This is a genomic window from Brenneria populi, assembly GCF_036016195.1.
In the GTDB taxonomy this organism is placed as follows: Bacteria; Pseudomonadota; Gammaproteobacteria; order Enterobacterales; family Enterobacteriaceae; genus Brenneria; species Brenneria populi.
Genome location: NZ_JAYWTM010000004.1, coordinates 287,024 through 402,366 on the forward strand (window position 1 = coordinate 287,024; position 115,343 = coordinate 402,366).

At 57.4% G+C, this 115,343-nt stretch carries 105 protein-coding genes and 1 pseudogene (2 of these 106 running past the window's edge); 60 read left to right on the forward strand and 46 right to left on the reverse strand.

The features are described from left to right. The 5 genes from VSX58_RS06135 to VSX58_RS06155 all read left to right on the forward strand — a co-directional run. Positions 1-455, forward strand: partial view of a PhoH family protein gene (locus VSX58_RS06135; RefSeq protein WP_327617324.1) — the 3' end only. 601 nt of this gene lie to the left of the window's left edge; the window shows 455 of its 1,056 coding nt (coding positions 602-1,056); its start codon lies off the left edge, out of view; it ends in the stop codon at positions 453-455. Next, positions 452-931, forward strand: coding sequence for an rRNA maturation RNase YbeY (ybeY, locus tag VSX58_RS06140; RefSeq protein ID WP_327617325.1), 480 nt, complete (start codon positions 452-454; stop codon positions 929-931). Before VSX58_RS06135 ends, ybeY begins: the two co-directional genes overlap by 4 nt. Positions 932-1,141: 210 nt before the next feature. Next, the gene (gene corC / locus VSX58_RS06145) at positions 1,142-2,020 is read left to right on the forward strand and encodes a CNNM family magnesium/cobalt transport protein CorC (RefSeq protein WP_327614742.1); all 879 of its coding nucleotides are present in this window, start codon (positions 1,142-1,144) and stop codon (positions 2,018-2,020) included. 7 nt (positions 2,021-2,027) lie between these two features. After that, positions 2,028-3,557, forward strand: coding sequence for an apolipoprotein N-acyltransferase (gene lnt / locus VSX58_RS06150; protein WP_327617326.1), 1,530 nt, complete (start codon positions 2,028-2,030; stop codon positions 3,555-3,557). A 375-nt stretch (positions 3,558-3,932) separates the two neighbouring features. Then, positions 3,933-4,829: an amino acid ABC transporter substrate-binding protein gene (locus tag VSX58_RS06155; protein ID WP_327617327.1), complete on the forward strand. Its 897-nt coding sequence runs from the start codon at positions 3,933-3,935 to the stop codon at positions 4,827-4,829. On the opposite strand, the gene VSX58_RS06160 is transcribed toward VSX58_RS06155, so the two are convergent. Continuing rightward, positions 4,798-5,085, reverse strand: a complete 288-nt coding sequence (locus VSX58_RS06160) for a hypothetical protein (RefSeq protein ID WP_327617328.1) — start codon at positions 5,083-5,085, stop codon at positions 4,798-4,800. The two genes, VSX58_RS06155 and VSX58_RS06160, sit on opposite strands and share 32 nt — an antisense overlap. Positions 5,086-5,111: 26 nt before the next feature. Here VSX58_RS06160 and VSX58_RS06165 point away from each other — a divergent pair, with 26 nt between their 5' ends. Genes VSX58_RS06165 through VSX58_RS06175 form a run of 3 tightly spaced genes read left to right on the forward strand, consistent with a single transcriptional unit; the run spans position 5,112 to position 7,255 of the window. Further along, entirely contained in the window at positions 5,112-5,852 is a 741-nt protein-coding gene (locus VSX58_RS06165) for an amino acid ABC transporter permease (protein ID WP_327617329.1), read from the forward strand. A 3-nt stretch (positions 5,853-5,855) separates the two neighbouring features. Next, a complete protein-coding gene (gene gltK / locus VSX58_RS06170) occupies positions 5,856-6,530 on the forward strand; it encodes a glutamate/aspartate ABC transporter permease GltK (protein ID WP_327614747.1) in 675 nt (224 codons plus the stop codon). Then, positions 6,530-7,255, forward strand: a complete 726-nt coding sequence (locus VSX58_RS06175) for an amino acid ABC transporter ATP-binding protein (RefSeq protein WP_327614748.1) — start codon at positions 6,530-6,532, stop codon at positions 7,253-7,255. Before gltK ends, VSX58_RS06175 begins: the two co-directional genes overlap by 1 nt. Before the next feature lie 262 nt (positions 7,256-7,517). On the opposite strand, the gene VSX58_RS06180 is transcribed toward VSX58_RS06175, so the two are convergent. Both VSX58_RS06180 and VSX58_RS06185 read right to left on the reverse strand, forming a co-directional pair. Further along, entirely contained in the window at positions 7,518-9,374 is a 1,857-nt protein-coding gene (locus VSX58_RS06180; RefSeq protein WP_327617330.1) for an EAL domain-containing protein, read from the reverse strand. Between the two features lie 381 nt (positions 9,375-9,755). Next, positions 9,756-10,238, reverse strand: coding sequence for a zinc ribbon-containing protein (locus tag VSX58_RS06185; RefSeq protein ID WP_327617331.1), 483 nt, complete (start codon positions 10,236-10,238; stop codon positions 9,756-9,758). A 293-nt stretch (positions 10,239-10,531) separates the two neighbouring features. On the opposite strand from VSX58_RS06185, the gene leuS reads away from it, so the two are divergent. From leuS to lipA, 13 genes are all read left to right on the forward strand, one after another. Further along, positions 10,532-13,114 carry a leucine--tRNA ligase gene (gene leuS / locus VSX58_RS06190; protein WP_327617332.1) on the forward strand — a complete coding sequence of 861 codons (2,583 nt, stop codon included), beginning with the start codon at positions 10,532-10,534 and terminating at the stop codon, positions 13,112-13,114. A 14-nt stretch (positions 13,115-13,128) separates the two neighbouring features. Then, positions 13,129-13,680, forward strand: coding sequence for an LPS assembly lipoprotein LptE (gene lptE / locus VSX58_RS06195; RefSeq protein ID WP_327617333.1), 552 nt, complete (start codon positions 13,129-13,131; stop codon positions 13,678-13,680). Beyond that, a complete protein-coding gene (gene holA, locus VSX58_RS06200; RefSeq protein WP_327617334.1) occupies positions 13,677-14,711 on the forward strand; it encodes a DNA polymerase III subunit delta in 1,035 nt (344 codons plus the stop codon). The genes lptE and holA overlap by 4 nt, the downstream gene beginning before the upstream one ends. Next, on the forward strand, positions 14,701-15,390 hold the full coding sequence (gene nadD / locus VSX58_RS06205; RefSeq protein ID WP_327617335.1) for a nicotinate-nucleotide adenylyltransferase: 690 nt from the start codon (positions 14,701-14,703) through the stop codon (positions 15,388-15,390). The genes holA and nadD overlap by 11 nt, the downstream gene beginning before the upstream one ends. A gap of 322 nt (positions 15,391-15,712) precedes the next feature. Continuing rightward, positions 15,713-16,030, forward strand: coding sequence for a ribosome silencing factor (gene rsfS, locus VSX58_RS06210; RefSeq protein WP_327617336.1), 318 nt, complete (start codon positions 15,713-15,715; stop codon positions 16,028-16,030). Position 16,031: 1 nt separating this feature from the next. Then, positions 16,032-16,502, forward strand: a complete 471-nt coding sequence (rlmH, locus tag VSX58_RS06215) for a 23S rRNA (pseudouridine(1915)-N(3))-methyltransferase RlmH (RefSeq protein WP_327614757.1) — start codon at positions 16,032-16,034, stop codon at positions 16,500-16,502. Between the two features lie 35 nt (positions 16,503-16,537). Next, positions 16,538-18,442, forward strand: a complete 1,905-nt coding sequence (mrdA, locus tag VSX58_RS06220; RefSeq protein ID WP_327617337.1) for a peptidoglycan DD-transpeptidase MrdA — start codon at positions 16,538-16,540, stop codon at positions 18,440-18,442. 9 nt (positions 18,443-18,451) lie between these two features. Then, positions 18,452-19,564: a peptidoglycan glycosyltransferase MrdB gene (mrdB, locus tag VSX58_RS06225; protein ID WP_327617338.1), complete on the forward strand. Its 1,113-nt coding sequence runs from the start codon at positions 18,452-18,454 to the stop codon at positions 19,562-19,564. Positions 19,565-19,577: 13 nt separating this feature from the next. Next, entirely contained in the window at positions 19,578-20,669 is a 1,092-nt protein-coding gene (rlpA, locus tag VSX58_RS06230) for an endolytic peptidoglycan transglycosylase RlpA (RefSeq protein WP_327617339.1), read from the forward strand. Positions 20,670-20,839: 170 nt separating this feature from the next. Continuing rightward, entirely contained in the window at positions 20,840-22,051 is a 1,212-nt protein-coding gene (gene dacA / locus VSX58_RS06235; protein ID WP_327614761.1) for a D-alanyl-D-alanine carboxypeptidase DacA, read from the forward strand. Positions 22,052-22,159: 108 nt separating this feature from the next. Continuing rightward, a complete protein-coding gene (gene ybeD, locus VSX58_RS06240) occupies positions 22,160-22,423 on the forward strand; it encodes a DUF493 family protein YbeD (RefSeq protein WP_327614762.1) in 264 nt (87 codons plus the stop codon). 114 nt (positions 22,424-22,537) lie between these two features. Beyond that, positions 22,538-23,245: a lipoyl(octanoyl) transferase LipB gene (gene lipB, locus VSX58_RS06245; RefSeq protein ID WP_327617340.1), complete on the forward strand. Its 708-nt coding sequence runs from the start codon at positions 22,538-22,540 to the stop codon at positions 23,243-23,245. Between the two features lie 185 nt (positions 23,246-23,430). After that, positions 23,431-24,396, forward strand: a complete 966-nt coding sequence (gene lipA / locus VSX58_RS06250) for a lipoyl synthase (protein ID WP_327614764.1) — start codon at positions 23,431-23,433, stop codon at positions 24,394-24,396. Positions 24,397-24,504: 108 nt separating this feature from the next. On the opposite strand, the gene tatE is transcribed toward lipA, so the two are convergent. Both tatE and cspE read right to left on the reverse strand, forming a co-directional pair. After that, complete coding sequence (gene tatE / locus VSX58_RS06255) at positions 24,505-24,711, reverse strand: twin-arginine translocase subunit TatE (protein WP_327617341.1); 207 nt, start codon at positions 24,709-24,711, stop codon at positions 24,505-24,507. Positions 24,712-25,005: 294 nt separating this feature from the next. After that, complete coding sequence (cspE, locus tag VSX58_RS06260) at positions 25,006-25,215, reverse strand: transcription antiterminator/RNA stability regulator CspE (RefSeq protein WP_009113827.1); 210 nt, start codon at positions 25,213-25,215, stop codon at positions 25,006-25,008. 227 nt (positions 25,216-25,442) lie between these two features. Here cspE and VSX58_RS06265 point away from each other — a divergent pair, with 227 nt between their 5' ends. Next, positions 25,443-26,141, forward strand: coding sequence for an aspartate/glutamate racemase family protein (locus tag VSX58_RS06265; protein ID WP_327617342.1), 699 nt, complete (start codon positions 25,443-25,445; stop codon positions 26,139-26,141). Between the two features lie 170 nt (positions 26,142-26,311). On the opposite strand, the gene ypfM is transcribed toward VSX58_RS06265, so the two are convergent. Then, positions 26,312-26,371 (reverse strand): protein YpfM, encoded by a 60-nt coding sequence (ypfM, locus tag VSX58_RS06270; protein WP_264089368.1) that lies wholly within the window; start codon positions 26,369-26,371, stop codon positions 26,312-26,314. A gap of 231 nt (positions 26,372-26,602) precedes the next feature. On the opposite strand from ypfM, the gene VSX58_RS06275 reads away from it, so the two are divergent. From VSX58_RS06275 to VSX58_RS06290, 4 genes are read left to right on the forward strand one after another with little or no spacing between them, the layout of a single operon-like run. Beyond that, entirely contained in the window at positions 26,603-26,980 is a 378-nt protein-coding gene (locus VSX58_RS06275; protein ID WP_327614767.1) for an ArsC family reductase, read from the forward strand. Between the two features lies 1 nt (position 26,981). Next, complete coding sequence (gene dapE / locus VSX58_RS06280) at positions 26,982-28,109, forward strand: succinyl-diaminopimelate desuccinylase (RefSeq protein WP_327617343.1); 1,128 nt, start codon at positions 26,982-26,984, stop codon at positions 28,107-28,109. Beyond that, positions 28,106-28,780 (forward strand): M15 family metallopeptidase, encoded by a 675-nt coding sequence (locus VSX58_RS06285; protein WP_327617344.1) that lies wholly within the window; start codon positions 28,106-28,108, stop codon positions 28,778-28,780. Before dapE ends, VSX58_RS06285 begins: the two co-directional genes overlap by 4 nt. 2 nt (positions 28,781-28,782) lie before the next feature. Continuing rightward, a complete protein-coding gene (locus VSX58_RS06290; protein WP_327614770.1) occupies positions 28,783-28,974 on the forward strand; it encodes a YpfN family protein in 192 nt (63 codons plus the stop codon). A gap of 56 nt (positions 28,975-29,030) precedes the next feature. Here the strand turns inward: VSX58_RS06290 and VSX58_RS06295 are convergent, their stop codons facing one another. Beyond that, complete coding sequence (locus VSX58_RS06295) at positions 29,031-29,933, reverse strand: LysR family transcriptional regulator (RefSeq protein WP_327617345.1); 903 nt, start codon at positions 29,931-29,933, stop codon at positions 29,031-29,033. A 605-nt stretch (positions 29,934-30,538) separates the two neighbouring features. On the opposite strand from VSX58_RS06295, the gene VSX58_RS06300 reads away from it, so the two are divergent. From VSX58_RS06300 to VSX58_RS06325, 6 genes are all read left to right on the forward strand, one after another. Further along, positions 30,539-31,855, forward strand: a complete 1,317-nt coding sequence (locus VSX58_RS06300) for a CitMHS family transporter (protein ID WP_327617346.1) — start codon at positions 30,539-30,541, stop codon at positions 31,853-31,855. A gap of 68 nt (positions 31,856-31,923) precedes the next feature. After that, entirely contained in the window at positions 31,924-33,264 is a 1,341-nt protein-coding gene (locus VSX58_RS06305) for an acyclic terpene utilization AtuA family protein (protein WP_327617347.1), read from the forward strand. Further along, positions 33,264-33,563, forward strand: coding sequence for an AtuA-related protein (locus VSX58_RS06310; RefSeq protein ID WP_327617348.1), 300 nt, complete (start codon positions 33,264-33,266; stop codon positions 33,561-33,563). Before VSX58_RS06305 ends, VSX58_RS06310 begins: the two co-directional genes overlap by 1 nt. Before the next feature lie 91 nt (positions 33,564-33,654). Next, positions 33,655-34,311: an acetate CoA-transferase subunit alpha gene (gene atoD / locus VSX58_RS06315; protein ID WP_327617349.1), complete on the forward strand. Its 657-nt coding sequence runs from the start codon at positions 33,655-33,657 to the stop codon at positions 34,309-34,311. Beyond that, positions 34,311-34,958 carry a 3-oxoacid CoA-transferase subunit B gene (locus VSX58_RS06320; protein ID WP_327617350.1) on the forward strand — a complete coding sequence of 216 codons (648 nt, stop codon included), beginning with the start codon at positions 34,311-34,313 and terminating at the stop codon, positions 34,956-34,958. The genes atoD and VSX58_RS06320 overlap by 1 nt, the downstream gene beginning before the upstream one ends. Before the next feature lie 11 nt (positions 34,959-34,969). Next, the gene (locus VSX58_RS06325) at positions 34,970-36,148 is read left to right on the forward strand and encodes an acetyl-CoA C-acetyltransferase (protein ID WP_327617351.1); all 1,179 of its coding nucleotides are present in this window, start codon (positions 34,970-34,972) and stop codon (positions 36,146-36,148) included. Positions 36,149-36,207: 59 nt separating this feature from the next. Here VSX58_RS06325 and ypfH read toward each other — a convergent pair whose 3' ends face one another. The 8 genes and pseudogenes from ypfH to VSX58_RS06365 form a co-directional block, all read right to left on the reverse strand. Then, entirely contained in the window at positions 36,208-36,828 is a 621-nt protein-coding gene (gene ypfH / locus VSX58_RS06330; RefSeq protein ID WP_327617352.1) for an esterase, read from the reverse strand. A gap of 294 nt (positions 36,829-37,122) precedes the next feature. Next, the gene (locus tag VSX58_RS06335; RefSeq protein ID WP_327617353.1) at positions 37,123-39,192 is read right to left on the reverse strand and encodes a tRNA(Met) cytidine acetyltransferase TmcA; all 2,070 of its coding nucleotides are present in this window, start codon (positions 39,190-39,192) and stop codon (positions 37,123-37,125) included. A 15-nt stretch (positions 39,193-39,207) separates the two neighbouring features. Then, a complete protein-coding gene (locus VSX58_RS06340; RefSeq protein ID WP_327617354.1) occupies positions 39,208-39,660 on the reverse strand; it encodes a DUF441 domain-containing protein in 453 nt (150 codons plus the stop codon). 163 nt (positions 39,661-39,823) lie between these two features. Beyond that, positions 39,824-40,537, reverse strand: a complete 714-nt coding sequence (purC, locus tag VSX58_RS06345; RefSeq protein ID WP_327617355.1) for a phosphoribosylaminoimidazolesuccinocarboxamide synthase — start codon at positions 40,535-40,537, stop codon at positions 39,824-39,826. A gap of 217 nt (positions 40,538-40,754) precedes the next feature. Further along, positions 40,755-41,792 (reverse strand): outer membrane protein assembly factor BamC, encoded by a 1,038-nt coding sequence (gene bamC, locus VSX58_RS06350; RefSeq protein ID WP_327617356.1) that lies wholly within the window; start codon positions 41,790-41,792, stop codon positions 40,755-40,757. 16 nt (positions 41,793-41,808) lie between these two features. Continuing rightward, complete coding sequence (dapA, locus tag VSX58_RS06355) at positions 41,809-42,687, reverse strand: 4-hydroxy-tetrahydrodipicolinate synthase (protein WP_327617357.1); 879 nt, start codon at positions 42,685-42,687, stop codon at positions 41,809-41,811. A 213-nt stretch (positions 42,688-42,900) separates the two neighbouring features. Then, entirely contained in the window at positions 42,901-43,263 is a 363-nt protein-coding gene (locus VSX58_RS06360) for a cupin domain-containing protein (protein ID WP_327617358.1), read from the reverse strand. 78 nt (positions 43,264-43,341) lie between these two features. After that, positions 43,342-43,509, reverse strand: a pseudogene (locus VSX58_RS06365) (helix-turn-helix domain-containing protein); the annotation flags it as partial. A gap of 196 nt (positions 43,510-43,705) precedes the next feature. Between VSX58_RS06365 and VSX58_RS06370 the strand changes: the two are divergent. The 4 genes from VSX58_RS06370 (at position 43,706) to arsC (ending at position 46,807) form a co-directional block, all read left to right on the forward strand. Next, positions 43,706-44,311, forward strand: coding sequence for a glycine cleavage system transcriptional repressor (locus VSX58_RS06370; protein WP_327617535.1), 606 nt, complete (start codon positions 43,706-43,708; stop codon positions 44,309-44,311). A 2-nt stretch (positions 44,312-44,313) separates the two neighbouring features. After that, positions 44,314-44,781 carry a thioredoxin-dependent thiol peroxidase gene (gene bcp / locus VSX58_RS06375; RefSeq protein ID WP_327617359.1) on the forward strand — a complete coding sequence of 156 codons (468 nt, stop codon included), beginning with the start codon at positions 44,314-44,316 and terminating at the stop codon, positions 44,779-44,781. A 185-nt stretch (positions 44,782-44,966) separates the two neighbouring features. Then, entirely contained in the window at positions 44,967-46,430 is a 1,464-nt protein-coding gene (bepA, locus tag VSX58_RS06380; protein ID WP_327617360.1) for a beta-barrel assembly-enhancing protease, read from the forward strand. A gap of 20 nt (positions 46,431-46,450) precedes the next feature. Beyond that, complete coding sequence (gene arsC / locus VSX58_RS06385) at positions 46,451-46,807, forward strand: arsenate reductase (glutaredoxin) (RefSeq protein ID WP_327617361.1); 357 nt, start codon at positions 46,451-46,453, stop codon at positions 46,805-46,807. 19 nt (positions 46,808-46,826) lie between these two features. Here arsC and hda read toward each other — a convergent pair whose 3' ends face one another. The 3 genes from hda to upp form a co-directional block, all read right to left on the reverse strand. Continuing rightward, positions 46,827-47,534, reverse strand: coding sequence for a DnaA inactivator Hda (hda, locus tag VSX58_RS06390; protein ID WP_327612807.1), 708 nt, complete (start codon positions 47,532-47,534; stop codon positions 46,827-46,829). A 165-nt stretch (positions 47,535-47,699) separates the two neighbouring features. Next, positions 47,700-48,992, reverse strand: a complete 1,293-nt coding sequence (gene uraA / locus VSX58_RS06395) for a uracil permease (protein ID WP_327617362.1) — start codon at positions 48,990-48,992, stop codon at positions 47,700-47,702. A 346-nt stretch (positions 48,993-49,338) separates the two neighbouring features. After that, positions 49,339-49,965 (reverse strand): uracil phosphoribosyltransferase, encoded by a 627-nt coding sequence (upp, locus tag VSX58_RS06400; RefSeq protein WP_327612834.1) that lies wholly within the window; start codon positions 49,963-49,965, stop codon positions 49,339-49,341. 366 nt (positions 49,966-50,331) lie between these two features. Between upp and purM the strand changes: the two genes are divergently transcribed. The 5 genes from purM to speG all read left to right on the forward strand — a co-directional run bounded on the left by purM (position 50,332) and on the right by speG (position 56,264). Next, positions 50,332-51,369: a phosphoribosylformylglycinamidine cyclo-ligase gene (purM, locus tag VSX58_RS06405; protein ID WP_327617363.1), complete on the forward strand. Its 1,038-nt coding sequence runs from the start codon at positions 50,332-50,334 to the stop codon at positions 51,367-51,369. Continuing rightward, the gene (purN, locus tag VSX58_RS06410; protein ID WP_327617364.1) at positions 51,369-52,007 is read left to right on the forward strand and encodes a phosphoribosylglycinamide formyltransferase; all 639 of its coding nucleotides are present in this window, start codon (positions 51,369-51,371) and stop codon (positions 52,005-52,007) included. The genes purM and purN overlap by 1 nt, the downstream gene beginning before the upstream one ends. A 271-nt stretch (positions 52,008-52,278) precedes the next feature. Then, a complete protein-coding gene (locus VSX58_RS06415; protein WP_327617365.1) occupies positions 52,279-53,385 on the forward strand; it encodes an ABC transporter substrate-binding protein in 1,107 nt (368 codons plus the stop codon). Further along, positions 53,378-55,501 carry a TonB-dependent siderophore receptor gene (locus tag VSX58_RS06420; RefSeq protein ID WP_327617366.1) on the forward strand — a complete coding sequence of 708 codons (2,124 nt, stop codon included), beginning with the start codon at positions 53,378-53,380 and terminating at the stop codon, positions 55,499-55,501. Before VSX58_RS06415 ends, VSX58_RS06420 begins: the two co-directional genes overlap by 8 nt. Positions 55,502-55,688: 187 nt before the next feature. After that, entirely contained in the window at positions 55,689-56,264 is a 576-nt protein-coding gene (gene speG, locus VSX58_RS06425; RefSeq protein WP_327617367.1) for a spermidine N1-acetyltransferase, read from the forward strand. A 595-nt stretch (positions 56,265-56,859) separates the two neighbouring features. Here speG and ybbP read toward each other — a convergent pair. Together ybbP and ybbA are read right to left on the reverse strand one after the other, a co-directional pair. Beyond that, positions 56,860-59,289, reverse strand: coding sequence for a putative ABC transporter permease subunit YbbP (gene ybbP, locus VSX58_RS06430; protein ID WP_327617368.1), 2,430 nt, complete (start codon positions 59,287-59,289; stop codon positions 56,860-56,862). Next, the gene (ybbA, locus tag VSX58_RS06435; RefSeq protein ID WP_327617369.1) at positions 59,286-60,017 is read right to left on the reverse strand and encodes a putative ABC transporter ATP-binding protein YbbA; all 732 of its coding nucleotides are present in this window, start codon (positions 60,015-60,017) and stop codon (positions 59,286-59,288) included. Before ybbA ends, ybbP begins: the two co-directional genes overlap by 4 nt. Between ybbA and tesA the strand changes: the two genes are divergently transcribed. The 3 genes from tesA (at position 59,943) to VSX58_RS06450 (ending at position 62,351) form a co-directional block, all read left to right on the forward strand. Beyond that, on the forward strand, positions 59,943-60,623 hold the full coding sequence (tesA, locus tag VSX58_RS06440; RefSeq protein WP_327617536.1) for a multifunctional acyl-CoA thioesterase I/protease I/lysophospholipase L1: 681 nt from the start codon (positions 59,943-59,945) through the stop codon (positions 60,621-60,623). The two genes, ybbA and tesA, sit on opposite strands and share 75 nt — an antisense overlap. Positions 60,624-60,651: 28 nt before the next feature. Then, positions 60,652-61,428: an SDR family oxidoreductase gene (locus VSX58_RS06445; RefSeq protein ID WP_327617370.1), complete on the forward strand. Its 777-nt coding sequence runs from the start codon at positions 60,652-60,654 to the stop codon at positions 61,426-61,428. Between the two features lie 62 nt (positions 61,429-61,490). Continuing rightward, positions 61,491-62,351 carry a co-chaperone YbbN gene (locus VSX58_RS06450; RefSeq protein WP_327617371.1) on the forward strand — a complete coding sequence of 287 codons (861 nt, stop codon included), beginning with the start codon at positions 61,491-61,493 and terminating at the stop codon, positions 62,349-62,351. A gap of 275 nt (positions 62,352-62,626) precedes the next feature. Here VSX58_RS06450 and VSX58_RS06455 read toward each other — a convergent pair whose 3' ends face one another. Together VSX58_RS06455 and VSX58_RS06460 are read right to left on the reverse strand one after the other, a co-directional pair. After that, a complete protein-coding gene (locus VSX58_RS06455; RefSeq protein WP_327617372.1) occupies positions 62,627-63,823 on the reverse strand; it encodes a nicotinamide mononucleotide deamidase-related protein YfaY in 1,197 nt (398 codons plus the stop codon). A gap of 186 nt (positions 63,824-64,009) precedes the next feature. Beyond that, the gene (locus VSX58_RS06460) at positions 64,010-64,552 is read right to left on the reverse strand and encodes a YfaZ family outer membrane protein (protein ID WP_327617374.1); all 543 of its coding nucleotides are present in this window, start codon (positions 64,550-64,552) and stop codon (positions 64,010-64,012) included. Between the two features lie 273 nt (positions 64,553-64,825). On the opposite strand from VSX58_RS06460, the gene katA reads away from it, so the two are divergent. After that, positions 64,826-66,259 carry a catalase KatA gene (katA, locus tag VSX58_RS06465; RefSeq protein WP_327617537.1) on the forward strand — a complete coding sequence of 478 codons (1,434 nt, stop codon included), beginning with the start codon at positions 64,826-64,828 and terminating at the stop codon, positions 66,257-66,259. A 23-nt stretch (positions 66,260-66,282) separates the two neighbouring features. On the opposite strand, the gene menE is transcribed toward katA, so the two are convergent. From menE to menF, 6 genes are all read right to left on the reverse strand, one after another. After that, on the reverse strand, positions 66,283-67,677 hold the full coding sequence (gene menE / locus VSX58_RS06470) for an o-succinylbenzoate--CoA ligase (RefSeq protein WP_327617375.1): 1,395 nt from the start codon (positions 67,675-67,677) through the stop codon (positions 66,283-66,285). Then, entirely contained in the window at positions 67,665-68,636 is a 972-nt protein-coding gene (gene menC, locus VSX58_RS06475; RefSeq protein WP_327617376.1) for an o-succinylbenzoate synthase, read from the reverse strand. The genes menE and menC overlap by 13 nt, the downstream gene beginning before the upstream one ends. Next, positions 68,636-69,493 carry a 1,4-dihydroxy-2-naphthoyl-CoA synthase gene (menB, locus tag VSX58_RS06480; protein ID WP_327617377.1) on the reverse strand — a complete coding sequence of 286 codons (858 nt, stop codon included), beginning with the start codon at positions 69,491-69,493 and terminating at the stop codon, positions 68,636-68,638. Before menB ends, menC begins: the two co-directional genes overlap by 1 nt. 5 nt (positions 69,494-69,498) lie before the next feature. After that, the gene (gene menH / locus VSX58_RS06485; RefSeq protein WP_327617378.1) at positions 69,499-70,284 is read right to left on the reverse strand and encodes a 2-succinyl-6-hydroxy-2,4-cyclohexadiene-1-carboxylate synthase; all 786 of its coding nucleotides are present in this window, start codon (positions 70,282-70,284) and stop codon (positions 69,499-69,501) included. Beyond that, positions 70,278-71,954, reverse strand: coding sequence for a 2-succinyl-5-enolpyruvyl-6-hydroxy-3-cyclohexene-1-carboxylic-acid synthase (gene menD / locus VSX58_RS06490; protein WP_327617379.1), 1,677 nt, complete (start codon positions 71,952-71,954; stop codon positions 70,278-70,280). The genes menH and menD overlap by 7 nt, the downstream gene beginning before the upstream one ends. A 168-nt stretch (positions 71,955-72,122) precedes the next feature. After that, the gene (gene menF / locus VSX58_RS06495; protein ID WP_327617380.1) at positions 72,123-73,442 is read right to left on the reverse strand and encodes an isochorismate synthase MenF; all 1,320 of its coding nucleotides are present in this window, start codon (positions 73,440-73,442) and stop codon (positions 72,123-72,125) included. Between the two features lie 316 nt (positions 73,443-73,758). On the opposite strand from menF, the gene VSX58_RS06500 reads away from it, so the two are divergent. Genes VSX58_RS06500 through rcsB form a run of 3 tightly spaced genes read left to right on the forward strand, consistent with a single transcriptional unit; the run spans position 73,759 to position 78,260 of the window. Next, positions 73,759-74,925 carry an MFS transporter gene (locus VSX58_RS06500; RefSeq protein ID WP_327617381.1) on the forward strand — a complete coding sequence of 389 codons (1,167 nt, stop codon included), beginning with the start codon at positions 73,759-73,761 and terminating at the stop codon, positions 74,923-74,925. 16 nt (positions 74,926-74,941) lie between these two features. Then, positions 74,942-77,617 carry a phosphotransferase RcsD gene (gene rcsD / locus VSX58_RS06505; RefSeq protein ID WP_327617382.1) on the forward strand — a complete coding sequence of 892 codons (2,676 nt, stop codon included), beginning with the start codon at positions 74,942-74,944 and terminating at the stop codon, positions 77,615-77,617. Next, complete coding sequence (rcsB, locus tag VSX58_RS06510) at positions 77,610-78,260, forward strand: response regulator transcription factor RcsB (protein WP_319603492.1); 651 nt, start codon at positions 77,610-77,612, stop codon at positions 78,258-78,260. The genes rcsD and rcsB overlap by 8 nt, the downstream gene beginning before the upstream one ends. 101 nt (positions 78,261-78,361) lie before the next feature. Here rcsB and rcsC read toward each other — a convergent pair whose 3' ends face one another. Together rcsC and gyrA are read right to left on the reverse strand one after the other, a co-directional pair. Next, positions 78,362-81,232 carry a two-component system sensor histidine kinase RcsC gene (gene rcsC, locus VSX58_RS06515; RefSeq protein WP_327617383.1) on the reverse strand — a complete coding sequence of 957 codons (2,871 nt, stop codon included), beginning with the start codon at positions 81,230-81,232 and terminating at the stop codon, positions 78,362-78,364. A gap of 122 nt (positions 81,233-81,354) precedes the next feature. Then, on the reverse strand, positions 81,355-83,994 hold the full coding sequence (gyrA, locus tag VSX58_RS06520) for a DNA topoisomerase (ATP-hydrolyzing) subunit A (RefSeq protein WP_327617384.1): 2,640 nt from the start codon (positions 83,992-83,994) through the stop codon (positions 81,355-81,357). A 194-nt stretch (positions 83,995-84,188) separates the two neighbouring features. On the opposite strand from gyrA, the gene ubiG reads away from it, so the two are divergent. The 4 genes from ubiG (at position 84,189) to yfaE (ending at position 89,336) form a co-directional block, all read left to right on the forward strand. Continuing rightward, a complete protein-coding gene (ubiG, locus tag VSX58_RS06525) occupies positions 84,189-84,908 on the forward strand; it encodes a bifunctional 2-polyprenyl-6-hydroxyphenol methylase/3-demethylubiquinol 3-O-methyltransferase UbiG (RefSeq protein ID WP_327617385.1) in 720 nt (239 codons plus the stop codon). A gap of 466 nt (positions 84,909-85,374) precedes the next feature. Beyond that, a complete protein-coding gene (gene nrdA, locus VSX58_RS06530) occupies positions 85,375-87,660 on the forward strand; it encodes a class 1a ribonucleoside-diphosphate reductase subunit alpha (RefSeq protein WP_327617386.1) in 2,286 nt (761 codons plus the stop codon). A gap of 280 nt (positions 87,661-87,940) precedes the next feature. Further along, positions 87,941-89,071, forward strand: coding sequence for a class Ia ribonucleoside-diphosphate reductase subunit beta (nrdB, locus tag VSX58_RS06535; RefSeq protein WP_327617387.1), 1,131 nt, complete (start codon positions 87,941-87,943; stop codon positions 89,069-89,071). Positions 89,072-89,075: 4 nt separating this feature from the next. After that, a complete protein-coding gene (yfaE, locus tag VSX58_RS06540) occupies positions 89,076-89,336 on the forward strand; it encodes a class I ribonucleotide reductase maintenance protein YfaE (RefSeq protein WP_327617538.1) in 261 nt (86 codons plus the stop codon). 36 nt (positions 89,337-89,372) lie between these two features. Here the strand turns inward: yfaE and VSX58_RS06545 are convergent, their stop codons facing one another. From VSX58_RS06545 to VSX58_RS06565, 5 genes are read right to left on the reverse strand one after another with little or no spacing between them, the layout of a single operon-like run. Beyond that, positions 89,373-90,170, reverse strand: coding sequence for an isochorismatase family protein (locus VSX58_RS06545; protein WP_327612779.1), 798 nt, complete (start codon positions 90,168-90,170; stop codon positions 89,373-89,375). A 54-nt stretch (positions 90,171-90,224) separates the two neighbouring features. Beyond that, positions 90,225-91,595 (reverse strand): amidase, encoded by a 1,371-nt coding sequence (locus VSX58_RS06550; protein ID WP_327617388.1) that lies wholly within the window; start codon positions 91,593-91,595, stop codon positions 90,225-90,227. A gap of 14 nt (positions 91,596-91,609) precedes the next feature. Further along, the gene (locus tag VSX58_RS06555; RefSeq protein ID WP_327617389.1) at positions 91,610-92,578 is read right to left on the reverse strand and encodes an ABC transporter substrate-binding protein; all 969 of its coding nucleotides are present in this window, start codon (positions 92,576-92,578) and stop codon (positions 91,610-91,612) included. A 48-nt stretch (positions 92,579-92,626) separates the two neighbouring features. Next, positions 92,627-93,472 carry an ABC transporter permease gene (locus tag VSX58_RS06560; RefSeq protein WP_327617390.1) on the reverse strand — a complete coding sequence of 282 codons (846 nt, stop codon included), beginning with the start codon at positions 93,470-93,472 and terminating at the stop codon, positions 92,627-92,629. Further along, on the reverse strand, positions 93,469-94,308 hold the full coding sequence (locus tag VSX58_RS06565) for an ABC transporter ATP-binding protein (protein WP_327617391.1): 840 nt from the start codon (positions 94,306-94,308) through the stop codon (positions 93,469-93,471). Before VSX58_RS06565 ends, VSX58_RS06560 begins: the two co-directional genes overlap by 4 nt. Before the next feature lie 284 nt (positions 94,309-94,592). Between VSX58_RS06565 and VSX58_RS06570 the strand changes: the two genes are divergently transcribed. Then, positions 94,593-95,507, forward strand: coding sequence for an SPFH domain-containing protein (locus VSX58_RS06570; RefSeq protein WP_327617392.1), 915 nt, complete (start codon positions 94,593-94,595; stop codon positions 95,505-95,507). Further along, on the forward strand, positions 95,507-95,962 hold the full coding sequence (locus VSX58_RS06575; protein WP_327617393.1) for an NfeD family protein: 456 nt from the start codon (positions 95,507-95,509) through the stop codon (positions 95,960-95,962). Before VSX58_RS06570 ends, VSX58_RS06575 begins: the two co-directional genes overlap by 1 nt. On the opposite strand, the gene cueR is transcribed toward VSX58_RS06575, so the two are convergent. After that, a complete protein-coding gene (cueR, locus tag VSX58_RS06580) occupies positions 95,952-96,392 on the reverse strand; it encodes a Cu(I)-responsive transcriptional regulator (RefSeq protein ID WP_327617539.1) in 441 nt (146 codons plus the stop codon). The two genes, VSX58_RS06575 and cueR, sit on opposite strands and share 11 nt — an antisense overlap. A 255-nt stretch (positions 96,393-96,647) precedes the next feature. On the opposite strand from cueR, the gene VSX58_RS06585 reads away from it, so the two are divergent. Both VSX58_RS06585 and copA read left to right on the forward strand, forming a co-directional pair. Beyond that, the gene (locus tag VSX58_RS06585) at positions 96,648-97,127 is read left to right on the forward strand and encodes a DUF6097 family protein (protein ID WP_327617394.1); all 480 of its coding nucleotides are present in this window, start codon (positions 96,648-96,650) and stop codon (positions 97,125-97,127) included. Positions 97,128-97,428: 301 nt separating this feature from the next. After that, on the forward strand, positions 97,429-100,191 hold the full coding sequence (gene copA / locus VSX58_RS06590; RefSeq protein WP_327617395.1) for a copper-exporting P-type ATPase CopA: 2,763 nt from the start codon (positions 97,429-97,431) through the stop codon (positions 100,189-100,191). Positions 100,192-100,296: 105 nt separating this feature from the next. Here the strand turns inward: copA and VSX58_RS06595 are convergent, their stop codons facing one another. The 5 genes from VSX58_RS06595 to VSX58_RS06615 all read right to left on the reverse strand — a co-directional run bounded on the left by VSX58_RS06595 (position 100,297) and on the right by VSX58_RS06615 (position 104,839). Then, complete coding sequence (locus tag VSX58_RS06595) at positions 100,297-101,352, reverse strand: ABC transporter ATP-binding protein (RefSeq protein WP_327617396.1); 1,056 nt, start codon at positions 101,350-101,352, stop codon at positions 100,297-100,299. 6 nt (positions 101,353-101,358) lie between these two features. Beyond that, positions 101,359-102,159 (reverse strand): ABC transporter permease, encoded by an 801-nt coding sequence (locus VSX58_RS06600; RefSeq protein WP_327617397.1) that lies wholly within the window; start codon positions 102,157-102,159, stop codon positions 101,359-101,361. Beyond that, entirely contained in the window at positions 102,152-102,973 is an 822-nt protein-coding gene (locus VSX58_RS06605) for an ABC transporter permease (RefSeq protein WP_327617398.1), read from the reverse strand. The genes VSX58_RS06600 and VSX58_RS06605 overlap by 8 nt, the downstream gene beginning before the upstream one ends. A 76-nt stretch (positions 102,974-103,049) precedes the next feature. Then, positions 103,050-104,072, reverse strand: coding sequence for an ABC transporter substrate-binding protein (locus tag VSX58_RS06610; protein WP_327617399.1), 1,023 nt, complete (start codon positions 104,070-104,072; stop codon positions 103,050-103,052). Between the two features lie 89 nt (positions 104,073-104,161). Continuing rightward, positions 104,162-104,839 carry a DUF1028 domain-containing protein gene (locus VSX58_RS06615; protein WP_327617400.1) on the reverse strand — a complete coding sequence of 226 codons (678 nt, stop codon included), beginning with the start codon at positions 104,837-104,839 and terminating at the stop codon, positions 104,162-104,164. A gap of 247 nt (positions 104,840-105,086) precedes the next feature. Here VSX58_RS06615 and VSX58_RS06620 point away from each other — a divergent pair, with 247 nt between their 5' ends. From VSX58_RS06620 to ybaK, 3 genes are all read left to right on the forward strand, one after another. Further along, positions 105,087-106,073, forward strand: a complete 987-nt coding sequence (locus VSX58_RS06620) for a LacI family DNA-binding transcriptional regulator (RefSeq protein ID WP_327617401.1) — start codon at positions 105,087-105,089, stop codon at positions 106,071-106,073. Positions 106,074-106,202: 129 nt separating this feature from the next. Further along, positions 106,203-107,006 carry a TraB/GumN family protein gene (locus VSX58_RS06625; protein WP_327617402.1) on the forward strand — a complete coding sequence of 268 codons (804 nt, stop codon included), beginning with the start codon at positions 106,203-106,205 and terminating at the stop codon, positions 107,004-107,006. 38 nt (positions 107,007-107,044) lie between these two features. Then, entirely contained in the window at positions 107,045-107,527 is a 483-nt protein-coding gene (gene ybaK, locus VSX58_RS06630) for a Cys-tRNA(Pro)/Cys-tRNA(Cys) deacylase YbaK (RefSeq protein ID WP_327617404.1), read from the forward strand. Positions 107,528-107,622: 95 nt separating this feature from the next. Here the strand turns inward: ybaK and yjiA are convergent, their stop codons facing one another. The 5 genes from yjiA to VSX58_RS06655 form a co-directional block, all read right to left on the reverse strand. Continuing rightward, positions 107,623-108,585: a GTPase gene (yjiA, locus tag VSX58_RS06635; RefSeq protein WP_327617405.1), complete on the reverse strand. Its 963-nt coding sequence runs from the start codon at positions 108,583-108,585 to the stop codon at positions 107,623-107,625. 15 nt (positions 108,586-108,600) lie between these two features. Next, complete coding sequence (locus VSX58_RS06640) at positions 108,601-108,804, reverse strand: YbdD/YjiX family protein (protein WP_208227950.1); 204 nt, start codon at positions 108,802-108,804, stop codon at positions 108,601-108,603. A 116-nt stretch (positions 108,805-108,920) separates the two neighbouring features. Beyond that, complete coding sequence (locus VSX58_RS06645; protein ID WP_327612766.1) at positions 108,921-111,074, reverse strand: carbon starvation CstA family protein; 2,154 nt, start codon at positions 111,072-111,074, stop codon at positions 108,921-108,923. A 493-nt stretch (positions 111,075-111,567) separates the two neighbouring features. Then, the gene (locus VSX58_RS06650) at positions 111,568-113,493 is read right to left on the reverse strand and encodes a choice-of-anchor I family protein (RefSeq protein WP_327617406.1); all 1,926 of its coding nucleotides are present in this window, start codon (positions 113,491-113,493) and stop codon (positions 111,568-111,570) included. Between the two features lie 151 nt (positions 113,494-113,644). Then, complete coding sequence (locus VSX58_RS06655) at positions 113,645-114,559, reverse strand: LysR family transcriptional regulator (RefSeq protein WP_327612764.1); 915 nt, start codon at positions 114,557-114,559, stop codon at positions 113,645-113,647. Positions 114,560-114,686: 127 nt separating this feature from the next. On the opposite strand from VSX58_RS06655, the gene VSX58_RS06660 reads away from it, so the two are divergent. After that, a protein-coding gene (locus VSX58_RS06660) for a 5-oxoprolinase subunit PxpA (RefSeq protein ID WP_327617407.1) crosses the window boundary here: on the forward strand, positions 114,687-115,343 show its 5' portion. Its footprint extends 129 nt past the window's final position; only the first 657 of its 786 coding nucleotides appear in the window; its start codon is at positions 114,687-114,689; its stop codon lies off the right edge, out of view.

Below are 115,343 nucleotides of genomic sequence, written 5' to 3' on the forward strand. Positions count from 1 at the left end.
ATGCCCTGTTTGAAATGCTGGGATTCGAAAAAGTCGAAAAGCTGATCGAACGCAATGTGATCGAAGTGGCGCCTCTGGCCTACATGCGCGGCCGTACGCTGAACGATGCGTTTATCATTCTGGATGAGAGCCAGAACACCACCATCGAACAGATGAAGATGTTTCTGACGCGCATCGGCTTTAATTCCAAAGCGGTCATCACCGGCGACGTCACGCAGATTGACCTGCCGCGCAACCAGAAATCCGGCCTGCGTCATGCCATCGAAGTCTTGGCCGACGTCGAGGAGATCAGTTTTAACTTCTTCAGCAGCGAAGATGTGGTGCGCCACCCGGTGGTAGCCCGGATCGTTAATGCGTATGAAGCCTGGGAAACCGCCGATCAGAAACGTAAGGACGCCTTGGCGGAACAGCGTAAACAAGAAGCGCAGTCCGCTGCGGAGCAGGAACACAAATGAGTCAGGTTATCCTTGATTTGCAAATCGCCAGCGAGCAGGCTCAGGGGTTGCCTGACGAAAAGGATTTTCAACGCTGGCTGGAAGGGGTGCTGCCCCAGTTTCAGGCGTTATCGGAAGTCACTATCCGTATCGTGGACGAAGCGGAAAGCCGGCATCTGAATCACACCTACCGGGGCAAAGATAAGCCGACCAATGTGCTTTCATTTCCATTCGAAGCGCCGCCGGAGGTTGAACTTCCCCTGCTGGGCGACCTGATTATCTGCCGCCAGGTGGTTGAGCGGGAAGCCGTCGAGCAGGAAAAAACGCCGGAGGAGCACTGGGCGCATATGGTTGTCCATGGTAGTCTGCATCTGCTAGGGTACGACCATATCGAAGACGACGAAGCCGAAGAGATGGAAGCGCTGGAAACGGAAATCATGCAAAATATGGGATATGCCGATCCCTATCTTGCGGAAAAAGACGGCTTTGCTGAATAATAAACGGCCGTGCTGGCTATCAGGGAAAATCGCCCGCAGGGCGTTTTCCCGGCGAACCTTGCTATCATCGTGATTCGGCCGCGGCCGCAATAATGAAATAATTCTGTATTACAACGTTAAGTTGTTTACTTTCCACGTCAGTCAGGCGACGCCGTTCTCCCGCTCTGCTGATTACGATTCATCAACATGAGAGATTTTAATTAAAACGCCATGAGCGACGACCATTCTCAAAACAGCGATAGCCCCAGTCCCAAAAAGGGATTCTTTTCTCTTATCCTCAATCAGCTTTTTCACGGCGAGCCCAAAGATCGTAACGATCTGCTGACGCTGATCCGTGATTCGGAACAGAACGATCTTATCGATCCGGAAACCCGCGATATGCTTGAAGGCGTGATGGATATCGCCGAGCAGCGCGTGCGCGACATCATGATCCCACGTTCGCAGATGATTACCTTAAAGCATAACCAAACGCTGGAAGAGTGCCTGGACGTCATTATCGAATCCGCCCACTCCCGCTTTCCGGTCATCAGCGAAGATAAAGATCATATCGAAGGCATTCTGATGGCGAAAGATCTGCTGCCCTTTATGCGCAGCGATTCCGAGCCCTTCAGCATGGATAAGGTATTGCGTTCCGCCGTCGTCGTGCCGGAAAGTAAGCGCGTTGACCGGATGCTGAACGAGTTCCGCTCGCTGCGCTATCACATGGCCATTGTGATTGATGAATTCGGCGGCGTGTCCGGGCTGGTCACCATTGAAGATATCCTTGAGTTGATCGTCGGCGAGATTGAAGACGAGTATGACGATGAAGAAGATCGCGATATTCGCCAGCTTAACCGTCAGACCTATACCGTCCGCGCGCTTACCGATATCGAAGATTTCAATGAGGCCTTCGGCACGCAGTTCAGCGATGAAGAGGTCGATACCATCGGCGGTTTAATCATGCAGTCGTTCGGGCACTTGCCCGCGCGCGGAGAAACCATTGAGATAGAAGGCTATCTGTTTAAAGTCGCGATGGCCGACAGCCGACGTATTATTCAGGTACACGTCAGAATTCCTGACAACGCGCCTCAACCTCAACTGGAAGACTAATTTCATAATGGCTCTAGCCTCTCTTTTTCAACGCCAGCAGATTCGCGCCCTGCTGGCGCTTTTGTGTGGCGCCTGCGGCACGCTGGCATTTTCTCCCTTTGATTTCTGGCCCGCCGCGCTTATCGCCTTGATGGGACTGCAGGCGCTCACCCTGAACCGCAGCGTGCGTCAGTCGGCCTGGCTCGGTTTTTATTGGGGTGTTGGCCTGTTCGGCAGCGGCGTAAACTGGGTGTATGTCAGCATTGCCCAGTTCGGCGGCATGCCCGAAGCCATCAATATCGGGCTGGTGGCGCTACTGGCCGCCTATCTGGCGCTCTATCCCCTGATCTTTTCCGCGATCCTCACGCGGCTGTGGCCGAAAACCACCTGGTGGCGGCTGGCTATCGCTGCGCCGGCGCTGTGGCAACTGACTGAATTTCTGCGCGGATGGGTATTGACCGGGTTTCCGTGGCTACAGTTTGGCTATAGCCAGATTGACGGGCCGCTGAAAGGGATCGCGCCGCTGCTGGGCGTCGACGCCATCACGTTCCTGCTGATGAGCATCAGCGGCCTGCTGGTTTTCGCCCTGAGTCAGCGCCGCGTCGGGCCGGCGCTTATCGCTATCGCGATGCTGGCGCTGCCGTGGCCGCTGCGCGGCATTCACTGGTTCAACCTGCTGCCTGAACGCGCGGTAAACGTCGCGCTGGTACAGGGGGATATCCCTCAGGAACTGAAATGGAATCCGGAACAGCTACAGGATACGCTGCGAATTTATCTGGATAGCAGCCTACCTTATATGGAGAAAGCGCCGATTATCATCTGGCCGGAGTCGGCCATTCCCGATATCGAAAGCCGCCAGGGGGCTTATCTTTCCCAGATAGACGGTATTCTGCGCAGGTACGATAGCAGCCTGGTCACCGGCATCGTCGATGCGCGTCAACGCGGATCGCAGTATGACTTTTACAACAGCATTATCGTGCTGGGCGATAAAACGCCCTATCATTATCCAACAACCAATCGCTACAACAAGAATCACCTGGTTCCTTTCGGCGAGTTTGTTCCTTTGGAAGCACTGTTGCGACCGCTGGCGCCGCTATTCGATTTACCGATGTCCTCATTCAGCCGCGGCGATTATATTCAGCCGCAATTAAGCGTTCACGGCTATAAGCTGACCGCGGCCATCTGCTATGAAATTATTCTTGGACAACAGATGCGGGATAATTTCCGCGCGGATACCGATATGCTGCTCACCATCTCGAACGACGCCTGGTTCGGCCACTCCATCGGACCGTGGCAGCATTTCCAGATGGCCCGCATGCGCGCGCTGGAGCTGGGCCGCCCGTTGATGCGCGGCACCAACAATGGCGTGACCGCAGTCATTGCCCCCGACGGTGAAATCAGCGCCAGCCTGCCGCAGTTTACCCGTGCGGTATTGGACGCGCAGGTCGTTCCCGCCTCCGGGCTTACGCCTTACGCCCGCTTCGGCTCCTGGCCGCTATGGATTATCACTCTGCTATGCGGATTTGCCGCCGCGATCTTTAGCCAGCGCCGCCGTTAACCCCCCTCCCCCAAGCTAAAGGCATGTTAACGCATGCCTTTAGTTATTTATGGCATGATCTTTGCCTGTTAAATATATGGTAAATGGTTGTCTCGACGTTTTTTTATCGTTTCGCACAGAGACGGCACATATTTAGGGCAAGGATTGCACCAAATATGTGCACAATGGTTTTCTTGCCGTTATCTGGTGCAAAGCGAGTCGCAAAAAACAAACATTTATACATCAAGTTATTTACAATGAGCTATTTTTTAACAGTATACGTCGTTACTTCGCTCTTTAGCGGTGCATGATTTTTGTACCAGGGAAGTATCTGAACGTCATCATTAGTTTAGCGCCATCACTACAGCGCCATCACTACAGCAAAGGAGTTCAAACATGCAAATGCGTAAACTGGCACTATCGCTGCTTCTACTGAGTACCACAGCCAGCCTGGCCCAGGCGGAAGATCTGACTGGCACGCTGAAAAAAGTAAAAGATAATGGCGTTATCGTTATCGGCCATCGTGAATCGTCAGTTCCTTTCTCTTACTATGACAACCAACAGAAAGTCGTCGGCTACTCTCAGGCTTATTCAGATAAAATCGTAGAAGCGGTGAAGAAAAAACTGGATGCCCCTAATCTCCAGGTCAAACTGCTGCCTATTACCTCTCAAAACCGTATTCCGCTGCTGCAGAACGGAACCTTCGATCTGGAATGCGGCTCGACGACCAATAACCTGGAGCGTCAGAAGCAAGCGGCGTTCTCCAACACCATTTTCGTCGTCGGCACCCGTCTGCTAACGAAAAAAGACTCCGGCATTAAAGACTTCCCGGATTTGGCCGGCAAACCCGTTGTCGTGACCTCCGGCACCACCTCTGAAATTCTGCTGAACAAGCTGAATGACGAAAAACAGCTGAAGATGCGCATTATCAGCGCCAAAGATCACGGCGACTCTTTCCGCACGCTGGAAAGCGGCCGCGCCGTCGCCTTTATGATGGATGACGCATTACTCGCCGGCGAACGCGCCAAGGCCAGAAATGCGGGCCAGTGGGACATCGTCGGCACCGCGCAGTCGGAAGAAGCCTACGGCTGTATGCTGCGTAAAGACGATCCTCAGTTCAAGCAGCTGGTTGATGAGACCATCGCCGAAGTGCAAACCTCCGGCGAGGCTGAAAAATGGTTCGATCGCTGGTTTAAGCAGCCGATTCCGCCCAAAAACCTCAATTTGAACTTTGAGCTGTCTGACGAAATGAAAGCCCTGTTCAAAGCGCCAAACGATAAGGCATTAAACTAATTAATAAAGAAAATAAGGGCAGAATCGCCTGCCCTATGATTGCTGATTCGCGGCAAGGCAGACGGACAGCGATGGTCGTTCCCCATCGCCATGCATATCCAATAAATTTTGAGATGCAAAAAAACGGCAACGAGTAAATCCGCCAGCGCTTGCTCTGGTCAACGGCCGGACGAGCGATGGCGCGATAAACACCCATGCGCCTGCAACTTGAAAGATTATGGGTAGTACGCCGCTCATCAATCTTCAGGGTAGCCACGCTGCCCTTTTTTACCGGAGTTTGTTATGTCAATAGATTGGAATTGGGGCATATTTCTGCAAGAAGCTCCATTCGGCAATACCACCTATCTGGGGTGGATATTGTCCGGCCTGAAGGTAACGGTCACATTATCTATATGTGCCTGGATCATCGCGTTTTTAGTCGGATCGCTATTTGGTATCTTACGTACCGTCCCCAACCGTTTCCTGGCGGGAATTGGTACTTGTTACGTTGAACTGTTTCGCAACGTCCCGCTGATTGTACAATTTTTCACCTGGTATTTGGTGGTGCCGGAGCTATTGCCGACCGATATCGGCATGTGGTTTAAGTCTGAACTCGACCCCAATATCCAGTTCTTCTTATCTTCCATGATTTGTCTGGGCCTGTTTACCGCGGCCCGCGTGTGTGAACAGGTGCGCGCCGGCATTCAATCGCTGCCGCGCGGCCAAAAAGCCGCCGGGCTGGCTATGGGGCTGACGCTGCCGCAGACTTACCGCTACGTATTGCTCCCCAACGCTTACCGCGTGGTGGTTCCGCCGTTAACATCGGAGATGCTTAATCTGGTCAAAAACTCCGCCATCGCCTCGACGATCGGGCTGGTGGATATGGCCGCGCAGGCAGGGAAACTGCTGGATTACTCCGCCCATGCGTATGAGTCTTTCACCGCGATTACCCTGGCCTACGTCGGTATCAACATAATCATTATGTTTATCATGCAGCTAGTCGAGCAGAAAATCCGTTTGCCGGGCAATATGGGGAGCAAATAATCCATGTATGAATTTGACTGGAGTTCCATCGTGCCGAGCCTGCCCTACCTGCTGCAGGGCATGGTGGTCACGTTAAAAATCACGGTTACCGCGGTCGTCGTCGGCATTATCTGGGGAACCGTTCTGGCGGTGATGCGCCTCTCTTCGTTCAAGCCGATCAGCTGGTTCGCCAAGCTGTACGTTAACACGTTCCGCTCCGTGCCATTGGTTATGGTATTACTGTGGTTCTATCTGGTGGTGCCCAGCCTATTGCAAAACGTGCTTGGCCTGTCGCCGAAGACGGACATTCGGTTAATTTCGGCGATGGTTGCCTTTTCACTCTTTGAGGCCGCATATTATTCTGAAATTATCCGCGCCGGTATCCTCAGCGTGTCGCGCGGACAGTTATCGGCAGCGCTGGCGCTCGGTATGACGCACGGACAGTCGATGAAGCTGGTGATTCTGCCGCAGGCATTCCGCGCCATGGTGCCGTTGCTGCTGACCCAAGGCATCGTCCTGTTTCAGGATACGTCGCTGGTTTACGTACTCAGCCTGGCCGATTTCTTCCGTACCGCCTCCACCATCGGAGAACGTGATGGAACACAAATTGAAATGATCCTGTTTGCCGGATTTGTCTATTTTATTATCAGCATCAGCGCTTCAATGCTGGTCAGTTATCTGAAAAAAAGGACGGTTTGATGATTTTCCTGAAAAATATTTCTAAATGGTATGGCCAATTTCAGGTGCTAACCGACTGCTCCACGGAAGTGAAGAAAGGTGAAGTGGTCGTGGTTTGTGGCCCTTCCGGCTCCGGAAAGTCCACTTTAATCAAAACCGTTAATGGCCTGGAGCCTATCCAACAAGGCGAGATTGAAGTCAACGGCATCGTCGTTAATGACAAAAAAACCAATCTGGCCCAGCTGCGCTCAAAAGTAGGCATGGTATTCCAACACTTTGAGCTCTTTCCTCATTTGTCCATTATCGACAACCTGACGCTGGCGCAGGTAAAAGTGCTGAAGCGGAATCGTGAAGAGTCGAGAGACAAAGCGCAAAAGCTGCTGGAGCGCGTGGGTCTGGCGGCGCACGCCAACAAATATCCCGGGCAGCTTTCCGGCGGTCAGCAGCAGCGCGTAGCCATCGCCCGCGCGCTGTGCATGGATCCCATCGCCATGCTGTTCGACGAACCGACCTCGGCGCTTGATCCGGAAATGATCAACGAAGTGCTGGACGTGATGGTGGAGCTGGCCCAGGAAGGGATGACCATGATGGTCGTCACGCACGAAATGGGCTTTGCCCGCAAGGTTGCGCACCGCGTCATTTTTATGGATGAGGGAAAAATCATTGAAGATACGCCGAAAGACGATTTCTTCAATAATCCGCAGTCCGATCGCGCCAAAGATTTCTTGGCGAAAATCCTGCACTAATCCGCCTTCCATGCCGGCGGCCGCATAATGCGAGCTGCGTCGAAGGTGTAACCACATAACCCCCCAGTTGCTTACTTAAGTAGGCATCTGGGGATAAACAAAGACGGCAGCCGCGCCGGCGATGCGGCAAGCCGCGAACGCTATCGGGTATATCTGCGCCGGGGAATCCTCTCCGCATCCCGAACCGGCAATCATTCGGGAATGGCCCGGCAACGCTCTACGATGATTAATGAAATGCGATGGGAAGCATTCCGAGGCACCATTAGCCCCCCCAGCCCTCTGAAATCATTCTACAAAGCGTTTTGGCAGGCACCGCGCGCGAATAATAGAATCCTTGCACAACCGGACACCCGAGTTGTCTCAAGAAGGAGAGTTGCGCTTCCTCCTCTACCCCTTCTGCAACCACATTCAAATCCAGGTTTTCACCTACGCTAACTATCGCCGCTACCAGGGAACGGCTGCGGGCATCTTTATCAATTTTGCGAATAAACGCCCTGTCGATTTTAATTTCCGTCACCGGCAAGCAGACCAACCTAGACAGACTTGAAAAACCAGTACCAAAATCATCCACTGACAGCCCCACGCCCATCCCGCGAATACGCGTCATCACCGCCATCGTCAAGGGCGTCATGTCCATAATCATCCCCTCCGTGATCTCCAGCATCAGCGCGTTGCCCGGCAGTTGATACTTCTGCAACAGATTGCCAAGCACATCCGGTAATGATGAATCACGGAAATTGGCCGGAGAAAGGTTAACGGACACGACGGGAACGGCGATAGCGCCTTTGCGCCAGTCTGCCATCTGTCGGCAAGCCTCTTCCATTACCCACAGAGATAACGCCCCGATATCTCCGTTTTCCTCCGCCACGGCGATAAACCGCATAGGAGAAATCTCGCCCAGCGCCGGATCAGACCACCGGGCCAAGGCCTCCACGCCGGTCAGTCGCCCATCCATCGGATTAACCTGAGGCTGGTACTCAAGCCGGAGCCCTCCCTTTGCAATCGCGCACCGCAATGCGGTAGCAAGCATCAGCCGGTCACAAGCCATACGGTTCATTTCCGGGTCAAAGAAACGGTATCTTCCGCCCCCTTCCTCCCGGGCACGAGAGGCAGCATTACGGGCATTATTAAGTTCTTCATCAAACGAGACGTCTACCGTGCTGAAGGAACAGATCCCGACACTGGCTGACAGACTTACCGGCAACGACTCCACCACCACTGACTGCCGGATAACCTCAAGCATACCCTCCGCAACCCGGGTGGCGCTGTGAATATCACAGTCCTGCATCACTATAATGAAAGTATCGCTATCGCCACGCGCAAGGAACGCCCCCGCATCTAGATACCGATTGAGGCGGTTCGCCATTTCAATCAGGATACAGTCGCCAATGCGGTGTCCGAAAGACGTATTGATATCCCCGAAACGATCGAGCCTGACATAAAAAAGCGCCACATGACGAACCGGGGCATCAGCGACTACCAATCCGCCAAGGTATTCACGCAGGTTGTTGAGATTCGGCAGTCCCGTTAACGTGTCAAACTGTATGGCCTGGGTGAGAGCCATCCGCCCCTCTTCCAACTCTATTGCCAGCGTACACAAGTGCACGCTGGCTTCCGCAATGCGCTCCAGCCATGGGTCAGGCTCATGCGTCTGCCGGAAATAGAAAGCGAACGTTCCGGCCACGCTGCCATCCCGCCGCATCACCGGATAAGTCCAGCAAGAACGCAGGCCGTGTGGGATCATTACATGCCGATGAGGTTCCCAGAAGGGATGCGTTGCAATATCAGACACCATGACAGACGCCTTCCGGTACGCGGCCGTTCCGCAACTGGCGACCCCTTCGCCGATTTCCATGTCGGCAAAATGTTCGCCGTACTCCACCGGAAAATCCGGCGCGGCCCATGGGCACATCCGGTTGTCCGCAATCCGGCAGACAGAAACCAATACGCCCGGAGCCAGTCGCTGAATCCGATGACACATGTAATTTCCGGTGTCGCCGAAACTCATGCTGCTGGTCAGCGCGCTAAGCACATCACGCTGCATATCCCTGATCAGCCTCTCTTCCTCATCATGAAGAGAGTTCGGCGCCAGATATGCGGAAGAAGGTTTATGTTCCATATATCACCTCAGATTATTTTCATCCGTTTCGCAATGCCGCAGGCATTGGATAATAAAGCCTCAGCAATATCCACATGCATTTAAAGGGTAATTAACCGCATTAAGTTTAAAGTCTGTCGTAAATGCTTTGATTACCGGCTCACCGGTAAGATTCGGAAATAAGCATAACACCTAAATTCAGGCAGCAAAATTCACGGTTCCACTAACTGGCGTCGTTATCCGGAACTTTAATCAAATTATTTAACGCTATTCTTCCGTAAAAAATATTCCCGCAATTGAAGGTGGGCGCGATGTCGGCTTATCGCGATTTCTGACGACGGCATGGCGAGAAGGAGAGATCGGGAAAGCGGCGAGATAGGCGCTGGCACAGCGAACTCCGGCTTATGGCTGGAACGGCCGCCGATAAAACAAATTATGCGAACATTTCGGACAAAGCGGCAAAATTTCCGGCGTATAAAAAGCGATATGGTGATGGCAATTCTCACAGACCAGATCGCCCAGCCCCACAACGTCGCCGCTGTGATAAACCCCGTGCTGGCTGACGTCCTTAAAGATTTCGCGCCATTCCAGCTGCGTTTTATCGGTGATATCCGCCAGCTCCTGCCAGATACTCTCTTTAATCACCCGCATAAACACGCTGTCGGTGAACTCGTCGCGGTTTTCATCATAGCTGCGGGCAAACTCCGCCAAATCCCGCTGCACGGCCCGAATCACCTGTTCGCTCTCTTTTTGCGTAAGCCCGGAGCTTTGCTGCAGCGTCTCCCGGGCGCCTCGCACCATATCATTGATATCGCGCTCTCCCTTATCCAGCCGGGCCGTTATCGCAGCCATTAACTCGCGGTAATAGCGGGCAACTTTACTCATGCGTCCTCCTGAAAACACCGGTTGAATAAGATTACGCGGCTCTTGCGCGCCGGGATCCGGCAAACCGACAGATTTTCGACCTATCTTCCTCTATTTTAGACCATTTTCTTTCTAAAACCGGGATAACGGCGATATTTGCGCGATTTTCATTCGTTTTCACCTCACAGATTAGAAATATTCCCCAGCCGGATACAGAGTGTTGTTGCCTCAGCCGCTTATCAGCTATGCTATGCGGATCATTTATTCTGAATCAGAACACGCTATTCGTTGACTTAATAGGACACCTGGCAGCCATGCAAGAGCAATACCGCCCAGAAGAGATAGAAGCGCACGTCCAACTTCACTGGCAAAAGAAAAAAACATTCAAAGTGACCGAAGAGCCCGGCAAGGAAAAATATTACTGCCTTTCCATGCTGCCCTACCCTTCCGGCCGTCTACACATGGGACACGTTCGTAACTACACCATCGGCGACGTGATCTCTCGCTATCAGCGCATGCTGGGTAAAAACGTGCTGCAGCCGATCGGCTGGGATGCGTTCGGTCTGCCCGCCGAAGGCGCCGCCGTCAAAAACAACACGGCGCCCGCGCCCTGGACCTACGCCAATATCGAATATATGAAAAACCAGCTCAAACTGCTGGGTTTTGGCTACGACTGGGATCGTGAAGTCGCCACCTGCAAACCCGATTACTATCGCTGGGAGCAGTGGTTCTTCACCAAGCTGTACGAGAAAGGCCTGGTTTACAAGAAAACCTCCGCGGTGAACTGGTGCCCGAACGATCAGACCGTGCTGGCCAACGAACAGGTGATTGACGGCTGCTGCTGGCGCTGCGATAGCAAAGTCGAACGGAAAGAAATTCCGCAGTGGTTTATCAAAATTACCGACTACGCCGATCAGCTGCTGAACGATCTGGACAAGCTGGAAAGCTGGCCGGAACAGGTTAAAACCATGCAGCGCAACTGGATTGGCCGTTCGGAAGGCGTCGAAATCACCTTTGACGTGGCCGGCAGCCAGGAAAAGCTCAGCGTCTATACCACCCGTCCGGACACCTTCATGGGCGTGACCTACGTCGCCGTCGCCGCGGGACACCCCCTGTCGATACAGGCCGCGGCCGATAACCCGGCGCTGGCCGCTTTTATTGATGAATGCCGCAATACCAAAGTCGCCGAAGCCGACATGGCGACCATGGAGAAGAAAGGCATGGCCACCGGCCTGTATGCCATTCATCCGCTGAACGGCGAAAAAGTGGCGATCTGGGTCGCCAACTTCGTACTGATGGATTACGGCACCGGCGCGGTGATGGCGGTGCCGGGCCACGATCAGCGCGACTGGGAGTTCGCCACGAAATACGGGCTGACCATCAAGTCGGTTATTCTGGACAGCGACGGCGGCGAGCCCGATCTATCCGCCCAGGCGATGACGGAAAAAGGCCGGCTGTTTAACTCCGGCGAATTCGACGGCCTGGACTTTGACGCCGCCTTTAACGCCATCGCCGACAAACTGGTGGCGCTGGGTATTGGCGAGCGCAAGGTCAACTACCGCCTGCGCGACTGGGGCGTATCCCGTCAGCGCTACTGGGGCGCGCCCATTCCGATGGTGACGTTGGAAGACGGCACCGTCATTCCGACGCCGGAAGATCAACTGCCGGTGATCCTGCCGGAAGATGTGGTGATGGACGGCATCACCAGCCCGCTGAAAGCCAATCCCGAGTGGGCGAAGACCACCGTGAACGGTCAGCCGGCGCTGCGTGAAACGGATACCTTCGACACCTTTATGGAGTCCTCCTGGTACTACGCGCGCTATACCTGCCCGCAGTACGACGAAGGGATGCTGGATCCGGCCGCGGCCAACTACTGGCTGCCGGTCGATCAGTATGTGGGGGGGATCGAACACGCCATCATGCACCTGATGTATTTCCGCTTCTTCCACAAGCTGATGCGCGACGCGGGCCTGGTGACGTCCGACGAACCCGCCAAACGTCTGCTGTGCCAGGGCATGGTGCTGGCGGACGCTTTCTATTATGTCGGCAATAACGGCGAACGCGTTTGGGTTTCTCCGACGGACGTCGCCATTGAGCGCGATGATAAAGGCCGCATCGTCAAGGCCGTCGATAAAGCGGGCCGCGAGGTGATCTATGCGGGCATGAGCAAGATGTCGAAGTCGAAAAACAACGGCATCGACCCGCAGGTGATGGTGGAAAAATATGGCGCCGATACCGTTCGCCTGTTTATGATGTTCGCTTCGCCGGCGGAGATGACGCTGGAGTGGCAGGAGTCCGGCGTCGAAGGCGCCAACCGCTTCCTGAAACGCGTCTGGAAGCAGGTTTTCGACCATACGGAGAAAGGCCCGGTTCAGGCGCTGGATCTCGCGGCCTTAACCGACGATCGGAAATCGCTGCGTCGCGATCTGCATAAAACGATCGCCAAGGTCACCGATGATATCGGCCGCCGTCAGACCTTCAACACCGCCATCGCCGCCATTATGGAGCTGATGAACAAACTGGCCAAAGCGCCGCAGGAGAGTGAACAGGATCGCGCCCTGACTCAGGAAGCGCTGCTGGCCGTGGTGCGCATGCTCTATCCGTTCACGCCGCACGTTTGCTTTGTGCTGTGGCAGGCGCTGCAGGGAGAAGGCGATATCGACACCGCGCCGTGGCCGGTAGCGGATGAGCAGGCGATGGTGGAAGAGAGCAAACTGGTGGTGATTCAGGTTAACGGCAAGGTTCGCGGTAGAATCACCGTCCCCGCCGACGCCACGCAGGATCAGGTACGCGAGCGTGCGGCCCAGGAGCCGCTGGTAGCGAAGTATCTGGACGGCGTCGCCGTGCGTAAAGTGATTTATGTCCCTGGCAAACTGCTTAACCTGGTTGTGGGTTAAGGCGAGGAGGATCTGTGCGACATCGTCTGTTTACGTTGTTGCTGGGGCTGGCGGTGCTTATCACCGCCGGCTGCGGTTTCCATCTGCGCGGCACCACGCAAGTGCCTGCGCAGCTACAAAAGCTGGCGCTCGACAGCAGCGATCCCTATGGCCCGCTGACGCGCGCCGTGCGTGAACAATTGCGCGCCAATGACGTGGAAATCGTTGCCGACGCCGCGCGGCAGGACATCCCCTCGCTGCGGATCCTGAGCTCAACGGAGTCGAAAGATACCGTCTCTATTTTCCAGGACGGGAAAACCGCCGAATACCAAATGGTCCTGACGCTGAAAGCGCAGGTGTTGATACCGGGCGACAATATTTATCCCCTCAACGTTACGGTATTCCGCACGTTCTTTGACAACCCGTTGGCCGCGCTGGCGAAAGACGCCGAACAGGATATTATCCGCCAGGAAATGCGCGACCAGGCGGCGGCGCGGCTGGTGCGCAATCTGCTAACGGTTAAAGGCGGCAAGGAAGTGAAAAACCGCCGGCAAAGTTCGCCAAGCGCCGCTCCCCCGCGTTCATGATCCGCCTTTACCCGGAACAACTCGCCGCGCAGCTCCAGGAGGGGCTGCGCGCCTGTTATCTCATCTGCGGCAACGACCCCCTTTTGCTACAGGAAAGCCTGGACGCCATTCGGCGGGCAGCCCAACAGCAGGCATTCAGCGAACATTTTAGCTTCACGCTGGATATGCATACCGACTGGGACGCCGTCTTCAGCACCTGCCGATCCCTCAGCCTGTTTGCCGCCCGGCAGACGCTATTGCTGATCCTGCCTGACAACGGCCCGAATGCGGCAATGACGGAAAATCTGGTCAAGCTGTCCGGCTTACTGCATCAGGATATTTTACTGATACTGCGCGGCAATAGGCTGACCAAGGCCCAGGAAAACAGCGCCTGGTTCAAAGCGCTGTCGCAAAACGGCGCTTACGTCAGCTGCCAGACCCCGGAACAGGCGCAGCTGCCGCGCTGGGTCGCCCAGCGCGCCAAAGCCATGAAGCTGGAGCTGGACGAACCCGCAAGCCAGCTTATCTGTTACTGTTATGAAGGGAACCTGCTGGCGCTGGCGCAGGCGCTGGAACGCCTGTCGCTGCTTTATCCTGACGGCAGGCTCACGCTGCCGCGCGTGGAGCAGGCGGTCAACGATTCGGCGCATTTCACGCCGTATCACTGGCTTGACGCGCTACTGGCCGGCAAAAGCAAACGCGCCTGGCATATTTTGCATCAGCTCAGACAGGAAGAGTGCGAACCCGTCATCCTGCTGCGGACGATACAGCGCGAACTGCTGCTGCTGCTGACGTTGAAACGCCAGATGGCGGCGGCGCCGCTGCGCTCGCTGTTCGATCGGCATAAGGTCTGGCAGAATCGCCGGGATCTGTTGACTCAGGCGCTGCAACGGCTGACGATGCCGCAGTTGCAGCAGGCCATCGGCCTGTTGTCCAAACTGGAAATTGTCCTGAAACAGAACTACGGTCAGTCTGTCTGGCCTGAGTTGGAAACCCTTTCCATGATTTTGTGCGGCAAAGATCTGCCTGAGAGCCTGTTAGATGTTAACTAGTTCGACCACGCGCGCCGAGATAATCGAACCGACCGAGCCCGACGCCCTAACGGCGTTTTTCGGCGGAACCTTTGATCCGATCCATTACGGACACCTGCACCCCGTTAGCGCGCTGGCGCATATCGTTGGATTACGCCAGGTGGTTTTACTGCCGAACAACGTGCCGCCCCACCGCCCGCAGCCTGAAGCCAGCCCGCGGCAGCGGCAGCGAATGGTCGAACTGGCGGTCGCCGGCGATCCGCTGTTTAGCGTGGACGATCGCGAGCTGCGGCGCCAGCGGCCGTCATACTCGATAGACACGCTGGAAACGCTGCGCGCGGAGTTCGGAGATGCCAGGCCGCTGGCGTTTATCATTGGACAGGATTCATTACTGACGCTGTATCAATGGCACCGCTGGCAAGATATTCTCAATGTCTGCCATCTGCTGGTTTGCGCCCGCCCGGGCTATCGTTCGGAGATGGAGACGCCTGCGCTGCAGCAATGGCTGGAGGATCATCTCACGCCGGATCCGCGCGCCCTGCACCGGCAAACGCACGGTTTGATCTTTTTAGCCGATACGCCGTTGGTTACTATTTCAGCGACGGAAATACGCGAGCGGCGGCAGCGGCATCTCAGCTGCGACGATTTAGCGCCCCCGGCCGTGCTGCGTTATATCGACGAGCATCATCTCTACCGGTGACGCGCCCGTCGGGCCTTATACCACTCGCCGGCGGCGCTGTGATATACTCCGCCGCTGGTTTCAATAACAGGGAAAAACCGATAATCTCGGCAATTAGGCCGCGAAAAGCGGTATTCCCACAGCAAGTTATAGCCAAAATAATTCGAGTTGCAGGACAAAAACGCCAAGGCGTTTTTTGAACAGCGCTTGCGGCGGCCCCAACGGGGCGAGCTCCATGGAGGGAGCGAGTAACAAAGCCAACGCGCCTGCAGCTTGAAGTATGAAGGGTATAGCATAATGAGCGCCCATCCGTCGCGGATGGATAACCACCGAGGGGGAACCATTGCAAAGTCAGGCTCTGCAAGATTTCGTTATTGATAAGATCGACGATTTAAAAGGTCAGGATATCGTTGCACTGAACGTGCAGGGTAAATCCAGCATCACGGACTATATGATTATCTGTACCGGCACCTCCACCCGCCATGTGGCGTCCATCGCCGACCATGTGGTGCAGGCGTCGCGCGCCGCCGGGCTGATCCCGTTCGGCGTGGAAGGCGAAAATGTCGCGGACTGGGTCGTCGTCGACCTGGGCGACGTGATGGTCCACGTTATGCAGGAAGAGAGCCGCCAATTATACGAACTGGAAAAGCTTTGGGGCTAGCATGAGACTGCAACTGGTCGCCGTCGGCACCAAAATGCCGGACTGGGTACAGACGGGTTTTACCGACTACCTGCGCCGCTTTCCCAAAGATATGCCGTTCGAACTGACGGAAATTCCGGCGGGTAAGCGGGGCAAAAACGCCGATATCAAACGCATTCTGGAGCGCGAAGGCGAGCAAATGCTGGCGGCCGTGGGCAAAGGCAACCGTATCGTTACGCTGGACATTCCCGGAACGCCATGGGAGACCCCGCAGCTGGCCCGGCAGTTGGAACGCTGGAAGCAGGACGGCCGGGATGTCAGCCTGTTAATCGGCGGCCCCGAAGGGTTGGCGCCCGAGTGCAAGGCGGCGGCGGAACAAAGCTGGTCGCTCTCGCCGTTAACGCTGCCTCATCCGCTGGTGCGCGTACTGGTGGCGGAGAGCCTGTATCGGGCCTGGAGCATCACCACGAATCATCCTTACCATCGGGAGTAAGGCGATATGACGACACTGGTGAAATAAAGCGCTGGATGAAAATAGAACGCAAACCCTTTCGTGATTATACGGCTGAGTCCGCCCTATTCGTGCGTCGCGCCCTCGTGGCGTTTTTCGGCGTTTTGCTGCTTTCCGGCGTATTGATCGCTAATCTCTATCATCTGCAAATTTTACGCGTCGATGACTACCGCACGCGCTCCAACGAAAACCGCATCAAGCTGGTGCCCATCGCGCCCAGCCGAGGCATTATCTACGACCGCAACGGCATTCCGCTGGCGTTGAACCGGACGATCTATCAGCTGGAGCTGGTGCCGGAAAAAGTGGATAACCTAAAGGAGACGCTGAACGCCTTAAGGCCGATCGTCAACCTGAGCGATGACGATCTGGAAAATTTTGAAAAAGAGCGCAAGCGTTCGCGACGTTTTACCTCCATCCCGGTGAAAACCAATCTGGACGAAGTGCAGGTCGCCACCTTCGCCGTCAACCAATACCGCTTTCCCGGCGTGGAAATAAAAGGCTACCAGCGGCGCTACTATCCCTACGGCTCGGCGCTCACCCACGTTATCGGCTATGTCTCCAAAATCAACGACAAAGACATTGAAAGGCTGAACAAAGAAGAGCGGCTCGCCGATTACGCCGCGACCCACGATATCGGCAAGCTGGGTATCGAACGCCATTATGAAGATTTGCTGCACGGCAAACCCGGCTATGAAGAGGTCGAGGTCAACAACCGCGGCCGGGTGATCCGCCAGCTCCACGAACAGCCGCCGCAGGCGGGGAAAGATATCTATCTGACCCTCGATCTCAATCTGCAAATCTATATCGAGAAACTGCTGGAAGGCAGCCGCGCTGCAGTCATCGTCACCGACCCGCGCGACGGCGGAATCCGGGCGATGGTCTCCACCCCCAGCTATGATCCGAACCTGTTCGTAGACGGCATATCCAGCAAGGATTATAACCAGCTGCGTAACGATCCCGACCGCCCGCTGATCAACCGGGCCACCCAGGGCGTTTATCCGCCGGCGTCCACGGTCAAGCCCTATATCGCGGTTTCGGCCTTAAGCTCCGGGGTGATTACCACCAACACCAGTCTGTTCGATCCCGGCTGGTGGCAGTTGCCGGGGTCGGAAAAACGCTTCCGCGATTGGAAAAAATGGGGACATGGCCGGCTTAATCTCACCAAATCATTGGAAGAGTCCGCCGATACCTTTTTCTATCAGGTCGCCTATGACATGGGGATCGACCGCCTGGCCGAATGGATGAACAAATTTGGCTACGGCGAAAAAACCGGCATCGATATTTCGGAAGAGAGCGCCGGCAATATGCCCACGCGCGAATGGAAACTCAAGCGCTTTAAGAAGCCCTGGTATCAGGGCGATACCATCCCGGTCGGCATCGGACAGGGCTATTGGACGGCCACGCCGATACAGATGAACAAGGCGCTGACCACGCTGATTAACGACGGGCAGATAAAAACGCCGCATCTGCTGTACAGCACCAGAGAAAATGGGGCGATAGTGCCATACCGTCAGCCGGAACAGCGGCAGATCGGCGATATCCATTCCGGCTTCTGGGAGATCGCCAAAGACGGCATGTACGGCGTGGCCAACCGTCCTAACGGCACGGCCCGTAAAAGTTTCGATAGCGCGCCTTACAAGATCGCGGCGAAATCGGGCACCGCGCAGGTCTTCGGCCTGAAAGAAAATGAGACCTACAACGCGCACAAGATCGCCGAACACCTGCGCGACCATAAGCTGATGGTGGCTTTCGCCCCCTATAACAAACCGGAGGTGGCGATGTCGATCATTCTGGAAAACGGCGGCGCGGGCCCGGCGGTCGGCACCATCACCCGCCAGATTCTTGACCATATTCTGCTGGGCGATAACAATACAGACTTGCCGACGGCGCCGCCTGCGCCGCCGGGCAGCGAGAGCGAGTAACCGACATCCATGACCGATAGCCAACAAAAAGGCTCGATCTGGACGAAAATCCATATCGACCTTCCTTTTCTTCTCTGCATCCTGGCGCTGCTGGGCTATAGCCTATTTGTCATGTGGAGCGCCAGCGGTCAGGACGTCGACATGATGGAGCGGAAAATCGTGCAGATCGTGCTGGGATTGATCGTTATGGCGATCATGGCGCAAATTCCTCCGCGCGTTTATGAAGGATGGGCGCCTTACCTGTATGTGATCTGCGTTATCCTGCTGATGATGGTCGATATCTTTGGCCAGATCAGTAAAGGCGCCCAGCGCTGGCTCGACCTGGGCGTGGTGCGTTTCCAGCCTTCGGAGATCGCCAAGATCGCCGTTCCGCTGATGGTGGCGCGGTTTATCAACCGCGATATGTGCCCGCCATCGCTGAAAAATACCGGCATCGCCCTGGTGATTATCTTTACGCCGACGCTGCTGGTCGCGGCGCAGCCGGATCTGGGCACCTCGATTCTGATTGCGGCGTCCGGGCTGTTCGTTCTTTTTCTCGCCGGGATGAGTTGGCGCCTGATCGGCATCGCGCTGCTGCTGCTGGCGGCCTTTATCCCGATCCTGTGGTTCTTCCTGATGCATGACTATCAGCAGGCCCGGGTCATGATGCTGCTCGATCCGGAAAGCGATCCGCTGGGAGCCGGCTATCATATTATTCAGTCGAAGATCGCCATCGGCTCGGGCGGGCTTTCCGGCAAAGGCTGGCTGCACGGCACGCAATCCCAGTTGGAGTTTCTGCCGGAACGCCATACCGACTTTATCTTCGCGGTGCTGGCGGAGGAGCTAGGATTAATCGGCGTACTGATCCTATTGGCGATGTATCTGTTTTTGATTATGCGCGGTTTGGTGATTGCCGCTAACGCGCAGACATCGTTCGGCCGGGTGATGGTCGGCGGGCTGATGCTGATTCTGTTCGTTTATGTTTTCGTCAATATCGGGATGGTCAGTGGTATCCTACCGGTTGTTGGCGTACCTTTACCGCTGGTCAGCTACGGCGGTTCGGCGCTTGTCGTCCTAATGGCGGGATTCGGTATCATTATGTCGATACATACTCACCGCAAAATGCTATCCAAAAACTTATAAACCGAGGTGAGCAATGCGTAAGGATTGGCTTTGGATCGGCGTCTTGAGTCTGACGCTTTCGGCCTGTACCGTCACGGAACAGCAATCGCCCCAGCCCGTCGGCAACGTTTACAACGGGCCGGTAGAGGAGATCGGCGGCGCCGAGCCGCGCTATGAACCCTATAATCCGGGAACCTTGCAGGACTACACCCTCAAAGGTAAAACCTATACGATTGTAAAAAATCCGCAGAACTTCAGCGAAACCGGTCTGGCAGCCTGGTATGGCGAAGAGGCCAGCGGTAATCGCACGTCCATCGGCGAGCTGTTTGATCCCAACGCCTTAACCGCCGCGCACCCCACGCTGCCGCTGCCCAGCTACGTTCGCGTCACTAACCTCAGCAACGGCCGCCGTCTGGTGGTCAGAGTGAACGATCGCGGCCCCTATACGCCGGGCAGGATTATCGACCTGTCGAAAGCGGCGGGCGACCGGCTGAACATCTCCAACAATACCAAGGTCAAGGTTGACTTTATCAATGTCGCGCCGGACGGCACGCTCTCCGGTCCGGGCACTGTCGGCACCAGCGTAGCCAAGCAGAGCTTCGCCCTGCCGGGCCGTCCCAGCCTGGGCGCAAGCGGACTCGGCACGCCCACGATGGAAAGCGCCGCCGCGCCGGCGGTCGCCGCCTCCCCTATCGACAACAGCGCGCTGAGTGCGCCGGAGGATGAGGGTGCGCCGCAGGCGGCCTCATCCTCCCATAGCGGCGGCTTCCTGGGGACGCCTTCCGCACTGCCTGCCGGCGTGCTGGAAACCACGTCGACGACGACGCCGTCGAGCGCGGAAACCGCGGTTTCCGCCGCGCCGGAGCGGGCGGCCGACGCCACGGAGAGCGGCGGACGCTACGTCGTTCAGGTCGGCGCGCTGAGCGACCGGCAGCGGGCGCAGACCTGGCTAAGCAGCCTCAGCGCCCGGTTTCACGTAACGGGCGATGTCACCGCCAGCGGCGGACTCTATCGCGTGCAATTGGGGCCGTTCCAAAATCGTCAGCAAGCGGCTGAACTTCAACAACGTTTGTCAGTCGAAGCACGGCAGCAGTCCTTTATTACTGCCGCGCCCGGTTCGCTCTAACGGAAGAGCATACTAGCGCCTGAGAGCGGCGGCGAAGAGACGCGACGGCAGTAAACACCGCGTCTCTTTCGCAAAATCACGTAACGTAATGCCTGGTGCCCGCCTATTTCTCATCTGCTATAGTGTGGCTCGTTTTTTAACTTATACCCACGGATGTTGTTGTTCCAATCATGAATACTGTAAACACGTCTCGTTTTATTAAACGTACTGCGCTTGGCGCTCTGCTCGCCGTTAGCGTATCCTCCTTTGCTCATGCCGATGACGTCAATGTCACGACGATGATCCCCGGCGTTCCGCAAATCGATGCGGAATCATACATTCTGATTGATTACAACTCCGGGAAAGTACTGGCGGAAATGAATGCCGACGCCCGCCGCGATCCGGCCAGTTTGACCAAGATGATGACCAGTTATGTCATCGGTCAGGCGATAAAGTCAGGAAAAATCACCCCGAACGATATCGTTACCATCAATAAAGACGCCTGGGCTACCGGTAATCCCGTATTCCAGGGATCGTCGCTGATGTTCCTGAAGCCCGGCGATCGCGTTTCCGTCGCCCAGCTTAACCGCGGCATCATCCTGCAATCCGGCAATGACGCCTGCGTCGCGATGGCTGACTATGTCGCCGGCAGCCAGGATGCCTTCGTCAACCTGATGAACGGCTATGTCAAAGCGCTAGGTCTGCAAAATACCAACTTCGGCACCGTACACGGCCTGGATGCCGCCGGCCAGTTTAGCTCCGCCCGGGATATGGCATTGATCGGGCAAGCGCTGATCCGCGACGTTCCGGAAGAGTACGCGACCTATAAAGAAAAAGAGTTCACCTTCAACAACATCCGTCAAACCAACCGCAACGGGCTGCTGTGGGATACCAGCCTGAATGTGGACGGCATAAAAACCGGGCACACTTCATCGGCCGGTTATAACCTGGTCGCCTCGGCAACAGAAGGTCAGATGCGATTGATTTCGGCCGTGCTCGGCGGACGAACCTTTAAAGGGCGCGAAACCGAGAGTAAAAAGCTGCTGACCTGGGGATTCCGTTTCTTTGAAACCGTGGCGCCGCTGAAAGCGGGCAAAGAGTTCGCTTCAGAGCCGGTCTGGTTTGGCGACAACGACCGCGTTGCCCTGGGAGTGGAAAAAGACGTTTATCTGACGATTCCCCGCGGCCGGATGAAAGATCTGAAGGCCAGCTATGTGCTGACCAACACCGAACTACACGCGCCTCTCGGCAAAAATCAGGTCGTCGGCTCCATCAACTTCCAGTTGGACGGCAAAACCATCGACCAGCGTCCGCTGGTGGTAATGAATGAAGTCAAAGAGGGCGGTATCTTCAGCCGCCTGATCGACTACATCAAACTGATGTTCCACCACTGGTTCGGCTGATCCCGCTTGTAAAGCGGCAAATCATCCCCATATTTAAGAAATCATTAACTCCCGCCCTTCCGGCGGGAGTTATACTTTATATCATCCCAACGTCACACTGGAGCGCAGATGAAAACAAAATTAAATGAACTGCTCGAATTCCCCTGCCCGTTCACCTACAAGGTTATGGGGCTCGCCAAACCCGAGCTGGTCGATCTGGTCGTCGAAGTCGTACAGCGTCATGCCCCCGGCGATTACACGCCGCAGATAAAACCCAGCAGTAAGGGTAATTATCACTCCGTTTCAATTACCATTAACGCAACGCATATCGAACAGGTGGAAACCTTGTATGAAGAGCTGGGTAACATTGAAATCGTACGGATGGTGCTGTAACGCGCTTGCGGCGGACGCTCCGGCGCGCAATCTCAACGGCGGGAAAACATGCGCAATACTGTTCGCAGCCCCCTCCCGCCGCTATAATCTCCCCAACCCTTCCTTCACCTGAAGATGATAAGTTTGCTACAGGATAAGATTATCGTACGCCAACTAGGCGTACAGCCTTATGAACCCGTTTCGCGAGCGATGCATGAGTTCACCGATCTGCGGGACGATCGCACGTTGGATGAAATCTGGTTGGTTCAACACCTCCCGGTATTCACTCAGGGACAGGCCGGCAAAGCCGAGCATCTCTTAACGCCCGGCGATATCCCGGTGATACAGAGCGACCGCGGCGGTCAGGTGACCTACCACGGCCCGGGCCAGCAGGTTATGTACGTCCTGGTTGATTTAAAACGGCGCAAGCTGGGGGTTCGGCAATTAGTCACCGCCATTGAAAACACGGTGATAAACACGCTGGCCCATTTTCAGATTGCCGCCCGCGCCCGCGCGGATGCGCCAGGCGTTTATATCGGCGAACGTAAAATCTGCTCATTGGGATTGCGTATCCGCCGAGGCTGCTCTTTTCACGGGCTGGCGTTGAACATTGCGATGGATCTGGCGCCCTTCCAGCGCATCAATCCCTGCGGCTATGCCGGAATGGAGATGACGCAGATAAGCGACTACGTCCCTGGCGTCACGCCGCAAGATATCGCTCCCGTCTTGATCCGGTCGTTTCAGCAGCTATTGGATTACCCGCAGTATGAGCTGATAGACTGGGACTTGGCTGAACATGGTGCGCCGACGCCGTCGCATCAGGCCGCCGTCGATGTAAAATAACCGGATGACAATCACATTTTATTTACATACTTTCTTCATTTTGCTGGGGCAATAGCTGAACGTTGCCGGTTAAAGATGATATAATTTTTAGAGTTTTTTAAAAAAAATTTTAACGAAACGTATAATCATTTGAATTTTATTAACAAATTCAAAAAGAACGATTCAGAACTGGAACTGACGCAAACATGAGTAAACCGATTCAGATCGAACGCGGCGTAAAATACCGCGATGCCGATAAAATGGCGCTAATCCCGGTGCGAACTGTTGTGACTGAACGCCAGGAAATGTTACGCAAGCCTGAATGGATGAGAATCAAGCTCCCGGCGGATTCCAGCCGCATCCAGGGCATCAAAGCCGCGATGCGTAAAAATGGATTGCACTCGGTTTGCGAAGAAGCTTCCTGCCCCAATCTGGCGGAATGTTTCAACCACGGAACCGCCACCTTTATGATTTTGGGCGCCATCTGCACCCGCCGCTGCCCGTTCTGCGACGTCGCCCATGGCCGACCGCTTACGCCGGATGCCAACGAGCCGGAAAAGCTGGCTCAGACCATCCACGATATGGGACTGCGCTATGTCGTTATCACCTCGGTCGACCGCGATGACCTGCGCGACGGCGGCGCGCAGCATTTTGCCGACTGCATCAGCGCCATTCGCCGTAAGAATCCGCAAATACGTATCGAAACGCTGGTTCCAGACTTCCGTGGACGGATGGATCGGGCGTTGGATATTCTGACGGTGACGCCGCCCGACGTTTTCAACCATAACCTGGAAAACGTGCCGCGCATCTATCGTCAGGTTCGCCCGGGCGCCAACTATGAATGGTCGCTCAAGCTGCTGGAAAACTTCAAAAACGCACATCCGGATATCCCAACCAAATCCGGGCTGATGGTCGGGCTGGGTGAAACCAACGCCGAGATCGTGGAAGTTATGCGCGATCTGCGCCGCCATGGCGTCACCATGCTGACGCTGGGGCAATACCTGCAGCCGAGTCGCCATCACCTGCCGGTACGGCGCTACGTCAGCCCTGAAGAGTTTGATGAAATGAAAGCCGAAGCCATGGCGATGGGCTTTACCCACGCGGCCTGCGGCCCCTTCGTGCGCTCGTCCTATCATGCCGATTTGCAGGCTAAAGGCATCGAAGTGAAATAAGCCGGAAAGGTAAGGCGTAGAATCAGATTTTTACATTAAATTACATTTTACGCAGCGGGAAGCATAAACGGACGGCGAACGCCGTCCGTTTTCGTTGATATCGCCGGATTACGATTTTTTATGCTGCGTATCATTTAAGGCCGCGGGTTCGTCTGACGCTGCGCTATTAGCGGACTGATCGTCATTCATCGCCTTTTTGAAGCCTTTGATTGCGGCGCCAAGATCGCCCCCAAGACTGCGTAACTTATTGGTTCCGAACAGTAAAATAATTAATGCACCGATGACCAATAGCTTAGCGATACTGATACCTTCCATACTTACCTACCTGATTACAGATGCTGGATAAGCCAGCGAACGGATAATATTGCTTCTATTTAAAACCTTACGGGCGGCAAAACAATCGCCTTCTGTAACAAAGTAAGACGTCTGCGTCCCCTTTGACTTTATTACCGGGAAACAGGCTAGCGCCAATGAGACGGGGAAACTGAGCGCAGCAGCGGATTATCGGCATAAAAATGCCGGCGCGGCGGTTCGAAGAGGGGTTGGCGGCGCAATAAGCGCCATAAAAAAAACCCGCCATAAGGCGGGTTTTTCAAGAAATCGGTATAATTAAATAGCGATAACGTTAGCAGCAGATGGACCTTTCGCACCGCTGGTGATTTCAAACTCTACACGCTGACCTTCAGCCAGAGTTTTGAAACCGTTGCTCTGGATGGCAGAGAAGTGTACGAATACGTCTTTGCTACCATCTTCTGGAGTAATGAAACCGAATCCTTTGGACTCATTAAACCACTTAACGCTACCTTTAATCTTAGACATCAAACTTACCTTTAACATGAATGAAAGACACAAAATCTGTGTCGCGTACAGTACAGCAATAGATTGCCCGTTTGTCCAGCTGAAGATGGATAAAAAGTGATAAAAGTCGCGAAAAAAGCGCATTGAAAGGATGCGCAGGTGAATTTTGACCAGATTAATATACTGGTCTGGTACGTTGGTCGTTAACCATCACTTTTTATGGTATCAATCAGGCAGAGGAAACCACGATGAAAACGCTGGGGCTTATTGGGGGAATGAATTGGGAATCGACCATCCCTTACTACCGCACGATTAATGAATATGTCAAAAACCGGCTCGGCGGACTGCACTCCGCCAAAATTATTTTGCACAGCGTCGATTTCCACGACATAGAGCAGTTGCAGGCGCAAGGTGATTGGCGACGGGCGGCGCAGGTATTATCCGATATCGCAATCGGATTAGGCAACGCGGGGGCGCAGGCCATCGTTATCTGTACCAATACCATGCATAAAGTGGCGGACGCCGTCGAGGACGCCAGCCGGCTTCCCCTTTTACACATTGCCGACGCCGCCGGTGAAAATATCTTTCGTCGCGGAATGAAGAAGGTCGGTCTGCTGGGAACCCGCTACACCATGGAGCAGGATTTTTACCGGCAGAGAATTTATCAACGCTACGGCATAACGGTTATCACCCCGGAGCCGGCCGCAAGGGAGTTGGTGAATCGCGTGATTTACCAAGAGCTGTGCCAGGGGAAAATCGATGCGCGCTCGCGTCAGTCATACCGCGAGATCATCCGACGGCTTGTAGAGCAAGGCGCCGAAGGCATTATTCTCGGTTGCACGGAAATACCGCTGCTGTTGAGCGCCGATGACGCCAGTGTTCCTCTTTTCGACACCAGTGTTTTACACGCAACCGCCGTGGCGAAATACGCTTTATCTGAAAAATAACAATAAGTTATATAAAAAATATGCATTTTTAGGCGGCGATTAATAATAGCCTCTTTTAATCACTCAGGTTTCCTCATTTAGGCTAAAAAATAAAGCAGCATTGGTTCTCAATGCTGCTTTTTCATTCGATCTTATTCCCGGTATGCAACGACAGGTGCGAACTTTAATTATTATTTGCGTAACATGGCTTCAATAAAATCTTTCCAATTACCCACTTCGACTTCGATCATACTAACCTCATGGTAATAAACCGCGCATAGTATACGCACATTTTTTAGCCAGATAAATAGTTCTCAAAGTACAAAAAGCGTACTCCGCCACATTTTCACACCGCCGTTCACGGTGGATCTCGCCGTTTTTTTTCGGCATGCTGGGCGATGACGGCGTCAGGCTCGCGCGCCCATGCCGAGCCGTTCAACGCCTATCACGTAACTTTTGCATCTGAAAGGACATTACGCCCCATGACGCTCACCATGTACGGTATCAAAAACTGCGATACCATTAAAAAAGCCCGCCGCTGGTTAGAAGAGCAACAGATTGATTACCGTTTTCATGACTATCGCGCCGACGGTCTGGACCAACCGCTCCTTCAGCATTTAATCGCTTTGGCCGGCTGGCGGCCATTAATCAACACGCGCGGCACCACCTGGCGTAAACTAAGCGCTGAACAGCGCAGCGCCATCGATAGCAATACCGCCGACGCTGAAACAGCGGCTATCGCATTGATGCTTGAACAACCAGCGCTAATCAAGCGGCCGCTGTTAGTCACCGACCATGGAAAAGCGCTGCTTGGCTTCAGCGCGGACGGCTATCAAGAATTTATTGCGGAGAACAAATAACGTGTCTTGTCCGGTTATCGAACTAGCCCAACAGTTAATTAAACGCCCGTCACTCAGTCCCAACGATGAAGGCTGCCAGCAATTAATGACCGAACGTCTGCAGGCCATCGGCTTCACCATTGAAGAGATCAATTTCGGCGATACCCAGAATTTCTGGGCATGGCGCGGCACGGGGAGAACGCTGGCGTTCGCCGGGCATACCGACGTGGTGCCAAGCGGCGACGAAAGCCGCTGGCAGCATCCGCCTTTTGAGCCGACGATCCGCGACGGTATGTTATACGGCCGCGGCGCGGCGGATATGAAAGGCTCGCTGGCGGCGATGGTGGTCGCCGCCGAGCGTTTCGTCGCCGCCAACCCGGACCATCAGGGCCGTCTGGCTTTCCTCATCACCTCCGATGAAGAAGCCAGCGCGCTAGACGGCACGGTCAAGGTCGTTGAAACGCTGATGGCGCGCAATGAGCGGCTCGACTACTGCCTGGTGGGCGAGCCATCAAGCACCGCGGTGGTGGGCGACGTGGTGAAAAACGGCCGCCGCGGCTCTATCACCGCCAATCTGCGGGTGCATGGCGTTCAGGGGCACGTCGCCTATCCGCATCTGGCGGATAATCCGGTACACCGGGCTATGCCGGCGCTCAAAGAGCTGGTGGAAACCGAATGGGATCGGGGCAATGCGTTTTTCCCGCCGACCAGCATGCAAATCGCCAATATTCAGGCCGGCACCGGCAGCAATAACGTCATCCCCGGCGAGCTGTTCGTCCAGTTTAATTTCCGTTTCAGCACCGAGCTGACGGATGAAATGATTAAACAGCGCGTGGCGGAACGGCTCGACCGTCATCAGCTAAACTATACCCTTGACTGGACTCTCTCCGGCCAGCCGTTTCTGACCGCGCGGGGCGAACTGGTCGATGCCGTGGTGAACGCGGTACGGCACTACAACGAAGTCACGCCGCAGTTGCTTACCAACGGCGGCACATCCGACGGACGCTTTATCGCCCGCATGGGGGCTCAGGTTGTGGAGCTGGGGCCGGTCAACGCCACCATCCATAAGGTGGATGAGTGCGTCAGCGCCGCGGACTTGCAACTGCTGAGTCGTATGTATCAGCGCATTATGGAGCAATTGATCGCATGATTACTCATGCCATGATAACCGGGAAAAGCGATAGCCATTTGGTCGCGCTCAGCGGTCATCATCGTCTTCAGCCTGAAGCGGTTACCGCCTTTCAGGCGCTACAGCGAGCGGCGGAGGAGAACGGGTTTAATCTGCGACCCGCCAGCACGTTTCGTGATTTTCATCGCCAGCGATTAATCTGGAATGGCAAATTCCGGGGAGAACGTCCGGTGACGGGCCAGGATGGCCAGCCGCTGGATGTCGCGCCGCTTACCGACGGCGAACGCTGCGAGGCGATTTTACGCTGGTCGGCGATGCCGGGAGGCAGCCGCCACCACTGGGGCAGCGATCTCGACGTTTACGACCCTAGCCTGCTGCCGGAGGGGCGGCGGCTACAGCTGGAGCCCTGGGAATATGAGCCAGGCGGCTACTTCGCCCCGCTTAACGACTGGCTGAGCGAACACATGCATCAATACGGCTTTTACCGCCCTTATGCGCACGATCTCGGCGGCGTCGCCGCGGAGCCCTGGCATATCAGCTACTACCCATTAGCCCGGCATGCGGAAAAACAGCTCACCTCCGATATGATTCTAGCGGCCTGGCAAGGCGAAGATATCGCGGGCTATGACTGGCTATGCGAACACCTGCCGCAGCTGTTCACCCGTTTTATACACAACGTCGACGGAGCGTAATCATGACATGGCTGGCTGACTACTGGTGGATAATCCTGATTATCCTGATCGGTATGTTGATAAACGGCATTAAGGCGTTGCGTAACGTCGATCATAAGCGCTTTCTGATGAACAAACCCAAGCTGCCCCCGCATCGTGACAACAACGATAAATGGGATAATGAAGATGATGACTGGCCGCAGAAAAAGCCGTGAAATAGCGTCATCTGCCCGCCGGCACCTCCGGGATGGAGAGGCGGTTTAGCGCCTTTTTATCCCGAATCGGGAACAAAACTCTCCGCTCTGGCCTGGAGAAAGTCATAGAACTCTTTGGCGCAGACGGAAAGCTGCCGCGCTTTATCGGTCACCAGATAAATCCCCCGCTTTAGCGACAGATCCCTGAAAGGGATAATCGCGATATCTTTGTGCTGGAACTGAAACAGCGTCAGGCTGGTCACGATGCTGACGCCGTAATTGGCCGCCACCAGCCCCATCATGGTTGTCAACTGACGCACCTCCAGCACGTACTTAAACCCATACGGCTCCATCAGGCGATCGGTATATTGCCGGATGCTGGTTCCCTGGCAAAACCCGACGAAGGCATGTTCGGCCACCTCGGCGACATCCACCGTACTCTGCCTGGCCAGCGGATGATTGCGATGGCAGATGAGATAAAAATTATCCGCGAACAGCATGCGGGAGCTGAAGGTGCCGGGCGACGGTTGCCCGGCGGTCAACGCAAGATCCGCCCGCCCGTCCAGTACGGCCTTCAAACAGCGGTCCCATTGCGTATCCAGCAGTTCGACCTTAATCTTGGGGTAATCATGATGATACTGCGTCAGCACTTGGGGCAGCCACTCCACGGCCATTGACGGCAGCACGGCCAATACGATTTTCCCTTTATAGCCCGTCGCATAAGATTTAATTTCGACGACGGCGTCGTCATGGGTCTGAATCAAACGTCGGGCGATATCGATGAAATGAATGCCGTCCGCATTCAGCTGAACCTTACGCGTATCCCGATCAAATAACCGATAGCCGACTTCCTCTTCCAGGCTGGCAATTAATGCGCTAAATGCCGGCTGTGAAAGATTTATTTTCTGCGCCGCTCGCGTGAAATTATCGGTTTCCGTTAACGCGATAAACGCTCTCAGCTGTTTTATGGATAAATTCATAACGACCTTGAATATAGAAATAAAAAAGAGTGTCATTTAAACAAAAGCCAAACTCAACAGAAAACAACAGTCTTGCTTGGTTTTTATGATCCATGCCTCAATTATTTATTCTTTTTATCCCCATCTATTTTATAAGGTAAAAGACACATTCCAACCGCCATCACAATAGAAAAAAATAAAAAACATTACAATGAAAACAATTACCATTAAAAACATAAAGTTATAAACAAATAGAGCAGATCAAATAAATTTATTTGTTCAGCAAATAAAATAAATTCATCTGGTTTATGAATAAAACCATTGTGATTACCAGTTAGCATCACTACCCGCACAGTGATAAAAATAGCGCAGACAAAAATCAAACGACGCTAAAATATGCATTCATTTTATCCTGCTGGCTGTTGGTTGAATTTTTATCGAGTTGTTTAATTTATTGTGAATGAAACAATTATACAACACAAACACCCAAATTAATTAGCGTTGCCGGTAAACAGCTAACGGCGATCCGATGATCTTCCATAAGCAGCGATGCGAATCGGTAAGTTCAGCGCCGCCTCGGCGACGCATAAATAATGCGGGTAATAATAAATAGAGAGGAGTTCTTTATGCTGGCCCTAATCGGGGTGTTTACTATAGCTACCCTGCTATTTTTCATTATGACTAAACGGATGTCGCCGCTAGTGGCGTTAATCGTTATTCCCGTACTTGGCGCGCTCGTCGCCGGCAGCGGTACGGACACGGCCAAATATGTTGTTGACGGTATTACCAAATTAGCGCCTATGGCGGCCATGTTTGTGTTCGCCATCGCCTTTTTCGGCGTGGTGACCGACGCCGGCATGTTCGATCCCATCATTAAAGGAATCTTACGCGTTGTCGGAACCAATCCGGTCAGGATAATCATCGGCACCGGCGTGCTGGCGCTTATCGCCCATCTCGATGGCAACGGCGCCGTAACGTTTTTGATCACCATACCGGCCATGCTGCCTCTGTTCAATAAACTCGGCATGGATAAACGCATCCTGGTCGGGATTACCGCGCTCAGCGCCGGGGTTAATTTCCTGCCGTGGACCGGGCCGATGATCCGCGCCGCCGCGGCATTGAATATCACGACGCACGATCTTTTCATTCCCCTGATTCCGGCGCAAATCTGCGGTCTGGCCTTCATGGTGCTGATGGGCTACTACTGGGGGAAAAAGGAGGAAAAACGGCTGGGTCTGGCCTCGGGCAATCCGCTGGCCGGGGACGCCATCGGCAACGAGCAGCACGTCAAAGAATTGACCGACGCCGAAAAAGCGCTGCGCCGCCCGCGCCTGTTCTGGCTCAATATCGCCCTGGTCATTGGCGTTATCGGAACCATGGTTTTCACCAAAATATCGCCGACCGTCGCTTTTATGATCGCCCTGACGCTGGCCCTGATGTTCAACTATCCCAATGTCGAAATGCAGAAAGAGCGGATTAACGCCCACGCGAAGGCCGCTTTGATGATGGCCAGCATCCTGTTCGCCGCCGGCGCGTTTACCGGCATCATGAGCGGCACCGGTATGCTCAAAGCGATGTCGCTCTCCGCCGTCAGTTTCGTGCCCGAATCTTTCGCTTCGCATATTCCGTTTATCGTCGGCCTGATCTCCATGCCCCTGAGCCTGGTATTCGATCCTGACTCCTACTACTTCGGCATCATGCCCGTTATCGCCCATACCGTTGATATGTTAGGCGTGCCACCGATTCAGGTCGCCCAGGCCTCGGTGCTTGGACAGATGACCACCGGTTTCCCGGTTAGCCCGCTGACGCCGGCCACCTTCCTGCTGGTCAGCCTGGCGGGCGTGGATTTAGCCGACCACCAGAAGTTCTCCATTCCCGTGCTCTGGGCCGCCAGCGTCATCATGACGTTCGCCTGCGTCATTTTCGGGGTGTTCCCACTATAGAGAATCCGCCGCCGCGCGTTTTAAACAGATAAAGGCGGGCATGTTCCATTAATAGAAAAGGTATTTCCATGAAAACTATCCGTATCGGATCCGGAGCCGGCTACGCCGGGGATCGTATCGAACCCGCAGTAGAACTGGCGCAGAAAGGCGACATTCAATATCTGGTTTTTGAATGTTTGGCGGAACGAACCATCGCCATCGGCCAGAAGCAGAAACAGCAAAACCCGGACAAAGGCTACAACGAACTGCTGGCCGACAGAATGTATGCCGTATTGCCGCGCTGCCTGGAAAAAGGGATCAAAATCATCACCAACATGGGCTCCGCCAACCCGGTCGCCGCCGGCCGGCGCGTGTTGGAGATCGCCAAAGAGCTGGGGGCGGAGAAGCTGAAAATCGCCGTGGTCACCGGCGACGACGTGCATACCCTGCTGCTGGCTCAGGACGCGCGCCTGGATGAGATAGGCGAACCTATTTCCTCATGCGGTAAAGAGATTATTTCCGCCAACGCCTACCTGGGCGCCGACGCGCTGGTCGAAGCGCTGCATCAGGGCGCGGATATCATCATCGCCGGACGCGTTTCCGATCCCTCCCTGTTCCTGGCGGCCATGAGGTATGAATTCAACTGGGCGGCGGATGACTGGCAGCGTTTAGGGCAAGGCACCTGCATCGGCCACCTGCTGGAGTGCGCCGGTCAGATCACCGGCGGCTACTATGCCGATCCGGGCTTCAAGGATGTGCCGAATCTGGAGCGTCTCGGCTTCCCTATCGCCGAGATCGCCGAAGACGGCCGCGCGGTGATAACCAAGGTGGAAGGCTCTGGCGGCCGCGTCTGCGTCGATACCTGTAAAGAGCAGCTGTTGTATGAAATACACCGCCCGGACAGCTATATCACGCCCGATGTGATAGCCGACTTCAGCCGCGTCGCCTTCGAGCAGGAGGGCGACGATCGCGTGCGCGTTCAGGGCGCCGCCGGCCGGGCGAAAACCGATACGCTCAAAGTCTCCGTCGGTTATCAGGACGGTTTTATCGGCGAAGGCGAAATCTCCTACGCCGGCCCCGGCGCCGTCGCCCGCGGACGCCTGGCGCTGGATATCGTCAAAAATCGCTTTGCCCTTTGCCGGCTTGAGCCGCAGGAGGTGCGTTACGACCTGATCGGCGTAGATGCCCTGCATGGAGCCCAGCGTTCGCAAGAGAGCCGGCCGTATGAGGTGCGGGCCCGCGTTGCGGCGCGCTGCGCTTCAAGAGCGCAGGCCGTCAAAATCGGCAACGAGGTGGAAACGCTTTATACCAACGGTCCTGCCGGCGGCGGCGGCGTCAACAAAAGCGTCAAAGAGATATTGGCGATGGATTCCACTTTACTGCCGCGCGCCCTGGTGACCCCAGCCGTTGATTACCTGGAGATTAAATAATGAAACTACGCGAAATTGCCCACTCCCGCACCGGAGATAAAGGAAATACCTCCAATATCTCTCTTATTGCCTACCGCGCTGAAGATTACGCGTTATTAAAAGAAAAAATAACGCCGGAAAAAGTAAAAGCGTGGTTTGCCGATATTGTTAGCGGCGACGTCGTCCGTTATGAATTACCGGCGATCGGCGCGCTGAATTTTGTGATGTACGGCGCGCTGGGCGGCGGCGTCACCCGTTCGCTGGCATTGGATATGCACGGCAAAGGATTAAGCTCCGCCATATTGGATATGGATATTTAAGCGTCATCAATAGCAAATTAACGAGTAAACAGAGCGGGTAATTAACTATCCGCTTTGGCCGCTCGCGGCCATATTATGGGATTACACCACAATGAATAATAAAATCATTGATGCCGGCCTATTCCGCTCATATTTATATGATGGAATGACGATTATGTTCGGCGGTTTTATGGGCGTCGGCACGCCGCAATTATTAGTAAATGAAATCATTAAATCCGGCGTCGCCGACCTAACCATTATTGGTAATGATACCGGTTTTGTCGATACCGGCGTCGGCCCGCTTATTGCCAACGGGCAGGTAAAAAAAGTCATCGCTTCGCATATCGGCACGAACCCGGAAACCGGGCGCAGGATGATTGCCGGCGAATTAGACGTCGAACTGGTGCCGCAGGGGACGCTGGCGGAGCGGATCCGCAGCGGCGGCGCGGGGCTCGGCGGTTTTCTCACCCCCACCGGGGTAGGTACGGTCGTTGAGGAAAATAAACAGAAAATAACTCTCGATGATATGACGTATCTATTAGAGCTGCCGTTAAAAGCGGATTTGGCTATTTTAGAAGCCAGCATTGCCGATGCCAGCGGAAACCTTATTTATAAACTCACCGCCCGTAATTTCAATCCCCTGATTGCGCTCGCCGCGCGAAAAGTCGTGGCGCAATGCGAGCAGGTTATTCCGGTTGGACAATTAGCTCCTGAATGCATTGTCACCCCTGCCGCCCTGGTCGATCACCTGTATTTGGGAGAGAAATAATGGATGCGAAAGAGATTATCGCCCGCCGTGTGGCGGCGGAACTGAGAAATGGCGATGTGGTTAATTTAGGCATCGGCCTGCCGACAAAAGTCGCCAATTATGTGCCGGACGAGATTCAGGTCACGTTTCAATCGGAAAACGGCTTTCTGGGATTAGGCGCCGTCGGCGAACCGGACCGCTATCTGGTCAACGCCGGCGGGCAGCCGTGCGGCATGGTGCCGGGCGCCGCCATGTTCGACAGCGCATTCTCCTTCGCCCTCATCCGCGGCGGGCATGTCGATATCTGCGTGCTGGGCGGCTTACAGGTCGACGAACACGGCAGCCTGGCAAACTGGATGGTGCCGGGAAAAATGGTTCCCGGCATGGGCGGCGCCATGGATCTGGTGGTCGGCGCGAAAAAAGTGATTATCGCGCTGGAGCACTGCGCTAAAAACGGCGACGCCAAATTATTGCATCAATGTACTTATCCCCTGACCGCGGTAAATAAAGTCAGCATGGTCGTTACCGAACTGGCGGTATTCCATTTTATTCATCGGCAAATGGTACTGAGCGAAATCAGCCCCGTCATCACCGTTGAGGAATTAAGCCGGAAAACCGAGGCGAACTTTATTATCTCCCCCGAATTACAACCCATGAGAATAAATTAATCGAGGCGACCATGAACGATTCCGTTGTTATTGTTAATGCCAAAAGAACCGCCATCGGTAAATTCGCCGGCAGCCTGGCGAATACGTCGGCGATTGAAATGGCGGCCGCCGCCATCCGCGACTGTCTGTCGGTTTTACCGGATACCCTGAAAATTGATGAAGTCATTCTGGGGAACGTACTACAGGCCGGGCTGGGGCAGAATCCCGCGCACCAGGCCGGCATCGCCGCCGGCATCGGCATCGAAACGCCCTCGTTTACCGTGAGCAAAGTCTGCGGCTCGGGCTTAAAAGCGGTCGCGCTAGGCGCGCAGTCCATTCTGTCCGGAGATAATCAGGTTTGCGTCGCCGGCGGTATGGAAAATATGAGCGCGGCGCCCTATCTGCTGGATAAGGCGCGCCATGGCTACCGTATGGGAAACGGCAAACTCATCGATATCATGATTCAAGACGGCCTCTGGTGCGCCTTCAATAACTACCATATGGGCACAACCGCGGAAAATATCGCCGCACGCTATCAGATAACGCGAGAAGAGCAGGATCGGGTCGCGCTGGACTCCCAGCGGAAGGCGGCCGCGGCGATTGAGAGCGGCCGCTTCAAGGCTGAAATTACCCCGCTGTCGCTGCGCGACAAGAAAGAAGCGCGCATTTTCGATCGGGATGAATATCCCCGCGCCGAGACCACATTGGCGTCGCTGGCTAAACTGCGTCCGGCGTTTTCCGCCGACGGCACCGTCACGGCCGGCAATGCCTCCGGCATCAACGATGCGGCAGCCGCGCTGGTGCTGATGCGCGAATCGCAGGCGCGACGGCTGGGAATCAAACCGCTGGCGCGCATCCGCAGCTGGGCCTCCGCCGGCGTACCCAGCGAAGTGATGGGGCTGGGGCCGATCCCAGCGACGCGAAAAGCCTTAAGCAAAGCGGGTCTGACCATCGGCGATATCGACTTAATCGAAGCCAATGAAGCCTTTGCCGCGCAGTATCTGGCGGTACAACGCGAGCTGCGGCTCGATCCGCAAAAGGTGAACGTCAACGGCGGCGCGATCGCGCTCGGTCATCCGATCGGCGCCAGCGGCGCCCGCATTCTGGTCACGCTGGTCCACGCGCTGCACGGCTATGACAAAACGCTGGGGCTGGCGACGCTGTGCATCGGCGGCGGACAGGGCATCGCGATGGTTGTCGAGCGTATCTGATCGATGAGCCCGCGCGGCCTATCGCAGGATCGCACGGCCCCTGGCGGCGCAGTTTTTATTCACGTCCGCAGCTGCGTCAGCGCATGGCTGAGCATCTGCCGGTCGATGCCGTGGCCGACGCCGGAGACGATATCCAGCGTAAACGATGCGCCCAGCGCCTGAAAACGCCGGGCGGCGGCGCGGGCGAGCTCGACGGAGATGACCCCGTCTGCGTCGCCATGAATCAAATGCACCTTAATATCGCTGAACGCTTTTTCCGGCAGCGCCGCAAAGCGGCCGCTGAATGCGATAACCCGTCCGGCCAAATGCGCTTCCGACTTTAGCGCCTCCAACGACATGATGGCGCCTTGAGAGAAGCCGACCAGCGTGGTGTGTTGAAAACCGACGCCGCTTTTATGCTGCCAGTCACGCACGGCGGCGACAAAACGCGGCATCGCCGCTTCAATACGGGACAGCCGATTCTCCTCCGTCACGCCCTGCACGGAGAACCACTGGCGGCCCTCTCCGAATCCGGCGCTAAACGGTCCGCCGACGCTCACCACCAGCGCCTGCGGAAAAGCGGCGGCGAAATAGCGGCCCACCGACGCCATGCCGGCGGGCGTATCGCCGACGCCGTGAAACAGTAAAAATAGCCGCTGCGGCGCGGCGGGATGGTGTACGACAATATATTCCTGATCCACTCTTGTTCTCCTGAAAGCGGCCGGCTCGCTGCGCCTATCCGCGCGGCCGGCCCGTCAATAACGGCTGATAGCCACTATACGCCGCGCTATTGCAGGTGAAATCGGGAATTCCTGAACGAGATGTTCCATTTTTTTGCGGCAAATAGGCCGGGGGCAAAGAAAATAATGCCGTCCACTTAAGCTGATTTTTAGGGGAAACACCGGGGGAGGTTCCCGTAGGGACGCCTCCCCCCAGGTGGTCGCCCGGTGTATCTCGATGCTTAAACGATCGGCATTAGAGGCAAAAAGAAGGCGTTACGCAAGCACGCTATTCGCGGGCGGCTCCGGTCGCTCGCCCTGCGCCCAATGCCGCCAGCGGGCGCAGGCCGCGCTATCCCGCCGATAGAGCGCCTCCGCCGTTTCTGCGCGCCACCGCTGCAGCAGCGCTTTTTTTCCCGGCAGGCCAAGGGTCTTCGCCATCCGTTCGCTATCCAGCGGCGTATCGACCAGCAGGCGCAACGCCGGCAGCGTCAGAGCCGAAGCGAGCGTCAGCCGGCACAGCGCCGCCAGGCTTGGCTCCATCGGCCGGTGGGCGAAGGCAAAACCGGCCAGCGCGCGCCAGTCCTCGCGATCCAGGTCCGTCGTCTCATCCAGCGGCAGTGATAAATCCAGCGGAATAATACGCCGCAGCCAGCGCCAATCCCGCGCCAGCTGCCGGGTCGCCCGCTCCGCCAGCAAACGGCCTTCGGCGCTCAGCGGCAGCAGCGCCATCGCGCTGTAGCAGCCGCTGCTGGCCTCAAGATGGCTGCCGATGCGCACGAGCTGAAAGCCGCACGCGCGCCAAAAAGCCGCTAAATCGGGCTGATAGCCGAAGCTGACCGACAAATAATCCATCCCCTGCCGCTGCGCCATCTGCTGCTGGAACGCCACCAGAGCGCGCCCTATTCCCCGCCGCCGACAAGACGCCGCAATGGCGATACGGCTGATGCGCCGGGAACGCAGCATCGGCGCCATCCACTGCCCGCCGTGCGCCGCCAGCGATTGCGCCACCAGATTGCCGCGCGGACGCCGGCGCCCGGCCCAGACTTCATGCGCCAGCGTCGCGGATAGGCCGCCTTCATTCACCATCCAGAGCACGCCGCGCGGCGAGCCGGATACGCCGGCGCTGCACACGCGCATGCCCGGCGCATCCAGCAGGCGGCGCAAATCCAGGGGAGAAGTGCGATAGTGGGCGCTGCATAGCAGCGCATAGCACTGCCGTAGACGCTGCGGGTGCGCGAGCCAGTCGTCGGCGTTCTCCTCGCGCAGTTCGACTACCGCCGGATCGCCGTCATACCCCGCGTCATAGGGTTCCGCGAACAGCAGCGCGTTATCCAGCACGCGCTCCAGCGGGTCGTGATGGGCCCAGCGCAGCGGCTCATCCAGCGTGAAGGCGCGCCACCGCGGCAGCGCGGCGCAAAACTTAAGCAAGAAGCCGCGGCCGGTGCCCTCATATCCCTGCACGGTGGTGGTCAGCAAAATGCGCGGGAAGTGCGGCAGCAGCGCCATCAGTAGCGAAGAGGGGATCGCCGCCGCTTCATCGATCAATAACCACTCGACCGTCGGCCGCGGATGTCGGCGGCAATGTTCCAGCAGCGCGTCAGGCGCCCAGAACTGAATATCGCCGCGGGCATGATGGCGCAAGACATCGGAGGCCGTTCGGGAAGGCGCGCTAACCCAGCAGGCTCCCGTACAGCGCCGGGTCAACATACCCGCCAGCGCCGACTTTCCCCGGCCGCGCGGCGCGGTAACCACATACACGCCCGGCGGCGCCGCGCTTAATTGCCGCAGGATATGCCGCTGTTGCGCCGTCGGCGCGTCGGCGGCGGGCCGCCAGTCAGGCCGCCGGCGCAGCGGCCCGACGAACGGTTCGCTCCCCTGGCGCCAGATAGCCACCTCGTCATCCGCCAGTAGATGGCGCTGAAGATGGCGGATGAAACGGGGAGCGGGCAGCGGCTGAGGAGACTCGCTCCAGCGCAGGCTATCCTCGTCCGGCCGGGTCGCCCACGCTTGCCACTCCGGCGCCATCAGTATCAGCCAGCTTCCCGCCCGCAGCGTGCCCGCCAGCATCGCCCAGGCCTCCACGTCCAGCCCCCGCCGCGCGTCAAAGATCGCATGGGTAAACTCCTGCCCCAGCAAATTACGCACTTTGCCGGCGGGTAATGGTGTCACGCCCTGCGGCGGGCGGGGACCGACCCACAGCCAGTCTCCGTCCAGTTGATGACGCAGCGTCAGCGCCTGCGCCTCGCACCAGTCGGACTCCCCGCTCAGCACCATCAGGCGCCGCACGCCGCTGCGCCGCTGCCGGCGCTGGCTGTCGACGAAATCGGAAAAAAGGCTGTCCATCGGCGGCAACGGCGATCAGGTTTTGCCGATCAGCAGAGAGAGGATGCCAGCGGCGATCAGCGGCCCGACAGGAACGCCGCGGAATAACGCCACGCCCATCACCGTCCCCACCAGCAGTCCGGCGACCACCGACGGCTGGTTGCTCATCAGGGAAACGCCCCGCCCCCCCAGCCAGGACACCAATACGCCGATAACAATCGCCAGTATCGATTTCCAGCTCAGAAATGAGTTGATAACGTCTGCCGCGGTAATTTTCCCGCTGGCGATCGGCGCCATCACGCCGATGGTGAGAATAACTATCCCGATTGTCAGCCCGTACTTTTCCACCCACGGGAAATAGTTGTTCAACGGAGTAATGCGCACGGCCAATAAAATCAGAATAGCCAGCGTAACGGTCATGTTGTGGCTGATAATGCCCAGCCCTGCCAGAACCAGCAGAATCAGCAACGTCGGATCAAAATAGGCCATGAAAAATCCTTGCCCGTATAACAGAAAAGAAAATAGTGAGCGAGCGGCTTGCGCCAAAGCGGAAAATGATAACACTAATAATGAGGCGGCGCAGAATGAAAGGTAAAAGTTCGTTCGGGTTGCCGCTCCTGGCCCGGCAACCCGAACGTAAACGATTGCGCCGTTAGTCCAAAGTAACGCCGAGACGACGCGCCACTTCTTCGTACGCTTCGATCAGGCCGCCGAGGCTTTGACGGAAACGGTCTTTATCCATTTTATTCAGCGTGGCTTTATCCCACAGACGGCTGCCGTCCGGCGAGAACTCATCGCCGAGCACCACTTCGCCTTTAAACAGACCGAATTCCAGTTTGAAATCCACCAGGATCAGGCCGGCGTCATCAAACAGTTTACTCAGAACGTCGTTCGCCTTATAGCTGAGCTCCTTCATGCGGGCGAGATTCTTTTCACTTACCCAGCCAAAGGTTTTGCAGTAAGACTCATTGACCATCGGATCGTGCATGGCGTCATTTTTCAGGAACAGATCGAACAGCGGAGGATTAAGAACGATCCCCTCTTCGACGCCCAGGCGTTTTACCAGCGAACCCGCGGCGCGATTACGCACCACGCACTCCACCGGCACCATTTCCAGTTTTTTCACCAGCACTTCGTTATCAGAGAGCAGGCTTACCATTTGCGTCGGGATCCCGGCCGCTTCCAGTTTACTCATGATGAAATGGTTGAATTTGTTATTCACCATTCCCTTACGATCAAACTGCTCAATACGGGCGCCGTCCCCTGCTGACGTATCATTGCGAAACTCCAGCACCAGCAGGTCAGGATCTTCGGTGGTATAGACGGTTTTCGCCTTACCACGATACAACTCAGCTAGCTTTTGCATCTTTAATTTACTCCACACATGAGGGCCTATCGCGCACGGCCCAAGAATTTAACGCCATCCCCTGCTATCTGACGTTGCCGCACGAGCAACAGCGCCCGCCCGCTTGTACCCTTTGCCTGAGTAAACGCCGCGGAATTCGTGCGCTTTGCCTTACTGCAACCCCAGTCACCTTGGGTCATTGAATAAAGATAAGGTCGGATAATCCGACCTTTACAAGTTATTTATTGAACGCCGCCTGGAAGACCGACACCAGCGCGTCGTTTTGCGACTGGCTCAGCGTATGTCCCTTGGAATCGATAAACTGCAGGCTGCTGCGGTTATCAAGATCGCCGACCTGCAATTTATACTTGCCGTTGGGCAGTTCAGGATCTTTCGCCGCCAGGTTTTCCCATACGCCGCTGCCCGGCGCCTTATAGGTCACGGAAACGGAACCCTGAGGACGGCTGCGCTCGTCGATCTGCATACCGATCTTGCTTAACGCCGCCGGCAGGCGATCCCACACCAGAGTATAAGGTCCGCGCACCACCAGCAGCGGCAGGCCGGTATCGTCCGCGCCGCTCTGAACATCCAGCGAACCGCTGGTACGATGCGCCAGCGCGTTTTCACGTTCGGTCGCCTGGCTATCCAGCGATTCGGTAATCGTATTCAGCATCAGCCCGGTATAGCGCTGCGCCTGAACGGGATCGGTAACCGGCGTATTCTGCTGCTCCAATGCCAACAGGGTCACCGCCACCGCCGTCTGATACCCCTGCTGTTGAACGGCTATCTGGTAACGGCCGCGGTATTGGAGATCCTCATCCTGACGCACCCAGTCGACCCAATCCGTCGTCAGCGTTTGGTTGGCATCCTGGCGGTTGGCGATAGCGAAATTCTTATCCTGCAGCGCGCGCACCACCTGCGGCCAAAGCTGGCTGTTTTGCGCGCTGCTCTCCAGGAACAGCGTTGCCGTGTTGCCAGAAATCTGGGTGCGGGAACCATTCAACAAAGCCAATGGCTGCAGCGGCGGACGAATATCCAGCGCTTTGCCCACGGCGCCGTTCTGCGCTACCGGCGGTATATCGTAATCCCCATTTTGCAGCGGTAAGATCATACCGGACGGCGTGTTCAACGTTTTTTGCGCGGGTGCCTGCAAGTAAGATTCATCGCCGCTGACCTGACGCTTATAGCGCTGATCGCTGGAACAGCCGGCTAACAACATCACTAACGATATGCCAACGACTTTCGCCACCATCGACTTTTGTAATGAACCAGTCATTAAATCTCCCTAACGGTTACAGCAAACCAGCCTGCTTCAATGCGCGCGCCAGCGCCGTTTGACCGGCATCGGTCAACGGCGTCATCGGCAGGCGAAGCGTATCGGTCGCCATCAGTCCCAACTCCTTACAGGCCCACTTCACCGGAATAGGATTGGGTTCGACAAATAATTTCTGATGCAACGGCATCAGGCGCTGATTTAAACGACGCGCCTCGGCAAAATTGCCTTGCGCCGCCAGCCGGCAAAGTTCAGCCATTTCGCGCGCGGCGATGTTCGCCGTAACGGAAATCACCCCTTTGCCGCCTAGTTGCATGAAGTCTAAACCGCTGGCATCATCGCCGCTCAGCAGAATAAAGTCTTCACTAACCAGCTCTTGGATCTGACTAACCCGGCTTAAGTTCCCCGTCGCTTCCTTAACGGCCACAATATTTTTAATTTCGGACAGGCGCGCGATGGTCTCCGGCAGCATGTCGCAGCCGGTACGCGAAGGGACGTTATAGAGAATTTGCGGCAGATCGGTATGCTCGGCAATCGCTTTGAAGTGTTGATACAGCCCTTCCTGAGTCGGCCTGTTGTAGTATGGCGTTACCGTCAGGCAGCCCACCACGCCGGTATCGTGGAAGCGTTTGGTCAGTGAAATGCCTTCAGCCGTGGCGTTGGCGCCGGTTCCGGCGATCACCGGAATGCGGCCGTCGCTCAGTTCCAGCGTCGTCATGACCACATCGCCATGCTCTTCGTGGCTCAGCGTGGCGGATTCGCCCGTCGTCCCGACGGAGACAATTGCCGATGTCCCGCTGGCAACATGATAATCAATAAGTTTTTTTAGGCTCGCCCGGTCGACGGCGCCTTTGGCATCCATCGGCGTAACCAGCGCAACAATACTTCCCGTAAACATTGGCCATTCCCTCCACAAACAAGTGCTTCATGGTACTTTTGACCCCTATGCAAAAGCAAGCGCACAACGGCGTTGTCTGTGTCTGGCGCCTATTTTTTATGATGCAGTAAACGAAATTAAAAATGCTTCTGATGTTTTACGGCCAAAGCGGCCCGTTTACTGCGAATTATGCGTCACCGGCAGAATGTTTTACGCAGCATGTTACCCGGCCGCTCAAATCCAAATATCATTTTCCGCCGTCCTTTCGCCACCTTCGTGACCCGTATTTAGCACGCCTTTCGGTTCAATCAGCAGCGCTTTGACTTCGTGCTCGGCATAGGGTTTATGTTCCACACCGCGCGGAACAACGTACATCTCGCCGGCATTGATATGCACATCGCCGTCACGAAAATCGATTCTCAACTGGCCTTCCAGCACGATAAACGTTTCGTCCGTTTCGGGATGGGAGTGCCAAATGAAATCGCCCTGAATTTTAACAATCTTAAATTGATAGTCATTCATCTCAGTAATCACTTTCGGCTGCCAATGCTCGTCGAATAACGCTAACTTTTGGGCAAAATTAATCGATTTATACATATCGTCTCTCCTCTATATGATGACGGCTTCAGGCTAGCAGGCAGAGTGCTGGCCGTATTGAACGATTGTGCAAGCAGGCTACGACGCATTGAACATGCGCCGCCAGTGACCTGGAGAAAGGCCGAAGGCTTTCACGAAATGACGCGTCATATGGCTTTGATCCGCAAAACCCGACTGAGCGGCGATATCGGAGAGGCTGCCTCCGGCCGACATGAGCCTTCGGCACTGTTCGAGACGGCGCATGATTGAAGGCGCTCTGTCTGTGGTCACCAATGCTTACCTTAGCGCGAAATACCGGCAATCGCGAAATGTTGTGCGGGCCGCCGCAAGCGGCGTTAAAAATTGCTCCCGGCTTTTTTACGGCGGGCTTTCCCTGCCCGCCGCCCTCCGGGCCGCCGCAAGCGGCGTTAAAAATTGCTCCCGGCAATTTTTTATGTTTACCATGTGCTTTTCGAGAGGAAGCACAGGACCTGCGATTTTGTCGAGCTTACAAGAACACTATCTGGTTATCACCGCAGTGGGGGCCGATCGCCCGGGAATCGTTAACGCGATCACCCGTCACGTCAGCAGTTGCGGCTGTAATATCGAAGATAGCCGCCTTGCCATGCTGGGCGAAGAGTTTACGTTTATCATGCTGCTTTCCGGCAGTTGGAACGCGATTACGCAGATTGAGTCCACCCTACCGCTCAAAGGGGCGGAGATGGATTTATTGATCGTTATGAAACGCACGGAATCGCAGGCCAGGCCGCCGATGCCGTCCACCGTGTGGGTTAAGGTGGATGTGGCGGACTCTCCGCACATCATCGAGCGTTTTACCGATCTGTTCGATTCACATCGGATGAATATCGCCGAACTGGTGTCCAAAACCCGGCCCGCCGAGGGAGATCAGCCGCCGCGGCTATATATTCAAATCACCGCGCACAGTCCTGCCACGTTGGATGGTTCAATTATTGAGCCAGCCTTTTATCAGCTATGTACAGAACTGCACGCACAAGGCAGTATTAGCGTCGTGAACTATCCACAGCATGAAGAAAAAGACGGAGAGTAGTGATGAATACACTGAAAGCCGGTGATATCGCACCGAAATTTAGCTTGCCCGATCAGGACGGCGAGCAAATAAATTTAACCGACTTCCAGGGACAGAAAGTGTTGGTGTATTTCTACCCCAAAGCCATGACGCCGGGATGTACCGTTCAGGCCTGCGGCCTGCGCGACAACATGGACGAACTCAAAAAATATGGCGTTGAGGTTCTGGGCGTCAGCACCGACAAACCGGAGAAACTGTCTCGCTTCGTCGAAAAAGAGCTATTGAATTTCACCCTGCTGTCCGACGAAGATCATCAGGTGTCGCAAGCCTTCGGCGTCTGGGGCGAGAAAACCTTTATGGGGAAAACCTATGACGGCATTCATCGCATCAGCTTCCTGATTGACGAGACGGGCAAAATCATCAAGGTGTTTGATGATTTTAAAACCAGTAACCACCACGATATCGTGTTGGACTACCTGAAAACGGCCTGAGTCGCGCATCGCCGGCGTCTGGTCAAAGGCGCCGGTTTACGCCCGGTTCCCGCCTGAGCGTCGGGCCGACGATATTCCCGCTCGCCCCCACGATTTTCCCGGACAAATATTTCTTTGTGCGACAGCGCTGGCTAAGATGGTTAACAGACCCTCACGTATAGATGTTGATAAGGTTATCTTCCGTTATGTCTAGTCGGTTAAGAAAAATAGTCGTGGCCATCCTCTCGGGGGCGCTGCTGACCGGTAGTCTCCCGCCTGTTCAGGCAGAGGTGCAGGATCGGCTGCCGGAGATCGGCACCACGGCCGGCGGCACGCTTAGCATCAATCAGGAGCTGGCGATGGGCGATTTTTACGTCCGCCAGCTACGCGCCGGCGCGCCGCTGATTAACGATCCGCTGTTATCCGGCTACATTAACCAATTAGGCAACCGGCTGGTCAAGCAGGCCGACTCGGTACGCACGCCTTTTCACTTTTTCCTGATCCGCAATGACGAGATCAACGCCTTCGCCTTTTTCGGCGGCAACGTCGTTCTGCACTCGGCGCTGTTCCGCTATGCCGACAGCGAAAGCGAACTGGCGTCCGTACTGGCGCATGAAATTTCGCACGTTACCCAGCGCCACCTGGCGCGCACCATGGAGTCGCAGCAGAAGAGCGCGCCGCTGACCTGGGTCGGCGCCCTGGGCTCCATTCTGCTGGCGATGGCTAACCCGCAGCTGGGGATGGCGGCGCTGAGCGGAACCATTGCCGGCAGCCAGCAGGGGTTGATTACCTTTACGCAGGCCAACGAACAGGAGGCGGATCGCATCGGCATTCAGGTGTTGCAGCGCGCCGGCTTCGACCCGCAGGCCATGCCGAATTTTCTGCAAAAGCTGGCCGACCAGTCGCGATATTCCTCCAAGCCGCCGGAAATTTTGCTGACGCACCCCCTGCCGGAAAGCCGCCTCTCCGACGCGCGCAACCGCGCCAATCAGATGCGCTCCTCGCCGGTGCAATCTTCTCAGGATTTTCTGTTCGCCAAGGTGCGCACTTTCGGCATGTACGGTTCGGCGGAACGGCCGCTAAGCGATGATTTACTGCATGACTGGTCGAAGGGAAATGTCCGCGAACAGCTGGCGGCCAAGTACGGCGAGGCGATCCGTTTTTATCAGGCCAAAAAATACGATGACGCCCGCCGCGTATTACAGCCCTTACTGAATAGCGCGCCCAATAACCCCTGGTTTCTGGATCTTATGACCGATATCGACCTGGGGAGCCAGCGCGCGGCGCAGGCCATCGCCCGGCTGGAAAAGGCGGCGGGCGTACAAACCAATCCGGTGCTCCAGCTCAATCTGGCGAACGCCTATATCGAAGGGAAACAGCCCGCCGCCGCGAGTAAAATCCTCTACCGCTACACTTACGCCCATGCCGACGATCCTAACGGCTGGGACCTGCTGGCGCAGGCCGCCGCCGCGCAGGGGACGCGCGCGGAAGAGTTGTCCGCCCGGGCGGAAAGCCTGGCGCTGACCGGAAATCTCGACCAGTCGATCCGTCTGCTGAGCAACGCCAGTTCGCTGGTGAAGCTTGGCAGTCTGGAACAGGCGCGCTACGACGCCCGCATCGATCAGCTGCGTCAGCTGCAACAACGTTTTCGTCAGTATCAGAAATCCTGATGGAATAAAGGAAAACGCGCATGACTAAAAACGTCACGATTTACCATAACCCGCGCTGCTCCAAAAGCCGCGCAACGCTGGCGCTGCTGAAGCAGCAGGGCATCGCCCCCCAGGTGGTGCTATATCTGGAGACGCCGCCCGACGCCGAAACGCTGGCCCGCCTGATTGACCGGCTGGGGCTGAGCAGCGCACGCGATCTGATGCGCCGCAAAGAAGAACTCTACCGCCAGTTGAATCTTGCCGATGCCGATCTGAGCGAAGCGCAGCTTATTAAGGCGATGACGGAACATCCAAAGCTGATCGAACGTCCCATCGTGACGGCCGGCAACCAGGCGCGCATCGGCCGTCCGCCGGAACAGGTATTGGAAATCCTGTAAACCACGGGAAATCGCGGGACTACAGCCCGAGGATCTCTTTTACAAACGGAATGGTCAGTTTACGCTGGGCGGTGATGGAGGCGCGATCGAGCTGATCCAGCGTCATGAAAAGCGTGCGCATTTCACGATCCAGCCGTTTCAGCAGAAAGCGGCTGACATCTTCCGGCAGTTCGAAACCGCGCAGTTTCGCCCGCAGCTGCAACGCCTCCCCCTTCTCTTCATCCGACAATGGCTGAAGTTTATAGATCTGCCCCCAGTCCAGCCGGGAAGCGAGATCGGGCAAATGCAGATTAAGCTGCCGGGGAGGACGATCGCCGGTAATCAACAGGCGGGCGCGCCCGGTTTCCTGAATACGGTTATAGAGATTGAACACCGCCATTTCCCAGGCTTCGTCGCCGGCGATCGACTCAATATTGTCGATGCACACCAGCGCCAGGTGCTCCATGCCCTCCAGCACGTCGGGCACGAAATAGGCGCGTTTATCCAGCGGCACGTAGCCGACCGCCTGGCCGCGATGGGACAAATCGGCGCATGCCGCGTGCAGCAGGTGGCTGCGCCCTCCCCCTTCCCGCGACCAGAAGTAAATATAGCTGCCGTGCTCCTGATGCAGAGCGGCGGTAATCGCGGCAAGAAGGGACGCGTTCTCTCCCGGATAGAAACTGGAGAAGGTTTCGTCGTCAGGTAAATACAGTGGCAATGAAAGCTGTGCCGGCGTGTTCAGAATCACCTCAAGCAAGACAGGCAGGAAAACGAATCGAGTTTATCACAGAAAGCGGGCCCTGTTGAGCCCGCGCGTGCGGCGCCCCTACGCGGCGATAAGATGCGGCCGCGGCCGTATTCCGTCCTATAGCCGGCTTGGTGACTCCGCCCACCGGGTCGCCGATACCCGCTCTCAGCGCGAGGCCGACTTCTCGGTTTCAGGCGCGTCGAGAATCACCTCTTCGCCGCGAAACAGGCTAATCAGCTTGAACAACAGGCTCATGCCGATCCCCACGACCGTCGCCAGCGCCATCCCCTTCAGTTCGGCCGCGCCTATATGCACCTTCGCGCCGCTCACGCCGATAATCAGAATAACCGAGGTCAGAATCAGGTTTTGCGCCTTATTGTAATCCACCTTGGACTCAATCAGCACGCGGATACCCGAAGCGCCGATCACCCCGTACAGCAACAGCGATACCCCGCCCATTACCGGAACCGGCACGGCCTGAATCGCCGCCGCCAGTTTGCCGACGCAGGACAGTAGGATGGCGAGGATCGCCGCGCCGCCAATCACCCAGGTGCTATAGACCTTGGTCAGCGCCAGCACGCCGATATTTTCGCCGTAGGTGGTATTCGGCGTGGAGCCGAAGAAACCGGAGAGTACGGTGGACAGGCCGTTGGCAAACAGGGAGCGATGCAGGCCCGGTTCACGCATCAGGTCTTTCTTCACGATATTGGCGGTGACGACCAAATGCCCGACGTGTTCGGCGATCACCACCAGCGCCGCCGGCAGAATGGTCAGAATGGCGAACCATTCGAAACGCGGGGTATAGAACGTCGGCAAGGCGAACCAGTGCGCCTGTGCGATCGGCGTCAGATCGACGACGCCCATGGCGAATGAGAGCGCATAACCGGCCAGCACGCCGATCAGAATCGGAATAATCGCCAGAAAGCCGCGAAACAGCACCGAGCCCAGAATGGTCACCGCCAGCGTCGTCAGAGAAATGATCACCGCGTTGCTATCGACGGAGGCGCCGTCGGCAGGCAGCAAACCGGCCATTCCGGCAGCCACGCCGGCCAGTTCCAGACCGATAACGGCGACGATCGCGCCCATCGCCGCCGGCGGGAACAGCACGTCCAGCCATCCCGTTCCCGCTTTCTTGGCGATCAGCGCCACCAGACAGAACACCAGGCCGCAGACGATAAATCCCCCCAGCGCCACTTCATATCCCAACGGCAACAGCAGCAGCACCGGCGAAATAAAGGCAAAGCTGGACCCCAGGTAGGCCGGAATTTTTCCTTTACAGATAAATAGATAGATCAAGGTGCCGACGCCGTTGAACAGCAACACCGTGGCCGGGTTAATCTTAAACAGAATGGGGACTAAAACGGTGGCGCCGAACATCGCAAACAGATGTTGGAAACTCAGCGGAATGGTTTTCAACAACGGCGGACGTTCACTAACCCCGATGGCGCGACGAGTCATCTTTGTATCCTCTGTAACGTGGCTATTTCTGGAAAACTGCTATTTACGCCCGGCGGGCAAACGCCGGCGCCAAAGATGGCGGACAGATATAATCCGCCATAAAAAAAACGCCCGGAGCGTTTTTAAACGTCGCCAAGCGACGACCGCCATAAAAAAGCCGACGAATTACGTCGACCCAGACTGCTGATAAAGTGGTCACTTACCGCCCACCGCCAAATTCGTCATGCCTGCGTAGGCAGGAATCTTTCTGATATCAACGCATTATCTGAAGAACAGCTCCCCGCCTGCGCGGGGATGACGGAGGGAAACGAAGTTTGTCAGCAAACTCACTAAGCCGGCCTGGCGGTTATTTGGTGCCGAATATCTTATCGCCGGCGTCGCCAAGCCCCGGCATGATATAGCCATGCTCATTAAGCCCCTTGTCAATCGCCGCGGTGTAAAGCTCGACATCCGGATGCGCTTTTTCCAGCGCGGCGATCCCTTCCGGCGCGGCAACCAGCACCAGCACCTTGATGCTCTGACAGCCGGCTTTTTTCAGTAGGTCGATCGTGGCGATCATCGATCCGCCGGTCGCCAGCATCGGGTCAACCACCAGCGCCATGCGTTCATCTATATTGGAAACGAGTTTCTGAAAATAGGGCACGGGCTCCAGCGTCTCTTCATTACGATAGATGCCCACCACGCTAATGCGGGCGCTGGGAACGTTTTCCAGCACCCCTTCCATCATCCCTAACCCGGCGCGCAGAATAGGTACGACGGTGATTTTCTTGCCTTTGATTTGATCGACTTCAACCGGCCCGCACCAGCCATCGATGGTCACTTTTTCCGTTTCCAAACCGGCCGTTGCTTCATAGGTCAATAAACTTCCCACTTCGGAAGCCAGCTCGCGAAAGCGTTTGGTGCTAATATCGTTTTCACGCATCAGGCCGAGTTTATGTTTGACGAGCGGGTGTTTCACCTCGACGATCTTCATCATTATTCTCCCTAGACAGTGGACGGTCAAAAAAACGTCATGCGTTTTAAACTCCGCTTGCGGCGGCCGGCGGGATATAACCCGTCATAAAAAAACGCCGGGAGCGTTTTTCAACGTCAAGAAGCGACGGCCCGCGGGGTGGGCGCCATAAAAAAATCGCCGGATTATACCGCTTTTTTGACCGAACGACATACGATTAAGCCTGATCCAGATCAAGCGCTGAAGGAAATTGCGCCGATGAGGAAAAATGGCGGCCCGGCGACTCATCGCTCGCAAACGTTTGCTCGCGCTGGTAGAATTAGCGCGCTCCTTTTTTACCGACAACTGTTTTTAACCACAAATTGTAACCTCCGTGGGGACTCCGTAGTGACCGACAAAACCTCTCTCAGCTATAAAGACGCAGGCGTGGATATTGATGCGGGTAACGCATTGGTGGATCGTATCAAAGGTGTAGTGAAGCAAACCCGTCGCCCGGAAGTTATGGGCGGCCTGGGTGGTTTCGGCGCCTTATGCGCCTTACCGCAAAAATACCGCGAACCGATCCTGGTTTCGGGCACTGACGGAGTCGGCACCAAGCTGCGTCTGGCGATGGACCTCAAGCGCCATGACACCATCGGCATCGATCTGGTCGCCATGTGCGTTAACGATCTGGTGGTGCAAGGGGCGGAACCCCTATTCTTCCTCGATTACTACGCCACGGGCAAACTGGATGTCGATACGGCCGCCAGCGTGATCGCGGGCATCGCCGAGGGCTGTAAACAGTCCGGCTGCGCGCTGGTCGGCGGCGAAACGGCGGAAATGCCGGGTATGTATCACGGCGAAGATTATGACGTCGCCGGTTTCTGCGTGGGCGTGGTTGAGAAATCCGAAATCATCGACGGCAGCAAAGTGCAGCCGGGCGATACGCTGATCGCGCTCGCCTCCAGCGGCCCGCACTCGAACGGCTACTCTCTGGTGCGCAAAATTCTGGAAGTCAGCAAAGCCGATCCGGCCACCCTCATGCTGGAAGACAAGCCGCTGGCGGACCATCTGCTGGCGCCGACGAAAATCTACGTTAAATCGATTCTGTCGCTGATTGAAAAAATCGACGTCCACGCCATTTGCCACCTGACGGGCGGCGGCTTCTGGGAAAACATTCCGCGCGTACTGCCGCAAGGCATGCAGGCCGCCATCGACGAAGCGAGCTGGCAGTGGCCGGCGGTATTCAACTGGCTGCAGCAGGCGGGCAACGTCAGCCGCCATGAAATGTACCGCACCTTCAACTGCGGCGTCGGCATGGTCATCGCCCTGCCCGCCGAGCAGGCGGACCAGGCCGTCGCCCTGTTAAACGACAGCGGCGAAACGGCATGGAAAATCGGCGTGATTAAGCAGGCCGACGCCGGAGATGCAGTGGTCATTAGCTGATGAAAAACTTCGTTATTCTGATATCGGGTCAAGGAAGCAACCTGCAGGCGTTGATAGACGCCTGCAAGCGCGATCGCATCAAAGGAAAGATAGCGGCAGTATTTAGCGACAATCCCGAGGCCTACGGCCTACAGATTGCGCAAGAAGCGGATATACCGACGCATGTCGTCAGCCCGGCGGACTTCGCCGATCGCGCCGCTTATGATGCGGCCATGGCGCAGGAAATTCTCCAGTATGAACCAGAGCTTATCGTGCTGGCGGGCTATATGCGGATTCTCAGCCCCGAATTTGTCGCGCGGTTCGCCGGCAACATACTCAATATCCACCCGTCCCTGCTGCCGAAATACCCCGGGCTGCACACCCATCGTCAGGCATTGAAAAACGGCGACGCCGTGCACGGCGCGTCGGTGCATTTTGTCACGGATAAGCTGGACGGCGGCCCGCTAATCCTGCAGGCCAGAGTGCCGGTATTCTCCGATGATAGCGAAGAAAGCCTGAAGCAGCGCGTTCATGTGCAGGAGCACGCCATTTATCCCCTGGTGGTCAACTGGTTCCTCTCCGGCCGCTTACGGATGCGGGAAAATGAGGCCTGGCTGGATGGCGTGCGCGTGCCTTCCCAGGGTTATGCCGCCGAATAATCTTCACCCGTTTTCACGATCGCTTCCCCTGGATGGCGATGACGTCATCCAGGATATTCACAACGGTGCCGCCGGCCTGATATCTCAAAACACTCCGCAGTTTTTTCCCTCGCCGCCGCGTTCCCCCTCCATTTAATTACTTACTTAAAGAAAATAACATATTGATATGTAATTTAATTTATCTTCTGTAAGCATTATCCCCACTTATTGAGCGTTGAAAATAAGAATAACAACGATTATCTTTTGCCATCGTTTTTTTGCAGAATTCATCATGCGCGTCGCCATATTCTTTTTTTTATCACTCCTCAGCGCCTTCTCCGCGGCTAAAAACGTTACCGATATTCTCGGCCGGCAGGTGGAAATCCCGGATTCGCCGCAGCGCATTATTCTGGGCGAAAGCCGCATGCTTTATACGCTGGCGCTGCTTGAGCCGGGCAATCCGGCGCGCCGCGTCGTCGGCTGGCCGGGAGATATGGCGCGTTACGATGCGCAGAGCTGGCGGCGCTATACGGAGAAATTCCCCTCCATCGCTCAAATCCCGCAGTTGGGCAACGGCAACCTGCATAGCGTAAATGCGGAAATGCTGCTGCCGTTAAAACCCGATCTGGTGATTCTGCCGCGCCTGGCCAAAGGGGCCGACGATAGCGAACGGCTGCAGCAGACGCTGGCCGGCGCCGGCGTGCCGGTGATCTATGTCGATTTACGCATCGATTTGCTCAATAACACCCTGCCCAGCATTCGGCTGTTGGGAGAGGTGCTGAATCAGCCCCAGCGGGCCGAGGCGTTCAGCGAATTTTATCAGCGGCACATGGCGGTCATCCGCCAGCGCATCGCGCACTATCAGGGCAAGAAAACCACGGTGATGCTGCACCTGCACCTTGGCCGCCGCGACACCTGCTGCACCACGGCCGTCGGCGGGAACCTGGGCGATCTGCTGGCCTTTGCCGGCGGTGAGAATATCGCCGCCGGCACCATCAGCAGCGTATACGGCGAACTAAGTCCGGAGCGGGCGCTGGCGGCCAACCCCGAGGTTTACATCGCCACCGGCATGGCCGGCCCGCAAGGAAAACGCTTCTCCAGCCTGATGCTCGGCCCCTTGGTCAATCCCCGGCAGGCACAGGAGAGTTTCAGCAAGCTGATCCGCCAGGATCCTATTTTGTCCCATCTTCAGGCGGTGCGAACCGGCCGCGCCTGGAGTATGTGGCACAACTTTTATCTCAGCCCTTACCACGTGGTGATGGCGGAGATGTTCGCCAAAGCGCTCTACCCCGATCTCTTCGCCGATATCGATCCGCAGCGTACATTACAAAAACTCTACCAAGACTTTTTACCTATAGATTATTCAGGGACTTATTGGAGTCAACTTGCAGATGAATAACATGTTGTCACGAAATGGCTGGCCGCTGCTGGCGCTGTTGCCTTTCAGTATTCAGGCGGCCGTCGCCCAGGAAGATACGCTGGAAGTCACGGCGACGGCGGGAACGGCGGCGACAACGGCCGAGGAAATCGGCTATCAGCCGCATAAGAGCGTGACCGGAACCCGCAGCGAAAGCCGGCTGCTGGATGTGCCGCAGGCGGTAAACGTGGTGCCGAAGCAGGTGATTGAAGACCGCGCGGCGCGCAATATCGATGAAGCGTTATATAACGTCAGCGGCATTACGCAGGCCAATACCCTCGGCGGTACCCAGGATGCGCTGATCAAACGCGGCTTTGGCGATAACCGTGACGGCTCGCTGTTTCGCGACGGCGTTCGCTCGATTCAGGCGCGCAATTTCACTCCGACCAGCGAACGCGTCGAGGTGCTAAAAGGTCCCGCCTCCATGCTGTATGGCATGGGAGAACCCGGCGGCGTGATCAACATCATCAGCAAAAAACCGGAGTTAACGCAAAAGACCCATATCGAAGGCTGGGGCAGCAGCTTTAAGGGCGGCGGCGGCCAGTTGGACGTTACCGGGCCGCTGGGCGCATCCGGGCTGGCCTACCGCATGATAGTCGACCATGACGAAACCGACTATTGGCGCAATTTCGGCCGCAACCGCCAAACCACCATCGCGCCGTCGTTGATGTGGTACGGCGAAAACACCACGGTACGGGTAGCCTATGAACATATGGAGTATCTGACGCCTTTCGACCGCGGCACGGTGATCGACGCCAATACCGGCAAGCCGGTGAATACGCCGCGCAAACGGCGTTTCGACGAGGGCTACAACGCCACCCGCGGCGATCAGGACAGCATCACTCTACAGATCGATCGCAACCTGACCGACCGCTGGAAAAGCGGCCTAACCTACTCTTATAACCGCAACCGCTATAGCGATAATCAGGCGCGGGCCATGAGTTACGATTCCGACAGCGGAAACCTCTCCCGCCGGGCGGACTCCACCGGCTATGCCCACGCGCAGACGCAGGTGGTGCAATTAACCCTGAACGGCGACCTGGACTGGGGACGCATCAATCACCAGCTGCTGTTCGGTTTTGACTATGAAGCCGACCGCACCTACCGCGGCGATATGCTGCAAGGCTCCGCCAGTGATGTGTTCAATGTTTACAACCCGGTCTACGGCAATTTAGCTGAATCCAGTTCGGTTAGCGCCTCGCAGAGCGATCAGCGGGAAAATATCGACAGCACCGGCTTCTTTATGCAGGACGCCATACGCCTTAACGAGCGCTGGCAACTGCTGGGCGGCCTGCGCTACGACAGCTTCGACGTTATGGCCGGCAAAGGACGCCCGTTCAACACCAATACCGATAGTTCATACCACCGCCTGGTGCCGCGCGCGGGCGTTATCTACAGCCTGACGCCGTACTCATCGCTCTATGCCAGCTACAGCGAATCGTTTAAACCCAACTCCTCCATCGCCACGCAAATCGGCGCGCTGCCGCCGGAAATCGGCAAATCCTACGAAGTCGGCGCCAAGCTGGATCTGCCCAATCGGATTACCGCCAACGTGGCGCTGTTCGATATTCAGAAACGTAACGTCATGGTGAGCGAACTCGATAGCAATGGGGATAGCGTGACGCGCACCGCCGGTAAAGTACGCTCTCAGGGCGTGGAGCTGGACCTGGCGGGCAAACTTACGGATTCGCTGAGCCTGATCGGCTCTTACGCCTATACCGATGCCAGAGTGACCGCCGATCCGGAAAACAACGGCAATGAGATGGCCAACGCCGCGCGCCATACCGCCTCGCTGTTCCTGACGCAGGACTTCGGCGCCCTGGGGCTGCATGCCGGCGATAATCTGCGCGCCGGTGCCGGCGCCCGTTACGTGGGACGCCGTGCCGGCGACGCCGCGAACAGCTTCTATCTGGACGACTATACGGTGGCGGACGCCTTCGTCGCCTACAGTACGCCGATCAACGGCTATAAGGTGAAATGGCAGCTCAACGTTAAAAACCTGTTCGACAAAACCTATTATCCTTCCAGCGGCAACAACCTGCGCGTCGCCATCGGCGAACCGCGTCAGTTTGTGCTGCGCGCCAGCGTAGACTTCTAACCGTACGCCGCTCTATGCTGTATCCGCAGCGTGGGGCGGCGTCATTCCCTGGCGTTCCGCCGCGCCGAGAAACCGGCTGTCGCCTTTTTTTCCAGCCGATATAATTACCCGTCGCGATCTTTTTTCGCCGGCGCCCCTCAATTAAAGCAGGATGGCGTCCGACTCTTTTATCAACTAAGGATTAGCCATGCCTGACACCAGTTACATTGTTCGGCTACGACCGCTGGAGCGGGACGATCTGGCCTTCGTCCATCAGTTGGACAACAACGCCAGCGTTATGCGCTACTGGTTTGAAGAACCCTACGAAGCCTTTGTCGAGCTGAGCGATTTGTACGATAAACACATTCACGACCAAAGCGAACGACGCTTCATTATCGAACACGAGCAGACCAAAGTGGGCCTGGTGGAACTGGTGGAGATTACCCATATCCACCGCCGGGCCGAGTTCCAGATTATTATCGACCCGGCTTATCAAGGACAGGGCTATGCCAGCGCGGCGGCGAAGCTGGCGATGGATTACGGCTTTTCCGTGCTGAATCTCTACAAGCTGTATCTGATTGTGGATAAGGAGAACAGGAAGGCGATACATATCTACAGCAAGCTGGGATTTGAGGTTGAAGGGGAGCTGATACACGAATTCTTTATCAACGGCGAATACCGCAATACCATCCGCATGTGTATTTTTCAGCATCAGTATCTGGCCAAACACAAAACGACGACCGGCACCGGCGCCGCCGCTCCCGGATCGGGGGTCAGCCAGTAGCGACATCGCCTGCGGCTGCGCCCCGCATGGCCATATCTTAATCACAAATTCAAGGAATCTTTCAGAGCCTATCCATTAGGACTATTTCACTTGCCATTCTGGCCCTGGGCAGTGCTCGAAATCCTCACGTACTACGTGTACTCTCCGGTTTCTGCGCGCTGTCCGTGTCCAAACTGGCTGCGCCAATAACGCCCACTGGGATAGACTCTAAGTCTATGCGTATTCTGGTCTTCAGCTCACTCCCGGTTTTTCGCTTTTAATCGGCGTAAGAAATTATGCTGAGGAATCGAAGGTCTCCCGAATGAGCCGCAGGACGCGGCGAAAGCCAGTGCCGCGCCGGGAGCGCGTCGCTGGCGGTTCGACAGGAGACCTGCGATTCCGAAGGTACCGCGAAGCGGCATAATTTCAGCCGATAGCCAGGGTTCTCAGGGCTGCGGCGCTTGAGCGCCCTGAGTCGGGCGCGTGCTCCGACGCGGCATGAGAATAGTTCTCTTTTCGCGCACGAAACAGCGCTGAACTTATATATACCGTTATCGGTAAATTTATCGCCTGAGGAGACGTCGCTTATGGCGTAGCGGCGCCCCCGTCCTTACCCTCACCCCGCGAACTGACGAAACAGCGCCTTGCCGCGCAGTAGACGCAGCCCCAGCCAGCCGCCGCACAGCGACAGCAGCAGCGCCGCCGACGGCGGCAATACGCCCCACATCGCCAGATTGGGCTCCCACGGGAAGTTGAACACCCGGCTTTGCAGCAGCCACAGCGCGGCTTCCGCGCCGATCGCCGCGGCGATCCCCGCCACCAGCCCCAGCGCGGCGAACTCGCACCACAGCGTGGTACGCAGCAAACGCAGGCCGGCGCCCAGGGTGCGGTAGACCATCAGCTCCTGCCGGCGCTGGCGCATTCCCACCTGAATTTGCGCCAGCAGCAGCAAGATGCCGCAGAACAGCACCAGCACCACCATGATTTCCAGCGCCCGGCTCACCTGCTGCAGCACCTGCCCTATCTGGCGCAGCATACTGCCGACATCCAGCAGGCTCAGCGTGGGGAACTGGCGGTTTAGCTCGGTAATCATCTTTTCATCGCCATGGTAACGGAAGCTGGTCAGCCAGGATTGCGGCTGGTTATCCAGCGCGCCGGCGGGAAAAATGAAGAAAAAGTTCGGCCGCAGGCTCTCCCAGTCAACCTGGCGGAAACTGGTCACTTTGGCGCTGAACGGCTGGGTGTCGCCGGTAAAGGTCAGCACATCGCCGATCTTGATGCCCATCTCTTTGGCCTCTTTCTCTTCCATCGAGACTTCGCCGGCCTGCGGCGCCGCGCCCTCAACCAGCACGTTGTGGTCGGGGATGCCCTGCATCCAGGTCAGATTCAGCTCCCGGTTTACGGTGTTGCCGCCCGGATCGTCCTCATGAATGACTTCCGTCGCCACCTGCTGATTAATTTCCGTCAGGCGGGCGCGGATAATGGGATAGAACGGCTCCGGCTTCACCTGATGCCGTTCCAGAAAGGTTTTCACCTGCGCGACCTGCTCCGCCGTGATGTTTAACAGGAAATAGTTCGGGCTTTCCGGCGGCAGCTGTTGCTGCCAGCGCTCCAGCAGATCGCCGCGCATCGCCAGCAGCAGGGCGAGCAGCATAAACGACAGCGAAAAGGCCGCCAGCTGGCTAATCGTCGACCAGGGCTGGCGCAGCAGGCGATTGATCGCCAGACGCAGGGGAAGCTGTTTCACCGTCAGGCGGCGCAGCAGCAGCAGTCCGCCCCAGCCGATAACGCCCAATAGCAGCGACAGCACGGCCATGCCGCCCAGCAGCGCCCATAGCAGAGAACTCCCGCCGGATAGGGCCGCAAGCAGCCCGACGACGATAAGCAGCACCACCGGCAGGTAATAGCGCAGCGGCCAGACACGCGCCACCGCATCCTGGCGCAGCACGCGCAGCGGCTGCGTCGCCAGCAGCAGCCGGTAAGGACGCAGCCCGACCAGCAGGGAGATCAGCACCAGCGATCCCAGCGCCCAGACCCACGGCCATAGCCCGGCGGCCGGCAGCGCGGCGGGCAGCACCGGGGCCAGCATTTTCATCAAAATCGCCTCAAAACCCAGCCCGACAAGGCTGCCGCACAGCGCCGCCAGCCCCAGCACCGACAGCCACTGTCCGACAATCAGCCGGCGCAGGGCTTTTCTCCCGGCGCCCAGCGTTTTTAATACCGCGACCAAATCATAGCGGCTACGGCAATAGTGTCCCATGGAGACGGCCACCGCGGCGATGGATAGCAGCAGCGTCAACAGCGCCGACAACAGCAGAAATTGCTGCGAACGCTTCAGCGACTGGCTTAGGGCGCCTTCTGAATCCTCCATGCCGTACCAGCGCTGATCGGGTTTCAGCTGCGGCTTGATAAAATCGCCGAACCGGCTGATTTGCCGCTCATCGCCGGAAAACATATAGCGCCAGGTGATGCGTCCGCCAGGCTGTATGGCCCCGGTTTTCTCCACGTCCGCCAGATTCATCAAAATCCGCGGCGCCGTTTCAAACGGGTTAAATCCCGCATCCGGCTCCTGAATCAGCTCGCCGCTGATACGCAGCGAAGTATCCCCGACGTCCAGCATGTCGCCGACCTTGAGCCCCAGCAGCGCCAGCAGGCGCGGCGCCGCCAGTACGCTTCCCTCCTCCGCCCGCAAACCGGGCGGATTGGTCTGCAGCTCGCCGTATAGCGGATAGCGCTGATCCGTCGCCTTCACCCTTGCCAGCTGCGGCGTATCGCCGGCGAAGGTCATGGTCATAAATGAAATTTGCCGGCTCAGCGTTAAGCCTTGCTGCCGCGCGGTTTGCAGCCAGGATTCGTCCACCGGGCGCGATGCCCGCAACACCCGGTCGCCCGCCAGAAAATCGCGGCTTTGCTGGCTGAGCCCTTTTTCCATCCGATCGCCGATGCTGCCCAGCGCCAAAACGCAGGCGACCGCCAGCGTCAACGCCAGCCAGACAATCAATAACGAAGGGGAGCGCCATTCGCGCCAAAACCAGCGCCAGATCATGATTCCTCCCGCAGCTTGCCGTCGACCAGACGCAGACGCCGCTCGCAGCGCGCCGCCAGCTGTTCATCGTGCGTAACCAGAATCAGCGTCGTGGCGTAATCGCGATTGAGCGAAAACAGCAGATCCGCAATGCGCTCGCCGGTTTTACGGTCCAGATTGCCGGTGGGCTCGTCGGCGAACAGCACGTTAGGCCGCCCGCTGAAGGCGCGCGCCAGCGCCACCCGCTGCTGCTCGCCGCCTGAAAGCTGGGCGGGAAGATGGTGCAGGCGGCCGCCCAGACCAAGCTGCTGCAACAGCCGTTCCGCCTGTCCGCGGCTGCGGCCGTCGCTTTCGCCGCGCAGCAGCGCCGGCAGCTGCACGTTTTCCAGCGCGGTCAGCGTCGGCACCAGCATAAAGGCCTGAAACACGAAGCCCACGTCTCTGGCGCGCAGCGCGGCGCGGCCCTCTTCGTCCAGCTGACGCAACGATTCGCCCATCAGGCGGACGTCGCCCTCGCTGCCGTCATCCAGTCCGGCAAGGATCCCCAGCAGCGTTGATTTGCCGGAACCGGATTCGCCGATAAGCGCGATTGTCTGCGCGGGTTTGACAATCAGCTCAACTCCGGTAAGGATGGAAAGCCGATGTTCCCCTTGACCAACGTGCTTACTAAGATGATGAACTTCAAGAATGTTTTCCGCCTGCCTGGTTTCGGCAGGCGCAGCGCTCGCTGGACTGGTCTGTGCAAACATATTTTTATCCTTTTACTTCTGGGATTACTCAGCGTACGCGCCCTCGCGGCGGATACTCTATTGATACTGGGCGATAGCCTCAGCGCCGGCTATCGGATGCCCGCCGCCGACGCCTGGCCCGCCTTGCTGAATCAGCAATGGCGGACGCAAGCGAAACCGATCGCCGTGGTTAACGCCAGCATCAGCGGCGACACCGCCGCGCAAGGGCTGGCGCGGCTGCCGGCGCTGCTGCGACAGCACCAGCCGCGCTGGGTGCTGATCGAACTGGGCGGCAACGACGGACTGCGCGGTTTTCCCGCGCCGAACATCGAGCAGGATCTGACCAAAATCATTACCCTGGTCAAACAGGCCGACGCTCAGCCGCTCTTGATGCAAATTCGTCTGCCGACCAATTACGGCCGCCGCTACACCGAGTCATTCAGCAGCATCTATCCGCGGCTGGCGCAGCGCTTCGCCATTCCGCTGGTTCCGTTCTTTATGGAACAGGTTTACCTTAAGCCGGAGTGGATACTCGAGGATGGCATTCATCCCACCCGCGATGCCCAAACCTTTATTGCGGGCTGGATGGCGGAGCGGTTAGCCCCCTTAGTTAACCATGAGTCTTAACCAATAGGCTTTTGAATTAGGTAAAGTTATGCAAAAAACGGTGCTTATTACCGGTTGTTCCAGCGGGATTGGGCTGATTGCCGCGCGGGATCTGCACGAGCGCGGTTACCGCGTACTGGCGGCCTGCCGCCGTCCTGAAGATGTCGAGCGCATGTCGGCATTGGGTCTGGAAGGCATTGAACTGAACCTCGACGACGCCGCCAGCGTTGAAAAAGCCGCCGCGCGGACCATCGCGTTAACCGGCAACCGCCTGTACGGACTGTTTAACAATGCCGGATACGGCCTATACGGGCCGCTGAACGCGATCTCGCGCCAACAGCTGGAGCGGCAGTTTTCCAGCAACCTGTTCGGCACGCATCAGCTGACCCAGCTGCTGCTGCCGGCGATGCTGCCGCACGGGGAAGGACGCATTATTCAAACCAGCTCGGTGATGGGGCTGGTGTCCACGCCCGGACGGGGAGCCTATGCCGCCAGTAAATTCGCCCTTGAGGCCTGGTCGGACACGCTGCGCATGGAGCTTTACGGTAGCGGTCTGCACGTTAGTCTGATTGAACCCGGCCCGCTCTCGACCCGCTTCACCGCCAACGTCGACCAAACGAGAACCGATAACCCGGTCACCAATCCCGGCATCGCCAAACGCTTTACGCTGCCGCCGGAAGCCGTATTGCCTAAACTTCATCATGCCCTGGAGAGCCCTAGCCCCAAACTGCGCTACCCGGTGACGCTGGTCGCACACAGCCTATCCTGGTTACGCCGTCTGCTGCCCGGACGCTATCTGGATAATCTATTACGCACCCGATCCTGATTTTGGCTTGAAGCGGCGAATTCAGCCCCCACATTGAGTCAAAACGGATGAGAGAGAACCTTATGCTAGAACAACAAGCGAATATTATTGATGTTAACGAGTCCAACCTTCATCAGGTTCTGGAACATTCCGCCACGCTGCCCGTGCTGTTCTATTTCTGGTCGGCGCGCAGCCAGCACTGTCAGCAGTTGGAGCCGGTGCTGGATAAGCTGGCTCAGGAGTATGCCGGCCAGTTTATTCTCGCCCGCGTCGATTGCGATGCCGAGCAGCACCTGGCGGCGCAATTCGGCCTGCGGGCGATCCCGACCGTCTATCTGTTCAAAGACGGCCAGCCGCTGGATGGCTTCCAGGGACCGCAGCCGGAAGAGGCCATTCGGGAACTGCTGCAGCGCGCGTTGCCGAAAGAAGAAGAGCTGAAAGTCGCCGAAGCCCAGCAGCTGATTCAGGAAGGCAAGCTGCCGGAAGCGATGCTTTTGCTGAAGGAGGCCTGGCAGCTTAGCCAACAGCGTAGCGACATCGGCCTGATGCTGGCCGAGGTTCAGATTCAGCTCAACCGCAGCGAAGACGCCGAAGCGGTGCTGGCGACCATTCCGCTGCAGGATCAGGACACCCGTTATCACAGCCTGGTGGCGCAGATTGAACTATTGAAGCAGGCGGCCGACACCCCGGAAATTCAGCAGTTGCAACAGCAGTTGGAAACCGATCCGCACAATGCCGAGCTCGCCGTACAGCTGGCGTTGCAGATGCATCAGGTGGGGCGCAACGAAGAAGCGCTGGAGCTGCTGATGGGGTTCCTGCAAAAAGATCTGGGCGCGGCGCAAGGCAACGCGCGCAAGACGCTGATGGATATCATGTCCGCCCTGGGCACCGGCGACGCTCTCGCCGCCCGTTACCGCCGCCGGCTCTACTCGCTGTTGTATTAAGGTCGGTCATCCCCGCGCCGGCCTGTCTATTAGTCACATTTTTATGCGGGTTCAGAGACAGTTTCGCGCGCTGGAAGGTCGCTATTTTTATACAACCGTGGAGCACGCGCCCGACACGGGGCGGCTCAAGCGCCGCACGCCCCGAGCCCCCTGGCTAGCGGCTAAATTATGCCGCCGGCGGGGTGCTTTCGGCGGTCATGACCGCTATTCGAGCCGCCAGTGACGGAATACTTGTCTCATCCCTGAGACTCGCCCTGGCGGGGATAACAAGATAATCACTCCAGCGTCTCCAGCACCTGAATCCAGCCGTGCCCCTGACACACCGGCCAGCCGTTCAGCCAACGGCGCAGCATATTCATCGCCAGCATCGCCACCACCTCCTGGTGCGTCTGCAGGCTATAACGCGCCACGTTGAAAGCGATCGCCAGCGCGAAATCGCCTTGCGGCGTATGCAGCGCGATCGCCAGGCGATCGTCCAGCCGGGCGCCGATCGTCAGCGCCAGCGCGGCGTGACGGCGCGCCGCCAATTGACGGGTCTCGTCCGCCAGCCGGCTTAAATCCCGCGGATCGGCGTCGGCCGGCAGCTCGCCGCCGGATAGCGGAACACCGGCCGACTGTAGCTGCCAGTTCAGCAGACCGGCGGTAAAGCGCTCGCTCACCGCCAGCCGCAGCCGGCGTTCGGCCAGCCGGCGCGCCAGCTGCGCGGGAAGCCCGTCCGTCCCTTCAAAAAGCCTATTTTCTCCCGCGACGGCGCGCACCCGTTCCCAGAGCTGTTCCATCGCCGCCCGCTGCGAGGCCGGCCCGGTTAATTTCAACTCAATCACCGGCACCGAGGAGCGATAGCCCAGCACCACGCCGGCGGGAAGCGCGGCGCCATCCAGGTGGCTGGCAAGATCGCTTTCCGTACGGCCAAAGGTGGTTAAACGCAGACACAGCGGCGGCGGCGCGATGGTAAAGCGCGCGCGCAGACGCGGCATGATTTCCCGCTCCACCATAACCTTAAATTCGGACGGCACGCCTGGGGTAAAAAACAGCAGGCATTTATTTAATCGCAGCGTAAAACCGCAGGCGGTGCCGACGGGGTTATCCATCATTTCCGCGCTCGCCGGCAGCTGCGCCTGTTTACGGTTATTCGGCGACATCGTCCGGCCGCGCTCGGCGAAAAAGGCCGCCATCCGTTCAAGCCACGGCGTATGTTCCACCAGATCCTCTCCGGCCGCGGTGGCCGCCGCCAACGCGCTCAGGTCGTCGCTGGTCGGCCCCAGCCCGCCATTGACAATCAGGACGTCCGCGATTTGACTGCGCTGGGTCAGCGCCGCGACTAACGCCTCGAGATCGTCCCCCACCGTCATACGGCTGGCCATCGGCAGTCCCTGCTGAAACAGGTAGTCCGCCAGCCAGGCCGCATTGGTATCGATAATCTGACCGTGCAGCACTTCATCGCCGGTGCATAGCATCTCGACCCTAAGCATTCTTCACTCCTAATTTTGGGTTTTACGGCCGCGGGAAATCCGGCTGATAAACCGTAATTTCTCCTATCGCTATTACAATACGACTCGGCGGCGGATAAAATCCATTGCAATCCAGCGGTTGTAAAAATAAAACCCATGCAAAAGGGCGCGAACCATCGCGCCCTTTGCGGCTTTACTGCGCGGTAATTAGAAATTCAGCCCCACGCCGACATACGCCGAATCGGCCAATTTGTTATCCGAACGACCGCTCTCGCCGGCCAGGTTGATATAGCGGTAGCCGACATCCACATTGAGCGGCCCGATAACCTGCCAGCGAACGCCGGCCTTGCCTTCGACATAATGATCGACATGGCTGGAGAAGGCGTCGGGGGAGTAATAGCCTTCGCCATACAGGGAGAAATAGCGGTTAATCGGCCATTGCAGGCCGCCGCCCAGCGCCAGCGCATGGCCGTCCGAACCGCGATCCTGATTCAAATAGAGCGCCTTGCCGCCGAACGTCGCCTTCAGAGGGCCAATCGGAATGGTGTAGCCCAGGCCGAAACCATAAACATCGTTATTACTGTCGCCGTGGGCGTAGCTCACATTGCCGGATAATCCGGGGACCAGCAGGCCAAAACTGGCATTCGCTCCCGCATAATCGCGCCCGGCCTCCCCGGAGATGCCGATGGCGTACGCGGAGGATGCCGCGAGCAGCAAACTTCCTGCACAAGCTATCACTAACTTTTTCACTTTTAATCTCCTTCCAAGCGGTTATTAACGCGCAGGCGAAATCTGTTTATATCGCCGCCGATTTTACGCGAATCGCGCGGATACTCCAGCGTCGCGTTATCCTAAAACGTCCGTCTCCCGGCGCGCCGTCATCAAAAATCGCGCGGAGGCTGGCGGGCGGAACGGCGGCGATAAAAATAATCAGCGCCGTCTATTTGCCTAAAAACCACATAATGAGCAATAGTATTTACAGGGGAAACTTAAACGCAGAGCGATAATATTAAGGAAAAAATGATGAGCAAGAAAAAGCTGACCACCGTCGCCGGCGCGCCGGTGGTTGATAATAACAATGTCGTTACCGCCGGGCCGCGCGGCCCGATGCTGTTGCAAGACGTCTGGTTTTTGGAGAAATTGGCGCACTTCGATCGTGAGGTGATTCCGGAACGGCGGATGCACGCCAAAGGCTCCGGCGCGCACGGCACCTTCACCGTAACCCACGATATCACCCGTTATACGCGGGCGAAAATCTTTTCTGAAGTGGGCAAAAAAACCGAGATGTTCGTGCGTTTTTCCACCGTGGCCGGCGAACGCGGCGGCGCCGATGCGGAGCGCGATATTCGCGGTTTCGCCATGAAGTTTTACACCGAGGAAGGCAACTGGGATCTGGTCGGCAACAATACGCCGGTATTCTATCTGCGCGATCCGTTGAAATTCCCCGATCTTAACCACGTGGTGAAACGCGATCCGCGCACCAACCTGCGCAACCCGGTCTACAAGTGGGACTTCTTCTCTCAGTTGCCGGAGTCCCTGCACCAGCTGACGATTGATTTCAGCGATAGGGGTTTGCCGAAGTCTTACCGCCATATCCACGGTTTTGGCAGCCACACCTACAGCTTCATCAATGGCGACAATGAACGTTTCTGGGTGAAATTCCACTTCCGCTGCCAGCAGGGCATCGAAAATCTGATGGACGATGAAGCGGAAGCGCTGATCGGCAAAGACCGCGAAAGTTCGCAGCGCGATCTGTTCAATGCCATCGATAAGGGGGATTTCCCGCGCTGGAACCTGCAGATACAGGTTATGCCGGAAGCGGAGGCGTCGAAAGTGCCCTATAACCCGTTCGATCTGACCAAAGTCTGGCCGCATGGCGACTACCCGCTTATCGACGTCGGCTATTTCGAACTGAACCGCAATCCGGATAACTATTTTTCCGAAGTGGAGCAGGCCGCTTTTAATCCGGCGCACACCGTACCGGGCATCGGCTTCTCGCCGGATAAAATGTTGCAGGGACGACTGTTCTCATACGGCGACGCCGAACGTTACCGCTTAGGCGTCAACCACCACCAGATTCCGGTCAACGCGCCGAAATGTCCGTTCCATAACTACCATCGCGACGGCGCCATGCGTATCGACGGCAACAGCGGCAACGGCGCGACCTATGAGCCGAACAGCTTCGGCGTATTTCAGGAACAGCCCGACTTCAGCGAACCGCCGTTAACGCTGGAGGGCGCGGCCGACCACTGGAATCACCGCGAGGATGACGACTACTACAGCCAGCCCCGCGCGCTGTTTCATCTGCTGAGCGAAGAAGAACACCAGCGTATGTTCCAGCGCATCGCCGGCGAACTGTCGCAGGTGCCTGAGTTTATCCAGGAGCGTCAGATTGCGCTGTTCAACAAGGTCGACCCCGCCTATGGGGCGGGCGTCGCGCAAGCGCTGGGGAAATAACCCGACGGGCGTGAGGCGCTTCCTCACGCCGTTTTTTTGTCGGCCTGCCGTTCGACCCACGCTTTTACCTGCCGGCGGGCGATCTTAATCCCGCCGTTCTTCAGTTCGCCCGGCAAAGGGTAATAGGCGACCGGGCGCTGGAACCCCGCCAGCTGCGGCGACAGCCAATCCCGGATCTCATCCAACGTCGTCGATGCGCTTATTTCGACCACCGCCACCGGACGCTGTCCGAACTCCGCGTCGTCAACCGGCACCACGCAGGCCTGCCGCACATCGGGGTGCGCCAGCAATATCGATTCAATATTTTCCGGCTGAATGCCTTCGCCGCCGCTGAAAAACTGGTTATCCAGCCGCCCCAGAATGCGCCACTCGCCATCGGCGAAAGCGCCGCGATCCCGGGTATGGAACCACCCCGCGTCATCCGCCAACGGCCAAAGCCGTCCGTCACGCCAGTAGCCTGAGGCCAGCGTAGCGCCGCGCAGCTGCACCTCTTCATCCACCAGGCGGATTTCCCGTCCGGGCAGCGGCAGCCCGACGCCGGGCCGGCCGTCGGCGCGTTTGGCGCACGCCGTTGACGCCAGCTCGGTTAAGCCATATCCGCACCAGCAGCTGACGCCGCGCGCTTCCGCCTGCTGCGTTAATTCCTGCGGGATCATCGCCCCGCCCAGCAATACCGCTTTCAATGTCGCCGGCACGGTGTTTTGCGCCAACAGTCGCCACAGCTGGGTCGGCACCAGCGAAGCATGGGTGCACTCCCGCAGCGCCGAGTCCAAAGGACGATCGGCGCGCACCACAATCGTCGCGCCGCAGGCCAGCCAGCGCCAGACGATCCCCTGCCCGGAGACGTGAAACAGCGGCAGTGACAATAGCCAGCTGTCGCCGGCCGCGAACCCCATCAGCGCCAATACGCCCTCGGCGCTGGCCAAATGGGCGGCGAAGGTATGCGCCGCCGCTTTCGGCAGGCCGCTGGAGCCGGAGGTTAACGTCAGCGTCGCCAGCTGCCGCGGCCGCCAAGGGGGAACCGAATAGGCCGGCGCGTCCCCCTCGGCGGCGTCGAACCGCAATGCAATCATGCCGGACGGCCACGGCCGCCCGTCCAGGCAGAGCCCGTAAGCGACGTCAAGCGCGCGCGGCAGAGAGTCGGTCAACGCTTCAGGCAATTGCGGATTCAGCGGCAGCAGGCGCGCGCCGCACTGCAACAGCGCGAGATAGCAAAACAGCATGGCGGCGCTGTTCCTGCCCCTCAGCATCACGCCGCAGCCTGGGGTTACCCCCTGGCGCGCAAAGCCGTCCGCCAGCTGATTAATCCGGCGTGCCGCCTGCGGCCAGCTCCAGCGGGTCTCGCCGTCAATTAGCGCGACGCGCCGCGGCGCATGTCCGGCCCAGTAATGCCAGGGCCAGTCGTTCAGCATCGCCATACCAGTTCCAGATCTGCGACCGTTAGCAGCGGCAGCGCGTTTTGCGGCCAACCTCTGATCACCTGCTCCTGCATCAGCGTCAGCGTGTCCAGTCCGGGAACGGCGTCGGGCGTCAGCCAGCGCGCCAGCCGCGCCAGTTGGGTGAGCCCCAGGCTGGATTCGACGCTGGAGCTAATCACCGCCGTTAACCCCGCATGATGCGCCTGCTGAACAAGCTGCCGGCAGCGCGCCAGGCTGCCGACCAGCGTGGGTTTGATCACGATGGCGCTGACGCCCGGCTCCGCCTCGACCCGAAAATCCGCCTCGCGGACGCTCTCATCCCAGGCGATATTGATGCCGGTTTCGCGCGCAAACTCGCGCGACTCCTGACGCGTCTTGCAGGGCTCTTCCAGAAACGCGATACGCGAACGTAGGGCCGGATCCACATAGCGGGCAAAACCGTCGGCTTTGGCGCGCGTCCAACTGCGGTTGGCATCCAGCCGCAGCTTCAGGTCCGGCAGAGCTTCCAGCAGCATATTGACGATCATGCCGTCGCGCACCGCTTCATATAGCCCGACCTTGACCTTGGCGATTTTTTCCCCCGGCAGCGCCTGCAGCATGGCGAACAGTTCGTCAGGGTCGCCGTTGCACAGCGGCGCCGTGCGGTAGTCCGCCGCTTGCGGCAGCCGTTGCTCCAGTTCGGCCTGGGCCGCGCTCAGCCCGAAGGCGACGGAGGGCGGCAGATCGTCGGCCGGCTCGGCGCCGGCGGCCCAACGCCGCAGCTGTGCCAGCGCCGCCGACTCGGCCTCCGCCAGCGTTTCCGCGCTGAACCCCGGCAGCGGCGCAATCTCGCCCCAGCCCTGCGCGTCGCCCTGCCGCAGGTGAACGATTAGCCCCTCGCGGCTTTTCAGGCGCTGGTTGCGCAGCACCACCCCGGCTTCCATCGCTACGCCGTAGCGATACACCTTAACCTGGCGCATTACGGATTCCGTTTGAATTTACTGAAATCGGGCTGACGTTTTTCGTTGAAGGCGTTACGGCCTTCCTGCCCTTCGTCGGTCATGTAGAACAGCATGGTGGCGTTGCCGGCCAGCTCCTGCAAGCCCGCCTGGCCGTCGCAGTCCGCGTTCAACGCCGCTTTCAGACAGCGCAACGCCATCGGGCTGTTCTGCAGCATTTCACGGCACCAGCGCACCGTTTCTCTCTCCAGCTCAGCGAGGGGAACAACGGTATTGACCAGCCCCATGTCCAACGCCTGGGCGGCGTCATACTGGCGGCACAGGAACCAGATTTCGCGCGCCTTTTTCTGCCCGACGATACGCGCCATATAGGACGCGCCCCAGCCGCCGTCAAAGGAGCCGACGCGCGGCCCGGTCTGGCCGAAAATGGCGTTTTCCGCGGCGATAGTCAGATCGCACATCATATGCAGCACGTGTCCGCCGCCGATAGAGTAGCCGGCGACCATCGCCACCACCGGTTTCGGGCAGGTGCGGATTTGACGCTGGAAATCCAGCACGTTCAGATGATGCACGCCGCTATCATCCTGATAGCCGCCGTAATCGCCGCGCACTTTCTGATCGCCGCCGGAGCAGAATGCTTTGTCGCCCGCGCCGGTCAGAATAACGACGCCGATGCCGTCGTCGTAACGGGCATTTTCCAATGCGTGGATCATCTCTTTCACCGTTTGCGGGCGAAAAGCGTTGCGCACCTGAGGACGATTGATGGTGATTTTAGCGATGCCGTCCGTGGATTTATGATAAAGGATATCGACGAAATCGCCGCTGCAATCGTGCCATTCCACCGGGGCATAGAGCAGTTCTTCACTGGGATAAAGCATAATAATTAATCCTTAACGGGGTGCGAAATAAAAGAAAGTATCCGCGCGGCATACTGCGTCGGATTGGCTAAATGGGCGTTATGACCGGCCTGGGGCACCGTCAGTAACGGCAGATTATACTGTTTTGCCAACGTTTGAAATTTAGCGTCCCGCTCGCCGCACAGATAGGCGAAAGGGAAATTGAGCCGCCGCAGGCGCTCCCCCAGCCAGGGCTGACGCCCGAGCGAAGTGGCCTCCAGCATATCGGCGACCGCGGCGCCGTCATTATGGCGACGGCGGGCGACCAGCGCGGCGCGCTGAGCGGCGTCTAAATCGGCAAACACCGCCTGCCGATACCAGTCCGCCAGCACGTCGTCGATGGGCTCCCGGCGAAAACGCCGCGCCCAGCCGGCATCGTGCGCCAGGCGCTCTTCACGCAATCGCGGCTGCGCCAGGCCGGGGTTTCCCCCCTCGACCAGCAGCCCTTGCATGCCGGGCGACGCGGCGCAACAGGCGTGATACATGGCGACGCGGCCGCCCAGCGAATAGCCCAGCAGCCAGAACGCCGCGATCCCCTGCGCTTGCAGCGTAGCGGTCAGCTGCCGGCCGAGCGGCGCAAAGCCGCTGGCGCCGATATCGCGCGAAGCGCCGTGTCCGGGCAAATCCACCAGCAACAGAGGCCAGCCGGCGAAAAAAGGCACCAGCGGCAGCCAGTCCTCGCCGCTGCCCAGCAGACCGTGCAGGCACACCAGCCAGGGGCGTGCGGGAGGGACGTCGCCATGGACGATTTTACGGCAGCGCAGCGTTACCACGTCGCCGCCTGCGCAACCAGCGCGTTCAACGTCTGCGCCCCGTCCTGCGGCGGCACGATCACCTCCAGCAGCGTCGCGCCGCCCAGCGCCCACGCGCCGGCGACCGCGGCGGCGACCTGATCCCAGCGTTCGGCCCGCACATAGTTAAGGCCGAACATGGCGGCGGCGTGGCCGAACTCCACATGCTGCGGCATACAGTAAAACCGCTCCCGCTGCGCCGCCGGCGTCGGCAGCAGGGAAAAAATCTGGCCGCCGTTATTATTCACTACGATCAGCACCAACGGCGCCGGGGTCTCGCGCAGCAGGGCCAGCGCGTTCAGATCGTACAGCGCGGAGAGATCGCCCACGATCCCCAGCGTGGCCCGCGGGTTCCCGCGCTGAACGCCGGCCAGCGTCGAGATCAGGCCGTCGATGCCGCTGGCGCCGCGATTGCCGTATACCGGATATTGCGCCGGCAGTTGCGCCAGCGCGTCAATAAGACGGATCGTCAGGCTGTTGCCGACGAAGAGCTGCCCGTCCGGCGGCAGCAGTTCGGGGATGCGCTGCGCCAGCTGCGCCTCGCCGAAGCGCGGCGCCAAATACGCCATGACCCGGCTCCGGGCATGGCGCGCCAGCGCGGTCAGATCGTCGGCCCAGGGTCGCTGCTCTATAGGCGGATGCGCCTCCAGCCAGTCGTCGATATCGCCAATCAGACGGCGTCCACGGTGGTGGGCCGGATCCAGGCGGCCGGGCAGCGCGTCGACCAGCCAAAATTCCCGCGGCCGGCACTGCGCCTGCCATTGCAACAGCCGTTTTCCGGTCAAATTCCCGCCGAACTGGACGACGATCTCGGCCTGGCGCAGCCGTTCAAGCGCCGCCGGGCAAGCCAGCCAAATATCGGCGCAGGGTAGTGGCTGGCCGCTTTGCGACAACACATCGCCAATCAGCGGCCAGCCAAGCGCGTTCGCCCATTGCGCGATCAGCGCGCCCTGCCGCGGGCCGACATTGCCGGCGATCGCCACGCCGCGTTTGCGCCGCCATTGCGCCCAGTCGGGCTGAACCGCTAACGCGCGTCCCCCCGCCTCCCGCAGCCAGGGATCGCGGCTCTGCCGCCAGTCGCCCAGCGGCGCCAGCCACTCAAGGCAGGCGTTCTCATCATCCGCGCCATATAACGGCTCGGCGAACGGGCAATTGATGTGCAATACGCCGTGAGTGAGTTCGCATAGGGCGGCGTCCACCGAGGAAACCAGCCAGCGGGCGGGGATATCCGGCGTGGGACGCGGCAGATTCAGCGCCCGCGTCGGATGGGAGGCGTAGAGCCCATGCTGGCGGATGGCCTGATTGGCGCCGCAGTCGATTAATTCCGGCGGGCGATCGGCCGTCAGCACGATCAAACGCTCGCCGGTCAGTCCCGCTTCGACAATCGCCGGGTAAAGATTCGCCGCCGCCGTACCGGACGTCACGACGATGGCGACCGGCTCCCGGCTGGTTTTGGCCAATCCCAGAGCCAAATGCCCCAATCCCCGCTCATCAAAATGGGTATGGCAGATCAGCGCGCCATGTTCGGCCGCGGATAGCGTCAGCGGCGTCGAACGGGAGCCGGGCGCAATGCAGATATGGCGGACGCCGTGACGGGTCAGCGCCTCAAGCAGCAACGCGGCCCAGCGACGATTAAATACACTTGTTGACATTATTCACTCAACGGCTCAGGTGGCGGACTATCCCTTCATCTTTCCCGCCGCGGCAGCGTTTCCGCGGCGCGAAAATCATGGGGTATGTTGTAATAATGCTATTTTTTCACAGCGCCGACTTTGATATAAACCGACGTCTTACTCAACAGAAGCAGACCTAAAACCAAACTATGACATATCGCCCTCTAGCAGGGATTTTAACCCGGCGGCCTTATTTTCCAGCTCCTGCCACTCCTGGTCCGCATCGGACCCCGCCACTATGCCGGCGCCGGCGTAGAGCTTCAGAATATTGCCGCTGATTTCCGCCGAACGCAGCGCCACGCAAAATTCCGACTGGCGGCGCGAGAGGTAGCCGGCGGAGCCGGCATACCAGCCGCGATCGAACGGCTCATGCTGCGTAATAAAACGACGCGCGGCGCCCCTGGGCAGGCCGGCCACCGCGGCGGTGGGCTGCAAATCGTCAAGACAGGCGGCGTCCGAGCGCGCCGTCAGCACCGCCTGAATGGCGCGGCGCAGATGCTGCACCTTGCGCAGACGAACGATTTCCGGCGGCATCACATCCAGCGCGCGCGCGGAGCGGCGCAACCGCTGGCAGATATCGTCGACCACCAGCCTGTTTTCACGCTGATTTTTAGCGTCCTTCATCAGCCAGTCGGCCAGCGCCGCGGTTTTACGCTCGTCTTTATCGTTCGCCGCCGTGCCGGCCAGCGCCTCGGTTTCCAGCCGCGTATCGCAGCGGCGATAAAGCCGCTCGGGGCTGGAGCCGAGAAACGCCCGTCGGGCGTCATGCGCCAGCATAAAATGGAAACAGCGGCGATTGGCCGAGCGGCTGGCGGCCATAAACGTCGTCGCCCGCAGCGGCCGATCCAGGGTTAGCGTCGTTGCCCGCGCCAGCACCACTTTATCCATCTTTCCAGCCGCGATATCGCTCAGCGCCATGCGGATCAATCGGTTCCAATGCGGACGATCGGGCTGATGCGCCGCCGCCCTGATTTCGCTGCGCAGCGGGGGAAGCGGCTCCGCCGGCAGAAGAGAATCGATGAACGCCGACGCGTCATCGGCATCCTGCCGCAGCGAGACTGCGCTGAACAAGTTAATTTGCAGGCTAAGCGTATCGCCCTGGCGCCATAGCTCGACGCGCGGCAAAAAGAGATAGCCGGCAGACGCGCCGCCGCCGGACGCCTGGTCAAACGCGTTAAGCCCCCAGATACGCACATCCTGCCCGCAGTCATGTCGCGCCAGGAAGGCTTCCGCATCCTGAATATGATAAAACCCGCGCACGCGTCCGCAAACCGCGGCCTCTTCATTTTCCTGACGATGGCGCCAGTAAAACTGCGGATAGACGGGTTGCGTCGCCAGCCACGGCAATAGCTCAGCCTGTTCGCTGATGACCATTGAACGCGTGATCTGTCTGAATCCCGCATCCAGTGGCTGCGGCTGGCGCAAATCCTGCTGCATGCAACGCAACAAGTCGGAAAGTTGTCTCAACGTAACCCCGAAGCCCTGACGTAAAATAGAGGATTATACGGGAAAAAAAGGCGCTGTGGGTGAGCGAATGCCGCGCGCTTGAGCCGGATAGCAGGAGAAACGCGGCGTGGGAGCCGACGCGCGATGCCGCGCTGCGCTCTCCGGACCGGTAAGCTCCCGCGCGCCGGATAAGCGCTTATCTTTTGCGCAACTCGCGCTGATTTATCCGATAAACGCCCTCGTCTCTAGGGTAAAAATGACGAAATCTTCGATTCAGCCACGCAATTATGGTAGAAAGAAACCCCCTTGCGTCTTTTAGGTATGCGTCGTTCCGGTAATGAGTACAACACTGAATTCCGAGCAGTCCATTAGCCAGCAACAGCCCGGTAAAAAGGCGCAGACGGCGACGCGCATCGCCTTCTTCATCGCGGGGTTCGCCATCGCCTCCTGGGCGCCGCTGGTGCCTTTCGTCAAAGCCCGCCTGGCGATCAACGATGGCTCATTAGGTCTGCTGCTGCTTTCGCTCGGCATCGGCTCCCTGCTGATGATGCCGCTCGCCGGATTGCTCAGCGGCAAACTGGGGTGCCGGCCCGTCATTTTAGCGGCCGGCGCGGCGCTTTGCCTGACGCTGCCGATGCTGACGCAGACGAATACCCTGCCGCTGACGGCCGTTACCCTGCTCTTTTTCGGCGCCGCCCTCGGCACGATCGACGTATCGATGAATATTCAGGCGACGATCGTTGAACGGAGCAGCGGCCAGGCGATGATGTCCGGGTTTCACGGATTTTTCAGCGTCGGCGGGATAGCCGGCGCGGGCGGCGTCAGCGCGCTGCTGTGGCTGGGACTGACGCCGGCTATGGCGATTCTGGCTATCGTCGCCCTGGCTCTGATACTGCTCTTCGTGGCGCACCCCCACCTGCTGCGCGCCGCCGGACCGGCCGATAAAACCCCGCTGTTCGTTATTCCGCGCGGCTGGATCATGTTTATCGGCCTGCTGTGCTTTATTATGTTTCTGGCCGAAGGCGCGATTCTGGACTGGAGCGCGCTGTTTTTAACCGCCGAACGCCGTCTGGACAACGCGCAGGCGGGCATCGGCTATGCCGCGTTTTCCGTGGCGATGACGCTGGGCAGGCTGAGCGGCGATCGTATCGTCAACGCGCTGGGGCGCTACGCCGTTCTCGCCGGCGGCGGCCTGTGCGCGGCGTTAGGCCTGCTGCTGGCCATTAGCATCGACAGCGCGATAGCCTCGATCGTCGGTTTTGTCATGGTGGGATTGGGCGCCTCGAATATCGTGCCGATTCTTTTTAGCCTCGCCGGCAATCAGAAAATCATGCCGGCGAATTTGGCTATCGCCGCTATTACTACCGTCGGCTACGCCGGTATTCTGATCGGCCCGACGCTGCTGGGATTTATCGCGCAAATCAGCAGTCTGACAATGGCGTTTGGCTGCGTCGCGCTATTGTTATTGTTCGTCAGCGCCAGCGCGCGCGCCGCCATTCGTTAATCAGGAGCGTTGAACAATGCCCGCAATAATCGTGCGCTACTTTTCACTGCTTATCCTACTGCTGCTGCTTGCCGTCGGCGCGTTTAGCTATAACTACCTCAGTAGCTGGCTAATCGATAAGAAACATGCATTAACGGATATTGCCCAGGGCGTGCAAAAGCGTATTGATACTTATCGTTTTTTCACCTATCAGATTTATGGCAACCTGAACGGCGAACCGCTTGCCGACAGCGCGAGTATCAACGCCATCAGCCTGATGCCGGATGTCTTTTACGTCGAAAAAAACGATCAAAAGACCGATGCCCTGATATTCGGCCAACATGACGCCTCAACCCTAAACTCCGTATACCGCATATCGCGCTACCTGGACATTCTCTGGGGGGCGGAAAACGACGTCTACTCCATGTACTACCTTAACGGCATCGATAATAGCCTGACGATGATCTCAACCCAGACGTTGAAAGACATCTCCTCCCAGTTCCGGGGAAGCTATATCACCGCGATAGCGGAAGCGCGCCGCACCGAAATGCTACAGCAGGCCAACGCATTGGACGAGCGCGAAAGTTTTTCGCCCATTCGTAAGCTGCGATTTTATAACAACTATTACTTCACGCTGCGCACCACTTTCAATCAGCCCGGCCATCTGGCGACCATTATCGCTTTCGACCTGCCGATCAACGATCTGATTCCCACCGATATGTCGCGCGAGAATTTCATGCTGCGGCAAGATACCTCAACCAATATCGATACCGGCAGCGGCAACGAAGACATCACGGTGATCCAGCTGAATGGTTCGCTGATTGAGATATCCTCCCAGCTAATCAACGCGCCGGTAAAAATCGTTTTCCAGGTTCCGATAAGAGTGCTGGTTCTCAATATGCTGCATAATAATATGTGGCTGCTGCTGCTTAATCTGGCCTTGCTGCTCTTCGCCCTTTCCAGCTTTTATATTTTCCGCCGGAAATACATCCACCCCGGCGAAGACATTTCCGAGCAGTTGGGCAATCAGTTGAAGATTTATGATGAAACCATCGGCCGCATTCCGATGGGCGTGCTGATCTATGATTTCAGCAGCAATAAGGTCGTCATACAGAACGCGCGTTCGGAGAGCCTATTGCCGCACCTCAGTTTGCAGAAAATCACCAATATGGCCGATGAACATCAGGGGATCGTGCAGGTGACGGTGAATAATGAAATGTATGAAATTCGCCAGTTCCGCAGCCAATATTCGCCGGACTACTGTCTGTTCTTACTGCGCGAGCAGGATAAAGAGATTCTGGTCAATAAAAAACTCCAGCTGGCGCAGCGCGAATATGAGAAAAACGTTCAGGCCAGAAAGCGTCTGTTTAAAAATCTGCTTAGCGAACTCCGTCCTCCCCTGCTGGCCCTGCGTCAAAATATGCTTTCCATTGCGCATGCCGACGATATGGCCGAACAGCAGCGGATAATTCAGCAGCTTTTAACCGACGCAGGCAGCGCCGTTGAATTACTGGAGAACATAGAGCTGCAGGAAAAGCTGGAGATGCCCGAATGGCAGCCCGAGCATAATAGTTTTTCCCCTCTGACGATGATCGACGAGCTGTTGCTGGAATTATTGCCCAGGATTAATCAGAAAGGGCTGGCTCTTTTTAATCACTACAAGCTGGATATTAACCAAACCTATCTGGGCGATAGCCAACTGCTGAAAAAAACGCTGTCGCTGCTGCTTAATTACGCCATTACCAATACCGACTACGGCAAGATTACGCTTTCCATCGATCGCGATGCGAAGATCCCGGAGAGGCTGATTATTCAGATCAGCGATACCGGCGCAAAAGTTTCAGGCAACGAGCAGGATAATCTCGACCACCCGTTTTTACATCCGGCGACGGCGGATCGTTTCAATAAAAACTCGGGGATAACGCTGTTTTTGTGCAATCAGCTCTGTAATAAACTGGGCGGCAGGCTGAATATTCACAATAAAACCGGGCTGGGAACGCACTATATTTTAGCCTTAACCATGGAGCCTGAAACGCTCCCCGTCGAGGAAGAAAAGCTGCTGGAGGGCATCACCGTCTTACTGGATATCGCCTCAGACGAGGTGCGGCATATCGTCTGCCGTCTGCTGAGCGGCTGGGGGGCCAATCATTCTCTGCTTGACGAACGCCAGATCAATCAGTCGGCGGATCTGTATATCACTGACGATCCGGCAAAAAACGCGGACGACTCCATACTGCTCGGCGGCGATGGAACGTCACTGATTTCCCTGGCGCCCCGGCGGCTGCAGGCGAATTTCAATATTAGTCAGCAACTGCTGGAGGCGCTGCTTAAGCTGATTGAGCAACAGTTGGAAACGCCGGCGGATACGTCGCCGGCGACGGACGGCGACGACGCCGCGTCTTATGCCAATCAGCTGGCGGCAAGCGATTACTATTCCCTGTTTGTCGAGACAGTACCGGATGATTTAAAGAGGCTGTATACTGAGGCGGAAGATGGCGATTTTTTGTCACTTGCGCAGACAGCACATCGGTTGAAGGGCGTGTTTGCCATGTTAAATCTGCATCCCGGCAAACAACTGTGCGAGCGGCTGGAACAGCATATTACCGCGCGCAATAGTGCTCAGATAGAAAATGACCTGCATAAAACTGAGGAATTCATCCGTTCATTATTGCAGCAAAGTAGCCAACATATGAGTAACCTAAACGATGAGTAATCTAAACGTAATTATTGCCGACGATCATCCTATTGTTCTTTTCGGCATCAGAAAGTCGCTTGAACAAATTGAATGGGTCAATGTCGTCGGCGAATTCGAAGACTCTACGGCGCTGATCAATAACCTTCCGAAACTGGACGCCAACGTATTAATTACCGATTTGTCCATGCCGGGAGATAAATACGGCGATGGCATCACGTTAATTAAATATATTAAACGCCACTTCCCGCATCTCTCTATTATTGTTCTGACCATGAACAATAATCCGGCCATCCTAAGCGCGGTGCTGGATTTGGATATTGAAGGCATCGTTCTCAAACAGGGCGCGCCCACCGACTTGCCCAAGGCGCTGGCCGCTCTGCAGAAAGGCAAAAAATTCACGCCGGACAGCGTATCCAAGGTGTTGGAGAAAATCAGCGCCGGCGGCTACGGCGACAAACGCCTGTCGCCAAAGGAGAGCGAGGTTCTGCGGCTCTTCGCCGAAGGTTTCCTGGTAACCGAAATCGCCAAGAAACTTAACCGCAGCATCAAAACCATCAGCAGCCAGAAAAAGTCCGCCATGACGAAGCTGGGCGTGGATAACGATATCGCGCTGCTGAACTACCTCTCCTCCGTTAACGGCAACGGCTCGCAAACCGAATAAGGCCGGGCTCTCCCACGGAAGCCGTGCGTAGCATTAAGTGATTCCCGCCTTCGCGGGAATGACGCTTTCGCCGCGGGGAGCGGAGGACGATGCGCTGCGCCTCAGCTTTCCGACGTAATCGCCTTCTCCCGCGACCGGCGCACCAGGTTGCTGTAGTAGGAGAGGCTCTGCTGCAACGTATCCAGCGTCACCGGTTTGGATAAACAATTATCCATTCCCGACTGCAAACAGCGTTGCCTCTCTTCCGCCAGCGCATTGGCCGTCACGCCGATAACCGGGAACGTCCGCTTAAGTTCGCGTAAACGCTGCGTTAAGCGGTAGCCATCCATATTCGGCATATTGACGTCCGTCAGCACTATATCAATGTGGTTTTTACTTAACACGCCGAGCGCATCCAGGCCGTCATTGGCGGTCATGACCATATAGCCCAGCGATCCGAGCTGATCGGCCAGCAGGCGGCGGTTGATCGGATGGTCGTCCACCACCAGGATCATCATATCGCCGTTCTCGCTGCTGCTATAGCTGGTCAGCGGCGCCGAGATCGCGGCGTGCGATGAATCATCGGCCTCCGGACGATAAATTTTCTCCAGCAAATTGGGCAAATATTGCGGCATGGAGGTGCTATGCACCCAGTGTCCGGGAGAGATTTCCTGCGCGGCCCCGGTGTGCGAACCGCTGATGATGATATGCGCCCGGGCCGCACGCTGTTGCGCAACCGCATAGTCGCTGATGACCACGTCATCGCCGTCGATGGTTTGGTCCAGGTAACGGCCGGCGCGCATGCCGTGCGCCTGCAGGAAGTCCAGCAGATAGGACTCCATGCGCGCATTGCGCACCATCAGCCAGCACATTTTCCCCCGCAGGGCGGCGTTAATCGCCATCGGCACATAGCGCGCTTGATAGAGGGGGATCCTGACGCCGAACTGGCTCCCCAATCCGGGTTCGGACTCAATGGAAATATCGCCATCCATCAGGTTGACCAATTTCTCGCAGATGGCAAGCCCAAGCCCCGTCCCCTGGAAATGGCGCTGTACGCCGCTTCCCGCCTGGAAGAACGGATCGAACAGCTTAATGGTTTCCCGGGCGGGGATCCCCACGCCGGTATCCCGCACCAGAAACTCCAGATAGCCATCGAGGCAGCCGACCTGGAAAATAATGCATCCGGTATCGGTAAACTTGATGGCGTTGCTCAACAGGTTAGAGAGCACCTGCTGTAAACGCACCGGATCGCCGGACAGGCTCACCGGCACATTGGGATCGATAAAGCAGTAGAGCGTCAGACGCTTTTTCACCACCAGCGGCAGGTAGTTGCTGGAGATATGGCTAATCACCTCATGAGGCGCGAATTCGCAGGGTTCGATCTTTAGCTGTTCGGATTCAATCTTGGAAAAGTCGAGGATATCGCTGATGATTTTCAACAACAGCGAGGATGAATTATTCATCGCCGCCACCAGGCGGTTGGCGTCCTTGGGCAACGCTTTGGTTTGTAATAAATCCAGATTACCGATAATGCCGTACAGCGGCGTACGCAGTTCGTGGCTGACCGTTGCCAGAAACATCGATTTGGACTGGCTCGCCTGCTCCGCGGCGTTGGCCATTTCCTGCAGCGACTCTTCCATTTTCACGCGCGAGCTCACATCCAGCAGCACGCAAATCGCCACATTTTCGTTGCGATAGCGGGAGTGTACGAAGCTGATTTGCAGGTGATGGTTGCTGCTGGTCATCACATCGACGAACTTGGACTGCTGCTCGCAAATAATGCGGGTAATACGCAGACGATCCTCATGCGTAAGCAAATTCAGGTAATTATGGGCCAGCTCATTGCTGAGGATATTCGTTCCGTCATTGATGCGCAGAATACAGATCCCCACCGGAGCGGAGGCCACGATTTTGCGGTTGAACTGTTCGTTTTCCTCCAGTTGAAACGCATTAACCTCGGCCGGCACCAGCATTTTTCGCTCAAAAACCCAGGTCAGCATAAACAGCAACAGCGCCGACAGGGCGTTAAGCATAACCATATTAATAATCAGCGGACCGATATGAGACAGCAGCACTTTTACCGGCAGCGAATAGATAATGCTGAATGTGGTGGGCACCAGATTTTTTTTCAGAATAATTTCATCATAACCATTTACGTAGCCGAAGTAGTTATGGTCGACCGGGTAGCTATTGGTCGATGACGTGTAGCGGCCCGACTCTTCGGCAAACTGCAGCACCGGCTGGTTATATTGATTCAGCAGCTTGGCGCTTATCGGAAATTTGCCTAACGCCACGAAGTCATCAAGACGAACGGTTTGCTCAATCCCCATGATCACTTCCAGCTTATTACCGATATAAATCGGCGTAAGCGCATATAAATACCCTACATCCGATATTGACGCCGGCGTAATCCAATAGACGGTTTCATCCCTAATCACCGATTGGTTGGTATTTTTCTGCTCCAGAAAACGGTCTTGCACATTTTTAAGCAGATTATCGCGATCGAGCGACTGGTTGCGAATGCCGAAATCAACCATACAGTGGCGATCGCCGCCGACAAAAAACACCCGGTTAAGGTCATATACCGCGGAAAAGTTTTCACGCCAGCCGTTAAAAAAGTTATTCAGCGAAGCCAGCGGGCCGTTATTTTTGCCGTAATTAGCCGAGCAATTCGCCCCGGGAACCAACGGATAAATAGATAAGGATGAATTTTCATCGAGCGGCCGGCTTTGGTTTCCCGCCGCATTCATCAGGCGATTGGCGGCCAGGTACTTCAGTTCTCTGACGATATCCGCCGCATGGCGAATATATCCCTGCGACTGATCGAAACTCAGATTATATTCCTGACGCAGGTCGGACTCTTTTTCATTCAGCGTCTTGCTGATATAGAAAATAGATATCAGCGCGCCGAGCGTCCAAAGCATAACCGCCAGCACCCGAAACAAATAGCGGGAGACTTTTAACGTCGTATGAAACGAGGCCAGATATTTCAAGCGAATACCATTGAATAGAGAGAGCTGACGGCAACGATGATTTGTCGATACACTACCGATACTGTATAAAAAAAGCCAGCGCATCACACGCTGGCCCAACGCTTAGAATAAGCTTAGCGTGCTTATTCGTCCTCTTCCGCGATATCGTCATCGGCATCGATGTCGTCGTCGGCGTCGATGTCTTCGGCGATTTCGCCCTCGACGCTCACCACGCCATCCAACTCTTCATCTTCCACCGGTTCGGCAACGCGCTGCAGACCCACCACATGTTCGTCTTCCGCCGTGCGGATCAGCGTAACGCCCTGGGTATTGCGCCCGACGATGCTAACCTCGGAAACGCGGGTGCGAACCAGCGTTCCCGCATCGGTGATCATCATGATCTGATCGGCGCTGTCCACCTGCACGGCGCCGACGACCTTACCGTTACGCTCGCTCACCTTGATGGAGATAACCCCCTTGGTGGCGCGGGACTTGGTCGGGTACTCATCGACGGCGGTGCGCTTGCCGAAACCATTCTGCGTAACGGTCAGAATATCCCCTTCGCCGCGCGGAACGATCAGGGAAACGACGCGGTCCTCGCCTTGCAGATTGATGCCGCGCACCCCGGTCGCCGTACGGCCCATGGAGCGAACCGCGCTTTCACTGAAGCGAACCACCTTCCCTTCCGCCGAGAACAGCATCACTTCATTGCCGCCGTCGGTCAGATCGACGCCGATCAGCTCATCGCCGTCATTCAGATTAACGGCGATGATGCCGGCGCTGCGCGGGCGGCTGAACTCGGTCAGCGCGGTTTTCTTCACCGTGCCGCTGGCGGTGGCCATAAAGACGTTCAGCCCCTCTTCGTACTCGCGCACCGGCAGAATCGCGGTGATACGCTCATCCGGCTCCAGCGGCAGCAGGTTGACGATCGGACGACCGCGCGCGCCGCGGCTGGCCTCCGGCAGCTGATAGACCTTCATCCAGTACAGGCGGCCGCGGCTGGAGAAGCACAGGATGGTATCATGCGTGTTGGCGACCAGCAGGCGATCGATAAAATCCTCTTCTTTGATGCGCGCCGCCGACTTGCCGCGGCCGCCGCGACGCTGCGCTTCATAATCGCTCAGCGGCTGATATTTGACATAACCCTGGTGCGACAAGGTTACCACCACATCTTCCTGATTAATCAGATCTTCGATGTTAATATCGGCGCTATTGGCGGTAATTTCCGTACGGCGCTCATCGCTGTACTGCGTTTTGATGGCTTCCAGCTCTTCGCGGATCACTTCCATCAAACGTTCCGGGCTTTGCAGGATATAAAGCAGTTCGGCGATCTGCTCCAACAGCTCTTTATACTCATCCAGCAGTTTTTCATGCTCCAGGCCGGTCAGCTTCTGCAAACGCAGATCCAGAATCGCCTGAGCCTGTTGCTCGGTCAGATAGTAACGGCCGTCGCGAATGCCGAACTCCGGCTCCAGCCATTCAGGGCGCGCGGCGTCATCGCCCGCACGCTCCAGCATCGCGGAGACCGAACCCAGCTCCCATGATTGAGCGACCAGCCCCGCCTTGGCTTCCGCCGGCGACTGAGCGCGGCGGATCAGTTCGATGATCGGGTCGATGTTGGCCAGCGCGATCGCCAGACCTTCCAGAATATGCGCGCGATCGCGGGCCTTGCGCAGTTCAAAAATAGTCCGGCGGGTCACCACCTCGCGGCGATGGCGAATAAACGCGACCAGAATATCCTTCAGCGACATGATCCTCGGCTGGCCCTGATGCAGCGCCACCATATTGATGCCGAAAGAGGTTTGCAGCTGCGTCTGCGAGTAAAGATTATTCAGCACCACTTCGCCCACGGCGTCGCGCTTAATCTCGATAACGATACGCATGCCGTCTTTATCGGATTCGTCGCGCAGCGCGCTGATGCCGTCGATGCGCTTGTCTTTCACCAGCTCGGCGATTTTTTCAATCAGGCGCGCTTTATTCACCTGATAGGGAATTTCATGCACGATAATGGTTTCGCGCCCGGTTTTAGCGTCGGCTTCCACGTCGGCGCGCGCGCGGATATAAATTTTCCCGCGCCCGGTGCGGTAGGCCTCTTCGATACCGCGCCGGCCGTTAATGATGGCGGCGGTCGGGAAATCGGGCCCTTTAATATGCTCCATCAAACCTTCAAGGCTGATGTTTTCATCGTCGATATAGGCCAGACAGCCATTCACCACTTCCGTGAGATTGTGCGGCGGAATGTTGGTCGCCATCCCTACCGCGATACCGGAAGATCCGTTAACCAGCAGATTGGGAATGCGGGTCGGCATAACATCCGGAATCTGCTCCGTGCCGTCATAGTTCGGCACGAAATCAACGGTATCTTTTTCCAGGTCGGCCAGCAGCTCATGGGCGATTTTCGCCATGCGTATTTCGGTATAACGCATCGCCGCCGCCGAGTCGCCGTCAATGGAACCGAAGTTGCCCTGTCCGTCAACCAGCATATAGCGCAGCGAAAACGGCTGCGCCATACGTACGATGGTTTCATATACGGCGGAGTCGCCGTGCGGGTGATATTTACCGATAACATCCCCGACGACACGGGCCGATTTTTTATAAGGTTTATTCCAGTCATTTCCCAATACGCTCATCGCGTACAGTACGCGGCGGTGTACCGGTTTGAGTCCGTCACGAACATCCGGCAACGCACGTCCGACAATAACGGACATGGCATAGTCCAGATACGAGCTTTTCAGCTCTTCTTCAATGTTGACCGGTGTGATTTCTCTGGCAAGGTCGCTCATGGAGCCGCTATCCCTCTATTTTATGCATCTACCCGAGTTCAAAAGGTGAAAAATTATATCACAAAGCGCGGTTTTGGGGGAAACTCCCCCGCAGAGTGACGCAACGGCGGCTTGAAAGATGAAGGGGATACAACATAACCGCCGCTGACGATATACTCGCCAAAGACAAAGATAACCAAAGGTTGTGATTGCACATGAATGCAGAAAATCAGACGCCGAACGTCGACCGGCAGGAAATCGCCAAATTCGAGGCGATTGCGCCGCGCTGGTGGGATCTGGAAGGTGAGTTCAAACCCTTGCATCGCATCAACCCGCTGCGGCTGGGGTATATCGCGCGGCATGCCGATGGGCTGTTTGGCAAGAAAACGCTGGATGTGGGCTGCGGCGGCGGTATTCTGGCCGAAAGCATGGCGAAAGAGGGCGCCGAGGTCACCGGCCTGGATATGGGCGCGGAGCCGCTGCAGGTGGCTCGCCTGCACGCCCTGGAAAGCGGCGTATCGGTAAATTACATTCAGGAAACCGTGGAAGCCCATTCCCAGACGCACGCCGGCGCATATGAGGTGGTGACCTGCATGGAGATGCTGGAGCACGTCCCCGATCCGCAATCGGTGGTTCAGGCCTGCGCGCGCCTGGTTAAACCGGGCGGTCACGTCTTCTTCTCCACCATTAACCGCAACGCCAAGGCCTGGATGATGGCGGTGATCGGCGCCGAATATATTTTGAAGATGGTGCCGCGCGGCACGCACGACGTTAAAAAATTTATCCGTCCGGCGGAGCTGATCGGATGGATGGACGCCACGCCGCTGCGCGAACGGCACATCATCGGGCTGCACTATAATCCGCTGACGGACCATTTCAAACTCGGCCCCAACGTGGATGTTAATTACATGCTGCACGCCCGGCGTGAAGATTAACCGTCCCGGCATACCCGCGCCGCTCGCCGCCCTTCCCGCGCGGCGGCGCAACGCCCTAACCCGGTTTTATTAAAATAGGGTTAAAATCGGGCGATTCGATAAGCAATCTCTCGCAGGCCGGGCCGCCGCATCGGCGTCTTGATCAAAGCAGCGATTTTCAGCGCGAACAAGAAAACGGCAAACGATCAATTATTTATTTTTTTATCCCCACGCATTGACAATACCAGAGGCCGCTAATGAACCGGCACTTAGCGAACCAGTAACATTCCCCACCCAAGTTATCCACAATTTTCCCTGTTTTTGCTCACTTGCAATAGCCGGCTTTTATCACTATCTTGCTATCAAATTAAACTCATCCCCCTACATATTGTGTTTACATCGAAGCAAAAGGAACTGCCGCGCCCGGCGTTCCCTTTCGTGCTGCGTAATCCATTCGGGGTAAAAAAACAGATAGGTATCACTTCCCATGAACCAGAGCCTGCTAGTAACCAAGCGCGATGGCAGTAAAGAAAGAATCAATCTGGATAAAATCCACCGAGTCATTACCTGGGCCGCTGAAGGATTGCACAATGTCTCCGTGTCCCAGGTCGAGCTGCGCTCCCACATTCAGTTTTATGACGGCATCCGCACCGCAGATATCCATGAGACCATTATTAAGGCGGCGGCCGACCTGATCTCCCGCGAAAGCCCGGATTATCAATACCTGGCGGCGCGCCTCGCCATTTTCCACCTGCGTAAAAAGGCCTACGGCCAGTTTGAGCCGCCGACGCTGCTGGATCACGTCAAAAAAATGGTCGAACTGGGCAAATACGACGCGCATCTGCTGGAAGACTACAGCGAAGAAGAGTTCGCCGCGATGGACGGTTTCGTCGACCACTGGCGCGATATGAACTTCTCCTATGCCGCGGTCAAGCAGCTTGAAGGGAAATACCTGGTGCAAAACCGCGTCACCGGCGAAATCTACGAGAGCGCCCAGTTCTTGTATATTCTGGTCGCCGCCTGCCTGTTTTCCGGCTATCCGCGTGAAACCCGCCTGGATTACGTGAAGCGCTTCTACGATGCGATCTCGACATTCAAAATTTCGCTGCCGACGCCGATTATGTCCGGCGTCCGTACCCCGACCCGCCAATTCAGCTCTTGCGTGCTGATCGAGTGCGGCGACAGCCTGGATTCCATCAACGCGACCTCCAGCGCCATCGTAAAATACGTTTCGCAACGCGCCGGCATCGGCATCAATGCCGGCCGCATTCGCGCGCTGGGCAGCCCGATCCGCGGCGGCGAAGCGTTCCATACCGGCTGCATCCCGTTCTATAAACACTTTCAGACCGCGGTGAAATCCTGTTCCCAGGGCGGCGTGCGCGGCGGCGCGGCCACGCTGTTCTACCCGCTGTGGCATCTGGAGGTGGAAAGCCTGCTGGTGCTGAAAAACAACCGCGGCGTAGAAGGCAACCGCGTTCGCCATCTCGACTATGGCGTACAGCTCAACAAACTGATGTATCAGCGTCTGCTGAAAGGGGAAGAGATTACCCTGTTCAGCCCGTCGGACGTACCGGGGCTGTACGACGCCTTCTTCGCCGATCAGGAGGAGTTCGAACGCCTATACGTGCGCTATGAGCAGGACGACAGCATCCGCAAGAAACGCCTTAAGGCGGTCGAGCTGTTCTCGCTGATGATGCAGGAGCGCGCCTCCACCGGCCGCATCTATATTCAGAACGTCGACCACTGCAATACCCATAGCCCGTTTGACGCGCAGATTGCGCCGGTGCGGCAGTCCAACCTGTGTCTGGAAATCGCCCTGCCGACCAAGCCGCTGGAAGATGTGAACGACGAAAACGGCGAAATCGCGCTCTGTACGCTCTCCGCCTTCAACCTCGGCGCCATCGACGGCCTTGACGATCTGGAAGAACTGGCGACGCTGGCGGTTCGCGCGCTGGACGCGCTGCTGGATTACCAGGACTACCCGATCCCGGCCGCCAAACGCGGCGCCATGGGCCGCCGCACCCTGGGCATCGGCGTGATTAACTTCGCCTACTATCTGGCGAAAAACGGCGTGCGCTATTCCGACGGCAGCGCCAACAACCTGACGCATAAGACGTTTGAAGCCATTCAATATTATCTGTTGAAAGCCTCCAACGACCTGGCGCGCGAACAGGGCGCCTGCCCGTGGTTCGGCGAGACGACCTACTCTCGGGGCGTATTGCCGATCGACACCTACAAACGCGACCTCGACGCGATTTGCAACGAGCCGCTGCATTACGACTGGGAAGCGCTGCGTAGCGATATTCAGGAATATGGCCTGCGCAACTCGACGCTGTCCGCGCTGATGCCGTCCGAAACCTCCTCGCAGATCTCCAACGCCACCAACGGCATTGAGCCGCCGCGCGGCCATATCAGCGTCAAGGCGTCCAAAGACGGTATTCTGCGTCAGGTGGTGCCGGAATACGAAGCGCTGAAAGACGCTTACGAGCTGCTGTGGGAAATGCCGGGCAACGATGGCTATCTGCAACTGGTGGGTCTGATGCAGAAATTCGTCGATCAGGCCATTTCGTCCAATACCAACTACGATCCGTCGCGTTTCCCGTCGGGGAAAGTGCCGATGAAACAGTTGCTGAAAGACCTGCTGACGGCGTACAAGTTCGGCGTGAAAACGCTCTACTATCAAAATACCCGCGACGGCGCCGAAGATACGCAGGATGACCTGCTGGCGGAGCCTCAGGACGACGGTTGCGAAGGCGGCGCTTGTAAGATTTAAGCGTCTTATCAAGAGCGCTACCCAGCCTTCGGAGCATTGGCAAAGTAGCTTGAATCCCAAGCGGGCATCCCCGCGGCGGCAAGGGGGAATGCCCCTGTTTCCGTCATGCCCGCGTCACTAGGCGGGCATCTCCGCCGCCGGGTTGTCTGGAAAAACGGCGCCCCGCCCGTGCCGGGATGACGAAGGACGCGCGATAACGCAAGGGACACTAAAATGACAAACCTGAATAATGTCAGGGAGTGCGCTTTGTCGGCAGCCTATTGTGTTTTTGGAGAGATTTATGGCCTATACCACTTTTTCGCAGAATAAAAACGATCAACTGCTGGAACCCATGTTCTTCGGTCAGCCGGTTAACGTTGCTCGTTACGATCAGCAAAAATACGAAATCTTTGAGAAACTAATTGAAAAACAGCTCTCTTTTTTCTGGCGCCCGGAAGAGGTCGACGTATCCCGCGACCGTATCGACTACCAGGCGCTGCCAGAACATGAAAAACATATTTTTATCAGTAACCTGAAATACCAGACATTGCTGGACTCCATTCAGGGACGCAGCCCGAATGTGGCGCTGCTGCCGCTGATCTCTATTCCGGAACTGGAAACCTGGGTGGAAACCTGGTCATTTTCAGAAACCATCCACTCGCGCTCCTACACGCACATCATCCGCAATATCGTCAACGATCCGTCGCTGGTGTTTGACGATATCGTCACCAATGAGGAGATCCTGAAACGCGCCAAGGATATCTCCGGCTACTACGACTCGCTGATTGAAATGACCGGCTACTATCATCTGCTGGGCGAAGGCGTCCATCAGGTGAATGGTAAAAGCGTCACCGTGGATCTCTATCAGCTGAAAAAGAGCCTCTATCTGTGCCTGATGAGCGTCAACGCGCTGGAAGCGATCCGTTTCTACGTCAGCTTCGCCTGTTCGTTCGCCTTCGCCGAGCGTGAACTGATGGAAGGCAACGCCAAAATCATCAAGCTGATCGCCCGCGATGAGGCGCTGCATCTGACCGGCACCCAGCATATGCTCAACCTGATGCGTTCAGGCCACGACGACCCGGATATGGCGCGGATTGCCGCGGAATGCCAGCAGGAGTGCTACGATCTGTTCGTCCTTGCCGCGCAGCAGGAAAAAGAGTGGGCCGAATATCTGTTCCGCGACGGCTCCATGATCGGCCTGAACAAAGATATTTTGTGCCAGTACATCGAGTACATCACCAATATCCGTATGCAGGCCGTGGATCTGCCGCTGCCGTTTGAAACCCGCACCAATCCGATCCCGTGGATTAACGCCTGGCTGGTTTCCGATAACGTACAGGTCGCGCCGCAGGAAGTGGAAGTCAGCTCCTATCTGGTGGGCCAGATCGATGCCGAAATCAATACCGATGACCTCAGCGACTTCCAACTGTAATCGTATGGCCGCGTCAACCATTACGCTGCGCGCTTCCGGCGCGCGGTTTACCTTTTCCGACCGGCACGCCTCGCTGCTGGATGCGCTGGAGTCCCAGCGCATGCGCGTGGAGTATCAGTGCCGCTCCGGGTATTGCGGTTCATGCCGCATTCGCTTGCTCAAGGGGAAAGTGGCGTATCGTCAGACGCCGCTGGCCTGCGTTCGGCAAGGGGAGATCCTCCCCTGCTGCTGCATGCCCGTTGACGATATTGAACTGGATATCTGACGCGCGGCGGCGTTTCCACGGCGCCGTCGGGAGGCGTTACGCCTGTTGCGCTTCCGCCGTGGCCGGCTGCTCGGCGAGCCAGCCGAAAACGTCGTCAATACTCAGCACATCGGCATAGCGGGCGTTAAGATCCAATAGCGTGAAGTCCAATACGGACTGGCTTCTGTCGCCCGCGATCTCGCGCGGCAATACCACATGAAATCCCTCCTGGAACGCTTCTATCGCCGTGGCGCGCAGGCTGCCGCTGGCAGTGACGCCCCCCAGAATCAGCGTATCCACCCCCTGCCGCTTGAGCCACGCCGCCAGATCGTGCCCGTGCAGATCGGAGATATAGCAGGTGGACTGCAGCCGATCGAAGGCGAAATCCTCCAGCGCCGCATCGGTTTGATTAAGGTAGGCATCCTCGGTCAACGCCGTGATCGAGGAGAACTTTTTCCCCCACAGGCGGGAAAAGGGGTGCTCTTCCCGATAAATCGTGCGGCTGAATACCGTCGGCAATCGATATCGCCCGGCCAGTTCAAGCAGCCGGCGCAGCGCGGTTTTATCAAACGACGTATTGATCGCCAGCGTGGAGCCCGAATCCATAAAGGCATAGGTCACGTCCCGTATCAAAACCGCCGCTTTGGCGCCAAAACCAATCCGGCTGGCGAACCCGGTCTGGGAATAGATGCGTTGAATCTCGTCTGCCAGATAGCGGCGCTGGCCGCCGGGGGTGTAAACCACCTTCAGGCCGTAGGTTTTCACCTCGCCGTTCTCTTCCAGACGCCTTAGCGTGCTGGCGGAGATCCCCAGCATTTTCGCCGCATCGGAAACCGTCAATAACTTATCGTACATAACACACCGTCCTGGTTAACCGGGAAAGACTGCCGCCCGGCGGGCGGCTTATTTTCACTGATGGCAGACCGGAGGTAAATAGGCATGCCAGTCGGTCATCTGCTGATAGCACAGTCCCAGATCCGCCAGCGCCTGCTCATTGCCGGGCCGGGCAATCCACTGCATGCCGATAGGCAACGCCGTACGGGAGAAACCGACCGGCAGCGTCAGCGTCGGCACGCCGGCGTTGGTAAACGGCATATTAAACGCCGGCGAGCCGGTCAGCGCCAGGCTATACGGCGCCAGCGTCGGCGTGGCGGGCGTCATCAGAATATCCACTTCGTCAAACAGCGCCGTCAGCTCCGCGCGATAGCGAGCGCGAGTCTGCTGGGCCTGCAGATATTCATGGGCGGAAATCTCCAGGCCCTGCCGCAGAAATTCCTGCAAGTAGGCGCCGAATAGCGTCGGCGTCGCCAGGAAACTGGCGCGATGATAGGCGGCGCACTCAGCCTGCATCACAATCTGATGCGCCCGGCAGGCCGCGTCAAAGCTCTCCGGTAGCCCGATACGCCTCAGCCGGACGCCGCGTCCGGCCAATTCGTCCATCGCCCGCCGGCAGGCGGCGCCGATCTCATCATCCACGCCGGCAAACCACGGGTGCTCCACGATGCCGACGGTATAATCGCGCTTCTCCCTCAGCTGCAGCGGCGTATAAGGCAGCGACAGCGTGGCCTCATCCTGCGCATCCGGCCCCGACAGCGCGTTATACACCAGCACCGCGTCCTCAACGGTGTGCGTAAAGGCGCCGACGTGATCCAGCGACCAGCTGGCCGGGACAACCCCGGCTTTACTGATGCGCCCATAGGTCGCCTTCAGCACCGTGACCCCGTTGAACGCCGCCGGGCGCGACAGCGAGCCGGCGGTCTGCGTTCCCAGCGTCATCAGCGCCATGCGCGCGCCGAGCGCGGCGGCGGAACCGCTGCTCGAACCGCCGGGCGTATGCTGCGGATTCCAGGCGTTGCCCGTTTCCGGCGGCGTGCCCAGGTTGGCGAACTCCGTCGTCGTCAGCTTGCCCAGCAGCAGCGCGCCCATCGCCTCGAGCCGGTCGATAACGCCGGCATTTTCGCCGGAGATCGCGCCCTGACGCACTTTGGAACCGCACTCGGTGGGCAATCCGCGCGTATGGAAAATATCCTTGGCGCCATAGGGAATGCCGAAGAGCGCGGGCTTGCAGGCAATCGCCGCCATCTGTCGGTCCAGTTCCGCCGCCCGCCGTTCGGCGCCTTCCCGGTCGAGATAGCGCCAGGCCTTGATCTGACCATCGCGCTCATCGATACGCGCCAGAAAATGGCTCAGCAACTCGCCAGGAGAAACCTGACGTTGCGCCAGCATCCGCCGGGTAGCGGCTATCGTGGCGAAGGGCGAACGATCCAACATCTTTTTCATCGGGACTATCCTTATCAGGGTTTGGCGAACCGGCCGTCGACGATCTGTTCATAAGGCATATCCTGCGTGATATTGCCGACGAATTTCTGAATATCGATAGCGGTTTTGAACGCCTGGGGAGAAATAACCGCGTCAGCGGGATAGACATTGCTGTCGATCATACGCTGTACCGCCGCATCCACGACGCCGGCATCCAGCGAGGCGAACTCCAAACGGGCCACCTTTTTGGCCTCATCCGGGTGCTGGCGTATAAAGGCCAGCGACTCGCCGATGGATTTGACGAAACGCGCGACCAGCTGAGGGTTGTCGGTGATGATTTTCTCCGACGTGTTAATGGTGGAAAACGCGTATTCCGGGTAGTCGCGGGTAAAGTCATAAATCACCTTCAGCCCCTGCCCCACGCCCTGATCGGCCTGAGGCTCATACACCACCGCAGCATCCGCCCTGCCGGCCAGCAGCGGCCCCAGCTCCGAACCGTTCTGCACTTCGTTGATGGTGACGTCTTTCTTGGCGTCCAAACCATGCTGCTGCAGTAAACGCAGTAGCAGCGTGTTGGAGGTGCCGGGGGCCAGCCCGGAAACCAGGCGTTTCCCTTTCAGGTCGGCCGGCGAATTAAAGGTAAAGCCCGGTTTGGCCACAATCCACACCGGCGCGCTGTTGGCGACGGCGCTGACCGCCTTGGCGTCGCCGCCTTTCTGCTGGGCGAAGCCCACATGCTCGGGACCGTGAACCGAGAACTGCGCTTCGCCGGACAGCACCGCCGCCAGCGCGGTGGGGCCGGAACCGGCCGATCGAATGGTCGCGACATCGATCTGATTCCGCGCGAATATCCCCTGATGCTTCGCCACGTAGACCGGCAGATACAGCAGCGAATGAAACGCTTCGGTTACCAGCACGCGATCGGCCTTGCCGTCGGCGGCGACGCTGCCGGCTGACCCCAGAGTAAAGACGGCGGCGCACAGCCATGAAATCAGTTTATTCATCGATAAATTCCTTCAATTAGTCAGTTACGGAACGAGCGAACGGCATAACTAGCGATTAACGGACTGGCGTTCCCAGGGCAGCAGCCAGCGCTGCAGCTGGATAACCAGCAGATAAAGCACAATGGCGACAAACAGCAGGGTAAAGACGCCGACCCACACCACGTTAAGGTTGAACAGGTTGCCGGCGACGAAAATCATTTTTCCCAGGCCGTAGTCCGAGGAGATGAATTCTCCCCCGATATCGGCAATCAGCGCGAAACCGATATTCAAACGGAAGGCGGAGATGATCCACGGCAGCGTGGACGGGATCACCACCTTGCGGAAAATCTGGTTCTTATTGGCGCCGAGCGAGCGCATCAGATTCACCTGGCTGTCGTCGATCTGGTGCGTTCCCTGCCACGCCGACAGCAGCGCCACGATATAGGTGGCGATAAACGCCAGGGCGATTTTGGAAAACATGCCGGAGCCGAACCAGATAATAATGATCGGAGCCAGGGCGATTTTCGGCAGCCCGTTCAGGGCGATGAAAAACGGATCGAGGATGCGCGCCAGCGTGGAGGAGTACCACAGCAGCAGCCCGGACAGCGATCCCAGCAGGCTGCCGGCCACAAAGCCGATCACCGTGGCGTAGACCGTGACATAGGCGTTGGTCAGCAGCTCGCCGTTGGCCAGCAGGCGGACGAACTCATGCCAGATCCCGGCCGGAGATCCCATCAGGAAGGCATTGATCATCCCGGCATCTACGCCGTACTGCCACAGCGCCACCATCGCAATAAGAATCAGCGCCCGCCAGCAATTATCTTTCAGCAGCAGCATCAGTCTCTTTTTGCGCCGCCGTCCCGGCGCCGACAGGCCGGAGCGATGTTTATCCGTCGCGGTTGCGGGCATATTCATGACCGGCCTCCTAACTGAATGTCCATATCCGCCCATATCTCATCGAAAAACTGCTGATAACGAGGATCTTTGCGGGCGCCCATGGCCGAGCCGTGCTGCTTGGCCAGACCGACGGCATAGGTTTTTTTGTTCCACGTCGGCCGCTGCGACATCACCACGATGCGGTCGGACATGGAGATGGCTTCGCCGATATCGTGCGTAATCAGCACCACCGTTTTGCCATACTCATTGAGAATCGACAGGATCTCCTCTTCCAGCACCAGCCGAGTCTGGTAGTCCAGCGCGGAGAAAGGCTCATCAAGCAGAATAATGTCCGGATCGATGACCAGCGTGCGGATCAGCGCCGCCCTTTGACGCATTCCGCCGGACAGCGTGGCGGGATAGGCGTGGGCGAAATCGCCCAGGCCATATTTCTGCAGATAGGCCATCGCCCGCTCATGGCGCTCCTTTTTCGGCACCTCGCTGATTTCCAGCCCCAGACAGACGTTGTCGAGGATAGTGCGCCAGGGAAACAGCAGATCTTTTTGCAGCATGTAGCCCACCCGGCCTTTCTTGGGCATGGCGTAATACTGATCAAACACCTGAATCTCGCCGGCGGTGGGCGCCAACAGGCCGGCAATCATGTTGAACATGGTGCTCTTGCCGCATCCGCTGGGGCCGACGATACTGATGAATTCGCGGTGATAAATATCGATTGAGATATCTTTAATCACCTCCACCACGTTTTCATCGCGATCGAGAAACTGCTTTTTTACGCCTCTCATCGAGATAGCGACCGGAGGCGACGCGGACGCGCTCGTCGGCGTCTTTTTTACTACTGCAGGTGAAAAGCTCATCACATACTCCTGATTAACCGCATTCCCAGAGGCGCCGTTGCCGCAGCGCGGGCGCATCGCCGGACATAGACCAAGAATTAAGCAACTCGATGGCGTAGAATCACCCTAGCAAAAACTTTCCAAACTTGTCTAATATGACAAACTTATCAAACTTGTTATCTTTTCCACCCGCGGTTCGGCAGCGCGCGGACGAGAAAACGGGAGAAAATAGCTGCGGAACAACGGATTCCGGCTGCGCTTGGGTTACACTAGCGTGGAATAAAACAGCCAGGAGGTTTTGGATAATGCTTACCGTGATTCCCGTACTGATCGTCGTCGCGCTGATTATCGTTTGGTCAGGTATTAAAATCGTGCCGCAGGGCTACCAATGGACCGTGGAGCGCTTCGGCCGCTACACCAAAACCCTGATGCCGGGGCTGAATCTGGTGGTGCCCTTCATGGATCGCATCGGGCGGAAAATCAATATGATGGAGCAGGTATTGGATATTCCGTCCCAGGAGGTCATCTCGCGCGATAACGCCAATGTGGCGATCGATGCGGTCTGCTTTATTCAGGTGATCGACCCCGCGCGCGCGGCGTATGAAGTCAGCAACCTGGAACAGGCGATCGTCAACCTGACCATGACCAACTTCCGTACCGTGCTGGGCTCGATGGAGCTGGATGAAATGCTCTCCCAGCGCGACAGTATCAACAGCCGCCTGCTGCATATCGTCGATGAAGCCACCAACCCGTGGGGCGTTAAAATCACCCGTATCGAGATCCGCGACGTGCGGCCGCCGGCCGAGCTGATTGCGGCGATGAACGCGCAGATGAAAGCGGAGCGTAACAAACGCGCCGAAATTCTTGAGGCCGAAGGGGTGCGCCAGGCCGCCATCCTGCGCGCCGAAGGGGAAAAACAGTCGCAGATTCTGAAAGCGGAAGGGGAACGGCAGTCCGCCTTTTTAGAGGCCGAAGCGCGCGAACGGGCGGCGGAAGCCGAAGCGCGGGCGACGCAAATGGTATCCGAAGCGATCGCGACGGGCAACATTCAGGCCATCAACTACTTCGTGGCGCAGAAATATACCGACGCGCTGCAACAGATCGGCGCCGCCAACAACAGCAAGGTCATCATGATGCCGCTGGAAGCCAGCAACCTGATGGGCGCCATCGGCGGCATTAGCGAACTGATTAAAGATAGCCAGAATAAACGGAGTAGCTGATGAACATTGAACTGGTGATGGAGAATGCGCACTGGTTCTGGCTGTCTCTCGGCGGCCTGCTGCTGGCGGCCGAGATGCTGGGCGCCAGCGGCTACCTGCTATGGAGCGGAATATCGGCGGTATTGGTCGGGCTGTTGGCCTGGATAATGCCGATAGAATGGCCGTGGCAAGGCAGCGCGTTCGCGCTTCTGACCATCATTACCGCCGTGCTTTGGTGGTATTGGCTGCGTAAGCGCACGCTTGCCCGACCGGCCTCCACGCTCAATCAGCGCGGACAACAGCTGATCGGCCGGCGCGCCACGCTGACCGAACCCATCGTCGATGGGTTCGGCCGCGTCAAAATCGGCGACGGCGCCTGGCGGGTAAAATCGGAGCGGGATCTGGCCGCCGGAACGCATGTTGAAGTGATCGCCATTGACGGCATTACGCTGCATGTGCGCCCGGTCACGCCTTAATCAGCGGATCGTCATGCGCGGAGGGCGCCGCCGCTGAATGGCAGCAGCCGGCCAGATTATTGATAATCGGGCAATCCGCGCCGCCGTCTCCCGGACATTGCTCCGCCAGCGCCAACAAACGCCGGCGCATCGCCTTAAGCTCTTCGATATGGGCTTCGATCTCCGTGACTTTGCGCATCGTGCGCGCCTTGACGTCGGCGCTGCGCCGCAGCGGATCGTTAAACAGCGCGACCAATTCCCGGCACTCGTCCAGGGTAAACCCCACCTGACGAGCCTGGCGCAGCAGAGTCAGCTCTTCGATATGATGGACATTATAGCTGCGGTAACCGTTTTCAGAACGTCGCGGCGCGGTCAGCACCCCTTTCTCTTCATAGAAGCGGATGGTTTTACTGGTGAGTCCGGTTTTTTTTGCCACATCGCTGATATTCATCATGCACCTCTTGCCCATTCCTCGCGAAAGCTAGCCTAGCAAAATGAGCATACGTCATCATTGATGAACTGTCAGGACAAGCGCATCAAGTCTGGATATTTATCGATGATGTTTTCCAAAGCCAGCGCCTCTGGCGTACGCCATGACTAAATGATTTCAATGAGTATATTGATTTATGTACAATTGAGCGAAGCGATGGGCTTGCCGTAAAAACCGGCAGGCTGACGATGATTGAGTGAATAAAACAGGAATATTATGGGATATTTCAACACGTTGAGTCAGTCGATTGATAATGCACAACGGCTGAAAGAGCTTCATCAATATATTGAACGTCACAATGTACCCGTCACGTCGAAAGATGACCTTTCGCATCAGATTATCGAGATTGAACGATACCTGGGCGGTTCAACCTACGCCAATCTGGATAAACGAAAACGCGTCGCCAATATCATGACGGGGATTTTAGCGTTACCCCTGTTAATCTTCGCTCTTCTTCTGCTTTTCGACCGCTATCAGGGATATTTGGGCTTCGGGTCCGATATCGGCGATATGCTGAAAACCATTTTCCTGCTGACCATCGAATACCTGTGGGCGGTGATCTTGTATGCGGGCGTGTTTGCCGCGCTGGTTATCTACTTTTACCGTCTAAACAGCCGCGCCGCAGCGCAGGCGGACAGGATTATTCACGCGTTCGTCACCCAATCGCCGTCCGGCGTTAAGCCCATTATCGAATAACGCGGCCTTACGGCGGCCTCATTCGAGATACGTCTTGCCGGAAAAGGCAGGACGTCATGCAACCGTCGGCGTCGTCAGCCATAGCGTAACGCGTCCGGCATCGCTGCTATGTTTCCCCTTTCCCCCGCCGCGCGGACGCTTTTGGCAAAGAGCGATCGCCATGCCGTCGTTGGGTTGAAAACCCGCCTTAATCAGCGCAATAAACGCTTGACCCTCCCCTTGATGGAAGGTTTAACCTGCTCGAATCAGGCGGGCGGTCAGCCTATTCGCCCGCCCGTCGTGGCTACGGGAGAAAATTATTATGTCGCAGACTATCGTTTTGTCGTTGCAGGGGCTCAGCTGCGGGCACTGCATACAGCAGGTCAAGAAAACGCTGGAGGCGCTGCCGGACGTCGAACAGGCGGAGGTCGCGCTGAATTACGCCAGGGTGACGGGCGAGGCGAACCCGCCCGCGCTGATCGCCGCTATCGAACAGGCGGGATATGAAGCAAGTCTGGCCGTTCCCGACGTTTCGCTGCAGCTTGCCGGATTAAGCTGCCAGCATTGCGTCGCCTCGACGCGTAAGGCGCTGGAGGCCGTTCAGGGCGTGGTCGCGGCGCAAGTCACGCAAGAGCGCGCCGATATCTACGGCGATGCGGCGTCCGCCGCGCTGGTCGGCGCGGTGGAACAGGCCGGTTATCAAGCCAGCGTATCGCAGGCGCCGTCCCGCCCAAAAACTGAGCCGCTGGCGCAGATAGCGACCGCGCCGGAAACGCTGCCAGCGGCTCAGAGTCATGTTCCGGCATCCCCCGCCGTCGAGGAAATTCCCGTCCTCGACGCCGCCCCTGATGATAATGTACAAATGCTGCTCCAGGGGATGAGCTGCGCCAGCTGCGTCAATCGGGTGCAGAAAGCCTTACAGGGCGTGGCCGGCGTGACGCAGGCGCGCGTGAATCTGGCCGAGCGCAGCGCGCTGGTGAGCGGACGCGCGACGCCGCAAGCGCTGATCGCCGCCGTCGAACAGGCGGGCTACGGCGCGGAGATCGTTCAGGATGAAAACCAACGCCGCGCGCGCCAGCAACAGACCTCGCAGCAAAGCATTCGGCGATTTCAATGGCAGGCGACGCTCGGCCTGCTGTTGGGCGCGCCCTTGATGCTGTGGGGCGTACTGGGCGGCAGCATGACCCTGACGCCCGCAAGCCGCACGCCGTGGCTGATTGTCGGCGCGCTGACGCTGGCGGTCATGATTTTCGCCGGCGGCCATTTTTATCGTAACGCCTGGCGCAGCCTGAAGAACGGCGGCGCCACCATGGATACGCTGGTGGCGCTCGGCACCGGCGCGGCCTGGCTCTATTCCATTACCGTTAATCTGTGGCCGGAAGTTTTCCCCATGGCGGCGCGCCATCTTTATTATGAAGCCAGCGCGATGATTATCGGCCTGATCAACCTCGGCCATGCGCTGGAGCAGCGCGCCCGTCAGCGTTCGTCCCGCGCGCTGGAAAAGCTGCTGGATCTCACGCCCCCCACCGCCCGCGTGGTGACGCCGGACGGCGAGAAAACGCTGCCGCTGTCCGCCGTGCAGCCCGGGATGACGCTACGCCTGACCACCGGCGATCGCATCCCGGTCGACGGCGAGATCCTGCAAGGGGAGATCTGGGTCGATGAAGCGATGCTGACCGGCGAGCCGCTGCCGCAACAAAAAGAGCGGAGCCATGCGGTTCACGCCGGCACGCTGGTTGCCGACGGCAGCGCGCTGTTCCGCGCGGACGCCGTCGGCAACCAGACGACGCTATCGCGCATCATCCGGCTGGTCAGACAGGCGCAGAGCAGTAAACCGGCCATCGGACGGCTGGCGGATCGCATTTCCGCCGTATTCGTGCCGGCGGTGGCGGCTATCGCCGTCGTCAGCGGCGCCGTCTGGTTCTTCGCCGGGCCGGCGCCGCAAATCGTCTATACGCTGGTCGTCGCCACCACCGTGCTGATTATCGCCTGCCCTTGCGCCCTCGGGCTGGCGACGCCGATGTCGATTATCTCCGGAGTGGGCCGCGCCGCCGAATACGGCGTGCTGGTGCGGGATGCCGACGCCTTACAACAGGCCAGCAGGCTGGATACGCTGGTCTTCGATAAAACCGGCACCCTGACCGAAGGCCGCCCGCGCGTGGTTGAAATTCACGCCTTTGGCGCGGCCACGGAGCGGCAGGCGCTGATCTGGGCGGCTTCGCTGGAACGGGGCGCCAATCACCCGCTGGCGAAATCCATCGTCAATCGCGCCGAAGGCCTTCCCCTTGAGGAGATCGAGCGGTTCCGCACCCTGCGCGGCCTCGGGGTCAGCGGGGAGACCGCCGACGGCGTGTCGCTGCTGCTCGGCAATGCGGCACTGCTGCAACAGCACCGCATTGATATTCAGGCCGTGGCGGCGTCGATCGATGAACTGGCGCAGCGCGGCGTCACGCCGGTCTTGCTGGCGGCCGACGGCCATATCGCCGCCGTATTCTCCATCCTCGACCCCTTGCGCGCGGACAGCGCCACGGCTTTGCAGCGTCTGCGCCGGCAGGGCTATCAGTTGGTGATGCTGACCGGCGATAATCCGCTGACGGCCAACGCCATCGCCAAAGACGCCGGCATCGACCGGACGATCGCCGGCGTCTTGCCGGACGGCAAGGCGCATGCCATCAGGCAGCTTCAGGCACAGGGAAAACGCGTGGCGATGATCGGCGACGGCATCAATGACGCCCCCGCGCTGGCGCAGGCCAATGTGGGGATCGCCATGGGCGGCGGCAGCGATATCGCCATCGAAACCGCGGCGATTACCCTGATGCGCCACAGCCTGCACGGCGTGGCCGACGCCCTGGCCATTTCCCAGGCCACGCTGCGCAATATGAAGCAAAACCTGCTGGGCGCGTTCGTCTACAACGCGCTGGGGATCCCGATTGCCGCAGGCGTGCTCTATCCGCTGACCGGCACGCTGTTAAACCCGGTGGTGGCCGGCGCCGCCATGGCGCTCTCCTCCATCACCGTAGTCGGCAACGCCAACCGGCTGCTGCGTTTTAAGCCCGATAAAGTCAATCATAAAGTAGAGCGGTAAAACCGATAGGCATCCCCGATTCAACAGGCAAAGGCCGCGCTTACGTCGCGTAAGCACGGCCTTTGGCCTGAGAGTCCGAAACAGCGATGAGCCGTCAATGCCACCTTAGCCCGCCAGCAGACGAATCTTTTCCGGCGCAATGGCAAGGCGCACCGTATCGCCCGACATAAATGGGCTATCGGGCGCGGTCAGGCAACGCAAAATCCCCGCCGGGGTCTCGATAACATAGCGCGCGCGAGCGCCTAGATAGATCCGGCTTTGGACTATGCCGCTCAGCCCAACCGAACTCTTCTCGCCGATGGGCATCAAGGTAATATCCTCCTGCCGGATGCTCAGACATTGCTCGCCGCGGCTCCCTTCGCTACCAGAAAGCGAAAGGCGTTGGCCGCCGGCAAGCTGCGCCACGACGCCGTCCATCCCCTCCGTCAGTTCGGCCTCAAGCAAATTGGTGGCGCCGATAAAGCCGGCGGCAAAGCGTGAACGAGGGCAAGCGTATAATTCGGCGGGCGTCCCGGCTTGTTCGATTCGCCCGCCGTTAAGCAGGATCACCCTATCCGACAGGCTCAACGCCTCTTCCTGATCGTGCGTTACAAAGATGGTCGTCAAGCCCGTGGTGCGATGCAGGGAAATCAACTCTTCCTGCATGCGCTCACGCATCGCGGCGTCAAGATTGGACAACGGTTCATCCAGCAACAGCACATCAGGTTTTGATACCACGGCGCGCGCCAGAGCCACCCGCTGCTGCTGCCCTCCCGACAGCTGGCGGGGATAACGGCGCATCAGGTGTTCAAGCCCCACCATCTCCAGCGCCGCTTCGGCACGTTGTTTCCGTTCGGAGGCGTTGCCAATCGAACGCATTTCCAGCGGAAAAAGCACATTTTCCAACACGCTCAGATGCGGAATCAACGCATACGATTGGAACACCATGCTGATATTGCGTTTTTCAGGCGGCAGCGTCGTGCAGTTGCGTCCGCCAATCACGATCCCGCCCGAACTGGCGCGTTCCAATCCCGCCAACATCCTCAGAAGCGTGGTTTTTCCGCACCCGCTTGGCCCTAACAGACTGACAAACTCCCCGGCCTGAATCGACAGATTGATGCCTTTTATCACCTCGGATTGCCCATAGGATTTGCACAAATTCACAAGTTCAAGGTCACGCATGGGAATTTACTCCGTAATTTTCTGTAGGCCGATGGCACGGTCTATCAATACAATCAAGCAGACGGTTAGGCCGATCATCAGGCTCGACACCGCAGCGATAGAGGGATCCGGACTAAACTCCAGCTGGGTATAAATCTGAATGGGCAGCGTCACGATTTCAGGAGAACGCAAGAACAGCGAAACGACAGCCTCATCAAAGGAGATGTTAAAGGCAAAGAACGCGCCCGCCGCGATTCCCGGTAAACACTGCGGCAACGTTACCCGCCATAGGCTGCGCCATGGTCCGGCGCCCATAGTTCGGGCCGCTTCTTCAAGAAAAGGGTCCGAGGTGGTCAAAACCGCCAGCGTAGTGCGGATCACATAAGGGAGCGCCAGCACCAAATGCCCGACAAAAACGGTAATCAATGACGTGTGGCCGATAGTTCGACTCCACAACATCAAAAGGCCGAGGCCGAGAATGATTGAGGGCAACACAATCGGCGCCAAAAATAGCGCAGACAGCATATCGGCGCCCGGCAGCAGGCGGCGGTGCAAAGCGATCGCCGCCGCGCCGCCGATCGCCGCCGCCGCCAGCGTGACCAAAACAGCAAGCCACAGGCTGGTCAGCGCCGCCGCGCTATACTGTCCCTCAGACAGCATTTTGGCATACCATCGCAGACTAAGCCCCTGCGGCGGAAAAGCGATATAATCGCCCGCGGTGAAAGACACGCCTACCACAACCACCAGCGGCACCAGAACGAAAGTGACGGTCAATGCGACCAGACCAATCGTCAGAACCCGAACCCAGATCGGCGTCGCGTCAACCATGGGACCTCCTGGAAAATAAATAGTAAGGCAAAAACAGCAATAAAAGTCCTGCCAGCAAAATGATCGACTGGGCAGCCGCGAAAGGCCAATCCAGCGTCTTGGTGGCGGATTCGTAGATCGACCCGGCTAACGTAGGCAACCTCGCGCCTCCCAGCAGCGTGGGCGTCACGAAATAGCTGGCGGAGAGTGAAAAAACCAGTAAAAAACCTGAGACGATCCCCGGCATGGCGCTGGGTAACACAACACGCCGCAGCGAGGCCACGAAACTACAGCCCATCACGCGCGCGGCCTCTTCAAGACGGGGATCAAGCCGCTGGATCACGCCAAGCACGCTCAGGATCATGAAGGGCAAAACGACCTGCACCATGCCGATAACAATAGCGGTTTCCGTCTGCATCAGAGAAAAATTACGCCGCACCAGGCCAAGCGCATACAGCGCATCGGGCACCAGACCATTACGGCCAAGAATCACCGTCCAGCCAAAAGTTCGGACCACTACGCTGGTCATCAGGGGCAGCGTCACCGCAATCAGCAAAAAAGTCCTCAGCCACCGTGCGCCCCGCGCCATGACATAGGCCAGAGGAACGCCAATCAACACGCAAATAATACTGATAATGAAAGCCAGGCGGATCGTCCGCAAACCTACACTCAAAAAATAAGGATTCTCAAAAAAACGCCACAAGAAGCTGAAAGTCAGACCTTCATCGGTCTGTAGCCCAAGAACCAGCATACCGGCAACAGGAAACACGAAGGCCACAATCATGATCAGCACGCCCGGTACGATCATCAAAAGGGTCTCAGGAAATCTATTCATCAGAATGTCCGTGTCAGGGGGACGTTCATAAAGAGCGCCCCGGTCAGACGACACACGGGGTAGCGAACCCCAGCTCTTATCGTGCGATCGTACTTTTCCACTCATTGATCAGGGCGGGCGCTTTTTCTTGCAGCAGCGTGGGATCAAATCGGATTAAGCGATTCAGATCTTCGCCATGCACGACTTCTTTAGCCAAATCTTCCGGCAGTTGCGCTTTGCGGTTGGTTGGCGAATATCTCATCTCTCGCGCAAAGGCCACCTGTACCTCCGGCGACAAGCTGTAATCGATCAACTTTTTAGCCAGATCCGAATGCGGTCGGCCGGCGACAAGGTTCGTCGTAATATATAGCGCCGATGCGCCTTCCTTGGGAAATACGAATTTCACCGGCAAACCGCTCTGCTGAATAACATGGGCATAGTCCTGGGCAAAAGGCGCCAACCATGCGTCATTCTGCGCAAAGTTCTGCTGAATTTCAGGCGATGAGGTGATGATTACCGAGCGCTCCAGCAACTCGCCCACTTTTTTAAGGCCCGGTTGCCAATTGTTAAGATCGCCGCCCCAAATTTTATTCATCATTAAAAAGCCCTGCATCCCGAACGTGTTCGACAGGTCGGTTAGCACCAGATGATCGCCAAAGGCCGGATCCCAAAGATCCTTCCATGAGGTTGGCGCCCGTGGAACCTTTTTCTCATTGTAAAGCAGCCCCATAGCCGTCACGAGGCTAACCGGTCCCTGGCCCTTTTCCATACCTTCGGCGGCGAAAGGATAAAGATCGGCCGCATGAGGCAAATCGGCGGGTTGCAAAGGCGCAATTAACCCCTCTTTCGCGGCCAGAATCTCTTGCCCGCCCGAGAACTGCACCACATCAAACTGCGGCGCTTTTTTTTGCGCACGCAGCTGTGCCAGCATATCGGCGGAATAGACAGTCACTACCTGAATCTTTACGCCGTATTCCTTTTCGAACGGCTTGTAAATGAGTTTTTCCTGCAAATCTTCGTAGGGTCCACCATAGGAATTGACGACCAGCGTCACATCCCCAGCCCATGCGGAAACCGCAGACAGACACGCCAAAGCGGCAGCCAGAGCAATACGTTTCATGTTCACCTCGAAGTTGATGGGAGGGTTTCTGTCGTAGTTCGTTCAGGGAATGCCTGTCCGGGACAATTTTCTCTCGGACAGGCCGAAATTTAGATATTCATCGGCGCGTCGACCGGTTTGAGCATCGTTTCGGGGTGTATCACCTGATCCACAAAGACCTGCTGATAAGGCTTATAAAAGTCCCACAGACGTCTGAGTTCGGTTAGCGGTTTGTCCTGCCAGTCAACCCGCAAATCAACCAGCGGCCAGGCTTCCCGATCGGCAATCACCAGCGCCGCCGCGCCAATGGTCTTGGTTTCGCCGCCGGCGGCGAGCCCGGCATCAACGGCGGCCAAAAGACGTTCGGCAAAGCAGAGATCGGTTGCGGCCTCATAGGCTTCGATAATTGCCTGGGGCACGCCGGGATTGGATATGAAATTACCCGTCGACACGCACTGGTTACCAACATAACCGCCATTGATATTGTTGATTTCGGGACCGCTATAAAACGCCACCCTGCCAAGACGGTCTACCGCGGCAAACTGGCGTTCGCCGGGGAAATCATTACTTTCGGCCAAAATGCGGACCGTTTCCGCCGCCGAACACCCCTTCGCAAGCAGATCGAGGCCCAGCGGACCCGCCCGAGTGTCGGTTCGGTGCTGAGTAGCGATACCGCCTACACCTGCCCGCACCCAAGAGCAACGGTTCCCGGCGGCGACACCGGACGACCCCAACGCCATACCGAACATGCCGGTTTCGGGATCTCGAGCCAGAACTGAGAATGTCATGATATGTCCTTTTTAAGACAGAAGTAGTAACATTGTACCGCTACATATAATAATTGTAGCGCTACATATGTTTTGTAACTATAACGCTATAAATTGAATGTGCAACTGATTTATTGTAGCGCTACAAAATTTTTTGATACTCTTGCGTGCATGGCGGACCGAGACCCGTGCAAGCGGCGATTTTTCGCAAGAACATGGAGAGAAACGATTGAAAAAAATAATGGCCAGACCCCTGGCATCGATCCGAATGGCAGATATCGCCAAAGCGGCCGGCGTATCGCCGATGACCGTCTCTAACAGTTTCCGCAATCCGGATCTGGTAAAGAAAAATACCCGCCAGAAAGTTCTCGAAACGGCTGCGGCAATGGGCTATGTCCCAAATACCATGGCGGGTAATTTCGTATCAGGACAGAGCAAAGTGGTTGCGGTGGTTACGCCATCGGTTCGTTATTCAAGCTTCGCCGATATGATCATTACGCTCGAACAGACGCTGTCCGCTGCCGGCTACCATTTGATCATTTCTCTGGTTGAGAGCCCGGAACGGGAACCGGAAACGCTACGCGCTTTAGTCGGCCGGCGTGTTGACGGCATCGTCATCGCGGGCGAACTACAAGATCCGAATGCGCGCGAACTGATTGTAAAATCGGGTATGCCGATGGTGGAAACCTGGGATCTTCATGATGATATGACCGATATGGGCGTGGGTTTTTCAGAACATGATGCCGCCGTTATGGCGACGGAACACCTGATTGAGGCAGGCCGCAAGCGAATCGGCATGATTGGCCTTAACCTCCTGCAACATCGGCGGCTACGTGAACGATTGCGCGGATTCCGCACGGCAATGAAGCAGGCCGGATGGGACGACAGTTTGGTTGCGTTGGTGCCGGAGCAGAATGACTACGGCGCGGGCGCCGCCGGATTGCGCAGCCTGATCGCACAGTCGCCGGATCTGGACGGCATTTTCTGCATGACCGATATACTTGCCGTCGGCGCGCTATTCGAATGTCAGCGCCTCGGCTTATCTGTTCCAAGACGCCTTTCCGTCATGGGATACGGCGATTATGATATTGCCCCGCAGATCCCGCCCGGATTAAGCACAATTCATACCCCCGGAGACGAGATTGGCCGTGCGGCCGCCACGCTGCTATTGAATCGGCTGGATCGGCGTCCCGATGCCAAGCGGTTTCATCGCGTCAACTACCATCTGGTATACCGCTGTTCCGTTATTTTTTAGTAATCGGCCGGTTTTCCACCGGCCGCGAATATTCATGTTCTCCGGCCTCCGCATTTTCAGCCGATTACCCGTTCAACTTGTCTCCTGATGCGTTTAGCATAGATGGGTAGAAATCAGGAGACGGAATTTATGGGGCATCTGCTGCGCAGAATCGCGACTTTTCTTGGTCTTATTTCACCGCTGGCCTACGCCTACCCCGCGGTGGACGTCCACCTTGAGGATGAGCGCCGGTTTCATCTGGTCGGCAGTATTCATATGGGCAGCATGGGGATGGCCCCCCTGCCCGATGCGCTGCTGCAACAGCTGCATAACGCCAGCGCGCTGGTTGTCGAAGCCGATATCTCCGACGCCGGCTCCCCGTTCCAGCATACCGAGGCCGAGCCGCCGCTTGCGGAGCGGCTCAGCCCGCAAGATTATCGCCAGCTGCGGCAAATCTGCGAAAAACTCGCTTTCAGCGAGAGTTACATCGACCGCGTTCCCGCCTGGCAGGCGGCGCTGATGTTGCAGGCCCGTCAGGCGCAGCAGTTGGGGCTGAGCCCGGATTACGGCATCGACTATCAGCTGATTAACGCCGCAAAGGCGCAGGGGGTAACGATTATTGAGCTTGAAGGGCAACAAACGCAGATCGATTTGTTGCATCAACTGCCGCAAGGCGGTTTATCGCTATTGCAAGATACGATAAGGCAATGGCATACCAACGCCCGGTTATTGCAAACCATGGTCGGCTGGTGGCTGGACAGCAAGCCGGGCAAAATCACCGCCCCGCTGCCCGCCGCGTTCGGCAATGAGATGACCGAGCTGCTGATGAATCAACGCAACCGCCTTTGGCAACAAAAGCTCCGCGCTCTGCCGCCAGGCGACTATGTGGTTGCAGTCGGCGCGCTACATTTATATGGTGATGACAATCTCCCCACGTTATTACAGGCTAATTGAGCGACAAACAGGATATCGCCCGTAAGGATAGTTGAATTATGACACCCGCAATTAAACTGCTTGAGAAAAACAAGATCGCATTTACTTTACACAGCTACCAGCACGACAGCGACGAGACGAACTTCGGCGAGGAAGCGGCCAAAAAGCTGGGGCTGGACAAAGAGCAGGTTTACAAGACGCTGCTGGTCTCGCTGAACGGCGACGCCAAAAATCTCGCCGTGGCGGTTACGCCGGTCGCCGGCATGCTGGATTTAAAGAAGGTGGCCCGCGCCCTGTCGGCCAAAAAAGCCGATATGGCCGACCCCGCCATCGCGCAGCGGGTAACCGGCTATCTGGTCGGCGGGATCAGCCCGCTGGGGCAAAAAAAACGTCTGCCGACGGTGATTGACGCGACGGCGCAGCAGTTCGGCACCATTTTTATTTCCGGCGGTAAACGCGGGCTGGATGTCGAGCTGGCCGCCGGCGATCTGGCCAGTCTGCTGCAGGCGACGTTTGCCGACGTCGCCAAGCACGAAGGTTAAACCGCGCCCAATGCCCGCTCGGGCGGGCATTGGGCTGGGATGGCATTCCCGCGGGGAAACCGCCCAACACATCGCCCTAAGCAATGCGCCGACCGTTACGCCGTAAGACGGGCGAAACCGTCGCGGATCTCCTGTTCGGGCAAATCCCGGCCGATGAAAACCAATACGCTGCGTCTCTCTTCGTCATCCCGCCATTCCCTATCCCAGTCGGCGCTGTACAGACGCTGCACGCCCTGAAACAACAGACGGCGCGCGTCGCCGTTAATCGCCAGGATGCCTTTATAACGCAAAAGGCTATCGGCGTGGTTCACCAGAAAGCCCTCCATCAAATCAGACACCGCGGCGAGTTCGACCGGGGTATCGAACTGCACGACGATAGACTGGATATTGTTTTGCGCAGGGGCGATAAAACGGAAGGTCGGCGTATTCACCGCCAGTTTATCGTTGAGAATAAAGCCTTCGATATTGAACAGAAGGCTTAAATCAATATTCCCGTTCACCACGGAGTAAATCGGCGCTCTGGCGTTAATGCGCTGAAGGCGCTGGATCAGCGCCTGGTCTTCGCCCGCGATATCGGTTTTCGTCAGCAAAATGCGATCGGCATAGCCGATCTGCGCCTGCGCAATCGTAAACTGATCCAATTGCTGTTGCGCGTGCGCCGCATCCACCAGCGTAATGATGCCGTCCAGCAGGAAACGCTCGCAAATAACCTCATGAGAAAAGAAGGTTTGCGCCACCGGGCCGGGATCGGCCATGCCGGTGCACTCAATCACCACATGGTCGAAATCCAAGGTGCCGTCGTCGATACCGTCGAGTAAATCCAACAGCGCGTCGGCCAGCGCGTTCGCCTGGCTACAGCAGATACAGCCGTTGCTCAGGGTGGTGATTTTGCTTGCCCGTTCGCCGATCAAGGCATTATCGATAGGCACTTCGCCGAACTCGTTTTCAATCACGGCGATCTTATAGCCGTGATCGGCATTGAGCATATGCCGCAGCAAGGTGGTTTTACCCGCCCCCAGAAAGCCGGTCAGAATAGTGACAGAGAGTGGTTGAGTCATAACTGCTCCAATTGACTAACAGCAGCGCATTCCGCCTTTGCCATCGCCGCCGTAACGCGCCTGCTGGCGCTCGCGGAAAAATTCTTTATACGTCATAACAGGCTTATCAGGATGATTGGTCTGCATATGCTGCACGTAGGTTTCATAATCAGGAATGCCGACCAGCATACGCGCCGCCTGGCCCAAATACTTACCCGCCTGTCCCAGATTGCCAAACATAATCACCTCCCGTCGAAAAAGCCCGCTCGACGACAATCGCCATTTCCGCCCGAACCGCCATAAAAACAACCCCGTATAATGTTATACATTATACGGGGTCGATGAGATATCCCCGGTTAATGGCCGGATGATAACTTCACGCCGCCTTCCGGTACCGGAACGTAAGGCGTTTCGTTATCCGTACACTCGGGATCTTTACGTGCGTCCAGCGCCGTTTTAACACCGTAGGCGATGATGCTGTACACCACGATCAGGAACAGAATGCTCAGCCCGGCGTTGGTGTAGTTATTGATGACGATATGGTTCATGTTGGCGATCTGCTGCGCGCTCAGGTCCGCGCCGCCTTCCGCAATTTTGCTCTTGAACATATTCGCCATATAGAAGAAGCCTTCAAGCTGCGGGTTGTCGCTGAATAGCTTCAGACCCAGCGCCCAGGTGGTACAAATCAGCAGCCAGACCGCCGGCACCAGCGTAACCCAGATGTATTGCGTGCGCTTCATCTTGATAAGCACCACCGTGCCCAGCACCAGCGCCACGGCAGCCAGCATCTGGTTGGAGATGCCGAACAGCGGCCACAGGCTCTTCACGCCGCCCAGCGGATCCACCACGCCCTGATACAGCAGATATCCCCACAGCCCCACGCAGCCGGCGGTGCCGATAACCCCGGCCACCAGCGAATCGGTTTTCTTCAGGAAGGGCACGAAGTTGCCCAGCAGATCCTGCAGCATAAAGCGGCCGGAGCGCGTCCCCGCATCCAGCGCGGTCAGAATAAACAGCGCTTCGAACAGAATACCGAAGTGATACCAGAAGCCCATGTCGGCGCCCGGAATGATCTGATGGAACACGTGGGCAATCCCCACCGCCAGCGTCGGCGCGCCGCCGGCGCGGTTGAGCACGGAAGGTTCGCCGATATCTTTCGCCGTTTGCAGGATCTGATCGGGAGAGATAACGAATCCCCAAGAGCTGACGGTCGCCGCGGCGTGCGCCGAAACCTCCTGCAGCTGCGCCATAATCGCCGGCGCATCGGCCGTCCCCAACTGATGCAGGTTAGGCATGGTGATACCCAACGCCGCCGGCGGGGTGTTCATCGCGAAATAGAGACCGGGCTCAATAATCGAGGCAGCCACCAGCGCCATGACGGCGACGAAGGACTCCATCAGCATGGCGCCGTAGCCGATGAAACGGGCGTCGTTTTCGTTAGCCAACAGTTTCGGCGTCGTCCCGGAAGCGATCAAGGCATGAAAGCCGGATACCGCGCCGCAGGCGATGGTAATAAACAGGAATGGGAACAGCGTGCCCTTCCAGACCGGGCCGGTGCCGTCGACAAACTGCGTGACCGCCGGCATTTTCAGATCCGGATTCAGAATCAGAATACCGATGGCCAGGCCGACGATCACCCCGATTTTCAGGAAGGTCGCCAGATAGTCGCGCGGCGCCAGAATCAGCCACACCGGCAGCAGCGCGGAGACAAACGCGTAGCCAATCAGCGTGAAGGTGATGGTGGTATCTTTAAAGGTTAACGCCGGCCCCCAGTACGGGTCGTGCGCGATAACGCCGCCGAACCAGATCGCCAGCACCAGCAGCACGATGCCGATCACCGACACTTCGCCCACGCGTCCGGGGCGAATAAAGCGCATGTAAATCCCCATAAACAGCGCAATCGGCACCGTCGAGCAAACGGTAAAGACGCCCCACGGGCTTTCCGCCAGCGCTTTTACCACAATCAGCGCCAGCACCGCCAGGATGATGATCATAATCAGGAAGCAGCCGAACAGCGCGATCGTTCCCGGCACCGCCCCCAGCTCTTTCTTGACGATTTCGCCCAGCGAGGCGCCGTTACGCCGCGTGGAGAGAAACAGCACCATGAAATCCTGCACCGCGCCGGCCAGCACCACTCCGGCCAGCAGCCACAGCGTGCCGGGCAAATAACCGACCTGCGCGGCCAGCACCGGCCCGACCAGCGGACCGGCGCCGGCGATGGCGGCGAAATGGTGGCCGAACAGCACGTTGCGATTGGTCGGAACATAGTTCAGGCCATCGTTGTTCACCACCGCCGGCGTCGCCCGCGAGGGATCCAGCCGCATCACTTTCTGGGCGATATAGAGGCTGTAGTACCGATAAGCCACCAGATATACCGCGACGGAGGCGACAATAATCCATAAGGCGCTGACATGCTCACCACGGCGTAGTGCCACCACGCCCAGGCAGGCTGCCCCGATAATCCCTAAGATTATCCAGGGGATGTGTTTAAGAATGGTACCGCTCTTCATAAGACATCCTTCATAAAAGTCGTAATGATTTGATTTTGATATTTATTAAATAAAATCAACGCGATAACTTGCGTTATCCCGTGTAGGTCTCAGATAAAAGGAATCGTGTGGATACAGATACAGCAGCAGGGAGAACCGGGACACTCCGCCCCTGCGCGCCGGTAAAACCGCCGGACTCAGATCAGAATTACAGAGAAGTGAAAGTGGAATCGTCATCATGTTCTACCGAAACACCGCTGATGGCGGGAGATTACGTCAGCGTCCGGGGGGGAACTATCGCTATTTCGCTATCCGGTAAAATAGCGTGCTAAGCGGTTAGAATCGTGCGGTGAACGGTCGGCGGAAAAAGCGCGGCGTGCGCCGGCGGAGATAAATGCGCTCGGCATGGCGAAAAGGCAATCGGCGACGCTGGAAAAGCGGGAGGCCGGAAGTCGGCCCGCCCGCCAGGTCGGTAATCTACATATTGCTACTTACGGCAAAGCATCGGACCGGATCACTTACCCGGCTTCAGCCGGTACACGGCCGTCGTGCCGCTCACCTCATACCCCACCAGCAGCAGCGGCTCTCCATTCGGCGACTGTTCGGCCGGTATGAACGCCAAACCTTCCGGCCCCAGATCGCCCACCGCCGCGCCCTGCGTCTTCCAGTCCAGCGCTTTCAGCTTTTTCGTCGTCCAGTCGGCGCGGGTATTAATATAGTCCTCAAGCACCGGCGACCGAGGATGGGTCACATCGTAAACCAGCACGCCGCCGAAACGCTCCAAGCCGATGAAAGCATAGGTTTTTCCATCGATGCTGCCGAGCGCCAACCCTTCCGGCTCCGGCCCTTTATCATCGCTGCGGTTGTCCAGGCTGTCGCCCGTCTCATGATTCGCGTTAAAAAATGTCTTGCACGGCACGCTATTGCCGCCGGAACTGAGGACACACGCCTTGCCGCTGCGCGTTTTGATCTGATTGGCGAAGAATTTCTCGAAGTCGGCGCCCGAGTCCCAGACCAGCGCGCCGGCGGCGTCGCGGATCGACACCGAGCGTCCGCCGTAGGCGTACAGCGCGTCATACATCAGGCGATCCCCTTGCGGATCCTGTTCCCCGCGGGCGTTGAACAGCACAGGTTTACCCTGGGCATCCCGGCGATAGCCTTCCGTCCAGGTGATTTTAAGCCGCCCCAGTTTATCATCGGCGCGGCAGTCGCCGGCGTCTCCCGCTTTGGCGCCGCAATAGCTGAACACCTGCGGATTGAGCAACGCGCCGGCGGCCAGCCGCCGCAGCTGCGGCGGCAGATCGTCGCCCACGCGACGATCGAAGCCTTTTTGGTGCACCAGATGCTTGACGCGAAACTCTTCCACGAACCCTTTGCCGGCGTCGCCCGCCCAGTAGGCATCGTTATCTTCGCCCCAGGCGCGCGCGTCGCCTTCGTTAGCGGTCACCAGATAGATTTTGCCGTCCGCCGGAGCGGTATAGGCCGCGATGCTATCCGGCAGATACAGGCCGCGCACGCCGGGCCAGGCGCGGATATCAACGCCGACCAGTTTGGCGTCTCCGTCGCCGTCGGAAACGTCGATCTCATTGCCGGCCTTGCCATAATCCTTGAATCCCAACGGCACAATATCTATGACGCGGGCGTTAACCACATCGATTTTCGCCAGCGCGTTGTTTTCCTGCAGCGTCGCCCAGGCGGTCTTGCCGTCGCCGGACGTCGCGATATATTCCGGCTCCAGATCCTGCGCCACGCTGGCATGAGGGCCGTAGAGCCGCACGCCTTTGCCGCGCAATGCGTCGGCGCGGCCGTTGAAGGCGCCGAAAGCGGCGGTGCGCGCCTCCGGCCTGGCGGGATCGGCGACGCTGATAATGGTGATCGAACCTTCGGGATCTTTGCTGTAATCCGCGTTCGGCTCGCCTTCGTTGGCGACCAGCAGCGTTTTGCCGTCCGGCGTGAACACCAGGTTATCCGGCAGCGCGCCGACCTGCACATGGCTGATTAAACGCAGATCGGCCGCGTTGTATAGCGCCACGCGCCCCGGTTCGGTTTTGTCGGAGGCTTCGACGGCCAGCGCCACCAGCCCGTTGCGCACGGCCACGCTGTTGACCGCGGAGCCCGGCAGGATATCTTCGGTTTTCAGCGTTTGCACCCGTTTGGGATGGGCCGGATCGGACAGATCGAGCACGTCCAGCGCGCCGGCCAGCGCGTTGACCACGAAAGCGCGTTTGGAGCCGGCGTCGTAATTGACGATTTCCGCCGCGCTTTTGCCAAAGACGCCGGCGCCGTAGCCGCCGATCTTCTCCAGCGTAATGGGAGCAGCCGGCGCCGCCGAGGCGCCGTTAGCGACGGCGGCGTAAGCGGCGGTCGCCATGACGGCGGCCAACAAAGCGCCCGGCGCTGATAGTCTGAAACGGCGCAGCTGCGCCTGTAACTCATTCATTTGTGCCTTTCCCCGGAGTGTATTGATTTATTCAAGCTATCAATTATTGAACGAGACTCGTTTTTAACCGGGAAAGGTTACGGTTTTATGACATACGCGACGCGACCGGAACAACACCTTATTTTGCGCTGCGCCGTTATGAAAAACGGCGTCAGCGCCGTGAAAAATTAAGCTGCGGCGTCAGAAAGGCGTTACGGAAGTATGTGCGAATCGCCTGCATCGCCGGGGTAAACCTGGCGTCGCGATGCCAGGCCAGCCCGACGCTCATCGGATGAACGGTATCTTTCAACGATCGGGTTTCGATGCGTCGCCCTTCCAGCGACCACGGCCGGTAAACCAGATCGGACAAAATCGCCACCCCCAGCCCGTTGGCCACCATGCTGCGCACCGCCTCCACCGAGCTGGTGCGCAGCATAATGCGCGGGCGATACCCGCTCAGATCCCAATAGCGCATGGCGCTGTGATCCGCTTCGTCGACCGTTAGCATGATGAACGGCTCCTTGGCGACATCGGCCAGACTCACTTCCGGCTTATCGCACAGCGGATGGCGGCTAGGCAGCCATAAGCGCCGCTCGGAGTTGAACAACTTTTCCGCGGTGATTTCCGGGTGCGTGAGATTGGCGGTCAACACCAGCGAGATATCAAAAGAGCGATTGATCAGCCCCTGCTCAATGTCGCTGCGCTCCCGTTCATTCAGGTTGATAACGATATGCGGAAAGCCGTAGGACAGACGTTGCAGATGAAACGGCAAGAAGTAGCCCATCACCGTATAGCTGGCCGCCACATTCAGCGTTCCCTGGGTGCGATTGTCCGTGAGCGGCACCATCATAGCGTCATCGACGCTGCGCAAAATGGAATAGGCGTGATTGAGAAAGTAGCTGCCGTTTTCGGTCAGCGTCATCCCGTGAACCGAACGTAGAAACAGCTGTTTCCCCAACAGACTTTCCAGCTCCTGAATCGCCGTGGTCACCGCCGACTGGGAAATATTTAAATGAATGGCGGCCTGAGATATTTGCCCTATCTCAGCGGTCGCGACGAAATAGCGAATTTGGCGAAGTGTAATCATATGATTCTCTTATTGTCGATGCGTTCTGTTTTTCAGATATTCAGCCATCTGAAAATACGTCTTTCCGATTGGAAAAAATTCACTCTATATTATTTTTAAACAAAACCATCACAAATAAGAAATAATTATGAAATATGAAATCGATCTGAATTCCGATATGGGTGAAAATTTCGGTCCGTGGTCCATAGGCGACAACGTTGACAAAGAGATTATGCCTTATATAAGTTCCGCCAATATTGCCGCCGGATTTCACGCCGGCGATCCCAATACCATAAGCCAGACAATTGAATTGGCGAAATATTATGGTGTGGCCATCGGCGCGCATCCGGGCTTTCGCGATTTAGTGGGGTTCGGACGACGCCATATTAATATTCATCCGCAAGAAGTCACCAATGACATTATCTATCAATTAGGCGCGTTGCGTGAATTCGCCACGCTTTATAAGTCGCCGTTACAACATATAAAACCGCACGGCGCGCTGTACATGCATCTGGCGCGCGATCCAAGCGCCGCGCAGTTGTTTGTGGATACGCTACATAGGCTGGCGCCCGATTTACTGCTGTTCTGCCTGCATGATTCGGCGGTGTGGCATGCGGCAAAAAAGAGTCAACATCCTGTTATTTGTGAATTTTATGCCGACAGGGATTATGACCGCAGCGGGTCGATTGTGTTTACCCGCCGGGTGGGGCCGCTCGATCCGGATCGGGTGGCGCAGAAAGTATTACGCGCCTGTCGGGAAGGGAAAGTCCGCACCGTTGAAGGCGAGGACATTCCTGTCGTATTC

What these genes read in the sequence shown, in the direction of transcription:
- ybeY (WP_327617325.1), top strand. Translation starts at nt 452, where the DNA reads ATGAGTCAGGTTATCCTTGATTTGCAAATCGCCAGCGAGCAGGCTCAG.
- corC (WP_327614742.1), top strand. Translation starts at nt 1,142, where the DNA reads ATGAGCGACGACCATTCTCAAAACAGCGATAGCCCCAGTCCCAAAAAG.
- lnt (WP_327617326.1), top strand. Translation starts at nt 2,028, where the DNA reads ATGGCTCTAGCCTCTCTTTTTCAACGCCAGCAGATTCGCGCCCTGCTG.
- VSX58_RS06155 (WP_327617327.1), top strand. Translation starts at nt 3,933, where the DNA reads ATGCAAATGCGTAAACTGGCACTATCGCTGCTTCTACTGAGTACCACA.
- VSX58_RS06165 (WP_327617329.1), top strand. Translation starts at nt 5,112, where the DNA reads ATGTCAATAGATTGGAATTGGGGCATATTTCTGCAAGAAGCTCCATTC.
- gltK (WP_327614747.1), top strand. Translation starts at nt 5,856, where the DNA reads ATGTATGAATTTGACTGGAGTTCCATCGTGCCGAGCCTGCCCTACCTG.
- VSX58_RS06175 (WP_327614748.1), top strand. Translation starts at nt 6,530, where the DNA reads ATGATTTTCCTGAAAAATATTTCTAAATGGTATGGCCAATTTCAGGTG.
- VSX58_RS06180 (WP_327617330.1), bottom strand. Translation starts at nt 9,374, where the DNA reads ATGGAACATAAACCTTCTTCCGCATATCTGGCGCCGAACTCTCTTCAT.
- VSX58_RS06185 (WP_327617331.1), bottom strand. Translation starts at nt 10,238, where the DNA reads ATGAGTAAAGTTGCCCGCTATTACCGCGAGTTAATGGCTGCGATAACG.
- leuS (WP_327617332.1), top strand. Translation starts at nt 10,532, where the DNA reads ATGCAAGAGCAATACCGCCCAGAAGAGATAGAAGCGCACGTCCAACTT.
- holA (WP_327617334.1), top strand. Translation starts at nt 13,677, where the DNA reads ATGATCCGCCTTTACCCGGAACAACTCGCCGCGCAGCTCCAGGAGGGG.
- nadD (WP_327617335.1), top strand. Translation starts at nt 14,701, where the DNA reads ATGTTAACTAGTTCGACCACGCGCGCCGAGATAATCGAACCGACCGAG.
- rlmH (WP_327614757.1), top strand. Translation starts at nt 16,032, where the DNA reads ATGAGACTGCAACTGGTCGCCGTCGGCACCAAAATGCCGGACTGGGTA.
- mrdA (WP_327617337.1), top strand. Translation starts at nt 16,538, where the DNA reads ATGAAAATAGAACGCAAACCCTTTCGTGATTATACGGCTGAGTCCGCC.
- mrdB (WP_327617338.1), top strand. Translation starts at nt 18,452, where the DNA reads ATGACCGATAGCCAACAAAAAGGCTCGATCTGGACGAAAATCCATATC.
- rlpA (WP_327617339.1), top strand. Translation starts at nt 19,578, where the DNA reads ATGCGTAAGGATTGGCTTTGGATCGGCGTCTTGAGTCTGACGCTTTCG.
- dacA (WP_327614761.1), top strand. Translation starts at nt 20,840, where the DNA reads ATGAATACTGTAAACACGTCTCGTTTTATTAAACGTACTGCGCTTGGC.
- ybeD (WP_327614762.1), top strand. Translation starts at nt 22,160, where the DNA reads ATGAAAACAAAATTAAATGAACTGCTCGAATTCCCCTGCCCGTTCACC.
- lipB (WP_327617340.1), top strand. Translation starts at nt 22,538, where the DNA reads ATGATAAGTTTGCTACAGGATAAGATTATCGTACGCCAACTAGGCGTA.
- lipA (WP_327614764.1), top strand. Translation starts at nt 23,431, where the DNA reads ATGAGTAAACCGATTCAGATCGAACGCGGCGTAAAATACCGCGATGCC.
- tatE (WP_327617341.1), bottom strand. Translation starts at nt 24,711, where the DNA reads ATGGAAGGTATCAGTATCGCTAAGCTATTGGTCATCGGTGCATTAATT.
- cspE (WP_009113827.1), bottom strand. Translation starts at nt 25,215, where the DNA reads ATGTCTAAGATTAAAGGTAGCGTTAAGTGGTTTAATGAGTCCAAAGGA.
- VSX58_RS06265 (WP_327617342.1), top strand. Translation starts at nt 25,443, where the DNA reads ATGAAAACGCTGGGGCTTATTGGGGGAATGAATTGGGAATCGACCATC.
- VSX58_RS06275 (WP_327614767.1), top strand. Translation starts at nt 26,603, where the DNA reads ATGACGCTCACCATGTACGGTATCAAAAACTGCGATACCATTAAAAAA.
- VSX58_RS06285 (WP_327617344.1), top strand. Translation starts at nt 28,106, where the DNA reads ATGATTACTCATGCCATGATAACCGGGAAAAGCGATAGCCATTTGGTC.
- VSX58_RS06290 (WP_327614770.1), top strand. Translation starts at nt 28,783, where the DNA reads ATGACATGGCTGGCTGACTACTGGTGGATAATCCTGATTATCCTGATC.
- VSX58_RS06295 (WP_327617345.1), bottom strand. Translation starts at nt 29,933, where the DNA reads ATGAATTTATCCATAAAACAGCTGAGAGCGTTTATCGCGTTAACGGAA.
- VSX58_RS06300 (WP_327617346.1), top strand. Translation starts at nt 30,539, where the DNA reads ATGCTGGCCCTAATCGGGGTGTTTACTATAGCTACCCTGCTATTTTTC.
- VSX58_RS06305 (WP_327617347.1), top strand. Translation starts at nt 31,924, where the DNA reads ATGAAAACTATCCGTATCGGATCCGGAGCCGGCTACGCCGGGGATCGT.
- VSX58_RS06310 (WP_327617348.1), top strand. Translation starts at nt 33,264, where the DNA reads ATGAAACTACGCGAAATTGCCCACTCCCGCACCGGAGATAAAGGAAAT.
- atoD (WP_327617349.1), top strand. Translation starts at nt 33,655, where the DNA reads ATGAATAATAAAATCATTGATGCCGGCCTATTCCGCTCATATTTATAT.
- VSX58_RS06320 (WP_327617350.1), top strand. Translation starts at nt 34,311, where the DNA reads ATGGATGCGAAAGAGATTATCGCCCGCCGTGTGGCGGCGGAACTGAGA.
- VSX58_RS06325 (WP_327617351.1), top strand. Translation starts at nt 34,970, where the DNA reads ATGAACGATTCCGTTGTTATTGTTAATGCCAAAAGAACCGCCATCGGT.
- VSX58_RS06335 (WP_327617353.1), bottom strand. Translation starts at nt 39,192, where the DNA reads ATGGACAGCCTTTTTTCCGATTTCGTCGACAGCCAGCGCCGGCAGCGG.
- VSX58_RS06340 (WP_327617354.1), bottom strand. Translation starts at nt 39,660, where the DNA reads ATGGCCTATTTTGATCCGACGTTGCTGATTCTGCTGGTTCTGGCAGGG.
- purC (WP_327617355.1), bottom strand. Translation starts at nt 40,537, where the DNA reads ATGCAAAAGCTAGCTGAGTTGTATCGTGGTAAGGCGAAAACCGTCTAT.
- bamC (WP_327617356.1), bottom strand. Translation starts at nt 41,792, where the DNA reads ATGACTGGTTCATTACAAAAGTCGATGGTGGCGAAAGTCGTTGGCATA.
- dapA (WP_327617357.1), bottom strand. Translation starts at nt 42,687, where the DNA reads ATGTTTACGGGAAGTATTGTTGCGCTGGTTACGCCGATGGATGCCAAA.
- VSX58_RS06360 (WP_327617358.1), bottom strand. Translation starts at nt 43,263, where the DNA reads ATGTATAAATCGATTAATTTTGCCCAAAAGTTAGCGTTATTCGACGAG.
- VSX58_RS06370 (WP_327617535.1), top strand. Translation starts at nt 43,706, where the DNA reads ATGTGCTTTTCGAGAGGAAGCACAGGACCTGCGATTTTGTCGAGCTTA.
- bcp (WP_327617359.1), top strand. Translation starts at nt 44,314, where the DNA reads ATGAATACACTGAAAGCCGGTGATATCGCACCGAAATTTAGCTTGCCC.
- bepA (WP_327617360.1), top strand. Translation starts at nt 44,967, where the DNA reads ATGTCTAGTCGGTTAAGAAAAATAGTCGTGGCCATCCTCTCGGGGGCG.
- arsC (WP_327617361.1), top strand. Translation starts at nt 46,451, where the DNA reads ATGACTAAAAACGTCACGATTTACCATAACCCGCGCTGCTCCAAAAGC.
- uraA (WP_327617362.1), bottom strand. Translation starts at nt 48,992, where the DNA reads ATGACTCGTCGCGCCATCGGGGTTAGTGAACGTCCGCCGTTGTTGAAA.
- upp (WP_327612834.1), bottom strand. Translation starts at nt 49,965, where the DNA reads ATGAAGATCGTCGAGGTGAAACACCCGCTCGTCAAACATAAACTCGGC.
- purN (WP_327617364.1), top strand. Translation starts at nt 51,369, where the DNA reads ATGAAAAACTTCGTTATTCTGATATCGGGTCAAGGAAGCAACCTGCAG.
- VSX58_RS06415 (WP_327617365.1), top strand. Translation starts at nt 52,279, where the DNA reads ATGCGCGTCGCCATATTCTTTTTTTTATCACTCCTCAGCGCCTTCTCC.
- VSX58_RS06420 (WP_327617366.1), top strand. Translation starts at nt 53,378, where the DNA reads ATGAATAACATGTTGTCACGAAATGGCTGGCCGCTGCTGGCGCTGTTG.
- speG (WP_327617367.1), top strand. Translation starts at nt 55,689, where the DNA reads ATGCCTGACACCAGTTACATTGTTCGGCTACGACCGCTGGAGCGGGAC.
- ybbP (WP_327617368.1), bottom strand. Translation starts at nt 59,289, where the DNA reads ATGATCTGGCGCTGGTTTTGGCGCGAATGGCGCTCCCCTTCGTTATTG.
- tesA (WP_327617536.1), top strand. Translation starts at nt 59,943, where the DNA reads ATGAACTTCAAGAATGTTTTCCGCCTGCCTGGTTTCGGCAGGCGCAGC.
- ybbA (WP_327617369.1), bottom strand. Translation starts at nt 60,017, where the DNA reads ATGTTTGCACAGACCAGTCCAGCGAGCGCTGCGCCTGCCGAAACCAGG.
- VSX58_RS06445 (WP_327617370.1), top strand. Translation starts at nt 60,652, where the DNA reads ATGCAAAAAACGGTGCTTATTACCGGTTGTTCCAGCGGGATTGGGCTG.
- VSX58_RS06450 (WP_327617371.1), top strand. Translation starts at nt 61,491, where the DNA reads ATGCTAGAACAACAAGCGAATATTATTGATGTTAACGAGTCCAACCTT.
- VSX58_RS06455 (WP_327617372.1), bottom strand. Translation starts at nt 63,823, where the DNA reads ATGCTTAGGGTCGAGATGCTATGCACCGGCGATGAAGTGCTGCACGGT.
- katA (WP_327617537.1), top strand. Translation starts at nt 64,826, where the DNA reads ATGAGCAAGAAAAAGCTGACCACCGTCGCCGGCGCGCCGGTGGTTGAT.
- menE (WP_327617375.1), bottom strand. Translation starts at nt 67,677, where the DNA reads ATGGCGATGCTGAACGACTGGCCCTGGCATTACTGGGCCGGACATGCG.
- menC (WP_327617376.1), bottom strand. Translation starts at nt 68,636, where the DNA reads ATGCGCCAGGTTAAGGTGTATCGCTACGGCGTAGCGATGGAAGCCGGG.
- menB (WP_327617377.1), bottom strand. Translation starts at nt 69,493, where the DNA reads ATGCTTTATCCCAGTGAAGAACTGCTCTATGCCCCGGTGGAATGGCAC.
- menD (WP_327617379.1), bottom strand. Translation starts at nt 71,954, where the DNA reads ATGTCAACAAGTGTATTTAATCGTCGCTGGGCCGCGTTGCTGCTTGAG.
- VSX58_RS06500 (WP_327617381.1), top strand. Translation starts at nt 73,759, where the DNA reads ATGAGTACAACACTGAATTCCGAGCAGTCCATTAGCCAGCAACAGCCC.
- rcsD (WP_327617382.1), top strand. Translation starts at nt 74,942, where the DNA reads ATGCCCGCAATAATCGTGCGCTACTTTTCACTGCTTATCCTACTGCTG.
- rcsB (WP_319603492.1), top strand. Translation starts at nt 77,610, where the DNA reads ATGAGTAATCTAAACGTAATTATTGCCGACGATCATCCTATTGTTCTT.
- gyrA (WP_327617384.1), bottom strand. Translation starts at nt 83,994, where the DNA reads ATGAGCGACCTTGCCAGAGAAATCACACCGGTCAACATTGAAGAAGAG.
- ubiG (WP_327617385.1), top strand. Translation starts at nt 84,189, where the DNA reads ATGAATGCAGAAAATCAGACGCCGAACGTCGACCGGCAGGAAATCGCC.
- nrdA (WP_327617386.1), top strand. Translation starts at nt 85,375, where the DNA reads ATGAACCAGAGCCTGCTAGTAACCAAGCGCGATGGCAGTAAAGAAAGA.
- nrdB (WP_327617387.1), top strand. Translation starts at nt 87,941, where the DNA reads ATGGCCTATACCACTTTTTCGCAGAATAAAAACGATCAACTGCTGGAA.
- yfaE (WP_327617538.1), top strand. Translation starts at nt 89,076, where the DNA reads ATGGCCGCGTCAACCATTACGCTGCGCGCTTCCGGCGCGCGGTTTACC.
- VSX58_RS06545 (WP_327612779.1), bottom strand. Translation starts at nt 90,170, where the DNA reads ATGTACGATAAGTTATTGACGGTTTCCGATGCGGCGAAAATGCTGGGG.
- VSX58_RS06550 (WP_327617388.1), bottom strand. Translation starts at nt 91,595, where the DNA reads ATGAAAAAGATGTTGGATCGTTCGCCCTTCGCCACGATAGCCGCTACC.
- VSX58_RS06555 (WP_327617389.1), bottom strand. Translation starts at nt 92,578, where the DNA reads ATGAATAAACTGATTTCATGGCTGTGCGCCGCCGTCTTTACTCTGGGG.
- VSX58_RS06560 (WP_327617390.1), bottom strand. Translation starts at nt 93,472, where the DNA reads ATGAATATGCCCGCAACCGCGACGGATAAACATCGCTCCGGCCTGTCG.
- VSX58_RS06565 (WP_327617391.1), bottom strand. Translation starts at nt 94,308, where the DNA reads ATGAGCTTTTCACCTGCAGTAGTAAAAAAGACGCCGACGAGCGCGTCC.
- VSX58_RS06570 (WP_327617392.1), top strand. Translation starts at nt 94,593, where the DNA reads ATGCTTACCGTGATTCCCGTACTGATCGTCGTCGCGCTGATTATCGTT.
- VSX58_RS06575 (WP_327617393.1), top strand. Translation starts at nt 95,507, where the DNA reads ATGAACATTGAACTGGTGATGGAGAATGCGCACTGGTTCTGGCTGTCT.
- cueR (WP_327617539.1), bottom strand. Translation starts at nt 96,392, where the DNA reads ATGAATATCAGCGATGTGGCAAAAAAAACCGGACTCACCAGTAAAACC.
- VSX58_RS06585 (WP_327617394.1), top strand. Translation starts at nt 96,648, where the DNA reads ATGGGATATTTCAACACGTTGAGTCAGTCGATTGATAATGCACAACGG.
- copA (WP_327617395.1), top strand. Translation starts at nt 97,429, where the DNA reads ATGTCGCAGACTATCGTTTTGTCGTTGCAGGGGCTCAGCTGCGGGCAC.
- VSX58_RS06595 (WP_327617396.1), bottom strand. Translation starts at nt 101,352, where the DNA reads ATGCGTGACCTTGAACTTGTGAATTTGTGCAAATCCTATGGGCAATCC.
- VSX58_RS06600 (WP_327617397.1), bottom strand. Translation starts at nt 102,159, where the DNA reads ATGGTTGACGCGACGCCGATCTGGGTTCGGGTTCTGACGATTGGTCTG.
- VSX58_RS06605 (WP_327617398.1), bottom strand. Translation starts at nt 102,973, where the DNA reads ATGAATAGATTTCCTGAGACCCTTTTGATGATCGTACCGGGCGTGCTG.
- VSX58_RS06610 (WP_327617399.1), bottom strand. Translation starts at nt 104,072, where the DNA reads ATGAAACGTATTGCTCTGGCTGCCGCTTTGGCGTGTCTGTCTGCGGTT.
- VSX58_RS06615 (WP_327617400.1), bottom strand. Translation starts at nt 104,839, where the DNA reads ATGACATTCTCAGTTCTGGCTCGAGATCCCGAAACCGGCATGTTCGGT.
- VSX58_RS06620 (WP_327617401.1), top strand. Translation starts at nt 105,087, where the DNA reads ATGGCAGATATCGCCAAAGCGGCCGGCGTATCGCCGATGACCGTCTCT.
- VSX58_RS06625 (WP_327617402.1), top strand. Translation starts at nt 106,203, where the DNA reads ATGGGGCATCTGCTGCGCAGAATCGCGACTTTTCTTGGTCTTATTTCA.
- ybaK (WP_327617404.1), top strand. Translation starts at nt 107,045, where the DNA reads ATGACACCCGCAATTAAACTGCTTGAGAAAAACAAGATCGCATTTACT.
- yjiA (WP_327617405.1), bottom strand. Translation starts at nt 108,585, where the DNA reads ATGACTCAACCACTCTCTGTCACTATTCTGACCGGCTTTCTGGGGGCG.
- VSX58_RS06640 (WP_208227950.1), bottom strand. Translation starts at nt 108,804, where the DNA reads ATGTTTGGCAATCTGGGACAGGCGGGTAAGTATTTGGGCCAGGCGGCG.
- VSX58_RS06645 (WP_327612766.1), bottom strand. Translation starts at nt 111,074, where the DNA reads ATGAAGAGCGGTACCATTCTTAAACACATCCCCTGGATAATCTTAGGG.
- VSX58_RS06650 (WP_327617406.1), bottom strand. Translation starts at nt 113,493, where the DNA reads ATGAATGAGTTACAGGCGCAGCTGCGCCGTTTCAGACTATCAGCGCCG.
- VSX58_RS06655 (WP_327612764.1), bottom strand. Translation starts at nt 114,559, where the DNA reads ATGATTACACTTCGCCAAATTCGCTATTTCGTCGCGACCGCTGAGATA.